The organism is Flavobacterium sp. (assembly GCF_013822155.1).
Lineage (GTDB): Bacteria > Bacteroidota > Bacteroidia > Flavobacteriales > Flavobacteriaceae > Flavobacterium.
Window position 1 is genome coordinate 1 of sequence record NZ_PNJW01000003.1, and the last position, 115,343, is coordinate 115,343.

Annotated in this window: 108 protein-coding genes and 5 tRNA genes (1 of these 113 running past the window's edge); 53 read left to right on the top strand and 60 right to left on the bottom strand. The window is 33.3% G+C overall.

Annotation, left to right across the window (positions count from 1 at the left end; all coding sequences use genetic code 11):
* Positions 1-56 precede the first annotated feature (56 nt).
* The 6 genes from dnaG to rlmN form a co-directional block, all read right to left on the bottom strand.
* Positions 57-2,045 (bottom strand): DNA primase, encoded by a 1,989-nt coding sequence (gene dnaG / locus C0512_RS01265; RefSeq protein ID WP_290858282.1) that lies wholly within the window; start codon positions 2,043-2,045, stop codon positions 57-59.
* A gap of 98 nt (positions 2,046-2,143) precedes the next feature.
* Positions 2,144-3,214, bottom strand: a complete 1,071-nt coding sequence (locus C0512_RS01270; RefSeq protein WP_290858283.1) for a hypothetical protein — start codon at positions 3,212-3,214, stop codon at positions 2,144-2,146.
* Between the two features lie 36 nt (positions 3,215-3,250).
* Positions 3,251-3,928, bottom strand: a complete 678-nt coding sequence (locus C0512_RS01275) for a hypothetical protein (protein WP_290858284.1) — start codon at positions 3,926-3,928, stop codon at positions 3,251-3,253.
* Complete coding sequence (locus C0512_RS01280; RefSeq protein ID WP_290858285.1) at positions 3,915-4,475, bottom strand: RNA polymerase sigma factor; 561 nt, start codon at positions 4,473-4,475, stop codon at positions 3,915-3,917. The genes C0512_RS01275 and C0512_RS01280 overlap by 14 nt, the downstream gene beginning before the upstream one ends.
* Positions 4,476-4,710: 235 nt before the next feature.
* On the bottom strand, positions 4,711-5,691 hold the full coding sequence (locus C0512_RS01285; protein ID WP_290858286.1) for a polyprenyl synthetase family protein: 981 nt from the start codon (positions 5,689-5,691) through the stop codon (positions 4,711-4,713).
* A 47-nt stretch (positions 5,692-5,738) separates the two neighbouring features.
* Positions 5,739-6,791 carry a 23S rRNA (adenine(2503)-C(2))-methyltransferase RlmN gene (gene rlmN / locus C0512_RS01290; protein WP_290858287.1) on the bottom strand — a complete coding sequence of 351 codons (1,053 nt, stop codon included), beginning with the start codon at positions 6,789-6,791 and terminating at the stop codon, positions 5,739-5,741.
* A gap of 72 nt (positions 6,792-6,863) precedes the next feature.
* Between rlmN and C0512_RS01295 the strand changes: the two genes are divergently transcribed.
* Positions 6,864-7,505 carry an O-methyltransferase gene (locus C0512_RS01295; protein ID WP_290858289.1) on the top strand — a complete coding sequence of 214 codons (642 nt, stop codon included), beginning with the start codon at positions 6,864-6,866 and terminating at the stop codon, positions 7,503-7,505.
* On the opposite strand, the gene C0512_RS01300 is transcribed toward C0512_RS01295, so the two are convergent.
* From C0512_RS01300 to C0512_RS01335, 8 genes are all read right to left on the bottom strand, one after another.
* Positions 7,502-8,065 (bottom strand): phosphatase PAP2 family protein, encoded by a 564-nt coding sequence (locus C0512_RS01300; protein WP_290858290.1) that lies wholly within the window; start codon positions 8,063-8,065, stop codon positions 7,502-7,504. The genes C0512_RS01295 and C0512_RS01300 overlap by 4 nt on opposite strands.
* Before the next feature lie 2 nt (positions 8,066-8,067).
* Positions 8,068-8,412 carry a twin-arginine translocase TatA/TatE family subunit gene (locus C0512_RS01305; RefSeq protein ID WP_290858291.1) on the bottom strand — a complete coding sequence of 115 codons (345 nt, stop codon included), beginning with the start codon at positions 8,410-8,412 and terminating at the stop codon, positions 8,068-8,070.
* Between the two features lie 57 nt (positions 8,413-8,469).
* Positions 8,470-10,725: a M1 family metallopeptidase gene (locus C0512_RS01310; RefSeq protein ID WP_290858292.1), complete on the bottom strand. Its 2,256-nt coding sequence runs from the start codon at positions 10,723-10,725 to the stop codon at positions 8,470-8,472.
* A gap of 57 nt (positions 10,726-10,782) precedes the next feature.
* On the bottom strand, positions 10,783-11,286 hold the full coding sequence (locus tag C0512_RS01315) for a DUF6702 family protein (RefSeq protein ID WP_290858293.1): 504 nt from the start codon (positions 11,284-11,286) through the stop codon (positions 10,783-10,785).
* Positions 11,287-11,291: 5 nt separating this feature from the next.
* Positions 11,292-12,080 carry a carboxypeptidase-like regulatory domain-containing protein gene (locus C0512_RS01320; RefSeq protein WP_290858295.1) on the bottom strand — a complete coding sequence of 263 codons (789 nt, stop codon included), beginning with the start codon at positions 12,078-12,080 and terminating at the stop codon, positions 11,292-11,294.
* Positions 12,070-12,786 (bottom strand): hypothetical protein, encoded by a 717-nt coding sequence (locus C0512_RS01325; RefSeq protein WP_290858296.1) that lies wholly within the window; start codon positions 12,784-12,786, stop codon positions 12,070-12,072. Before C0512_RS01325 ends, C0512_RS01320 begins: the two co-directional genes overlap by 11 nt.
* Positions 12,779-13,540 (bottom strand): carboxypeptidase-like regulatory domain-containing protein, encoded by a 762-nt coding sequence (locus C0512_RS01330; protein ID WP_290858298.1) that lies wholly within the window; start codon positions 13,538-13,540, stop codon positions 12,779-12,781. Before C0512_RS01330 ends, C0512_RS01325 begins: the two co-directional genes overlap by 8 nt.
* A 108-nt stretch (positions 13,541-13,648) precedes the next feature.
* On the bottom strand, positions 13,649-14,515 hold the full coding sequence (locus tag C0512_RS01335) for a carboxypeptidase-like regulatory domain-containing protein (RefSeq protein ID WP_290858299.1): 867 nt from the start codon (positions 14,513-14,515) through the stop codon (positions 13,649-13,651).
* 142 nt (positions 14,516-14,657) lie between these two features.
* Here C0512_RS01335 and pepE point away from each other — a divergent pair, with 142 nt between their 5' ends.
* A complete protein-coding gene (gene pepE / locus C0512_RS01340; protein WP_290858301.1) occupies positions 14,658-15,365 on the top strand; it encodes a dipeptidase PepE in 708 nt (235 codons plus the stop codon).
* Positions 15,366-15,412: 47 nt separating this feature from the next.
* Here pepE and C0512_RS01345 read toward each other — a convergent pair.
* Positions 15,413-15,485 (bottom strand) — tRNA-Gly (locus C0512_RS01345).
* A gap of 144 nt (positions 15,486-15,629) precedes the next feature.
* On the opposite strand from C0512_RS01345, the gene C0512_RS01350 reads away from it, so the two are divergent.
* Positions 15,630-16,070 (top strand): GNAT family N-acetyltransferase, encoded by a 441-nt coding sequence (locus C0512_RS01350; protein WP_290858303.1) that lies wholly within the window; start codon positions 15,630-15,632, stop codon positions 16,068-16,070.
* Positions 16,071-16,085: 15 nt separating this feature from the next.
* Positions 16,086-17,663, top strand: a complete 1,578-nt coding sequence (locus C0512_RS01355; protein WP_290858304.1) for a L,D-transpeptidase family protein — start codon at positions 16,086-16,088, stop codon at positions 17,661-17,663.
* Here C0512_RS01355 and C0512_RS01360 read toward each other — a convergent pair.
* Positions 17,652-18,359, bottom strand: coding sequence for a murein L,D-transpeptidase catalytic domain family protein (locus C0512_RS01360; RefSeq protein WP_290858306.1), 708 nt, complete (start codon positions 18,357-18,359; stop codon positions 17,652-17,654). The two genes, C0512_RS01355 and C0512_RS01360, sit on opposite strands and share 12 nt — an antisense overlap.
* Before the next feature lie 266 nt (positions 18,360-18,625).
* Here C0512_RS01360 and C0512_RS01365 point away from each other — a divergent pair, with 266 nt between their 5' ends.
* From C0512_RS01365 to C0512_RS01390, 6 genes are all read left to right on the top strand, one after another.
* On the top strand, positions 18,626-21,031 hold the full coding sequence (locus C0512_RS01365; RefSeq protein WP_290858308.1) for a DUF5916 domain-containing protein: 2,406 nt from the start codon (positions 18,626-18,628) through the stop codon (positions 21,029-21,031).
* A 53-nt stretch (positions 21,032-21,084) separates the two neighbouring features.
* Positions 21,085-22,602, top strand: coding sequence for a 2,3-bisphosphoglycerate-independent phosphoglycerate mutase (gpmI, locus tag C0512_RS01370; RefSeq protein WP_290858310.1), 1,518 nt, complete (start codon positions 21,085-21,087; stop codon positions 22,600-22,602).
* A gap of 131 nt (positions 22,603-22,733) precedes the next feature.
* Positions 22,734-23,405: a TetR/AcrR family transcriptional regulator gene (locus C0512_RS01375; RefSeq protein ID WP_290858311.1), complete on the top strand. Its 672-nt coding sequence runs from the start codon at positions 22,734-22,736 to the stop codon at positions 23,403-23,405.
* A gap of 4 nt (positions 23,406-23,409) precedes the next feature.
* Entirely contained in the window at positions 23,410-25,086 is a 1,677-nt protein-coding gene (locus C0512_RS01380) for a peptidase domain-containing ABC transporter (RefSeq protein WP_290858312.1), read from the top strand.
* Positions 25,087-25,088: 2 nt separating this feature from the next.
* On the top strand, positions 25,089-26,435 hold the full coding sequence (locus tag C0512_RS01385; RefSeq protein WP_290858313.1) for an HlyD family efflux transporter periplasmic adaptor subunit: 1,347 nt from the start codon (positions 25,089-25,091) through the stop codon (positions 26,433-26,435).
* Positions 26,436-26,442: 7 nt separating this feature from the next.
* Positions 26,443-27,843 carry a TolC family protein gene (locus C0512_RS01390; RefSeq protein WP_290858315.1) on the top strand — a complete coding sequence of 467 codons (1,401 nt, stop codon included), beginning with the start codon at positions 26,443-26,445 and terminating at the stop codon, positions 27,841-27,843.
* A 47-nt stretch (positions 27,844-27,890) separates the two neighbouring features.
* Here the strand turns inward: C0512_RS01390 and C0512_RS01395 are convergent, their stop codons facing one another.
* Positions 27,891-29,177, bottom strand: a complete 1,287-nt coding sequence (locus tag C0512_RS01395) for an acetyl-CoA hydrolase/transferase C-terminal domain-containing protein (RefSeq protein WP_290858316.1) — start codon at positions 29,175-29,177, stop codon at positions 27,891-27,893.
* A gap of 168 nt (positions 29,178-29,345) precedes the next feature.
* Here C0512_RS01395 and map point away from each other — a divergent pair, with 168 nt between their 5' ends.
* Positions 29,346-30,167 (top strand): type I methionyl aminopeptidase, encoded by an 822-nt coding sequence (map, locus tag C0512_RS01400; RefSeq protein ID WP_290858317.1) that lies wholly within the window; start codon positions 29,346-29,348, stop codon positions 30,165-30,167.
* Entirely contained in the window at positions 30,164-30,934 is a 771-nt protein-coding gene (locus C0512_RS01405; RefSeq protein ID WP_290858318.1) for a class I SAM-dependent methyltransferase, read from the top strand. The genes map and C0512_RS01405 overlap by 4 nt, the downstream gene beginning before the upstream one ends.
* Here the strand turns inward: C0512_RS01405 and C0512_RS01410 are convergent.
* The 8 genes from C0512_RS01410 to C0512_RS01445 all read right to left on the bottom strand — a co-directional run bounded on the left by C0512_RS01410 (position 30,927) and on the right by C0512_RS01445 (position 38,411).
* Positions 30,927-31,946, bottom strand: coding sequence for an FAD:protein FMN transferase (locus C0512_RS01410; RefSeq protein ID WP_290858320.1), 1,020 nt, complete (start codon positions 31,944-31,946; stop codon positions 30,927-30,929). The genes C0512_RS01405 and C0512_RS01410 overlap by 8 nt on opposite strands.
* A complete protein-coding gene (locus C0512_RS01415; protein ID WP_290858322.1) occupies positions 31,924-32,289 on the bottom strand; it encodes a Na(+)-translocating NADH-quinone reductase subunit F in 366 nt (121 codons plus the stop codon). Before C0512_RS01415 ends, C0512_RS01410 begins: the two co-directional genes overlap by 23 nt.
* Before the next feature lie 153 nt (positions 32,290-32,442).
* On the bottom strand, positions 32,443-33,744 hold the full coding sequence (gene nqrF / locus C0512_RS01420) for an NADH:ubiquinone reductase (Na(+)-transporting) subunit F (RefSeq protein WP_290858324.1): 1,302 nt from the start codon (positions 33,742-33,744) through the stop codon (positions 32,443-32,445).
* Between the two features lie 25 nt (positions 33,745-33,769).
* Positions 33,770-34,531: an NADH:ubiquinone reductase (Na(+)-transporting) subunit E gene (gene nqrE / locus C0512_RS01425; protein WP_290858326.1), complete on the bottom strand. Its 762-nt coding sequence runs from the start codon at positions 34,529-34,531 to the stop codon at positions 33,770-33,772.
* 5 nt (positions 34,532-34,536) lie between these two features.
* A complete protein-coding gene (locus C0512_RS01430; protein WP_290858327.1) occupies positions 34,537-35,199 on the bottom strand; it encodes an NADH:ubiquinone reductase (Na(+)-transporting) subunit D in 663 nt (220 codons plus the stop codon).
* Positions 35,200-35,204: 5 nt separating this feature from the next.
* On the bottom strand, positions 35,205-35,888 hold the full coding sequence (locus tag C0512_RS01435; RefSeq protein WP_290858329.1) for an FMN-binding protein: 684 nt from the start codon (positions 35,886-35,888) through the stop codon (positions 35,205-35,207).
* A gap of 2 nt (positions 35,889-35,890) precedes the next feature.
* Complete coding sequence (locus C0512_RS01440; RefSeq protein ID WP_290858330.1) at positions 35,891-37,054, bottom strand: NADH:ubiquinone reductase (Na(+)-transporting) subunit B; 1,164 nt, start codon at positions 37,052-37,054, stop codon at positions 35,891-35,893.
* Between the two features lie 7 nt (positions 37,055-37,061).
* Entirely contained in the window at positions 37,062-38,411 is a 1,350-nt protein-coding gene (locus C0512_RS01445) for a Na(+)-translocating NADH-quinone reductase subunit A (RefSeq protein ID WP_290858332.1), read from the bottom strand.
* Positions 38,412-38,739: 328 nt separating this feature from the next.
* Here C0512_RS01445 and C0512_RS01450 point away from each other — a divergent pair, with 328 nt between their 5' ends.
* The 5 genes from C0512_RS01450 to C0512_RS01470 all read left to right on the top strand — a co-directional run bounded on the left by C0512_RS01450 (position 38,740) and on the right by C0512_RS01470 (position 45,646).
* On the top strand, positions 38,740-39,993 hold the full coding sequence (locus tag C0512_RS01450; RefSeq protein ID WP_290858334.1) for a DUF5103 domain-containing protein: 1,254 nt from the start codon (positions 38,740-38,742) through the stop codon (positions 39,991-39,993).
* A 20-nt stretch (positions 39,994-40,013) separates the two neighbouring features.
* Positions 40,014-41,111, top strand: a complete 1,098-nt coding sequence (locus C0512_RS01455) for a DUF3667 domain-containing protein (RefSeq protein WP_290858335.1) — start codon at positions 40,014-40,016, stop codon at positions 41,109-41,111.
* A 3-nt stretch (positions 41,112-41,114) separates the two neighbouring features.
* Positions 41,115-41,501: a Co2+/Mg2+ efflux protein ApaG gene (gene apaG, locus C0512_RS01460; protein ID WP_290858337.1), complete on the top strand. Its 387-nt coding sequence runs from the start codon at positions 41,115-41,117 to the stop codon at positions 41,499-41,501.
* 139 nt (positions 41,502-41,640) lie between these two features.
* The gene (gene pruA, locus C0512_RS01465; RefSeq protein ID WP_290858338.1) at positions 41,641-43,266 is read left to right on the top strand and encodes an L-glutamate gamma-semialdehyde dehydrogenase; all 1,626 of its coding nucleotides are present in this window, start codon (positions 41,641-41,643) and stop codon (positions 43,264-43,266) included.
* 103 nt (positions 43,267-43,369) lie between these two features.
* Complete coding sequence (locus tag C0512_RS01470; RefSeq protein ID WP_290858339.1) at positions 43,370-45,646, top strand: T9SS type A sorting domain-containing protein; 2,277 nt, start codon at positions 43,370-43,372, stop codon at positions 45,644-45,646.
* 58 nt (positions 45,647-45,704) lie between these two features.
* Here C0512_RS01470 and rsmG read toward each other — a convergent pair whose 3' ends face one another.
* Positions 45,705-46,334, bottom strand: a complete 630-nt coding sequence (gene rsmG, locus C0512_RS01475) for a 16S rRNA (guanine(527)-N(7))-methyltransferase RsmG (protein WP_290858340.1) — start codon at positions 46,332-46,334, stop codon at positions 45,705-45,707.
* A 108-nt stretch (positions 46,335-46,442) separates the two neighbouring features.
* Here rsmG and C0512_RS01480 point away from each other — a divergent pair, with 108 nt between their 5' ends.
* From C0512_RS01480 to C0512_RS01495, 4 genes are read left to right on the top strand one after another with little or no spacing between them, the layout of a single operon-like run.
* Positions 46,443-47,537 (top strand): acyl-CoA desaturase, encoded by a 1,095-nt coding sequence (locus tag C0512_RS01480; RefSeq protein WP_290858341.1) that lies wholly within the window; start codon positions 46,443-46,445, stop codon positions 47,535-47,537.
* A 31-nt stretch (positions 47,538-47,568) separates the two neighbouring features.
* Positions 47,569-48,753: a pyridoxal phosphate-dependent aminotransferase gene (locus tag C0512_RS01485; protein ID WP_290858342.1), complete on the top strand. Its 1,185-nt coding sequence runs from the start codon at positions 47,569-47,571 to the stop codon at positions 48,751-48,753.
* 55 nt (positions 48,754-48,808) lie between these two features.
* Entirely contained in the window at positions 48,809-49,975 is a 1,167-nt protein-coding gene (gene purT, locus C0512_RS01490) for a formate-dependent phosphoribosylglycinamide formyltransferase (RefSeq protein ID WP_290858344.1), read from the top strand.
* The gene (locus tag C0512_RS01495) at positions 49,975-50,550 is read left to right on the top strand and encodes a Crp/Fnr family transcriptional regulator (protein WP_290858345.1); all 576 of its coding nucleotides are present in this window, start codon (positions 49,975-49,977) and stop codon (positions 50,548-50,550) included. The genes purT and C0512_RS01495 overlap by 1 nt, the downstream gene beginning before the upstream one ends.
* 14 nt (positions 50,551-50,564) lie before the next feature.
* Here the strand turns inward: C0512_RS01495 and C0512_RS01500 are convergent, their stop codons facing one another.
* On the bottom strand, positions 50,565-51,533 hold the full coding sequence (locus C0512_RS01500) for a Gfo/Idh/MocA family oxidoreductase (protein ID WP_290858346.1): 969 nt from the start codon (positions 51,531-51,533) through the stop codon (positions 50,565-50,567).
* Positions 51,534-51,690: 157 nt separating this feature from the next.
* Here C0512_RS01500 and C0512_RS01505 point away from each other — a divergent pair, with 157 nt between their 5' ends.
* From C0512_RS01505 to fabD, 4 genes are read left to right on the top strand one after another with little or no spacing between them, the layout of a single operon-like run.
* Positions 51,691-52,404, top strand: coding sequence for a pirin family protein (locus C0512_RS01505; protein ID WP_290858347.1), 714 nt, complete (start codon positions 51,691-51,693; stop codon positions 52,402-52,404).
* A 56-nt stretch (positions 52,405-52,460) separates the two neighbouring features.
* Positions 52,461-52,745: a GNAT family N-acetyltransferase gene (locus C0512_RS01510; protein WP_290858349.1), complete on the top strand. Its 285-nt coding sequence runs from the start codon at positions 52,461-52,463 to the stop codon at positions 52,743-52,745.
* Between the two features lie 17 nt (positions 52,746-52,762).
* Positions 52,763-52,987, top strand: coding sequence for a (4Fe-4S)-binding protein (locus tag C0512_RS01515; RefSeq protein ID WP_290858351.1), 225 nt, complete (start codon positions 52,763-52,765; stop codon positions 52,985-52,987).
* Between the two features lie 40 nt (positions 52,988-53,027).
* Positions 53,028-53,900: an ACP S-malonyltransferase gene (gene fabD / locus C0512_RS01520; RefSeq protein WP_290858353.1), complete on the top strand. Its 873-nt coding sequence runs from the start codon at positions 53,028-53,030 to the stop codon at positions 53,898-53,900.
* Between the two features lie 73 nt (positions 53,901-53,973).
* Here fabD and galE read toward each other — a convergent pair whose 3' ends face one another.
* Both galE and C0512_RS01530 read right to left on the bottom strand, forming a co-directional pair.
* The gene (galE, locus tag C0512_RS01525) at positions 53,974-54,987 is read right to left on the bottom strand and encodes a UDP-glucose 4-epimerase GalE (protein ID WP_290858355.1); all 1,014 of its coding nucleotides are present in this window, start codon (positions 54,985-54,987) and stop codon (positions 53,974-53,976) included.
* Positions 54,988-55,031: 44 nt separating this feature from the next.
* Positions 55,032-56,162 (bottom strand): DegT/DnrJ/EryC1/StrS aminotransferase family protein, encoded by a 1,131-nt coding sequence (locus C0512_RS01530; RefSeq protein WP_290858357.1) that lies wholly within the window; start codon positions 56,160-56,162, stop codon positions 55,032-55,034.
* Positions 56,163-56,315: 153 nt separating this feature from the next.
* On the opposite strand from C0512_RS01530, the gene C0512_RS01535 reads away from it, so the two are divergent.
* From C0512_RS01535 to C0512_RS01550, 4 genes are all read left to right on the top strand, one after another.
* Positions 56,316-57,557 (top strand): glycosyltransferase N-terminal domain-containing protein, encoded by a 1,242-nt coding sequence (locus tag C0512_RS01535; protein ID WP_290858358.1) that lies wholly within the window; start codon positions 56,316-56,318, stop codon positions 57,555-57,557.
* Entirely contained in the window at positions 57,544-57,990 is a 447-nt protein-coding gene (locus tag C0512_RS01540; RefSeq protein WP_290858360.1) for a GNAT family N-acetyltransferase, read from the top strand. The genes C0512_RS01535 and C0512_RS01540 overlap by 14 nt, the downstream gene beginning before the upstream one ends.
* A 22-nt stretch (positions 57,991-58,012) precedes the next feature.
* Positions 58,013-60,169, top strand: a complete 2,157-nt coding sequence (locus C0512_RS01545; protein ID WP_290858361.1) for a S46 family peptidase — start codon at positions 58,013-58,015, stop codon at positions 60,167-60,169.
* A gap of 191 nt (positions 60,170-60,360) precedes the next feature.
* Positions 60,361-60,567 carry a hypothetical protein gene (locus C0512_RS01550; protein ID WP_290858363.1) on the top strand — a complete coding sequence of 69 codons (207 nt, stop codon included), beginning with the start codon at positions 60,361-60,363 and terminating at the stop codon, positions 60,565-60,567.
* Positions 60,568-60,708: 141 nt separating this feature from the next.
* On the opposite strand, the gene C0512_RS01555 is transcribed toward C0512_RS01550, so the two are convergent.
* The 4 genes from C0512_RS01555 to mutS all read right to left on the bottom strand — a co-directional run bounded on the left by C0512_RS01555 (position 60,709) and on the right by mutS (position 64,300).
* The gene (locus tag C0512_RS01555; RefSeq protein ID WP_290858364.1) at positions 60,709-61,272 is read right to left on the bottom strand and encodes an autotransporter outer membrane beta-barrel domain-containing protein; all 564 of its coding nucleotides are present in this window, start codon (positions 61,270-61,272) and stop codon (positions 60,709-60,711) included.
* A 125-nt stretch (positions 61,273-61,397) separates the two neighbouring features.
* Positions 61,398-61,483: transfer RNA gene (locus tag C0512_RS01560), tRNA-Leu, on the bottom strand.
* A 38-nt stretch (positions 61,484-61,521) separates the two neighbouring features.
* A tRNA-Gly gene (locus C0512_RS01565) sits at positions 61,522-61,594 on the bottom strand.
* Between the two features lie 138 nt (positions 61,595-61,732).
* Positions 61,733-64,300: a DNA mismatch repair protein MutS gene (mutS, locus tag C0512_RS01570; RefSeq protein ID WP_290858458.1), complete on the bottom strand. Its 2,568-nt coding sequence runs from the start codon at positions 64,298-64,300 to the stop codon at positions 61,733-61,735.
* A 158-nt stretch (positions 64,301-64,458) separates the two neighbouring features.
* On the opposite strand from mutS, the gene C0512_RS01575 reads away from it, so the two are divergent.
* Both C0512_RS01575 and C0512_RS01580 read left to right on the top strand, forming a co-directional pair.
* Positions 64,459-64,992 (top strand): RNA methyltransferase, encoded by a 534-nt coding sequence (locus C0512_RS01575; RefSeq protein ID WP_290858365.1) that lies wholly within the window; start codon positions 64,459-64,461, stop codon positions 64,990-64,992.
* A 53-nt stretch (positions 64,993-65,045) separates the two neighbouring features.
* On the top strand, positions 65,046-67,181 hold the full coding sequence (locus C0512_RS01580; protein ID WP_290858366.1) for a T9SS type B sorting domain-containing protein: 2,136 nt from the start codon (positions 65,046-65,048) through the stop codon (positions 67,179-67,181).
* A 1-nt stretch (position 67,182) separates the two neighbouring features.
* Here the strand turns inward: C0512_RS01580 and folK are convergent, their stop codons facing one another.
* Positions 67,183-68,316: a 2-amino-4-hydroxy-6-hydroxymethyldihydropteridine diphosphokinase gene (folK, locus tag C0512_RS01585; protein WP_290858367.1), complete on the bottom strand. Its 1,134-nt coding sequence runs from the start codon at positions 68,314-68,316 to the stop codon at positions 67,183-67,185.
* A 160-nt stretch (positions 68,317-68,476) separates the two neighbouring features.
* On the opposite strand from folK, the gene sppA reads away from it, so the two are divergent.
* From sppA to C0512_RS01600, 3 genes are all read left to right on the top strand, one after another.
* Positions 68,477-70,246 (top strand): signal peptide peptidase SppA, encoded by a 1,770-nt coding sequence (gene sppA / locus C0512_RS01590; RefSeq protein WP_290858368.1) that lies wholly within the window; start codon positions 68,477-68,479, stop codon positions 70,244-70,246.
* A gap of 119 nt (positions 70,247-70,365) precedes the next feature.
* Positions 70,366-71,055 carry a queuosine precursor transporter gene (locus tag C0512_RS01595; RefSeq protein ID WP_290858369.1) on the top strand — a complete coding sequence of 230 codons (690 nt, stop codon included), beginning with the start codon at positions 70,366-70,368 and terminating at the stop codon, positions 71,053-71,055.
* A gap of 69 nt (positions 71,056-71,124) precedes the next feature.
* The gene (locus tag C0512_RS01600; RefSeq protein ID WP_290858370.1) at positions 71,125-73,713 is read left to right on the top strand and encodes an AsmA-like C-terminal region-containing protein; all 2,589 of its coding nucleotides are present in this window, start codon (positions 71,125-71,127) and stop codon (positions 73,711-73,713) included.
* Positions 73,714-73,742: 29 nt separating this feature from the next.
* On the opposite strand, the gene C0512_RS01605 is transcribed toward C0512_RS01600, so the two are convergent.
* The gene (locus C0512_RS01605) at positions 73,743-74,537 is read right to left on the bottom strand and encodes a DUF2797 domain-containing protein (RefSeq protein WP_290858371.1); all 795 of its coding nucleotides are present in this window, start codon (positions 74,535-74,537) and stop codon (positions 73,743-73,745) included.
* A 128-nt stretch (positions 74,538-74,665) separates the two neighbouring features.
* On the opposite strand from C0512_RS01605, the gene C0512_RS01610 reads away from it, so the two are divergent.
* On the top strand, positions 74,666-76,192 hold the full coding sequence (locus tag C0512_RS01610; RefSeq protein WP_290858372.1) for a GH3 auxin-responsive promoter family protein: 1,527 nt from the start codon (positions 74,666-74,668) through the stop codon (positions 76,190-76,192).
* A 1-nt stretch (position 76,193) separates the two neighbouring features.
* Positions 76,194-76,358, top strand: coding sequence for a hypothetical protein (locus tag C0512_RS01615; RefSeq protein ID WP_290858373.1), 165 nt, complete (start codon positions 76,194-76,196; stop codon positions 76,356-76,358).
* A gap of 16 nt (positions 76,359-76,374) precedes the next feature.
* Here C0512_RS01615 and clpX read toward each other — a convergent pair whose 3' ends face one another.
* From clpX to C0512_RS01650, 7 genes are all read right to left on the bottom strand, one after another.
* Positions 76,375-77,610, bottom strand: a complete 1,236-nt coding sequence (gene clpX / locus C0512_RS01620) for an ATP-dependent Clp protease ATP-binding subunit ClpX (protein ID WP_290858374.1) — start codon at positions 77,608-77,610, stop codon at positions 76,375-76,377.
* A 65-nt stretch (positions 77,611-77,675) separates the two neighbouring features.
* Positions 77,676-78,335: an ATP-dependent Clp endopeptidase proteolytic subunit ClpP gene (gene clpP / locus C0512_RS01625; RefSeq protein WP_290858375.1), complete on the bottom strand. Its 660-nt coding sequence runs from the start codon at positions 78,333-78,335 to the stop codon at positions 77,676-77,678.
* A gap of 92 nt (positions 78,336-78,427) precedes the next feature.
* Positions 78,428-79,753 carry a trigger factor gene (gene tig, locus C0512_RS01630; RefSeq protein ID WP_290858377.1) on the bottom strand — a complete coding sequence of 442 codons (1,326 nt, stop codon included), beginning with the start codon at positions 79,751-79,753 and terminating at the stop codon, positions 78,428-78,430.
* 101 nt (positions 79,754-79,854) lie between these two features.
* Positions 79,855-80,199, bottom strand: a complete 345-nt coding sequence (locus C0512_RS01635; RefSeq protein WP_290858378.1) for a phage holin family protein — start codon at positions 80,197-80,199, stop codon at positions 79,855-79,857.
* A gap of 33 nt (positions 80,200-80,232) precedes the next feature.
* Entirely contained in the window at positions 80,233-80,997 is a 765-nt protein-coding gene (locus C0512_RS01640) for an alpha/beta fold hydrolase (RefSeq protein WP_290858380.1), read from the bottom strand.
* Between the two features lie 80 nt (positions 80,998-81,077).
* A complete protein-coding gene (locus tag C0512_RS01645) occupies positions 81,078-82,160 on the bottom strand; it encodes a glycosyltransferase (RefSeq protein WP_290858382.1) in 1,083 nt (360 codons plus the stop codon).
* Entirely contained in the window at positions 82,160-83,083 is a 924-nt protein-coding gene (locus C0512_RS01650) for a lysylphosphatidylglycerol synthase domain-containing protein (protein WP_290858383.1), read from the bottom strand. Before C0512_RS01650 ends, C0512_RS01645 begins: the two co-directional genes overlap by 1 nt.
* Before the next feature lie 94 nt (positions 83,084-83,177).
* Between C0512_RS01650 and ruvC the strand changes: the two genes are divergently transcribed.
* The 9 genes from ruvC (at position 83,178) to C0512_RS01695 (ending at position 90,609) form a co-directional block, all read left to right on the top strand.
* Positions 83,178-83,729, top strand: a complete 552-nt coding sequence (gene ruvC / locus C0512_RS01655) for a crossover junction endodeoxyribonuclease RuvC (RefSeq protein ID WP_290858384.1) — start codon at positions 83,178-83,180, stop codon at positions 83,727-83,729.
* A 76-nt stretch (positions 83,730-83,805) separates the two neighbouring features.
* A complete protein-coding gene (gene hemW / locus C0512_RS01660; RefSeq protein WP_290858385.1) occupies positions 83,806-84,939 on the top strand; it encodes a radical SAM family heme chaperone HemW in 1,134 nt (377 codons plus the stop codon).
* Between the two features lie 142 nt (positions 84,940-85,081).
* Positions 85,082-85,846: a cyclase family protein gene (locus C0512_RS01665; RefSeq protein ID WP_290858386.1), complete on the top strand. Its 765-nt coding sequence runs from the start codon at positions 85,082-85,084 to the stop codon at positions 85,844-85,846.
* A gap of 12 nt (positions 85,847-85,858) precedes the next feature.
* Entirely contained in the window at positions 85,859-86,257 is a 399-nt protein-coding gene (locus C0512_RS01670) for a hypothetical protein (protein WP_290858388.1), read from the top strand.
* Positions 86,258-86,272: 15 nt separating this feature from the next.
* Positions 86,273-86,635: an MmcQ/YjbR family DNA-binding protein gene (locus C0512_RS01675; protein WP_290858389.1), complete on the top strand. Its 363-nt coding sequence runs from the start codon at positions 86,273-86,275 to the stop codon at positions 86,633-86,635.
* 321 nt (positions 86,636-86,956) lie between these two features.
* Positions 86,957-88,279, top strand: a complete 1,323-nt coding sequence (locus C0512_RS01680) for an OmpP1/FadL family transporter (protein WP_290858390.1) — start codon at positions 86,957-86,959, stop codon at positions 88,277-88,279.
* A 233-nt stretch (positions 88,280-88,512) separates the two neighbouring features.
* Complete coding sequence (locus C0512_RS01685) at positions 88,513-89,748, top strand: FAD/NAD(P)-binding oxidoreductase (RefSeq protein WP_290858391.1); 1,236 nt, start codon at positions 88,513-88,515, stop codon at positions 89,746-89,748.
* 30 nt (positions 89,749-89,778) lie between these two features.
* Positions 89,779-90,090, top strand: coding sequence for a TusE/DsrC/DsvC family sulfur relay protein (locus tag C0512_RS01690; protein ID WP_290858392.1), 312 nt, complete (start codon positions 89,779-89,781; stop codon positions 90,088-90,090).
* A gap of 15 nt (positions 90,091-90,105) precedes the next feature.
* The gene (locus C0512_RS01695; protein WP_290858394.1) at positions 90,106-90,609 is read left to right on the top strand and encodes a DsrE/DsrF/DrsH-like family protein; all 504 of its coding nucleotides are present in this window, start codon (positions 90,106-90,108) and stop codon (positions 90,607-90,609) included.
* A 59-nt stretch (positions 90,610-90,668) separates the two neighbouring features.
* On the opposite strand, the gene C0512_RS01700 is transcribed toward C0512_RS01695, so the two are convergent.
* Both C0512_RS01700 and C0512_RS01705 read right to left on the bottom strand, forming a co-directional pair.
* Positions 90,669-91,769, bottom strand: coding sequence for a DUF4407 domain-containing protein (locus C0512_RS01700; RefSeq protein ID WP_290858396.1), 1,101 nt, complete (start codon positions 91,767-91,769; stop codon positions 90,669-90,671).
* 237 nt (positions 91,770-92,006) lie between these two features.
* The gene (locus tag C0512_RS01705; protein WP_290858398.1) at positions 92,007-93,395 is read right to left on the bottom strand and encodes a dipeptidase; all 1,389 of its coding nucleotides are present in this window, start codon (positions 93,393-93,395) and stop codon (positions 92,007-92,009) included.
* Positions 93,396-93,531: 136 nt separating this feature from the next.
* Between C0512_RS01705 and C0512_RS01710 the strand changes: the two genes are divergently transcribed.
* A tRNA-Leu gene (locus tag C0512_RS01710) sits at positions 93,532-93,613 on the top strand.
* A gap of 117 nt (positions 93,614-93,730) precedes the next feature.
* On the opposite strand, the gene C0512_RS01715 is transcribed toward C0512_RS01710, so the two are convergent.
* Entirely contained in the window at positions 93,731-94,384 is a 654-nt protein-coding gene (locus tag C0512_RS01715) for a hypothetical protein (RefSeq protein ID WP_290858399.1), read from the bottom strand.
* Positions 94,385-94,608: 224 nt separating this feature from the next.
* Here C0512_RS01715 and C0512_RS01720 point away from each other — a divergent pair, with 224 nt between their 5' ends.
* Positions 94,609-96,738 carry a M3 family metallopeptidase gene (locus tag C0512_RS01720; RefSeq protein WP_290858401.1) on the top strand — a complete coding sequence of 710 codons (2,130 nt, stop codon included), beginning with the start codon at positions 94,609-94,611 and terminating at the stop codon, positions 96,736-96,738.
* A 62-nt stretch (positions 96,739-96,800) separates the two neighbouring features.
* Here the strand turns inward: C0512_RS01720 and C0512_RS01725 are convergent, their stop codons facing one another.
* From C0512_RS01725 to C0512_RS01750, 6 genes are all read right to left on the bottom strand, one after another.
* Positions 96,801-97,163 (bottom strand): nuclear transport factor 2 family protein, encoded by a 363-nt coding sequence (locus tag C0512_RS01725; RefSeq protein WP_290858402.1) that lies wholly within the window; start codon positions 97,161-97,163, stop codon positions 96,801-96,803.
* A 1-nt stretch (position 97,164) separates the two neighbouring features.
* Positions 97,165-98,040 carry a pseudouridine synthase gene (locus C0512_RS01730; RefSeq protein ID WP_290858404.1) on the bottom strand — a complete coding sequence of 292 codons (876 nt, stop codon included), beginning with the start codon at positions 98,038-98,040 and terminating at the stop codon, positions 97,165-97,167.
* Between the two features lie 82 nt (positions 98,041-98,122).
* Complete coding sequence (locus tag C0512_RS01735) at positions 98,123-99,043, bottom strand: geranylgeranylglycerol-phosphate geranylgeranyltransferase (RefSeq protein ID WP_290858405.1); 921 nt, start codon at positions 99,041-99,043, stop codon at positions 98,123-98,125.
* A gap of 83 nt (positions 99,044-99,126) precedes the next feature.
* Positions 99,127-100,065 (bottom strand): mevalonate kinase, encoded by a 939-nt coding sequence (locus C0512_RS01740; RefSeq protein ID WP_290858407.1) that lies wholly within the window; start codon positions 100,063-100,065, stop codon positions 99,127-99,129.
* A gap of 34 nt (positions 100,066-100,099) precedes the next feature.
* Positions 100,100-100,450, bottom strand: a complete 351-nt coding sequence (locus tag C0512_RS01745; protein WP_290858408.1) for a four helix bundle protein — start codon at positions 100,448-100,450, stop codon at positions 100,100-100,102.
* 19 nt (positions 100,451-100,469) lie between these two features.
* Complete coding sequence (locus C0512_RS01750; protein WP_290858409.1) at positions 100,470-101,558, bottom strand: diphosphomevalonate decarboxylase; 1,089 nt, start codon at positions 101,556-101,558, stop codon at positions 100,470-100,472.
* Positions 101,559-101,645: 87 nt separating this feature from the next.
* Between C0512_RS01750 and C0512_RS01755 the strand changes: the two genes are divergently transcribed.
* Positions 101,646-102,122 (top strand): TspO/MBR family protein, encoded by a 477-nt coding sequence (locus C0512_RS01755; RefSeq protein WP_290858410.1) that lies wholly within the window; start codon positions 101,646-101,648, stop codon positions 102,120-102,122.
* A 10-nt stretch (positions 102,123-102,132) separates the two neighbouring features.
* Here C0512_RS01755 and C0512_RS01760 read toward each other — a convergent pair whose 3' ends face one another.
* From C0512_RS01760 to C0512_RS01790, 7 genes are all read right to left on the bottom strand, one after another.
* A complete protein-coding gene (locus C0512_RS01760; protein WP_290858411.1) occupies positions 102,133-102,708 on the bottom strand; it encodes a pseudouridine synthase in 576 nt (191 codons plus the stop codon).
* Between the two features lie 260 nt (positions 102,709-102,968).
* Positions 102,969-103,042 (bottom strand) — tRNA-Asp (locus tag C0512_RS01765).
* Between the two features lie 86 nt (positions 103,043-103,128).
* Entirely contained in the window at positions 103,129-104,055 is a 927-nt protein-coding gene (locus tag C0512_RS01770; RefSeq protein WP_290858412.1) for a DUF58 domain-containing protein, read from the bottom strand.
* A 112-nt stretch (positions 104,056-104,167) separates the two neighbouring features.
* Positions 104,168-104,485 carry a thioredoxin gene (gene trxA / locus C0512_RS01775; RefSeq protein ID WP_008255944.1) on the bottom strand — a complete coding sequence of 106 codons (318 nt, stop codon included), beginning with the start codon at positions 104,483-104,485 and terminating at the stop codon, positions 104,168-104,170.
* A gap of 122 nt (positions 104,486-104,607) precedes the next feature.
* Complete coding sequence (gene dnaE / locus C0512_RS01780) at positions 104,608-109,122, bottom strand: DNA polymerase III subunit alpha (RefSeq protein ID WP_290858414.1); 4,515 nt, start codon at positions 109,120-109,122, stop codon at positions 104,608-104,610.
* 160 nt (positions 109,123-109,282) lie between these two features.
* Positions 109,283-109,663 (bottom strand): RNA-binding protein, encoded by a 381-nt coding sequence (locus C0512_RS01785; RefSeq protein WP_290858415.1) that lies wholly within the window; start codon positions 109,661-109,663, stop codon positions 109,283-109,285.
* Between the two features lie 148 nt (positions 109,664-109,811).
* Positions 109,812-110,294 (bottom strand): DUF6252 family protein, encoded by a 483-nt coding sequence (locus C0512_RS01790; RefSeq protein ID WP_290858416.1) that lies wholly within the window; start codon positions 110,292-110,294, stop codon positions 109,812-109,814.
* A gap of 209 nt (positions 110,295-110,503) precedes the next feature.
* On the opposite strand from C0512_RS01790, the gene C0512_RS01795 reads away from it, so the two are divergent.
* The 5 genes from C0512_RS01795 (at position 110,504) to C0512_RS01815 (ending at position 114,531) form a co-directional block, all read left to right on the top strand.
* Entirely contained in the window at positions 110,504-111,100 is a 597-nt protein-coding gene (locus tag C0512_RS01795) for a 30S ribosomal protein S16 (protein WP_290858418.1), read from the top strand.
* 12 nt (positions 111,101-111,112) lie between these two features.
* Positions 111,113-111,637, top strand: a complete 525-nt coding sequence (gene rimM / locus C0512_RS01800; RefSeq protein WP_290858420.1) for a ribosome maturation factor RimM — start codon at positions 111,113-111,115, stop codon at positions 111,635-111,637.
* Between the two features lie 107 nt (positions 111,638-111,744).
* Positions 111,745-112,458, top strand: a complete 714-nt coding sequence (locus tag C0512_RS01805; RefSeq protein WP_290858421.1) for a methyltransferase — start codon at positions 111,745-111,747, stop codon at positions 112,456-112,458.
* A 92-nt stretch (positions 112,459-112,550) separates the two neighbouring features.
* Positions 112,551-113,729 carry an acyl-CoA dehydrogenase family protein gene (locus C0512_RS01810; RefSeq protein WP_290858423.1) on the top strand — a complete coding sequence of 393 codons (1,179 nt, stop codon included), beginning with the start codon at positions 112,551-112,553 and terminating at the stop codon, positions 113,727-113,729.
* An 82-nt stretch (positions 113,730-113,811) separates the two neighbouring features.
* Positions 113,812-114,531 (top strand): SGNH/GDSL hydrolase family protein, encoded by a 720-nt coding sequence (locus C0512_RS01815; RefSeq protein ID WP_290858424.1) that lies wholly within the window; start codon positions 113,812-113,814, stop codon positions 114,529-114,531.
* Between the two features lie 3 nt (positions 114,532-114,534).
* Here C0512_RS01815 and C0512_RS01820 read toward each other — a convergent pair whose 3' ends face one another.
* Positions 114,535-114,867, bottom strand: a complete 333-nt coding sequence (locus C0512_RS01820) for a 2Fe-2S iron-sulfur cluster-binding protein (protein ID WP_290858426.1) — start codon at positions 114,865-114,867, stop codon at positions 114,535-114,537.
* A 3-nt stretch (positions 114,868-114,870) separates the two neighbouring features.
* Positions 114,871-115,343, bottom strand: partial view of an NAD(P)/FAD-dependent oxidoreductase gene (locus tag C0512_RS01825; protein WP_290858428.1) — the 3' portion only. The gene runs 586 nt beyond the window's last position; the window shows 473 of its 1,059 coding nt (coding positions 587-1,059); the start codon falls outside the window, past its right edge; the stop codon is at positions 114,871-114,873.

A 115,343-nucleotide genomic window follows, 5' to 3' on the forward strand; every position in this document is an offset into this window, starting at 1 on the left:
TCTGATTAAATTAACATAATTTTAACTTTTAAATTTAATGAAAAATAATCTTTTTACTAATTATAATCCGATCGCATTCTACCAATTCTACGGGTAATGCTTACTTTAAGCTTATTGTAATCATTAATCATGGTGATGATTTCTTCCGGTGAAAGTTCCGGAGTTTCTTCCTGCATTTGCAGCATTAATTCCCGATTCAATTTATTAATAAGGTATTCTCTGAAAGTTACAATCGTTTCAGAAACCAATCGGGAAAGTATTTCCAAATCATCTTTTTCTTTTACAAAAACCTGTTTTTTATCAAGCCAACCATGCAATTGGTATTTTTCGTCATTCATTACTATATCCGTAACTATTTCAGCATGTTCCGGAAGCAAGTTATTGAGGTAATGATTTTTATCTAACGTTTCATTTTGATGATATTGTGAAACTAAATCAACATAAATGGCATTGAAAACAGGATTTGCCAATTCAATTTCATCTTCCTGTAAGCTTAAATAAATCCGTTCGTAAATTTTGTGCTTTACTTTTTCAATCGTTTCAATTTCTTTTCCGTTTTCGTCAAATTGAATAAAGACATTTTCAAAATCCACCTCATGATGACCATACAACAATAAAATTTCAAGAATGGTTTTTTCAAGTAATGAAATGATGTCTACTTTTGAAACCGTTGCGGTTGTTTCATTCTTGACAACTTCAAATACTTTTTGTTCTTGTTTGAATTTTTTATTGGCTTCCGATAAATCCTTTTGAGCCATTTGAGCTAAAGTACTGAACAGCACTTCTTCTGAAATATCCATTATTCGGGCACATTCCTGAATATAAATCTCTTTTTTAATTCGGTCCGGAATTTTAGAAATGCTTGTCACCATATCCCTAATCAAATCCGCTTTTTTGATTGGGTCATTTTTGGCATCCTTCATTAACAAAGATGCTTTGAACTGAATAAAGTCTTTTGAATTTTCTTCTAAATACTTCACCAATTCTTCATAAGGTGTTTTTTTGGCAAAACTATCCGGATCATCCCCGTCAGGAAAAGTACAAACTTTTACGTTCATCCCTTCTTCCAAAATCAAATCGATTCCACGAATAGAAGCTCTCAATCCGGCTGCATCGCCATCAAAAAGAACCGTAATATTTTTGGTCAATCGATTAATAAGTCGGATTTGATTTGAAGTTAAGGCCGTTCCGGAGGAGGAAACCACATTTTCTATTCCGGCTTGATGCATTTGAATAACATCGGTATATCCTTCAACTAAATAGCAATTATCTTGTTTAGCAATCGCTTGCTTGGCGTGAAAAATTCCGTAAAGCACATTGCTTTTGTGGTAAATTTCACTTTCAGGAGAATTTAAATATTTTGCTGCTTTTTTGTCATTGGTCAAAATTCTTCCGCCAAAACCTAAAACACGACCCGACATACTTTGTATCGGGAACATCACGCGACCTTTAAATCTGTCAAACTGCTTATCTTCACCAACGATAGTTAATCCCGTTTTTTCCAAAAACTCTAATTGGTAAGCTTTCCCTAAGGCTTCTTTGGTAAAAGCATCCCAAACATTTGGCGAATACCCTAAAGCAAATTTTTTGATGGTTTCATTAGTAAATCCTCTTTCTTTAAAGTAGGTAAATCCAATTGCTTTGCCTTCTTCTTCCTCCCATAAAACATGCTGAAAATACTTACTGGCAAATTCAGAAACCAAATACATACTTTCTTTTTCACTGGCTTCGATTTTGTCTTCATCGCTTGAAACGGTTTCTTCAATTTCGATGTTATACTTTTTGGCTAAATAGCGAATAGCTTCAGGGAACGAAAAATGCTCGTGCTCCATTAAAAAAGTAACCGAATTTCCTCCTTTTCCGGAGCTGAAATCCTTCCAAATCTGCTTGACCGGAGAAACCATAAAGGAGGGCGATTTTTCGTTTGAAAACGGACTCAATCCTTTCAAATTACTTCCGGCTCGTTTGAGTTGCACAAAATCACCAATTACCTCCTCAACACGGGCGGTTTCAAAAACTAAATCGATGGTATTTTGTGTAATCAAGTAAAAAAATTAAGATTTCAAAGTTACAAAGTTTTTAAATAGAAAACCCTTTCAAAGCAGAAACTCTGAAAGGGTTTAAAAAAAACTAATTCAAGTAATTAATTAAGATCGAAACGCAATCCTAAAGAAATGTTGTTTTGATCAATCGGATTATCTTTAAATAAACTGTTCAAATTGTATTTTACATATAATGAAGTTGAACCATAACCAAGATAACCACTCAATCCATAGACAAATGTTGATACATTAAAATCGCCTTTTTGCTTATTTTTAATTCGAATATCGTCTTCCTCATATCTTAATTTTTGAGTAGATTGATAGTTTAAACCTCCAAAACCACCCACTCCTAATCGCACGCTTTTGTGTGTTCTGAATTTTGAAACACCATCATCCCCAACTGTTTTTGGCGTGAAATCAAATTCCAAATGAACAGGCAACACCACCATAGAATTTCTGAATTTATTTTCATTTAAATCTCTATCAAACGTTTGCAGCTCCGTCACATCACCATCTTTTACAAAATAGCGATTATCTGTTGGTCTCAAATTATTGTACATTAATGACAATCCGTACTTAATATGAAGTAAATTATTCTCTTTCAAAATTCTGGTATTAAAGGTAAATCCCCATTCAAAGAAATTAGATCCCCAAGTTTTAAAATCGCTGTTTTCAAGAGAATTAGAATCCCCATCTGTAATTAAATTGTTCAATCCAAAGGCAAAAACAAATTGAGAAGTCGTTCTTCGTTCTGATTTTGATTTACATTTCCATCCTTTAAAATCGTCGTCATCTAAATCCCATTGAATTATCACTTTCTTGTTATTCACACTACTGCTGTCAGTTGAGCTTAGAAATTTTCCATCTACTTGATCTTTAACCAAATCATCTAGCTTTGCTTGTTCAGCAGCTATTCTGCGTTCAATGTTTCTTGCTCTTTCTTCTGCCGCTTTTAATTTTTTTTCATCTGCTTGAGTTGCAGTAATGGTTCCACTTTCAAGTAATTTGTTGATTTCTTCTACTTCCGCTTTTAAAGCTGTTTTTTCCTCTGTTGTTATGCTTGTAATACTATTAGCAATAACTTTAGCTTGTTGTTCAAACGTTTCCTGTCCGTAAATTTGGGTCAGGAAAGTGCATAGCAATGCTGCTACATAAAAAATAATTTTTTGCATAATTTTAAAATTTAACTGTTCGTGATTTGATTGTTTTTACTCGTTATTGCGATTAGCCAACATTGACTTTACCGAATTGTATTTTTTATTAATCGATTGAATAACTTTGTCTCTAAATGTTTCTTCGACTTCTTTTTCTGCCGAAGAAAGTAAAGTATTAGCATCTACTTTTACAGATGGTTTTTTTGAAAGTGTTGGTATTTCAAATTTTTCTCCGGTTTCGATTTCAGCCAGAAGTGATTCGGCATTGACGTATTTATTTATTGCTTCTTTTGGTTGATTTTCAACGATTACTTCTTCTGTTTTGGAATGATTATCTAATAAAAAATCTTTTTTAGGATTAATTGCAATAGGTTGTTCATCCATTTTTTTATTTGATTGATTTATTATGGCAACTTCTTCCTTATTGTCTTCGGATGAAATAGTGTTTTCTATTTCGTTTAGATTTTCAACTTTTTCTATTTCGCTTTCCAAAACAATTGGGTTAGATGGGATTACATTTTCAATAGAATTTTCTTTATTCAATATAAAAATTCCAATCAATGTGAATCCAACAAAAACAGCTGCAATGGAAAGCCATTTATAATTTCTTTTCGGTTTTTGTTCTGTAACAGAGAGCATCGCATCTAAACGATCCCATGCATTGGCTGATGGTTGAATCGTTCGTTGATTCAACTTCTCTCTCATTTTATTTTCTACCTTATTCGGTTCCACTGTCGTAATTTTTTAATTTGGTAATCTGTTCTTGCAGTAGTTTTCTGGCGTGAGATAATTGCGATTTTGATGTCCCTTCGTTTATTCCTAACATTACTGCTATTTCTTGATGTTTGTACCCTTCTATTGCATAAAGATTGAAAATCATACGGTAACCATCCGGTAAACCATCAATGAGAAACTGAATATCATCAACCGAAAATTTGCTTTCAATATCATTATGCCTTTCCTCAAAAAAAGTTTCTTCTTCGATGAATTTGACTTGTTTTTGAACTCTTATAAATGAAACACATTCATTAATCATGATTCGCCTAATCCAACCTTCAAAACTTCCTTTATGTTCAAATTTTTTAAGATTCGTAAATACCTTCATAAATGAGGTTAACATAACATCTTCCGCTTGCTGCAAATCTTTTATATACTGTCGGCAAACACTTAACATTTTAGGCGAAAATTTGGCATAAATTTGCTGCTGAGCAAATCGATTTTGTTCAATAGCCATTCGAATGGTAGTCTGTTCGTCTTGATGTAAGTTAATTACTTTCATTTTTTTAAAGGTAATTGGTAAATGGTCATGGGTAATTGATCACTTCCGTTTAACAATTTTTTTAAAATAAGATTCTATAGTTATAGACGAATGAAAGATGAAAAAGGTTGCATGGGTTTATAAAAAAAATTGAAATAAATCATAATGTATTTAATATCAATCGTTTAAATTGTAATTTATTTTGAGATTCTTCCTTCGTCAGAATGACAAGTTTGCTAAAAACTGTGACTGAAAACTACTTCTTTCGTTCAATTACATAATTCACCATCAAAAGCAGGGCTTCTTTGTAATCTGATGCTGGAAAATCTTCTAAAAGCAAAAGAGCTTCCTGCTGAAATTGGATCATTTTTTGTTCAGCATAAGTCAAACCATTACTGCTTTTTACAAAGGCAATGACTTCTTTGACTCTTTTTTTATCCAAATTATGGTTTTTAATAGAGTTGATAAGCCAGCTTTTCTCTTTTGAGGAACAAGTATTCAACGTATAAATTAAAGGAAGTGTCATTTTTTGTTCCTTGATATCAATCCCAGTTGGTTTACCAATAGCTTCCTCAGTATAGTCAAATAAATCGTCTTTTATTTGAAAAGCCATTCCTATTAGTTCACCAAACTTTCTCATTCTTTCAACTACTTCCATATTTTCCGGCAAAACGGAACAAGCTCCCAAAGAACAACAAGCGGCAATTAATGTTGCTGTTTTTTGGCGGATAATTTCATAATAGATGTCTTCTGTAATATCTAAACGACGGGCTTTTTCAATTTGAAGCAATTCCCCTTCACTCATTTCGCGAACAGCAACAGAAATTATTTTCAATAAGTCAAAATCGTTGTTGTCAATGGAAAGCAACAAACCTTTAGATAATAGAAAATCACCCACTAAAACGGCAATTTTGTTTTTCCACAATGCATTGATAGAGAAAAATCCACGACGACGATTGCTATCATCCACAACATCATCATGAACCAACGTTGCCGTATGAATCAATTCGATAACCGAGGCTCCTCGAAAAGTTCGTTCATTTACGATTCCGTCGGATACCATTTTTGCCGCCAGAAAAACAAACATCGGCCGCATTTGTTTACCTTTTCGGTTGACAATATAATAGGTTATTCGGTTGAGCAACGCCACTTTAGAAGACATCGATTCATAGAACTTTTTTTCAAAAAGTTCCATTTCAGCGAGTATGGGTTGTTTAATTTGTTCGGTGATTTTCATGAAAGTTCAAAGATAGTCAGAAAGTTAGAAAATCACAATAGCCATAATTAGGATATTGCTTCATTTTTATTCGCCAACTGACCACAAGCAGCATCAATATCTTTCCCTCGACTTCTTCTTACTTTGGCAATCACGCCAATTTTATCCAAAGCAGAAACGTAATGTTCTAATGCATCATCAGAAGCTTGTTGAAACATTCCGTCGTCAATTGGGTTATATTCAATTAAATTGACTTTACATGGCACATATTTACAAAACTTAACCAAAGCATCAATCGATTTTTTATCATCATTGATTCCTTTCCAAACCACATATTCGTAAGTAATTTTGCTTTTGGTTTTTTGGTACCAATATTCCAAACTTTCACGTAATTCCTTTAAAGGAAAACTTTTTGAAAACGGCATAATTTCAGCCCGAATTTCATCGATGGCAGAATGAAGAGAAACTGCTAATTTGAACTTAACTTCTTCATCGGCCATTTTTTTTATCATTTTCGGAATTCCGGAAGTAGAAAGTGTAATTCGTTTAGGCGACATACCCAATCCTTCCGGAGAAGTAATCATATCAATCGCTTTGAGCACATTATTGTAATTCATTAACGGTTCACCCATTCCCATAAAAACAATATTGGAAAGTGGTCGATCAAAGTACAATCGGCTTTGGTTATCGATGGCAACTACTTGGTCATAAATTTCATCCGGATTAAGGTTTCGCATCCGTTTTAAACGAGCAGTCGCACAAAAATTACAATCTAAACTGCAACCAACCTGACTAGAAACGCAGGCTGTTGTTCGGGTAGCTGTTGGTATTAAAACGCTTTCTACCACCAAACCATCATATAATCGAACGGCATTTTTTACGGTTCCATCTTCACTGCGTTGCATTTGATCAACTTTAATATGGTTGATAACAAAATTATCTTCCAGCATCTGACGGGTTTCCTTAGAAATATTAGTCATATCATCAAATTGATAGACTTTTTTACTCCACAACCATTCGTAAATCTGATTACCACGAAAGGCTTTATCGCCTTGTGAAACAAAAAATTCTCTAAGTTGTTCTTTGGTTAATGCTCGAATGTCTTTTTTGGTGGTATTCATGGTGCAAAAATAGGAAGTATTTGTGGATTAGGTAAGTTAGTAATTTGTAATTTTGTCCAAAATAAATTTTAAATGCATTTCCTTTCTGAAGATTTAGAAGATTACGTTGCCTTTCATTCACAAAATGAGCCTGAATTATTGGCCCAACTAAACAAAGAAACTTATCAGAAAATTTTACTGCCACGCATGTTGAGCGGTCATTTTCAGGGAAGAGTTTTAAGTATGTTATCAAAATTAATTCGACCAATATCTATTTTAGAAATCGGAACATATACCGGTTATGCAACATTATGTTTATGTGAAGGCATGCAAGAAAACGGAATGGTTCACACCATTGACATTAAAGAAGAATTAGTTGATTTTCAACGAAAATATTTTGATAAATCGCCGTGGGGAAGTCAAATTGTACAACATTTAGGCGAAGCTATTGACGTTATTCCAACGATAGAAACCAAATTTGATTTAGTTTTTATTGATGCAGACAAAGAAAATTACCTCAACTATTATGAATTGATTGTTCCGAAAATGAATAAAGGGGGAATTATTTTATCTGACAATGTTTTATGGTCAGGAAAAGTAGTTGAGTCCTTGAAAGAAGGTGATTTGAGTACTAAAATATTATTGGAATACAACAAACGATTAAACGATGACCCAAGAGTAGAAACAGTTTTGTTGCCTATTCGTGATGGTCTTACCGTTAGTCGGGTACTTTAATTCAAAGGGAAATATTTCGCTTGAAAAAGAATGTAAATTCTATAAAAAAGTGTCCCTGTAAAAAGACCAAAAATATAGCCTGCTAAAATATCACTTGGAAAATGTAATCCTAAATAAATTCGGCTGTAAGCAAAAACCAAAGGAAATAGAAATAATAGCAATCCAAAGCGATAATATTTTCTGAAAATCAAAAAAAAGAAAGTTGTAGAAGCCAAGGAATTCGAAGCATGGCCTGAAAAAAAACTATGAGAAACGCGTTCTTGAACGACTCGAATATAATCTTTTACAGCCGGATCATTACAAGGCCTAAGTCTTTCAAAACTAAATTTAAACAAATTTGTAATTTGGTCAGTTGCTACTATGAGTAACGCAAGAAAAAGCACAAAAAAACCAAATTGTTTCCACCCAATTTTTTTAATTAATAAATAAAATAATACTGCAAAAAAGGGAGCCCAATAAAATTGTTTAGTAATCGCTAGCCAAAATCCATCCCACTGTTCAGAGCCAAGGTTATTGAGAAAAAAAAGTGCTTTTTTATCGATTTCAATTAATTTTTCCAAAGCTATAATTGTCTTTTAATTGGACCGGTAATTTGTTCTATATCTTCCTTTGTTTTTTCAATTTCAGTTTTGAAAGCAGTATCTAAATCAGTTGGTTTAACAATGTCGTTAAAATCTTGTTTTACTTTTTGTATTTCCTGAGAAATTCCGGAAGATAAATTTTGTGCATCTAATCCGTTTGCATCGGCACTTTTTTGGATTTCACTTTTAATGTCATCCGTTGCATGTTTAAGTTGCCGCATCATCTTACCTAATGTTCTGGCAATGTCAGGAATCTTATCAGAGCCAAAAAGCATAAGAACCACAAAAATGATGAGAATAAACTCTCCTCCTCCAATTCCAAACATAATTAGATTATTATTTTGAGCAAATATACGAAGAATTTCAGCTTTGATTAAACCGGATTATTTCGTTTTTTCTGCTTCGTCAAATTTAGATTTTAACACTTCTTTTGGCCACATATTATTGCTCACATCAATATCTGCTGTTTCTAGTTTTGGATCTAATTGGATTTTCTTAACCTGTTTTTCTGTTGCAAACACTCGGGTTGCTGATTGATTACTTTTTCTCCAAATTTGTTCAGGAAATTTAAAGGTTTCGGAAGTACCATCTTCATATTGTAACTCAACTATAATTGGCATAATCATTCCACCGGGTTTGTCAAAAGTAACTTCATAAAAGTACTTTGGTGATTTTAAATTACGTTGTTCTTCCGCATTAAATTTAGTGGTAACAAAATCATTCAAGGGTTTAATTTCTGAAATAGTTAAATCCTTTTTATTTTTTTGATTGAGTTGTGGATTATTTCCTTCCACTAAATATACATAAGGTCCAGTTGCTGTGCCAAATCTACCTCTTCGGGTTTTCATATCTTTTAATTCCGCCGTAGGTTCATCGGTTACAAAGTATTGTTTGACTTCTTTGATTCCAATGTCAACATAATCAGTAGAGAAAAACCAGCCTCTCCAAAACCAATCTAAGTCAACCGCGGAAGCATCTTCTATTGTTCTAAAGAAATCTTCAGGCGTTGGATGTTTAAATTTCCATCGGTTAGCATACGTTTTAAAAGCATGGTCAAATAATTCACGACCCATGATAGTTTCACGCAAAATATTCAATCCCGTTGCCGGTTTAGAATAAGCATTTGCTCCAAATTGGTGAATACCTTCAGAATTAGACATGATTGGTTCTAAAAACTTTTGGTCGCCACTCATATAAGGCACTATTTTGTGAGCCGGACCACGACTTGACGGGTAATTCTCCATGAAATCTTGTTCAGCTAAATATTGTAAAAACGTGTCTAAGCCTTCATCCATCCACGACCACTGGCGTTCATCAGAATTGACAATCATAGGAAAATAATTATGTCCGACTTCGTGGATAATTACGCTAATCATACCGTATTTGATTCGGTCTGACACATACCCGTTGGCATCCGGTCGACCATAATTCCAACAAATCATTGGGTATTCCATCCCTTGGTCTTCAGCAGAAATAGAAATCGCTTTATGATAAGGATAATCAAACGTATGTTTAGAATATGTTTTTAACGTTTGTGCTACCGCTCTGGTAGAATATTGTTCCCACAACGGATTACTCTCATTAGGATAAAGAGAAATAGCCATCACATTTTTGGTTTCTAATTTTACTGCCATGGCATCGTAAATGAATTTTCTGGAGGACGAAAATGCAAAGTCTCTCACATTTTCAGCTCTGAATTTCCATATTTTTGTTTTGTCTGAAAAACCTTTTTCAGTAGCTTTAGCCTCGTCTGGTGTAACAATTAAAACGGGTTTATCAAATGTTTTTTCAGCAAGTTCATATCTTTTTACTTGTTCAGCCGTAAAAACTTCTTTTCTATTCAATAAAACACCGGTAGCTTCTAATACATGGTCTGCCGGAACAGTTATATTCACGTCATAATTCCCAAAAGCCAATGCAAACTCTCCTCTTCCCCAAAACTGCATATTTTGCCAGCCTTCCACATCATTATAAACAGCCATTCTTGGAAAAAATTGAGCAATAACATATAATCTATTTCCGTCTTTTTCAAATTCTTCATAACCGGAACGGCCACCATCTACTCTATAATTATTGATATTGTACCACCATTTAATTGAAAAAGAAACTTTCTCCTTTGGTTTTAATGGAGTTGGTAAATCAATTCGCATCATGGTTTGATTAATAACGTAGGAAAGTGGTTTTCCATTAGCATCATTTACATAAACCAAATTAAATCCACCATCAAAAGTTTTTTGCATGTAATTTTTCACAAATCCATCAACAGGAACTGAGCCTTCCATTTTTTGACTTTCAATTAATGGCGTTTTCGATTGTCGGGCTCTCATGTTTTGGTCTAACTGAACCCAAAGATATTCCAATGATTCAGGTGAATTATTGTGGTAAGTAATTGTTTCTACACCATCAATTCGTTTGTTTTTATCATCTAAAACAACATCCATTTTATAATCTGCCTGTTGTTGATAATAGGCAGGTCCGGGAGCACCGGAGGCCGTTCTAAACATATTTGGTGTAGCCAATAAATCATAGAGTTGGCTAAATTTATTCGTGTCGTAATGTCCTGATTCTCTTTTAGTTTCAGTTTTTTCTTGGGCCAACAATAAGGCTGGAAATAATCCGAAAAATAGCAGCTTCTTCATCTAAATTTTTTTTGAAGGAACTAAAATAAACATTTTAAGGAAGCAGAAATTTTTTTATCAGTAATTTAACAACTCGTTGGGATTATCAGGAGTTAACAAAGCACTTTGTTTCTTATTTAAAACTTGAGTGTGAATGATGTTTTGTTGTTCAACAATAAAATCAAATAAAAGAGTGTTTTTGACATCTATAGAATTCACTTTGGAAACATCACTTACTTTTAGATAAATGATAAATACATCATCTTCTATTTCTTTTTGTACAAATTGAATCTCTTTATATTTTGCATTTACTTTAATGGAAAAATTATCTGAAATATACTTTTTAAATTGTTCCAATTGAACTACCGACTCTTTAGAAGAACCCAAATAAAACTTAGTTTTATGTTTTTTTTCTAACGCATTATTCAAATCATCAATAAAAAATCGAGCTGTAATTTGGATTGTTTTCTTTTCAGGAACAAAATTAATTTGTGTCACAGAAACATAAAATTTATGCATCGTGAAAGAAGATAATCCTATAAAAAAAATAGCTATAAAAACAATTTTTATCTTTTTTCTCATTTAAATTAATCCTTAGGAAGGTTTTTATATTCTTTGCTTTTACTGATTAAAAAGTCTATTAAATCAATTTCTCTATTTACAGCTAACAGCTCTTTCACCTTTGGATCTGAATCACAATATGCTAAAAACAACCCGATTTCGTCTTTGTTTAGTTCAAGTGTTTCCGTAAAAAAGTTATAGGTAAATTTATCTTTTACTGCTTCCTGAAAATTCTTTGAGGAAGTAAAAACCATTTCTTTGGGTTTGTCTTTTACGAAAATTTTTCCAATCATCTTACCAATTTTAACAAAGTCCATTCCGTACGTAATTGTTCCATCATAAATACCCGGATTTTTAGGAGTAGAACTGGCATCTTTTTCAAATTGTAAATCTGTAATCTGAGCACTGTTAAAAGCGGGATTCATATCGGTCACTTTCATGTTTTTAACATCTTTAATTAAATCTCCTGTTAATGTTTTTGGTGTCACGACAACTTCATCTAATTCGTTAATGAATTCCTCTAATTTAACATAAACAACTTCAACTTTAAAATCAATCTCAGCCAGAATCAATTTTTTTGATTTAAAAACTACACTGGAAAAAACTAATGTATCACTTGGTCTTGCATACAAAGCAAAGTAACCCAAATGATCTGAAATTGCTCCTTTGTTAGAAGAAATATTAAAAACAGTTACATTGTCAATTGATAATGATTCTGCAACAATTTTTCCTTTCAATACAACTCTTGGCACAAATTGACCATAGGAAAATTGTATTATAAAAAAGGTGACTATTAAAAGAAAATTATTTTTCATAAGAATTTAAATAAGTTAAAAATTCTTGCGACAACTCACCTAAAATAAAGGTAGTTCTCACTTTGTTTTTTGAAGTTAACGCTTCTGCTAAGTTAATATCTTCCACCACATAAAATTTAAATCCATTCACATATTCTTTTGGAATCTTAAGCGAATTTATAAAAAATGCATCTTCAAAATAACTTTCCAAACGAATAATTAATCGCTCTCTTTTTTCAACTTCCAGCTCTCTTTTCAAATCTTTCGTTCTACCGGAAACCCAATTTAACAACGGATCTAAAAAACCTGTTGTTGCCGTTCTAATTCTTCGTTCAGCCGGCGTATAACTTACCGGTTTGTAGTTTATAATTCCTAAATTTTGTGCGGTAATTTTAGTATTTTCAGAAACTACCACTTCCTCTAATTGATTAACTTTTGAAGTCATGTTAATTTCTACAAAACCATCATTAATCTCTTTTTTAGTGATGGTTTTTCGCCAATAATTGAGATGAACAGCTGAAAAAACCAATAAATCATCTTCCTTTACCTCCAAATAAAATTCTCCTTTTGCATTAGTAATCGTTGCTTTTTCGGAAACTAAATTTAAAACATGAATCCCTTCTACCGAAGCATTTTCAACTTTGATAATGCCACGAATTTGTTTTTCATTTTGTGAAAACACTTTGGCTGATGAAAAAATGAACAATAAAAATAGTAACTTATTCATATTCTTCCATGTAGATTAAAAAATCAGTTGCCAGTTTCGAGATTCGAAAATTGCCCTGTATTTTATTATTTGACTGTAAATAATTCATTAATTCATCGTCATAAATGATATAATATTTAAATCCATCAACAAATTCCTTTGGAATTTTCAGTTGATTTGCATAAAACTCATTGTCATTCCAATCGTTCAACTTCCTTAAAAGTAGTTCTTTTTTTTCAATTTTCAAATCGTTTTTAAGCATTTTTGTTCGTCCCGTTGCCCAATACAATAATGGATCTAAGGGTAATCTAAAAGCCATCAGACCTATTAAATCCATTTGGGTTATTTTAGTTGGGCGTAACTTTCGTTCGGCAGGAGTATATGCTTTAGGTTTATAGTTAATTATCCCTAACTCTTGTGCATTAATTTTGGTGTATTCCGTTAATACCACTTCATTTAATTTCACTTCTTTAGGAGTCATTATCACTTCTAAAAATCCTGTTTTAAAATCATTTTCCTTAATGCTTTTTCGCCAATAGTTTAAATGAACTGCCGAAAAAACTAACAAATCACCTTGTTTAGCTACAATTGAAAAATGTCCATTTCGATCGGTAACCGTTGCTTTTTCGGAAACTAAATTTAAAACATGAACGCCTTCAACCGAATTTGATTCACAAATAATTGTTCCATTGATTACTTTTTCAGCCATGTCTTGAGCATGGATAAAAAAGGAATAAAAGAAAAGCAACATTTTGACCAAGTAATATTTTCTCATAAACTATCTAAGAAATACAATTGCATTTTGAACTGATAATTATTCATACTCTTCATCAAATTTATTTTAAAAAAGTAGCACTTCGTCCAGCAACTCCTGAAGATTAACTTATTTATAACAGGTTGTATTTACGTACATACTTATACAGGCATCCGATTTTGACCAAGTTGCCATAGATTTATCTCTATTGTAGATAGTAAAATAAGGCAACATTGCCGCATAAAACGCAAAACGCCAATTTTTATCATCCCTTTTTTTGCTTTCCAACCATGTTAAAGTAATCGCTACTTGTTCTTGTTCCTTTTCTAAATAAATTTCATAAGGTTTTAAATCAAATTGAACCCAGTCCGTTTGACCATTCTTTACTTCAATTATAATGCTCTTATTGAGGATATTTTCATACGGCATTCCGTCTTTTAAATTGTAAATATTCATTCGAAATTTAATCGATTTAAATTCATTGCCACTGATACAAAAATTAAGATTGTCTATTCTACAATCATTTTCAATATCAAAAAGCATCCCTTTCTCTCTTCCTAATTCTACATTAATTTCTTTTTCATAGGTAGAATAAAAACTAATATGCATCATTCCGGCACCTTTTGATGTGCGACCTATTTTTTTCGTCCAGGTTTTGGGAGAAATTAAAACCACTTCATTCAGTTCGTTTACTGATGGAACTAGCCAAATTTCGTTTTGTTTGGATAAATTTTTCAAACTTAATTCAATCGTTTCAAATCCAATGTGCGAAAAAATCACTAGCTCATCCAAACTGATATCTTGATTGATGGTTAGTACAAAATTTCCGTTTTTATCAGAAATGGTTCCAACTTCTTTATTTCTTATTCCAATATTTACATAGGCCAATGGCTCTTTTGTTGAAAAATTGGCAACACTACCTTTGATAACTACTTGTGAAAAACCTTGAGTAAAAAAAAGTAAAAACAAAAAAAAGATTAGTCCCTGATTTTTCATAATTGAATTACTTAATTGAAAAAGTAATGGTAAAAATATTGTGTTTTCTTCCCAATATCCTCCCAAAGACTTTGTAATTATTTGTTAAACTGAAACAGTTTTAAAAAAGATAAACCCTTACTTTTGTATAAATTCCAATGAAATGAAAAACCTAATTATTGCCAGTACCTCAACTATACACGGCGGAAGTTACCTTGATTATTTATTGCCAATTCTGAAAGTACATTTTGCTGCTTGTCAATCGATTCTATTCATTCCTTATGCCCGACCGAGTGGAATTTCTCATGAAGTATATACTCAAAAAGTTGGTTCTGTTTTTAACTCCATTGGTATTTCCGTTAAAGGAATTCACGAATTTTCAAATCCAATTGAAGCCATTGAGCAAGCGGAAGGCATTTTTACGGGAGGCGGAAACACCTTTTTATTAGTTTCACAATTGTATGAAAATAAAGTGATGGCTGTTTTAAAACAAACCATCGAAAAGGGGACGCCTTATTTAGGTACAAGTGCCGGTAGTAATATTTGTGGGTTAACCATGAAAACCACGAATGATATGCCCATCATTTATCCTCCTAGTTTTGACACGTTGGGAGTTATTCCTTTTAATTTAAATCCGCATTATTTAGACCCGGACACCCATTCAACACATATGGGCGAAACGCGTGAAACCAGAATCAAAGAATTTCATCAATTCAATACTCCTGCCGTTTTTGGATTACGAGAAGGAAGCTGGTTAGAAGTAAAAGGAAACTCCATTGTATTAAGAGGAACTTTAACCGCTCGTTTATTCAGACCAAACCAAGAAGCTGTTGAGTTGGAGAGTGGAAGTGAGTTGAATTTTTTAAAGTAGATTATAAAAAAAGAAAACCCCAAACTTTCGTTTGAGGTTCTTAGCAGAGCGGAAGACGAGGCTCGAACTCGCGACAACCAGCTTGGAAGGCTGGAGCTCTACCAACTGAGCTACTTCCGCTTTTGTGAGTGCAAATATAGATAATTACTTTACTTGGATGCAAATTTTTTTTGAAAAAAATTATCTTAAAGCTTACTTAAATTGTAATGGTTTTATTCTTAAATTGTTATATCTTTAGGTTAATGTAATTAATGATAATGAATTATGCTTACCATAAGAGAAATAACTGCATTAGAAACCTATTCTGTCCGACATCCCGTTTTGAGAGAAGGCAAACCTGTTGAAAGTTGTCACTTTGAAGGCGATGAACTTCATTCTACAATTCATTTAGGGCTGTTCATTAATTGTGCTCTAATTGGTGTAATTTCTTTATTTAAGAACAAAAATGTCAACTTTACTGAAAAAAAACAATTTCAAATTCGTGGTATGGCGGTTTTAAAACACCATCAAAAAATGGGCTACGGCATAAAACTCGTTAAAGAGGCTGAACATATTATCCAAAAATACAATTGTAATTTGCTTTGGTTTAACGCCCGTGAAACAGCAGTTGATTTTTATAAAAAAATGGGATATACAGTTATTGGAGAATCTTTTATTATAAAAGACATTGGCACTCATTTTGTAATGTATAAAAAATTGATTTAGCCCATTATACATTTTATGAAAAAAATTTTCCTTTTATTTCTTGCATTAGTATTAATTTCTTGTAATGACGACAGGAATAAAAAGGCTGATAAAGACACAACCCCTATTGTTACTCTTACTAAAGAAGGTAAAATTTTAGCTATTGATTCAACTGTACTTCATAAAAGTAAAGATTCGACCGTAATTGCTTTTTATCATTCAAATAACAACAAAACGTTTTGGTTAGCCTTCAATTGCAGAGAATCACTTATTGATGAACTTAAAAATGTAGAAGACGAAGGATTGAATCGTGCCGATTTTGATTTGAAAAAAATAATCAAATTTGAAAATACTATTGGCACCTTGTCGGACAAAGCATTAATAGAATATGATATATTACTAACCGAAAATCTTAGTAAATATGTCAAAAAAGTTGCTAACGGGACTTTAAATCCAAAAGAACTCTACAAAGATTGGGATTTAAAAGACAGCAAAATTAATCCGAAAAAATTACTTTTAAATTTTCAACGAAAAGATTCGTTTGATTATGCTTTGTATGCTGTAAAACCAAATCATATTGTTTACAGAAAACTTAAACACGCCTTAAAACTCATTAACCAATTTCCTGATAAGAATTTTGAAGTATTAGAAGCAAAAGATAAAATAGTTTATAAAGACACGCATGATTTGCTTCCTGAAATTAAAAAACGATTAGTCTATTGGCATGATTTAAAAATGCCGGATTCGATAACTTCCATTTACGATGAAAACACCTTAATAGGTGTGAAAAAATTTCAATCCCGCCATGGATTAGCTCCTGATGGCGTGATAGGAAAAGGAACTCTTTCTGCTTTAAATTATTCAAAGAAAAAAAGAAAAGAGCAAATCATTGTCAACATGGAACGTTGGAGATGGTTTCCTAAACAATTTGAAAAAGAATATATTCTTATCAATATTCCTGATTACACACTCAACGTCGTTAAAAAAAATGACACTATCCGAACGCATCGGATTATTGTTGGAAAATCAAGCAGAAGTACACCTATTTTATATTCTAAACTTAGTTATGTTGTGTTTAATCCCACTTGGACATTGCCTCCTACAATATTAAAAGAAGATGTCATTCCGGCTGCCACAAAAAACAGAGACTATTTTGCAACTAAAAATATCACTATTTATAATGGCAATATAGAAGTTAGTCCGGACGATTGGAATCCGGCTAAAGCGAAATCATATCGCTATGTTCAACCTCCCGGTTCTTCAAATTCTTTAGGGTTGGTAAAAATCATGTTCCCAAATAAGCACTCCGTTTATTTACACGACACCAATTCAAGAGGTTATTTTGGTAGAGAAAATCGCTCGTTGAGTTCCGGTTGTGTTCGAGTACAAAATCCATTTGAACTTACAGAATATCTTTTAGAGGATTCAATTAATTGGACAAAAGCAAAAATTGATGAAGTACTTGCAGAGGCTGAAACCAAAAATGTATATTTCAAAAAAGACATTTATTTACACATCCTTTATTGGACGGCATGGAGTGAAGGTGATAAACTTCAATTTAGAGATGATATATATCGCCTGGATTTTGATTTGTACAAAAAACTACGAAATTAATTTTGAAGAAATCTTATAACTTCCGGATGGATGATAGATGAATAAACAGGATTTGTTTTTAATCGTATTAATTATTTCAGGAGTCAATTCTTCTGGCAAAGCAGGACAACCTTGACTTCTTCCTAATCGTTTATTCTGTTTAATAAACGAATCAGAAACATAATCTGCCCCGTGAATTACGACAGCTCTGTCTCTTGCTTTATCGTTAATCCCTTTTTCAAGGCCGTCTAAACGCAACGACTGACCATGTTTGCCTTGATAAACCTCTCCGGTAATATAAAAACCTAAGCTGCTTTGATAAGATTCTGCTTTGTTAGAAAATTTTGTAGCAAATTCTTCTCCTGAGTTCCGTCCGTGAGCAACCAAAGATTGAAATAAAATCGTGTTGGAATTCATATCAATAACCCACAATCTTTTTACGTTTGAAGACAAACTAAAATCAATCAGCGTTAAAATATTATTTTGAATCAGCCCTTTTTGTTTTAATTGATAAAATCCTTCCAAAGCCTTAGAAAAACTTTCTAATTGAGGAAGTTTATAATTATTTGAATTCAAATTATTGTATAATAAATTCACTTTCGATTCGAAAGTTGCAGTAGTATTTTCAGCAATAATTTTTGGGTCTGTGGTATTTTTTGTAGGCGTTGTAAAGGATAATAATCCGAAAAACAAAACCGGAATAAGCTTGTATATCATTGGTATTCTTTAGGTTAAAACTCGATTTGGGTTGGCCAAAAATATAAATAAAATCAATATAACCAAATTAATTTTATCTTAATTATTCATTTTTTGGAAATAATTCATTTTAGTGAATCAATTGAATAACGCTTTCTTTTTCAAATTAGTATCTAAAAACTGTAACAATTCAATAAAAAAACGTCTTTATAGTATATTATCTTAAGGAAATGATAAAGTAATTGCACTTGGAAAAGCTTTATCTAATTTTGAACATTATTTACTTTATGAAGCATTTTAGCCAATTTTTCTTATTTGTTTTTCTCTTTTTTGGAATTGATGTTGCTTTTGGCCAAAAAAAATCAGTTCAGGCTATCCGAATAACAGAAAATATTGTTGTAGACGGCACATTAAACGAATCATCGTGGGAAAAAGCTCCTCTTGCAAAAGATTTTGTGATGTATGAACCGGATAATGGTGCATTAGAAAAACCCGAAAAAAGAAGTGAAGTTAAAATTATATATAATGATAACGGTATTTATATTGGGGCATCACTTTATGATAATGAAACTACAAAAATTGAAAAGGAAATCACCCAAAGAGATATTTTTGGAACTGCTGATATATTTGGAATATTTCTAAATGGTTTTAACGACGGTCAACAAGATTTTCGTTTTTTTGTTACAGCCGCAGGAGTTCAATTGGACTGTTTGGCAACTGAAAATGGGGAAGATTTTTCTTGGGATGCCATTTGGAAAAGTGAAATTTCCGTTACTGATTTTGGTTGGGTTGTTGAAATGGAAATACCTTATGCCGCTTTACGCTTTTCTAAAAATGATAAACAAATTTGGGGACTTAATATTTTTAGAGAAATTCGGCGAGACAGACATAATTATGTTTGGAGCCATATTGATAGAGCGAAAGGCTCTGTTATCAACCAAGCAGGAATTTTAGAAGGAATTGAAAACATCCACACTCCAACCCGATTATTTTTCATTCCCTATACTTCCGGTTATATTGAATCAAACGATAAAACCACAAATAGCACCGGGAAAATTGGAATGGATATTAAATATGGAATTAATGATTCTTTCACTTTAGATGCAATTTTAGTGCCTGATTTTGGACAAACTGCATTTGACAATGTCGAGTTAAATTTAGGCCCATTTGAACAACAATTTAATGAAAACAGACCCTTTTTTACAGAAGGAACTGATTTGTTTTCAAAAGGTGATTTGCTCTACACAAGAAGAATTGGCGGGCCTCCCTCCACCTACCCTACAACAAATGAAAATGAAACGGTTACAGACTATCCAAATACAGTTGACCTGATTAATGCCGTAAAAATTTCAGGAAGAACGCAAGATGGACTTGGTATTGGATTTTTAAATGCTGCAACTGCAAAAACGTATGCTAAAATAATTAACAACGAAACAAATGAAACCCGCGAAGAACTGGTTGAACCTCACACTAATTATAATGTTTTAGTGTTTGATCAACGTTTTAATCAGAATTCGTCAGTTTCTTTTATCAATACAAATGTGACAAGGTTTGGTGATTTTCGTGATGCAAACGTTACCGGAATTGTCTATAATTTAAACACAAAGGGGAATAAATTTAATGTTTCCGGAGATGTAAAAATGAGTAGTATTTATGATGATGAAAAACCAAATGGTCATACGGCTTATTTAAATTTAGCTAAAACATTTGGCCGATATCGTTATTCTGTTGCTTCAAAATATGTTTCAAAAGATTTTGACAATAATGATTTAGGAATCAATTTTGTTACGAATTATCATAATGTTTATGCTAATTTTAATTACCGAATAGTAAAACCTACTAAAACCTACAATTCCTTTCAACTTAATTCAAATTATTATTTAGAAATTGAAAACACAACCGGAAAATTGCAGGAAAATTGGATTAATGTCAATGTAAACTCCTCCACTTTAAAAAACGACTATATCGGTTATGGCTTTTTAGTAAGTCCATTTGTTACTTATAATTTTTACGAACCCCGTGTTCCTGGGAGGTATTTAGCTTTTCCTGCCACGGGAAATGCCTGGGTGTTTTTCTCTTCAAATTACAACAGACGATTTGCAATCGACGTTGAGCCCTCAGTTCGTTTTTTTGATCAAAAAGATAGAATTAATTATAGTTTATATGTCAGCCCAAGATACCGATTTAATGACAAATTCACTTTAATTTATAATGTATCTTTTTCAAAACAAAACAGTGATATTGGTTGGGTCGATCAAGTTGATTCTGAAATTATATTAGCCGAAAGAAATCGATTTACTTTCAATAACGGATTTTCAGGGAAATATGCACTGAATAACAAAATGACTATCAATTTAACTTCTCGTTATTATTGGTCATTTGCTGAAAACATAAAGTTTCACACCTTACAAGAGGACGGTACATTTATACCAAACGATACTTATAATGCTGATAAAGATTCTAATTTTAATGTTTGGAATTTTGACGTTTCCTATTCTTGGTGGTTTGCTCCGGGAAGTCAGATTACTGCTTTATATCGAAACAATGCTCAATACTTTACAAATGAAATAAACAAAGATTTTGGCTCAAACGCAAACAACTTAATAGATAACAGTTTGAACCATGTTTTTTCTTTAAGTCTTCGCTATTTTATTGATTATAACAAAGCAAAAAATTGGTTTAAAAAAGCCTAATTCTTCGCTTATAAAGCTATACATTCTTTATCTTTGTTCTAAATTTTAATCTAATGAACAAGAAAGTAATCCTGATGATTTTAGACGGATGGGGACATTCGCCAGATCCTAAAGTTTCCGCAATTGATAATGCCAATACCCCTTTTATTGATTCTCTTTATAAAAACTATCCAAATGCCGAATTACGTACAGATGGTTTAAACGTTGGACTTCCTGAAGGTCAAATGGGAAATTCTGAAGTAGGGCATATGAATTTAGGTGCCGGTAGAATTATTTATCAAGAATTAACACGAATAAATTTAGCCGTAAAAAACAAAACATTGAATGATGAAAAAGTGCTCCAAGATGCTTTTTCTTACGCCAAAATCAATCATAAAAAAGTTCATTTTTTAGGTTTGGTTTCCGATGGTGGAGTGCACTCTCATACTTCTCACCTAAGAGGATTATTAGATGCCGCTCAAGATTATGGTTTAGATAATATTTATGTTCATGCCTTTACCGATGGACGCGATGTGGATCCAAAATCAGGAAAGGGATATATTGAAGATTTAGAAAAATATTGTGCAAAGTCAAAAGCAAAATTGGCTTCTGTTTGTGGTAGATATTATGCTATGGATCGCGATAAACGTTGGGAACGTGTAAAAATCGCTTATGATTTATTGGTTAATGGCATTGGAACTCTTTCAACTAATGCAACAGAAACCATTCAAAAAAGTTATGATGCGGATATTACCGATGAATTTATCCAACCTATTTTAATGACCGATTCTAATGGAAATGCTTTGGCAACCATTGAAAATGGTGATGTAATAATCTTTTTCAATTTTAGAACAGACAGAGGTCGACAACTTACCGAAGCTTTATCTCAAAAAGATTTCCATGAACAAAATATGCATAAATTGAATTTGTATTATGTAACAATGACCAATTATGACGAAACCTATCATAATGTAAAAGTGATTTATAATAAAGATAACATCACCGAAACTTTAGGCGAAGTTTTAGAAAAAAACCACAAAAAACAAATAAGAATTGCCGAAACAGAAAAATATCCACACGTAACTTTCTTTTTTTCCGGTGGACGCGAAGAACCGTTTGAAGGCGAAACACGTATTTTAAGAAATTCTCCAAAAGTAGCTACTTACGATTTAAAACCTGAAATGAGTGCTTTTGAATTAAAAGATGCTTTGGTCCCTGAACTGCAAAAAGAATCAGTAGATTTTGTTTGCTTAAATTTTGCCAATGGCGACATGGTTGGCCATACAGGTGTGATGGAAGCCGCAATAAAAGCTTGTGAAGCGGTTGACACTTGCGTGAAAGAAGTGATAGAAACGGCATTGGCACATAATTATACAACTATAGTAATAGCTGATCACGGAAATTGCGAAACTATGATTAATCCGGATGGTAGTCCAAATACAGCTCATACCACAAACCCGGTACCGGTTATTTTAGTAGACAAAGATTTAAAATCAATTAAAAATGGCGTTTTGGGCGACATCGCTCCTACAATACTTCATTTAATGGGAATTGCAAAACCTGAAGCGATGACAAGGGAATCGTTAGTTTAAAATTACCTGATTTTTTTAATTAAAGCCATTCAAATCGAATGGCTTTTTTTATTAAAAATAAGTTAATTACTTTCAAAATCAATAGTAATACTATTATTTTTGCGGTGATAAAAATCACTAAAAAGAATTTAATGAAAAATATCTTAGAAGGATTAAAAGTAAATATCAGTAATAAAATCTATATAAAAGACCCGGAGACCTCGGATTTGGGCAAAAACATTATAGAAAACAGCATTCTACTTATCAATGAAATTGGTTTTGACAATTTTACTTTTAAAAAATTAGGAGAAAAAATCGGTTCCAATGAAAGTTCGATATATCGCTATTTTGAAAACAAACACAAACTGCTTTTATATTTATCTTCTTGGTATTGGGGCTGGTTGGAATTTAAAATTGTGCTTGCCACCACAGGCATTTCTAATCCAATGGAAAAATTAATTAAAGCTCTAGAAATTGTTACAGAAGAAACTACTGAAGACAATAATCATCCGCATATCAACGAGGTAATTTTAAATAACATAGTAGTTTGTGAATTTTCAAAATCCTATTTAACAAAAGAGGTGGATGACGAAAACAAAGAAGGTTATTTTTTAATATACAAAAGAGTAATCAATCGTATTGTAGAAATGGTTGTTGAAGTGAATCCTAATTATCCGACTACAAAAAGTTTAATTTCAACAGTTATTGAAGGTTCATTACATCAACATTTTTTGAAAAACCATTTTAAAACAATAACAGACTGCAACGACAAAACCACACCAACCGAGTTTTTTACAGCATTGGTTATAAAACAAATTAGTTAGTCAAATGAAAAAAGAATCAACTTCGTTAACCCCTTTAAAAAGATTTATTAATTTATTGAAATTAGACAAAAAAGATATTTATCAAGTATTTTTTTATGCTATTTTCTCTGGAATTGTGAGTCTTTCGTTACCATTGGGAATTCAAGCAATCATCAATTTAATTCAAGGTGGAAGAGTTAGTTTATCATGGATTATTTTAGTTTTTGTTGTCATTATTGGAGTAGCCTTTAATGGTGTTTTAAAACTCATGCAGCTAAGAATTACTGAAACTATTCAACAAAAGATATTTATTCGTTCCTCTTTTGAATTCTCTTATCGCTTTCCAAAAATTAAATATACGGAATTCAACAATTCCTATCCTCCTGAATTGGCCAATCGCTTTTTTGACACACTTACCGTTCAAAAAAGTGTAGCGAAACTAATTTTAGATTATTCAGAATCATTATTACAAATCATTTTCGGATTGTTGTTACTTTCTGTTTACCATCCTCTATTCATACTTTTTGGATTGCTATTATTCATTGTTTTATATTTAATTTTTAAACTATCCTTTCAAACCGGATTGAAAACGAGTTTAACTGAATCAAAATATAAGTACAAAGTTGCTCATTGGATACAAGAAATCGCTCGAAATTATTTTGGGTTTAAAAGCAAGGTTGAAGCTGATTTTGCCTTATCAAAAAATGACAGATTGGTGACAGAATACCTAAAATCAAGAGAAAGCCACTTTCAAATCATCAAAAGACAATTTATTCAATTGATTGGTTTTAAAATTTTAATATCTGCCGGGTTATTACTAATTGGTGGATTCTTAGTGATTAATCAACAAATCAATATTGGACAATTTGTAGCTGCTGAAATTATCATTTTGTTAATTATCAATTCCGTTGAAAAAATAATCATTGGTTTAGAAACTTTTTATGATTTGCTGACTTCGATTGAAAAAATCGGACAAATTGTAGATATGGAATTAGAAGAATTTTCAGATGAAGAGCACAACTATTGTTATAAAAATATATTATTTGAAATTGATAGTTTGAACTTTTCATTTCCAGATTCCAATAAGAAAGTATTAAACAATATTTCTTTAAAAATCAATCAAGGGGAAACCATATATCTGGATGGAAATAACGGTTCAGGCAAAACAACTTTCATGCGAATTTTAGCCGGTTTAATTCAAACCAATACCAATTCGATTTATTTAAACGATGAGAACTATAAAAAAATTAATATTACACAGTATCGTTCACAAATAGGTATCATCACGGCCGGACAAACAACTTTTGAAGGAAGTATTCTTGAAAACATCACATTTAACAATAACTCGGTAGCTCCTGAACGCTTAAAATGGGTTTTGGATAAAGTAAAACTCACAGATGAAATTAAAAAAATGTCCAATGGCTTAGACGAATATATATTAACCGACGGAAAACAATTATCTTCTTCTATTACTCAGAAAATAGTATTGGCTAGAGCGATAATAAATCATCCAAACATATTGTTTTTAGAAGATCCTTTTGACAAAATGGACAATGAACAAGCCAAAGAAATCATCGATTTTATTGTTTCCAAAGAAAACAATTGGACCGTTATTGTGACTTCTAAAAATGAATATTGGAAACAAAAATGTGAACGAATTATAACACTGGAGAAAGGAAGATTAATTTCAGATACAAACTAATCATGCTAAATATTTCTAATAATAATATCAACAAAAAAGTAGATTTAACTCGTTTTGAAACAATTAAACAGTTAAGTGTAAGACCCTATTTTAAAACTTTTAACCGATTGTTAAAATGGTTTTTAATAGGGAGTGTTTTATTCCTATTATTACCTTGGACACAAAATATTCAAGGTTCAGGTTATGTTACCACCGTTTCTCCGGAACAAAGACCTCAAACCATTCATACCGCTATTGCCGGAAGAATTGAAAAATGGTATGTTGCCGAGGGTCAATATGTAAACAAAGGCGATACGATTTTGTTTATTTCAGAGGTAAAGGAGGATTATTTTGACCCTAATTTGGTTGCCAATACCGAAAATCAAATGAAAGCCAAAATGCTTTCTGAAGGTTCTTATGAAGATAAAGCAAGTGCTTTGTCAACACAAATTACTGCAATTGAACGAGAACGAATTTTAAAATTAGAACAAGCCAAAAATAAAATAGAGCAATCACTTTTAAAAATCAAAAGTGACAGTATGGATTTGGAAGCTGTAAAAACACAATTAAAAATCGCTCAAACACAATTTAAACGTTCGCAAGATTTGAATAAAGATGGTTTAAAACCAATGACAGATGTAGAGGACAAACGATTGAAACTTCAAGATGCAGAAGCAAAAATCATCACACAACAAAACAAATATTTAACTTCAAAAAATGAATTACTCAACGCAAGAGTTGAAATAAACAGAATTACAGCTGAATATACCGATAAAATTTCAAAAGCTCAAAGCGATAGATACACAGCACTCAGCAGTCAGTTTGATACTGAAGCACAAGTGAATAAATTGCAAAATCAGGTTACTAATTACAAGATGCGTAACGAACTTTATTACATAAAAGCTCCACAAAATGGCTATGTAAACCGTGCGTTGCAATCCGGTCTTGGCGAAACAATTAAAGAAGGTACTCCGGTTGTGAGCATTATGCCTTCTAAATATGATATCGCTGTGGAAACCTATATTGACCCAATTGATTTACCACTAATTCATAAAGGAGAAAAGGTTAGAATTTGGTTTGACGGATGGCCTACTATTGTTTTTAGTGGATGGCCAAACACTTCCTACGGAACTTTTGGAGGTTCCATCGTTGCTGTTGAAAATTTTATCAGCACGAATGGAAAATACCGCATTTTGATTGCTCAAGATCCATCCGACAAACCTTGGCCTAAGCAACTAAGCATTGGTGCGGGAGCTCAAACTTTCGCCTTATTAGACAATGTGCCGATTTGGTATGAACTATGGCGGAAATTAAATGGTTTTCCACCCGATTTTTATACGCCAAAACAAACCAATGAATCAAAAAAATAAGGAAATCATGAGAACAATAATTGCTTGCTTTTTGCTTTTTTCTGTTTATTCTTGGTCGCAAAACAAAGCTTCTGATAGTATTTTAACGTTGGACGCCTATTTAGGCTATGTCAAACAATTCCACCCCTTAGTAAAACAAGCTAATATTCAAGTGAGCCAAGCTCAAGCAGGAATTATTGCAAGTCGCGGTGGATTTGATCCAAAAATAGAAGTGGATTACGAAAACAAACAATTTAAATCGACTGAATATTATGATTTATTGAATACCACCTTCAAAATTCCCACTTGGTATGGCGTTGAAATAAAAGCAGGTTTTGATCAAATGGATGGTGTGTATTTGAATCCGCAAAACACTACTCCCGATAACGGATTAGCAATACTCGGAATTTCGGTGCCTTTAGGTCAAGGCTTACTTATTAATAATCGCATGGCCGACTTAAAAAAGGCAAAATTATACGCAAAATTATCGCAAGCAGAACGTGATTTGGAAGTAGCTAATGTTCTCTATTTAGCCTCTAATAGTTATTTCAATTGGTACAAAAACTATAATGAATTCAAGCTATATGAAACTTTTTTAAAAAATGCAAAAGTAAGATATGATGGTATTACAAGTTTAATATCTGCCGGTGACCGGCCGGCAATTGACAGTGTTGAAGCAGGAATTTTGGTAAAATCCAGACAATTAAGTTTAGAACAATCGCGATTAAAATTAGTTAAATCAAAATTAGAACTTTCAAATTATTTGTGGTTTGACAATAATTTACCGTTAGAATTACAAGATTTTATTACACCGGAAACTGCCTTGGAAAAAACAGTTGAAAGTACGTTAAAAACAAATGGATTATTGCTTGCTAACATTGATTTTGAAAATCATCCAAAAATAAAATCACTTCAAAATAAAGTCAGCATTCTAGAAGTAGACAAACGGCTCAAAGGGAATCTGTTATTACCAACCATTAATTTAAATTACAATTACATCTCGGAACCTGAGTTTGTTGAAGATTTTAATACGTTAAATTATAAATATGGTGTAAACTTTAGCTTCCCTTTATTTCTAAGAAAAGAAAGAGGTAATTTTAAAATAGCCAAATTCAAATTGCAGGATGCTGAATTGGATTTACAGTTTGAAAATCAGGTTTTGAAAAATAAAATCGAATACCAATTGGAAGAAATTAGTTCGTTAAAAAATCAAATAAACATTGCAAATGAGTTAGTAGCAAATTTCAAAACAATGTTAGATTCTGAAGAAAAACTATTTTTATTTGGAGAAAGTTCTTTGTTTATAATCAATTCTCGTGAAAACAGCCTACTTAACACCAGTTTGCAACAAATTGATACACAAGTAAAGTTTTGTGTCTCAAACTCCGATTTATTTAAATTGATTGCAAATCCGGAATTTAATAATTAAAAAACTGCTTTGCTTTTCATGAAAAACAAAGCAGTCAATAATCTATCTTAGCAAACTAATGGTTTGATTTCCATCAGCTCATAATAAGCTTTTTCAATCCATTCGCGATGGTTCGGATGAGCTATTTTGACCATTTCTGAAACTCTTTGCTTTAATGTTTTACCATAAAGATTAGCAATTCCATATTCAGTTATGATGTATTGCACATGTGAGCGAGTTGTTACCACACCGGCTCCTTGTTTTAAAAAAGGAACTATTCTGCTTTCTCCTTTTTTAGTAACAGAAGGTAAAGCAATGATGGCCTTTCCACCAACACTCAAGGAAGCTCCACGTATAAAATCCATTTGTCCGCCAACACCTGAATACATTCTACCACCAATTGAGTCTGCACAAACCTGACCTGTCAAATCGACTTCAATAGCAGAATTAATGGCCACCATTTTTGGGTTTTTTCGAATTCGGGCTGTATCATTTACGGCTGATGATTCTTTCATTTCAATGAATGAATTATCATCTACAAAATCATATAAACGTCTAGAACCCATCAAAAATGTGGCTAAAACACGTCCACGAGTAGTTCCTTTATAATTACAATTGATAATATCTTTTTCAATTAAATCTATTACTCCGTCCGAAAACATTTCGGTGTGTAAACCTAAATCTTTGTGATTATACAATTTACTTAAAGCTGCATTTGGAATTGACCCAATACCCATTTGTAGTGTGCTTTTGTCTTCAATAAGTGAAGCAATATATTCTCCAATTTTTTCTTCTTCAGGGGTGAAGGCTTCTATCCCGTGAGAAAAAATGGGCACATTTACTTCAACCAAATAATCAATTTCTGATTCGTGCAAAATACCATCCCCAAAGGTTCTAGGCATATTTGGATTGACCTGAGCCACAACAATTTTAGCATTTTCTACAGCCGCCAGCGAAGCTTCCACAGAAACCCCTAAAGAACAATAGCCATGCCTATCAGGTGGTGAAACATGAATAAAAACAACATCTAAAGGCAATACTTTTTTTCGAAACAACATTGGTAATTCACTCAAAAAAACAGGCGTGTATGAGCCATTTCCGGCTTTCAATGTGTGGCGAACATTAGCCCCAATAAAAAAAGAATTAACATGAAAACTTTCAGCTAATTCAGGGTTTGCATACGGAGCATCTCCTTCGGTATGAAGGTGACATATTTCTACATTTTTTAATTCGCTGGCTCTTTCTGCCAAAGCTTTTGTCAAAACAGTTGGGGTTGCAGCAGCTGCTTGTATATAAACTCTATCACCTGATTTTACGGCCTTAACGGCTTCCTGTGCGGATACATATTTACTCATAATATTAAATTTTAGACAAAGATAAAATCAAATTTATGCATCAAAGATGATATTTCTCATTGTTTTTATTTTTTTGGTTAGAAAAGGCGTTCGTGCCAAAAGTAAAGCTACTAAAGAAAATAATAAAAACAACAAAAAAGTGTACCTTTGTGCCTTTAATTTTTGAAAATGATTATCCCAAAAACAAGAGAAGAAATTGAATTAATGCGTGAAAGTGCATTGTTGGTTTCTAGAACATTAGGTGAAATTGCGAAAGAAATCAAACCCGGTGTTACAACATTATATCTAGATAAATTAGCTGAACAATACATCCGAGACAATGGTGGTATACCCGGTTTTTTAGGATTATATGGTTTCCCAAATTCACTTTGTATGAGTCCAAATGCTCAAGTAGTTCATGGTATCCCAAACAACAAACCTTTAGAAGAGGGCGATGTTATTTCGGTAGATTGTGGTGTTTTAAAAAATGAATTTTACGGTGACCATGCGTATTCGTTTGAAATTGGCGAAGTAGCTCCGGAAGTAAAAAAATTATTAAAAGTTACTAAAGAATCACTTTATGTTGGTATCCGCCAATTTAAAGCAGGTAATCGAGTGGAAGACGTGGGAAATGCTATTCAAACCTATTGTGAATCGCATGGTTATGGAGTTGTGAGAGAATTAGTAGGTCATGGATTAGGTAGAAAAATGCATGAAGATCCGGAAATGCCTAACTATGGCAAAAGAGGTCGCGGAAAGTTATTTGTAGAAGGAATGGTTGTTGCTATTGAACCGATGATAAACATGGGAACAAAAAACATTAAGCAATTAAAAGATGGTTGGACAATTTTAACTGCTGACATGAAACCAAGTGCTCACTTTGAACATAACGTCGCCTTAATTGATGGTAAACCTGAATTACTTTCTACTTTTAAATATATTTATGAAGCTTTAGGAATAGTTAGTCAAGAGGAAGATGAATTTAGAAAAAATCCTTTGGTTGTTAAATGAAAAGATTATTCAAATTTATTTTAAACACTATCCCTCGCCCGATATTAATTCGGTTGAGTTATCTAGTCCGACCAATTTTAGCTTTTTTATTGAAAGGAAATCGATATACCGACCCAATTGATGGAAAAAGTTTCAAAATGTTTTTGCCTTATGGCTATGGAAAACAGCGTAATAATGTGTTATCTCCAAGCACACTTTCGTTAGAAAGACATCGATTGTTGTGGTTATATTTGAACAAGGAAACCGATTTTTTTACTGCACCAAAAAAAGTTCTTCACTTTGCTCCTGAACAAGCATTTTATAAACTATTTAGAAATCAAAAGAATTTAGATTACACAACCACTGATTTATTTTCGCCATTGGCGGATGTTAAAGCAGATATTTGTAATCTCCCTTTTGAAGATAATTCGTATGATGTTATTTTGTGTAACCATGTTTTAGAGCATATTCCGGATGATACAAAAGCAATGCAGGAATTATATCGTGTTTTAAAACCCGGTGGGATGGGGATTTTTCAGATTCCACAGGATTTATCAAGAACTACCACTTTTTCAGATGATTCGATTACGGATGAAAAGGAACGAGCTAAAATATTTGGTCAATATGACCACGTTCGGGTTTATGGTAGAGATTATTTTGATAAATTGAGAAGTATAGGTTTTACAGTACTTGAAGAAGATTATACATCAAAAATTTCTTCGGAATTAGTAGAAAAATATTGTTTGTCAAAAGGGGAAATTATCCCGGTTTGTTTTAAAACTAGTTAATAATCAGTTTTTCAAAATTAGCAGTTTTAAACTGTTGTATTTGATTATTTTCATCCGTATAAATCAACAAAACATACAAATCTGTTCTTTTTTGAAGGAGTTTTTTAGTTTCAACTAAATCCATTATCATAAATACAGTAGCAAAACCGTCTGCATCTATACATTTTGGAGCTAAAACGGTTGCACTCAAAATCGAGCTTTTTTCTGAAAGTCCTGTTTTTGGATTGATAATATGTACAAATTTCTGACCTGTTAAACTATCCACTTTTACTTTTCGATAGTTCCCGGAAGTAGCCATTCCTAAATTTTCCAATTTAATTTTAGCTATTAATGTTCGCTTTTCTGGAGATTGTGTTGGATCATCTATTCCAACAATCCAATTCTTTTTTTCAACAATATTTTTTCCAAAAGCGAAAATTTCACCTCCAATTTCAACTATGCCATTTCGAATGCCTTTTGATTTTAAAAAGTTGGCAACAACATCCACAGAATATCCTTGGGCAATAGCATTAAAATCGAAATAAGTTTCAGGATGTTTTTTAGAAATTGTTTTGTCTTCATTCAACTTAACTTTGTCAAAACCCACAAATGTCAGCAAACTATCAATTTTAGACGGGTTTAAATCTATTTTTTCTTTAACCGGTCCAAATCCATAGGCATTAACCAAAACACCTATTGTAGGGTCGAAAAGTCCGCCGGTTTCTAGATATATTTTTTGAGAAGTTTTGAATGTTTCCACAAAAAAATCATCTACCACAATGGTAGAGTCGCCCGAATTAATTTTTGAAATTTTTGAATCGGGTTTATAGGTTGAAAGAGATAAATCAAAGGCTATTAAAAGGGAATCAATTGATGCTTTTGTAACTACTTCATTTGAATTAACATACTTAATTGCATAAGTACTTCCTTGTGCTTCACCTTGAATCAAAAAAACTTGTTCACTTTGATTATCTTGACAACTTATCAAAAGTAAAATAAAAACTATTGCACTAACTAATTTCTTTAATTCCATTATAATTGATCATATAATCTTCATTTTTTGTAACCGGTTTTTCATAGTCATTAGCATTAGCAATTCCTACTCCTGCATAAAGGACTTTTGCTTTTAATTTGACAGCATGTGTTTTAAACGTTTCCATCCAAATTTCATCATATTCCTCCGGATTATTGGGATAATTATAAACCGTAACCAACACGAAATGGAGCGTATTGGTTGGTTTATCTACACAAACAAATTGCGGATATTTTTTTAACTGACTATTCACAGCAATGAACTCAAATCCTTGACTTTCGAGTTCTTTCCCAACATGATTCATGGCCAGATTGTGAAGTTCTTGTTTTGATAAACTTTCCATAAAACAAAAGTAAGGAGAAATAGGAAAAACAACTCTTAATAAAATCAAAAAAGGATTTGAAAGTTCTAGCAAAAATTAAACCATTAAGAAATTAAGCTTTATACTTTTTCTTAATGGTTTAAAATAAATTAACCTTTGAAAGTTTATAAAATACTATCCACCAAAATCATCAAAACGAATATTTTCAGGAGGCATACCGAAATCTTCACCCATTTTTTGAACAGCATTGTTCATCATTGGCGGACCACAGAAATACAATTCAATATCTTCAGGACTTTCGTGTTTTGACAAATAATTATCGATTACACAATTATGAATAAAGCCAACAAAACCATCGCCTTCACCATTAATGCCATCTTTCACTTTCCAATTATCTTCCGGCATTGGTTCTGATAAAGCCAAATAGAATTTAAAATTAGGAAAATCTTTTTCTAATGCTCTAAAATGATCTACATAAAATAATTCACGTTTTGAACGACCACCATACCAATATGTTACTTTTCTACCTGTTTTCACAGTTCTGAAAAGGTGGTATAAATGAGAACGCATAGGTGCCATTCCAGCTCCACCACCCACATAAAGCATTTCTGATTCACTTTCGTTGATGAAAAATTCACCGTAAGGTCCGGAAACCGTTACAGGATCACCTGATTTTTTTGAGAAAATATACGACGAAGCAACACCGGGATTAACTGCAGCCCAACCATTTTTAGCTCTATCCCAAGGTGGGGTAGCAATACGAACATTCAACATGATTTTTCTTCCTTCTGCAGGATAAGAAGCCATGGAATAAGCTCTTTCTACTAATTCAGGATTTTTCATCACTAATGGCCACAAATTAAATTTATCCCATTCCGCTTTGAATTTTTCAGGTTCGCCCGGATGCTCTTCAGGATGTGCCGTGATATCAATATCAGCATATTTTACTTCACATTCAGGAATTTCTATTTGAATATAACCTCCGGCTTCATAATGCATATCATCGGGCAATTCTACAATAAATTCTTTAATAAAAGAAGCCACATTGTAATTTGAAAATACTTTTGCTTCGAATTTTTTGATACCGAATACCTCTTCAGGAACTTCAATAATCATGTCATTTTTTACCTTTACTTGACATCCTAATCTCCATCCATCAGCTAATTCTTTTCTAGTAAAATTAGGTACTTCAGTTGGTAAAGCTTCGCCCCCTCCCTTTAGTACTTTACATTTACATTGTAAACAAGTACCACCACCACCACAAGCAGATGGTAAAAATATCTTACTATTTCCTAATGTAGATAACAAAGTGCTTCCTGCATTTACTTCAATTTCATTTTCTCCATTAATCTTAATTTTTACGGCACCTGAAGATACTAACTTTGATTTTGCATACAATAGCATATAAACCATTAGTAAAATAAGCACTAAAAAAGCTAAAATTGAATATATAATTAATTCTGCTATACTAAACATGAGTTTAATTTTAAATGTTATGTTATTACTTAACTACCTGATTTGAATCAACTTTTACAGAATCAACAGCTACTTGTAAAGAGTCTACAACCGGAACTATTTCTGGAGTTACTACTGGAATTTCAGCAACTTTTGGTTGTGGCTTTTTGTTAAATGCATTAAGATCTACACCGCCAAAACTCATGAAACCAATAGCCATTAAACCCGTAGTTATAAATGTTATTCCAAGTCCTCTAAGTGGAGGAAGAACATTTGAATATTCCATTTTTTCACGAATGGCAGCTAATAAAACAATTGCTATTGCCCAACCTATACCAGAGGAAAATGCAAATGTTAATACATGTCCAAAATTTGCATAAGTCCCTGAATCCACACGTTGTTGCATAAATAAAGAACCTCCTAAAATTGCACAATTAACTGCAATTAAAGGAAGAAATATTCCTAAAGTATTATATAATGAAGGTGAAAATTTCTCAACAATCATTTCAACTAATTGAACAATAGTTGCTACCGAAGCAATAAATAAGATAAAAGTTAAAAAACTTAAATCCAATTCAGCCATTGTAGGATCTAACCATTGCAGAGCACCTGGTTTTAATATATACTCGTACATTAAATAGTTTAAGGGAACGGTCATAACTTGCACAAAAGTTACAGCAATACCAAGACCAAGAGCTGAGGAAACTTTCTTAGAAATTGCCAAATAAGAACACATTCCTAAGAAGTATGCAAAAACCATATTCTCGATGAACATGGATTTCAAAAATATATTAAAATATTCAAACATAATTATTAATTTTTCTCAATTAATTTTTTATTTATCCCCCTCTGAACCCAAATAATCAATCCAACAATTATTAATGCCATTGGAGCCAAAAGCATAAAACCATTGTTTACATATCCCGAAGCATATGCTCCCGTTTTTTCAACAGAACTTCCTATTAATTCTATACCAAATAATTTTCCAGACCCTAATAATTCTCGAAAAAAAGCAACTATCATTAAAATGATACCATAACCTAATCCATTTCCTAATCCATCTAAGAATGAAGGCCAAGGTTTATTTCCTAAAGCAAATGCTTCAAAACGACCCATCAAGATACAATTGGTTATAATTAAACCAACAAAAACCGAAAGTTGTTTACTAACGTCATATGCATAGGCTTTTAACACTTGGTCAACACAAATTACCAACGCAGCTGCTACAACAAGCTGAACAATGATTCTAATTCGGTTTGGAATCAAATTTCGTAATAAAGATATAATCACATTACCAAATGCAACAACAACTGTAACAGATAGAGCCATTACAAAAGCATTTTTCATTTGAACTGTCACAGCCAATGCTGAACATATACCCAACACTTGAACGGTGACAGGATTATCATCATTAAATGGATTTGTAACTAACTTAATATTACTTTTTGAAAATAATCCTTCTTTTTTATCTGACATCTCGATTATTTTTTATGTGATTTTAAAAATTTTTCGTAGGGCTTCAAACCAGATGCTAACATATTTGTAACCCCATTTCCTGTTAATGTGGCTCCTGAAATAGCATCTACTTCACCGTCTTCTTTGTTATCTCCTCCTGTATATCCTTTAACAACTTTAACAGCTTGTAAACTACCGTTTGCATCAAAAATACTCTCACCTACAAATCTTTTAGTGAAAAAATCTTCTCTTATTTCAGCTCCTAAACCAGGCGTTTCTGCTTTGTGATCAAAAACAATTCCATCTACTTTAAGCTCTTCATTTATTGAAATATAACCCCAAATTGCATCCCAAAGACCCACACCTCTAACAGGTATAACATAAAATTTATTTCCTTCTTTTTCAGTAACAAATACTGGAAATTTATCTTTAGTCACTGCAATATCAATATTAAATGCATCATTGCCTATTTCATTTCCATTCACATCAAAAACATATTCCGCTTTAATGTATTTTTTATAAGCCAAAACAGAAGAGTCCCTCTCAACATTAATTCCAAACGATTTTAGGATATATTGTCTTTTTTCATTTTGAATGTTTTCATCCTGAGCCGGTTTTAATGTTGTAGCAGCAAATGCAAGTGCTGTAGCAACTATTACAACCATAACCGTAGCAAATAAAAAGGTATAACTATTAGCTTCTCTATTCATGATTATGCAGTTTTAATATTTTTTGACTTTGCCAATCGCTTCATTCTTTTGCTTATATTACTATTTACAACATAATAATCAATTGTTGGTGCAAAAGAATTCATTAATAATATTGAGAGCATAATTCCTTCAGGATATGCCGGGTTAAAAATTCTAATGGTCATAGCAAAAAAACCAATTAAAAAACCATAATATATTTTTCCTTTTGCAGTTTGAGCAGCTGAAACGGGATCGGTTGCCATGAAAACTATTCCAAAAGCAAATCCGCCAACAATTAAATGTTCATACCAAGCAAAACTCATTAAAGAAGTTAAACCGAATGCGTTGAACATTAAAGTAGTAACTATTGCTCCTAAAACACCTGAAGCCATAATTCTCCAACTTCCAACACCTGTTACAATCAGCAACAAAGCACCAATTAATACCGCCAAGGTAGATGTTTCTGCAACGGACCCCGGTATAAACCCTAAAAACATATCCATTGTTGAATAAGTAACTTCTTTACCTTGTGCTAATGTTCCCAAAATAGTTTCACCTGAAATTGCATCTGTGGTACTAGCTTCACTTACCCAAATTTTATCACCTGACATAAAAGTAGGATATGCAAAGAATGCAAAAGCACGAGCCAATAATGCCGGATTAAAAATATTCATTCCGGTACCTCCAAATACTTCTTTACCTATTACCACCGCAAAAGCAACCGAAATAGCTAACATCCATAACGGAAAATCAATTGGCATAACCATTGGTATTAGCAATCCCGTCACTAAATACCCTTCATTTACCTCATGACCTTTCCAGATAGCAAAGCCAAATTCAATTCCTAAACCTACTACATAAGATACAATAATCATAGGTAATACTTTCCACAAACCATGCGAAAATAAATTCCAAAATGACATATCAGCACCTTCAATTTGAACAAAATGTTGATAACCTGAATTGTAAATTCCAAATAATAATGCTGGAACCAAAGCCAACACCACCGTAATCATGGTACGTTTTAAATCCACAGCATCTCTGATATGGGCCCCATGTTTTGTAGTATGATTAGGTACATATAAAAAAGTATCTAATGCATTAATTGCAGGTGCAAATTTTTCAAATTTTTGCCCTTTCTCAAAAGGCTTTCTAATTTGGTCTATTTTATCTCTTAAAAACTTCATAACTATATTATCCTACTTCTTTAATCATTAAATCAAGAGCTTCACGAATTATTTCCTGAGCTTCTAATTTTGACGTGTTAGTATAATCAATCAAAGCAAAATCTTCTGGTGCTACTTCATATATTCCTAAGCTCTCCATCTTATCGATATTTCCAGCCAAACAAGCTTTTAATAATTGCATTGGATAAATATCTAAAGGCATCACCTCTTCCATTTCCCCCGTTACAACCAAAGCTCTTTCTTCACCATTTAAATTAGTGTTAGGCTCATATTTTTTTCCGGGCATTAACCATGATAAACCTGTTCTTGATGCACTATGTATGTTTGGGGAAGTAAAAGGCATCCATCCAAACATTCTATAATTATTACCTTCAGGAATAACAGTTACCATATTGGTGTAGAAACCAATATTTCCGTTCAAAGTCACTTTATTGCCAGATAAAACATCACCAGAAATAATTCTTACACTAACCCCTTTTAATTTTTCGGACACTAAATCTTCAACTTGTGCACCGATAATAACATTATAATATTGAGGCTCTTTTACTTCAGATCCAGCTAAAGCTATCGTCCTAGTTGCATTAAACTTTCCGCTTAAAAACAACTCACCAATTACAGCAACGTCTTGTGGCTTTACTGTCCACACCTTTTCTCCAGCGTTAATTGGTGAAATTTTTGAAATTTGAACTCCAACATTACCTGCTGGATGCGGACCATAAACTTGATGTAATGTAACTCCTTTAACAGCTTGAAATATAGATTTTCCTTTACCATTAATTGACAAATGAACTTTTCCATTCGATAATTTAGCTAAAGCATCAACACCCGCTTGAAAAGCTTGTAATTTATTTTCTAAAACATACTCAACATCTGCAGCTAATGGAGCAGTTGAAAAGGCAGAAATAAAAATAGCTTTAGGAGTATCAGCAGAATTAGCTATTACATCGTAGGGACGTTGATTAATGAATGGCCAACATCCTGAAGCTAATAAATGTGCTCTCACTTCTTCTGCTGACAAATCATTTGGATTTTTCTTGCTATGCTCAATAAAAACATCTTGAGTATCGGCAGCAATAAGAATCTCTAAAATGACTCTTTTTTCACCGCGTTTAATCTCTTGAATTTTTCCGCTTACAGGAGCAACAAACTTTATTTTCTCATCTGTTTTAGAGTAGAAAATTACTTCTCCTGCTTTGACGTTGTCCCCTTCTTTTAAAACCATTTTTGGAGTTACTCCATGAAAGTCAGAAGGTTTAACAGCATAGACTTTCGATCGAGCTACATCAGCATTTTTTTTTGCTGACTCACCCTTCAACTTAAGGTCTAAACCTTTTTTAATTCGAATGTCTTTAGACATATGTTATGAAGATATGATTATTAAATGAATTTACTTAATTGAAAACGGTGCAAATTTAAAAATTTTAAAACAATAGACATTAAGGATTAACAAATGTCTAATCGATTTTTATTTATTTATATTAATTCTAAATAAAACCCTAGATCACTTTATCTTTATATTTTAATTAAAAAAACATAACCGTTGATATTCAACCAAAAAAAAAAAATGCTTCAATGACAACCTGAGTTGATTTATAAATAAAAAACATAGAATCAAATTAAATTTGGCATCTTTTATGTAAACAAATAATATTATATTTACTTTTTTGTTTTTAACAATCGACAACATGATTCAAATTCGTCTTATACTTATTATCTGTTTTATTTCATCGTTTTTGTTCGCTCAGCCCGAACAAGAAACAAATCCGCCTTTTAACATTAAAACCATTTCTTTTATCCAAAATAATCAAAATGTTATGCCCATTTTTAAATTAGGCGAACAATTTCAATTTGTTTTTGATGATTTATATGGAGATGAAGCCAATTATTATTACACCATAACCCATTGCGATTATGATTGGACTAAATCTGATTTAAATTTAAATGAATACCTAGTTGGGCTAGATAATCAACGAATAATAACATATGACAATTCATTTAACACCTTACAAATGTATTCAAGGTACAGAATTATGTTCCCAAACAGTATTACAAAAGGATTTAAGGTTAGTGGAAATTACATCATCAACATATTAAACAATAATCAAGAAGTTGTTTTCTCCAGAAAATTCATATTATATGAAGAATTAGTTAACGTACCCATGCTGGTTAAAAATCCCCGTGATGTTAAAGATTTATATTCTAAACACAATCTGGAATTTTATGTAAAACCCGCTAATATTGTCTTACAAAACCCTATTCAAAATGTAAAAATTGTGTTGTTGAAAAACAACATTTGGCACACGGCCATTACGAATATAAAACCAATGTACACACTAGGGACTGATTTATATTATAAATATGATAAAGAAACACAGTTTTGGGCAGGTAATGAGTTTTTATATTTTGAAAACAAAGACATTCGAAATGCCGCCAACAATGTCAGAAGAATAACCCTTACCGGAATTTATAACACTTTTTTACAAACCAATTTTCCCCGGTCCACTTTAAAATATACCTATGCACCCGATGCTAATGGTGTTTTTGTTATTCAAAATATTGATGCTCGGGATGATGTAAATGTAGAATCTGATTATTCTTGGGTGTTTTTTTCACTAAGTGCTCCGACTTTTTATGAGAAAAAAGACATTTATGTAACCGGAATGTTCAACAACTACGCCTTAACTTCTGAAAATAAGATGGATTATAATAAAGAAAAAGGAGTTTACGAAAAAGCCATCATCATCAAACAAGGATTTACCAATTATGAATACACTATCGCGGATTCAAATGGGAAAGTGGACTATGAAAAGGCAATTGACGGTAATTTTATTCAAACAGAAAACAATTACACTTGCTTGGTTTATTATAGAGGTAATAATGACCGATATGATCGAATTATTGGCAGAGGAATGACCAATTCTATCTACATGACAAAATAAACAACAAATAAAGATTAAACGTGTCAACAAAGAGACTTAAAGACTACCGTGGTATTTCTTGCCTGAATTGCAATCATCCATTGGATATTTCAGATAAATTTTGTCCAAATTGTGGGCAAAAAAACACAACCAAACGATTAGCATTGAGGGATTTTATTGATGAATTTTTAGCCAATTTTTATGCCTATGATTCTAAAGTAAAACACACAATAGTTTCTTTGTTCACAAAACCCGGAAAAGCGGCTAAAGAATTTATTGTTGGCAAAAGATTATATTATGCAAATCCTTTTCGATTTTACTTAAGTGTATCTTTAATCTATTTTATTTTTAGTGGATTGGTCGAAAAATTCGGCGAAGTTGAAAACACCGATTTTACCATAGGAAATGAACAAGTGAGCATAAATGACAGTATTGCAAAATACCAAGAAAAGGAAAACTTACAAGAAAAAATAGATTCATCAACGGTAAAAAGGAAAAAAGACAGAAACAACATATTCTTCGATGAAACAAAAATAAGTGACACTTTATACACCGAAAAACAACTTGAAGGTAAAAATATTTTTAAAAGAACTTTTCTAAAGATAGACACTTATACCACTTTTTTAGAAAAATCAAAAGAAAAAGATTTTGATAAAATATTGGATACATTGAAACACGAAAACAGCAATTGGAATAAATTTTTATTGAAAAAAAGTTTTCAAGTCAACGAATTTAATAGCAAAGACGATTCAGCGGTTGAAAAATTCGCAAACTATCTAGATGAAAAACTACCTTTTATTCTTTTCATTTCGCTGCCTTTTCTAACCATTGTTTTTGCTATTATTTATTTTAGAAGTAAACTGAATTATGCAGAACATATGGTTTTTGTTTTTAGTGTTATGAGTTTTGTTTTTTTATTATTTTTTCTTGCTGAATTGATTAATTTACTGATTAATATTGACTTATCATACTTCATTCCTGTTGTATTATTATTTTACTTGTATAAAGCTTTAAGAAATTTTTATCAACAAAGCCGTTTGAAAACAATTTTAAAATTTGTACTTTTGACCTTTATGTTGCCAACTACCGCACTTTTTGTGGCGGTAATCATGGTTTTTATTGGTTTTATTTTATATTAATTTATGGTTTCACAAATAACAAGAGGCATAAAAATTTCAGTTTCAACTAGTTTTGAAGGCACGTACTTCAAGAACTATAAACTTCATTTTGCTTTTAGTTATCACATTACCATTGAAAATCATAGTAAAGATTCAGTACAACTCATGTCTCGCCATTGGGAAATTTTCGATTCTTTAAACAATGTAGAGGTTGTTGATGGAGAAGGAGTTATCGGTAAAAAACCAGTGTTGAAACCCGGTGAAAATCATACCTATAGTTCCGGCTGTTTACTCTCTTCACCCTTCGGAGCGATGAAAGGACATTTTAATATGATTAATTTTACAACCACTAAAAATTTTAGGGTTATTGTACCCACTTTTAAATTGAGTGCTCCTTTTGCATTGAATTAATTCAACTATTTCCATTTTGCTTTGTAACTTTTGTTATCAAAAATTCAAAAAAACCTTTGTACTTTTGTGTTCTAATTTATAATTCCTAAGAATTACAGGTTTTTTTTATCAATTTGTTTAATTTTAAACACACTTTATTATGTTAAAAGGTTTTTTTCATGTTCCAAAAGCGGTCAATGAACCCGTTAAATCATACGCTCCAAATAGTCCTGAAAAGACAGCTGTATTAGCTGCTTATAAAGAAATGTGGAATACTAAAATTGATGTTCCATTATACATAGGTAGTGAAGAAATTCGTACCGGTAATACTCGGAACATGAGTGCTCCACACGACCATAAACACATCGTTGGGACTTATCATTTAGCAGAAAAAAGTCATGTAGAAAAAGCTATTTCAGATGCATTGGAATCCAGAACAGCATGGGCTGCGATGCCTTGGGAACAACGTGCTGCCATTTTCTTAAAAGCGGCTGAACTGATTGCCGGTCCATATCGTGCAAAAATAAATGCTGCTACTATGATTGCTCAATCAAAAACTATTCATCAGGCAGAAATTGATGCCTCTTGCGAATTAATTGATTTTTTGCGTTTCAATGTACAATTCATGACGCAAATTTATAGTGACCAGCCATCTTCTGATTCTTCTGTTTGGAATCGAGTGGAATACCGTCCGTTAGAAGGTTTTGTCTATGCCATTACACCATTTAATTTTACCGCAATTGCAGCTAACCTTCCCGCTTCAGCAGCCATGATGGGTAATGTTGTGGTTTGGAAACCAAGTGACAGCCAAGTATTTTCTGCTAAGATTATAATTGATGTTTTCAAAGAAGCCGGTGTTCCCGATGGCGTTATCAATGTTGTTTTTGGAGATCCTGTCATGATTTCAGATACCATTTTTGAACATCCTTCTTTTGCGGGAATTCACTACACCGGTTCTACTTTTGTTTTTAAGGAAATTTGGAAGAAAATTGGAACCAACATTCACAAATACAACACCTATCCACGAATTGTTGGTGAAACAGGCGGAAAAGATTTTATCATAGCTCATCCAAGTGCAAATGTAAAACAAGTTGTAGCTAATTCTATTAGAGGTGCTTTTGAATTCCAAGGTCAAAAATGTTCGGCAGCCTCAAGAGCTTACTATCCGAAAAGTTTATGGCCGGCTATCAAGGAAGAAATGGCGAAAGAAATGGCAACCATAAAAATGGGTTCTCCTGAAGATTTTTCTAATTTCTTCACCGCTGTAATTCATGAAGGTTCATTTGACAAATTGGCAAAATACATCGATCAAGCAAAAAGCGATGCTGATGCAGAGATTTTATTTGGTGGTAATTATGATAAATCAAAAGGTTACTTTGTTGAGCCAACAGTTATATTAACTACAAATCCACATTATGTAACTATTGAAACTGAATTATTTGGCCCTGTTTTAACTGTTTACATTTATGACGATGCTAATTGGAAAGAAACTTTAAAATTAGTTGATCAAACTTCAGAATACGCTTTAACCGGAGCAGTTTTTAGCCAAGATAGACATGCTATAACTGAAGCAACTCAGGCTTTAGAAAACTGTGCCGGTAACTTTTATGTGAATGACAAACCAACCGGAGCTGTAGTAGGAATGCAACCTTTTGGTGGTGCTCGTGCTTCCGGAACCAATGACAAAGCAGGTTCTGCTCAAAATTTATTGCGTTGGGTTTCGCCAAGAACAATCAAAGAAACCTTCGTAACTCCTGAAAATTATCGTTATCCATTTTTAGGTTAATCGATTTAAAAATAATATTTTATGAAGTCCGAGCTGTTTGTTCGGACTTTTTTTTATATTTGAAAGAAGTAAACCATTCACTATCAAAACAAACCATTGGCTAATGAAAACAAAAATTACTCTTTTATCACTTTTTACTATTTTATTTTCATTCGCTCAAAATGGAAAATACGAACTATTAAAAGACAAAACAAAAACAAACATCTTATATGATCAAGTTTTTGAACTTTCTAAAATCACCACTGAAAAAAAAGAAATTATTTCATCTCTATATTTCAAACAGGTTTATCACGAAATTCAAAGAGCTGATTATATACAACGTTTACCTAAATATGACATTTTAAAAAAAGAGGCAGATAATGCTTTTTTTTCAAAACAAATTCCTTTAGCACTTTTAATTTCAGAAGTTGAAACAATCAAACCGGAAGTTTTTGAGAACCGTCAAATCACAAAAAATAATCGGGAACAACTTGTTTTAGACCCAGCAGTCTCAAATGCTTTTCAACAACATGAAATTGTATTGATGGCTCCGCTGGTTTCCAAATCAAAAAGCAAAACAGTTGAATTTATTTTGAAAGACAAAAATATTTTCAACACAACTTCCAAAACTATTCAGGCAATTTACATGAGCTTTACCGATAACAATCTTTGGTTAAGTGTTTCTGTAAATCAAGCCCTTAAAATCGATTTTAGCACATACGGCAAAAAATCAATTTCGTTTAAAATTGAATTTACAAACGGAGAAAGTAAAGTTATCAAATCAACATTTGAAATACTAGGAAATTCAAATTTGGCTAATCGAAACGGAAACGGAATTTTAGCCGAAACAATTATGGCAACAATTCCTTTTCAAGGATATGGAGAAAGTGCCGCTTATTTGGGTCAAGGCGAATATGAAATTTATTTAGACAACGTTGACCAAGTTTTAGATAAACCTATTTTTCTTGTAGATGGATTTGACCCAGGCGACACAAGAGACACAAACCTCATCTATTCCTTGCTAAATTATGGAACTTCTGGCGAAAATTTAGGCGACATCGTTCGAAACGAAGGATTTGATGTTGTCGTTTTGAATTTCCCTCAATATTCGCCTGAGGACGGAGTGATTATAGATGGGGGTGCCGATTTTATCCAACGAAATGCGATGATTTTAGTGGAACTCATCAATCAAATCAATGCTCAAAAAGTAGGTGACGAACAAAATGTAGTGATTGGCCCAAGCATGGGTGGTTTGATTTCCCGTTATGCTTTGCGTTATATGGAACAAAATCAAATGGAACACGATACACGCTTATATCTTTCTTTTGACTCCCCTCATTTAGGAGCAAATGTACCTATTGGTTTTCAACATTTATTTAATTATATGGCTTTTGGACCGCTTGGTGATGTAACATTACAAGGTGTTGTAAATGAAGTTTTCAAAAGTCCGGCTGCCAAACAAATGCTTTTGGATCATTTTGAAGGACATCTTCAAAGTGGTAGTTTAACGGAATTTAATAATTCAAACCAACTTCCTACCGGTGCTCCAAATTTCAGAACTCCATTTCAAAATGAGTTAACTGCAATGGGTTTCCCAACGGAAACGAGAAATATTGCTATTTCGAATGGTAGCGGAAACGGAGCAATGACCGGAACTCCCGGTATGTTTGTCTTAAATGATTATACCGTTGATGCCAGTTCAACACAAAGAGCAAAATTTGATGTTCGTTTTACTCCGCCTGCAGGTGTTTCAAATCAACTGGTAAGTAGGTTTAGAGCACAGCAATATATTTTATTTTGGTTAACTGTTTTTTCAAGTACCGCTAATGCCGCTTCGCCTTCAACATCATCCGGTTTAGACTCTGCTCCCGGCGGAATGTTTAACGTAGCTGATTTTGCCGCAGGCGGAAGTGGAAATCCCACTTTAGATGATTTTTTAGCAAATTTATTAATTGACAAATTTTGTTTTATCCCAACATTGAGTTCTTTAGCCATAACAAATCCAAATTGGTATACGAATGTTACCGGAAGTTCAGAAACACCATTTGTAACCACTTATGTTCCAACTGAAAACGAAGCTCACGTAACCTTAACTGAGGGAAATGTTACATTCGCTTTAAATGAAATTCTAAATCCGCCTTTAACTTTAGAACAACCTGAATTATTGAAAAACATAACAATCAAAAACCCCATACATAATAGTGTGGAAATTTTCAGTCCGTTTACTATTTCAAATGCATCGATATCCATCGTTGACGCTTCAGGAAAAAAAGTCTTTGGTCAAAAAAGTGTAACTTTTGAGGGAAATTTTCAAATACCTATTAATTTAATGAATGGTTTTTATTTCATTAAAATTGAATCCGCAGAAAAAAGCATAATCCATAAATTGATTAAAAATTAATTTATGAATATTTTTTAGCTTCGAATTCACAAATAATAGATTGTGAATTCGAAGTTTTTTATACCCTGTATTTTATTGGTAAATGAACCACTTTCTTGGTCTCGAAAAAATCTTCAGAGAAGTAATCCGATAAATTATATTGTGTAGCTTTTGGAAAATCTTTTAATTCCTCCGTCAAATCTCCTCCTTTAAGATATAAAACACCATTTTTTAGTTCGTGTTTTTGCTGCTTCTTGATTTTATCGTTTATCCAAGAGACAAAATCAGGCATATTCGTGACGGCTCTACTCACTATGAAATCAAAATCCCCTTTGACATTTTCAGCACGAATCTGTTCCGCTTTGACATTTTCTAAACCTAATGCAATCGCTACTTCATTCACAACTTTTATTTTCTTAGCAATCACGTCTATTAAATAAAATCGTGTCTCGGGAAACAAAATTGCCAACGGAATTCCGGGAAATCCACCACCGGTTCCAACATCTAAAACTGTTGTTTTGGGTTGAAATTCCATCACTTTAGCAATTCCCAGAGAATGTAAAACATGTTTAATGTACAGTTCATCAATGTCTTTTCGGGAGATAACATTGATTTTTGCATTCCAATCGTGGTATAATTCTTCCAATTTTTTAAATCGAAGAAGCTGATTTTCAGATAGATTAGGAAAATACTTTATAATTTCTTCCATATTGTGCTATTTTTAACAAAAGTAAACAATTTGGTGTTGAAATTTTATTGTTTGTTCATCGTTATGATTTATATTAATACTTACCTTTGGGGAAAATTTATAAAATACATGAATACCACAATTCCAACTTTTTCAAAACAAGACAATCTAAAGTTTTTTAGAACCCTTAATAGTCGTGTTAACAACTATTTCAAAGATAATAACATTCAAAAAACAGGTAATTGGAAACTTCACTTGAAAACAATAGTGATGTTTACTATATTCTTAACTCCTTATTTTTTCCTATTAACAATGGATATGCCTTTTTGGACCTATTTACTGTTAAATGTAGTGATTGGTGTGGGAATGGCCGGTGTGGGAATGAATGTTATGCATGATGGCAATCATGGTTCTTATTCAAACAAACCTTGGTTGAATAAAATAATGGGTGGAAGTATCTACATTTTAGCCGGAAACGTTTTCAACTGGCAAGTGCAACACAATGTTTTGCATCACACTTACACTAACATTGTTGGTCATGATGAAGATTTAGATGCAGGACGTGTTATTCGTTTTTCAAAACAATCGGAATGGAGATATTTTCATAAATTTCAACACTACTATTCTGTTTTTCTATATGGTTTATTAACTTTCAATTGGGCAATTACAACTGATTTCAAACAAATGAGAGCTTATTTGAAACGTAAATTATCTTATGGAGAACCTAAAAGTCCAAAAATTCTTTGGACAACTTTAATTATCACCAAAGTTATTTATTTCTCCATATGGTTGGTATTACCAATGGTATTAGGCATCACATGGTGGAAAGTAGTTCTTGGATTTGCTGTAATGCACTATACTGCCGGATTAATTTTAAGCATTGTGTTCCAATTGGCTCACGTTGTGGAAGAAACTACAAATCCAGTGCCAGACGAAAATGGCGAAATTGAAAACACATGGGCTGTTCACCAATTATTTACAACCGCTAATTTTGCACCAAAAAATTGGATTGTGAATTGGTACACAGGTGGTTTAAATCATCAGATTGAACATCATATTTTTCCTAATATTAGTCACGTTCACTATGGTAAAATCAGTGAAATTGTGAAAGAAACTGCCAAAGAATGCAATCTTCCTTATCACGAATTCAAAACGATGCGAAGTGCTGTTATTGCTCACTTTAAACATTTGAAAGAATTAGGTCAAGAGCCACAAATGGCATAATTAAATTTACACAACTACAAAACATACTACAATGAACCCGTTATCGGATAGGATTAATAATTTATCTACTTCTCAAACCTTGGCTATGGCAGCATTGGCAAGAGAGTTAAAAGCTCAGGGTAAAGACATCATCAGTTTAAGTTTAGGAGAACCTGATTTCAACACACCTGACTTTATTAAAGAAGCAGCAAAAAAAGCTATTGATGAAAATTACAGTACCTATTCACCAGTAGATGGTTATGCTGAATTAAAAGAAGCTATCTGTCGAAAATTCAAAAGAGATAATAACCTGGATTATAAACCGGCAAATGTTGTGGTTTCAACCGGTGCCAAACAATCCCTTTACAACATAGCACAATGCATGTTGAATGATGGTGATGAAGTAATTTTACCGGCTCCTTATTGGGTGAGTTATTACGAAATTATCAAAATGTCGGGTGGAATTCCTGTCGAAGTTCCTACTTCTGTCGAAAGCGATTTCAAAATTACACCTGAACAACTTGAAAAAGCCATCACACCAAAAACAAAAATGATTTGGTATAGTTCGCCATGTAACCCAAGTGGTTCTGTTTACAGCCGTGAAGAATTTACCGCTATTGCTAAAGTGTTGGAAAAATACCCCAACATATATATTGTTGCCGACGAAATTTACGAACACATCAATTTCTCAGGAACTTTTTGCAGCATTGCATCAATTCCGGGAATGTTTGAAAGAACCATAACTGTAAATGGAGTTGCAAAAGCATTTGCCATGACAGGCTGGAGAATCGGATATATTGGAGCACCTGAATTCATTGCAAAAGCGTGTACAAAAATGCAAGGCCAAGTGACTTCAGGAGCCAATTCTATTGCTCAACGAGCTACGATTGCCGCTGTAGATGCCGATCCGAAAGTATTGAATTATATGGTGGAAGCTTTTCACAAAAGAAGAGATTTAGTTGTAGGATTAATTAAAGAAATTCCTGGTTTAAAAATAAATGTTCCTGAAGGTGCTTTTTATGTATTTCCCGATGTTTCCTCCTTCTTTGGAAAAACGTTACGCGGTACTTTAATCAAAGACGCAACCGATTTCTCCATGTATTTGTTAGCCGAAGCCAATGTTGCAACAGTAACCGGTGACGCTTTTGGAAATCCGGATTGTATTCGATTTTCGTATGCAACAAGCGAAGAATTACTCACAGAAGCCATGCGAAGAATTAAAGAAGTTTTAGCTTAAGCATATAGTGCCTCAAGGAAACTTGGGGCTTTTTTATTCATAATTTACACAAGAAATGTCTAAAATCCTCCTACTCGGTTCCGGAGAACTCGGAAAAGAATTTGTCATCGCCGCACAACGAATCGGTCAAACCATCATTGCCGTAGATAGTTATGAAAATGCTCCAGCCATGCAAGTGGCTCATGATTTTGAAGTCATTAATATGTTGGATGGTGCCGAATTAGACAGAATCGTTGCCAAACACCAACCTAATTTTATTGTCCCGGAAATAGAAGCAATCAGAACTGAACGTTTTTATGACTACGAAAAACAAGGTATAACCGTTGTTCCTTCAGCGAAAGCGGCCAATTTTACTATGAATAGAAAAGCAATTCGTGATTTGGCAGCCAAAGAGTTAGGACTAAAGACTGCGAATTATCGCTATGCAACTTCTGCAGAAGAGTTACAAAAAGCAGTTTCAGAAGTAGGTATTCCATGTGTCGTAAAACCTTTAATGAGTTCGTCAGGAAAAGGGCAATCAACAATAAAATCAGAAGAAGATATTTCGAAAGCTTGGAATTATGCGGTAGAAGGTTCCCGTGGCGACGTGGTAGAAGTTATCGTTGAAGCCTTTGTGAATTTTCATTCAGAAATCACTTTATTAACCGTTACACAAAACAATAATTTACCCACTTTATTTTGTGCTCCCATTGGTCACCGACAAGAGCGAGGCGATTATCAAGAAAGTTGGCAACCGGCAAAAGTTTCAGAAAAAGACATTTTGAAAGCTCAAGACATGGCAAGAAAAGTAACCGAAGCCTTAGGTGGAGCCGGATTATTTGGAGTGGAATTTTTCCTAACAAATGAGGGTGTTTATTTCTCTGAATTATCCCCAAGACCACACGATACCGGAATGGTAACATTAGCCGGAACACAAAATTTTAACGAATTTGAATTGCATTTACGAGCTATTTTAAGTTTACCAATCGCTGAAATTACCTTAGAAAGAGCTGGAGCCAGTGCGGTTATTTTAGCTGCTGAAAATTCAGTCAATCCAACTTATACCGGAATTGAACAAATTGCAGGATTACCCAAAACGGATTTCAGAATTTTTGGAAAACCTACATCGAGACCCTATCGCAGAATGGGTGTTTCGTTAGTGAATGACACCTTAGAAACTCCTATTGAAAAAATTATTGAAAAGGCAAAAGAAGCCGCTCAATTGGTAAAAGTGCATGCATAATGGCATTAATTCTTGACAACATAGCAAAAATTGTATCACTCACAGAAGCCGAGCAAAATTTATTTTTGTCAAAAGTCGAAACCAAACATTTCAAAGCTAAAACCATCCTGATAAATGCCGGAGAAATTTGCAAAGAATCCTATTTTGTCAATTCAGGATTACTAAGAAGTTTTACAATCAATGACAATATCGTTGAACATGTTTTACATTTTGCATGTGAAGGCTGGTGGATTGGCGATATGTATAGTTTACTTTCTCAAAAACCCGGAAATCTTTTTATAGAGGTTATTGAAGACTCAGAAATTGTTTTATTATCCAAAGAAAATCAAGAACAATTGTATTTTGAGATTCCGAAACTGGAACGTTTTTTTAGAATCTTAACTGAAAATTCCTTGGTTGCTCATCAAGAACGATTGATGGACAATTTGAGTTTGTCGGCAGAAGATCGTTTTGAAAAATTTTGCAAAAGATATCCAACCCTTATCCAAAGGGTTCCTCAAAAACAAATCGCTTCTTATATTGGTGTAACTCCTGAGTTTTTTAGCAAAATGAAAAGTAAATTGCTTCGAAAATAAGACGAGAGTTTTACTTATTTAATTCTAATTTCATCCATCAGCTCCATTAAATCCATTGACATTTTTAAAGGCATCAAATAACTTTCTTTCAATCCTTGATACAAACATTCATTCACGTGTTCTATTTCGTGAAAATAACCATATCCTATCTTATCACTTTCAACCAATTGGTCTGCTAATCCTTCTATCATAATTTTGTGGTGACTTTGTTCATGAAAATTAGTAGGAATGATGATTCTTCCTTTTGTACCATAAATTTCACATTTGATAGCGGTAAATGTTTCAAAAGAGGAGAACAAACTTGCAGTTTCTTCATTCGTATAAGAAAGTAAAACTGTACAAGAAGCATCTACTCCTGATTTTGTATAACGTAAAGAAGACTGAATTTTAGACGGTTTACCCATTAAAAGAAGGCTCATATACAATGGATAAATTCCAATATCAAGTAACGAACCTCCTCCCAAAATTGGGTCAAAAAGTCTACTTTTTGGGTCATAATCGGCTTTAAAACCAAAATCAGCCTTAAGATGAATAATTTCTCCGATTCTACCACTCTTAATAGTGTTTTGAATAGTTAGAATGTTTGGCAAGCAACTTGTCCACATGGCTTCCATTAAAAACACATTATTTTCATTTGCTACTTGAATAATCTCTTCCAATTGAACTTTATTTAAAGCGGATGGCTTTTCACATAGGACTGCCTTTTGATTTTTTAAACACAATAAAGAATGCTCCAAGTGAAAAGAATTTGGAGTGGCAATGTAGATTACATCAACATCCTGACAAGTAGAAAGTTCCAAATACGAAGCATAAAAATAAGAAGCATGGTGTTTCTTCGCAAAGCGTTCACTTTTTTCAAAAGATCTTGATGCACAAGCTAAAAGGACTGCATTTTTACTCAAAGCTAAGTCACTAGCGAATTTTTCTGCAATTTTTCCACAACCTAAAATTCCCCATCGTATTTTCTTGTCTCTACTAATCATATCCACTATTTTAAATAAAATTAGACAATTTATACCAATGATTCCATAAACTAATAAACATTACAAGTCAAAAAGATATTTCTTAATCTAAATTAAGCGATGCTCAGAACAATCAATCGTAAATTTGTTTCATAAATAATAATAAATTCTTTAAGTTATGAAAAATACCGTTTTACACAAAGCCAATGAAAGAGGTCATGCAGACCACGGTTGGCTAAATGCTTACCACAGTTTTAGTTTTGCCAATTGGTACAATCCTGATAAAGTTCAATTTGGAGTTTTACGGGTGTTAAACGACGATACTATTGCACCAGGTATGGGTTTTGGCACCCATCCACATGATAATATGGAAATTATTACCATTCCGCTAGAGGGCGATTTAGCTCACAAAGACAGCATGGGAAATGCCGAAATTATCAAATTTGGCGACGTGCAAGTAATGAGTGCCGGAACCGGAATTCGCCACAGTGAGTTTAATCCGAATGCTGATAAACGTACAAAATTGTTACAAATTTGGTTGTTTCCAAACAAACGAAACGTGGAACCTCGTTACCAGCAAATCACTTTGGATGTGAACGACCGACAAAACAAGTTGCAACAAATTTTGTCCCCAAATCCGGAAGATGCAGGTGTTTGGATACATCAAGACGCTTGGTTTCACATGGGAAAATTTGAAAATGGAATAACCAAAACTTACACTGTTAAAAGAAAAGAAAATGGTGTTTATGCTTTTGTTATTACAGGTAGTGTGACTATTAACGGACAAGCTTTAGAAACCAGAGATGCATTGGGAATTACAGAAACTGATAAATTAGAGATTACAGCAACTTCTGATGCAGAAATTTTGTTGATGGATATTCCAATGGAATAATTTAGTAACTTTACCTGTCAGATATTTTTACTTGACAGGTTTAAAACCAACTTGCCATGAATGAGCAAATTAAACTAGAATCAAACGACAAAAATGGTTTCTTTTCTGTAGAAATTGATGGAAAAACAGAGGCTAAAATGACTTTTGTTTTTGCTGGCACAGACAAGATTATCATTGATCATACAGAAGTTAATCCGGGAAATAACGGAAAAGGATTGGGAAAAAAAATGGTGGCTGCTTCTGTTGAAATGGCTCGGGAAAAAAACTTAAAAATAATTCCGCTTTGTCCTTTTGCTAAAAGTGTTTTTGACAAAACTTTAGAATTTAGAGATGTTTTATAATCCTTACTTTTAAAACTATGGAAACTAATGAATCTAAAAAAGAATATACAAACGGAGAAATAACGGTCGTTTGGGAGGCAGGAAAATGTATTCATTCTGCCAATTGTGTTCGAAACAATCCTACTGTTTTTCAACCAAAAGAAAAACCTTGGATTAAAATCGACGGTTCCTCTTCTGAAAAAATCATGGAGACAGTTAACAAATGTCCGTCAGGTGCTTTAACATTTTACAGAAATAAATAGTATTTTTGTTTAAGTTTAATTAGACTTTAAAGTAAAAATAATGAAAGCATACGTATTTCCGGGACAAGGAGCTCAATTCACAGGAATGGGCAAAGAATTATATGAAACTTCTGCAGTAGCAAAAGAACTATTCGAAAAAGCAAATGAAATCCTTGGTTTCCGAATAACGGATATCATGTTTGAAGGAACTCCGGAAGAATTAAAAGAAACGAAAGTTACACAACCAGCCGTTTTTTTACATTCGGTAATTTTAGCAAAGACGTTAACCGATTTTAAACCTGATATGGTTGCTGGACATTCTTTAGGCGAGTTTTCCGCATTAGTTGCCAATGGAGCATTATCTTTTGAAGATGGTTTAAAACTAGTTTCTCAACGAGCCTTAGCTATGCAAAAAGCCTGCGAAATTAAGCCTTCAACAATGGCTGCTGTTTTAGGTTTAGATGACAGAATTGTCGAAGAAGTTTGCGAAGCTATTGATGGCGTTGTTGTTGCCGCAAATTATAATTGCCCTGGGCAATTAGTTATTTCAGGTGAATTTTCTGCGGTAGAAAAAGCTTGTGAAGCCATGAAAGCTGCTGGAGCAAAAAGAGCATTATTACTTCCTGTTGGAGGAGCATTTCACTCTCCAATGATGGAACCGGCAAGAGAAGAACTAGCTGCTGCAATTGAAGCAACCGGTTTTTCAAAACCTATTTGTCCGGTGTATCAAAATGTAACAGCGAGTGCCGTTTCTGATGCTGAGGAAATTAAAAAGAACTTGATTATTCAATTAACAGCACCCGTTCGTTGGACACAATCCGTTCAACAAATGATTGCCGATGGAGCAACAAGTTTTACAGAAGTAGGTCCGGGAAAAGTATTAGTTGGATTAGTAAATAAAATCAACAAAGAAGTAGAAACAATTTTGGCTTAAACAGAAAAATAAATCACAATAAAGGAACAAATTTTGAATTAAATTTGTCCCTTTTTATATTCAAATTTTTAAACTAACTTCTAATTTTTTGCTCCCATTTCCAGGCACTCGCTAAACTTTCTTCCAATGTTGATTGTGCTTTCCAACCTAACACATTATTTGCTTTATCAGTATTAGCATAAGCTGAAGTGATATCCCCTTCTCTTCTGCCAACAATTTTATAAGGTAATTTTTGACCGGATACTTTCTCAAAAGCATGAATAACTTCTAAAACCGAACTTCCTGTTCCCGTTCCTAAATTGAATGTTTCTATTTTAGATAAATTCTTTTTTTCAATTAATCGTTGTAAAGCAACGACGTGAGCTTTTGCTAAATCAACAACGTGAATATAATCGCGAACTGCTGTTCCGTCCGGCGTTGGATAATCATCCCCATAAACAGATAATTCTTTACGTAAACCAATTCCTGTTTGCGTAATAAACGGCACTAAATTTTGTGGAATACCAATTGGTAATTCACCTATTTCTGCCGTTGGATGAGCTCCTATAGGGTTGAAATAACGCAATAAAATAGCGTTAATTGAAGATACTTTGGTAACATCCGTTATAATTTCTTCTCCTATTTGTTTTGTGTTTCCATAAGGAGACATGGCCGGTTGAACCGAGGCATCTTCTGTGATTGGCATTTTTTCGGCTTGACCGTAAACAGTACAAGATGAACTGAAAATAAAATTTGCTTCCGGTTTTTGTTGTAATTCTTGTAAAATATAAACTAACGTATTAATGTTGTTTTCATAATACAATAATGGATTCTCTACGCTTTCACCTACAGCTTTTGAAGCCGCAAAATGAATGACACCTGAAACATCATGGTACTTTTTGAAAAACTGTTGAACAGCTGCTTTATCACGTAAATCCATTTGTTCAAAAAGCGGTTTTTTCCCGGTAATAGTTGTAATTCTATCTAAAACTTCAATCGATGAATTTGACAAATTATCTATTATTATAGGCTCAAAACCTACATTTTGCAATTCTACAACAGTGTGAGATCCAATAAATCCAAGGCCTCCGGTTACTAATACTTTCATTTTGTTTGGTTAAAGGTTAATTGATAAAGGCTGATACTTTAAAATTAGTTGAAAAATTCTAAAACAGAATCAGTTATAAATTTAATTTGTTCTTCGTCTAATTCTGTATGCATTGGCAGTGAAATTACTTCTTTCACTAATTGATTGGTGATTGGAAAATCTTCTTCTTTATATCGCGAATCGATATAAGCTTTTTGCAAATGCAAGGGAATTGGATAGTAAATAGCACATGGTATTCCTTTGCTAAGTAAATAATCCATTAAACCATTACGGTCGCCGTCAATAATTCTCAACGTATATTGATGAAAAACATGACAGTCACAAACATCACAAATAGTTGGAGCAATAATATTTTTATGCCCTTCAAATGCTTTTGAATATTTTCGGGCAGCATTTTGACGTGCGGCATTATACTCGTCTAATAAAAATAATTTTGTGTTCAATACTGCCGCTTGAATACTATCTAATCTTGAATTTACACCTACAACATCATGATGATATCGAACATACATCCCATGATTAACAATTCCGCGTATGGTATGAGCTAACGCATCATCGTTAGTAAAAATAGCTCCTCCATCACCATAACAACCTAAATTTTTAGAGGGAAAAAATGAGGTGGCTCCAACATGACCAATCGTTCCGGCTTTCTTTTTTGTTCCATCAGAAAAACGGCAATTGGCTCCAATCGCCTGAGCATTATCTTCAATAACATATAAATTATGTTCTTTTGCAATTTGCATAATAGCTTCCATATTGGCGGCTCTTCCAAACAAATGAACAGGAACAATTGCTTTTGTTTTTGGAGTAATTGATTTTCTAATACCCTCAAGCGATATATTCATATTCACTAAGTCAACATCAACCAAAACAGGTGTTAATTGTAATAACGCAATCACTTCCACGGTTGCTGCAAAAGTAAAATCGGCTGTAATTACCTCATCACCGGGTTGCAAACCCAATCCCATCATAGCAATTTGAAGTGCATCGGTTCCGTTTGCACAAGGAATTACGTGCTTTACGTCTAAATATTCTTCTAAATTTTTTTGAAATTCGTGAACCTTTGGCCCGTTAATATAGGTTGTTGTATCCAAAACTTCTTGAATTGAAGCATCAACGGTGGTTTTAATTTTATCGTATTGACTTTTTAAGTCAACCATTTGAAGTTTACGCATCACTTTTTCTTTTGTTTAAAGTTTAAAAGTTTAAGGTTTAAATGGCATAGCACATTTGACACCTTAAATAATAGAACAAAAGTAATTATTTAAGAAGTTATAACAATGAAAATTCTTCAAAGTGATGTATTTTAGCGACACAATTCTTAGTCTATGTTTTTTTTATATAATATATTGGTCTATTTCGCCGGATTCTTATTAAAAATCAGTGCTGTTTTTAATCCGAAAATGAAACTTTTTGTAGAGGGCAGAAAAAATATTTTTGAAACCCTGAAACAGAATATTTCCACGAATGACAAGACAATTTGGTTTCACGCTGCCTCATTAGGCGAGTTTGAGCAAGGTCTTCCGGTGATGGAAAAAATCAAAATCAAATTTCCTTCACATAAAATAATTGTCACCTTTTTTTCTCCTTCCGGATTTGAGGTCAGAAAAAACAATTCTGTTGCTGACCTTACGATTTATTTGCCATTAGATACAAAAGAAAATGCAAAACTATTTTTAGAATTAACTCATCCTGAATTAGTGTTTTTTATTAAATATGAATATTGGCCAAACTATTTGAATCAACTGAATAAACAAAAGACTAAAACCTATTTAATTTCAGGAATTCTAAGAGAAAATCAAGTGTTTTTTAAATGGTATGGTGGATTTTACAGAAATTGTCTCCAAACATTTGAGCAATTTTTTGTACAAAATGAATCTTCAAAAAAATTATTGCAATCGCTGGGTTATCAAAACGTGAAAATTTCCGGCGATACTCGTTTTGATCGCGTTGTTTCGATTTTAGAAAGAGACAATTCTTTGGGTTTTATTGAAGAATTCAAAAACAACACCACTACAATCGTTATTGGAAGTTCGTGGCCAAAAGATGAAGAATTATTGGTGAATTTCATCAATCAATCATCTGAAAATTTAAAATTCATTATTGCTCCTCATAATATAAAATCGGAACAAATTCAAGAATTAAAAAAATCAATCTCCAAAAGTGTAATTTTATTTTCTGAAAAAGACAGCAAAAAATTAAACGAATATGCTGTTTTAATTATAGATACCATTGGCATCTTAACCAAAATCTATAGTTATGCTGATATTGCTTATGTTGGCGGAGGATTTGGAAACCCGGGTGTTCACAACATTTTGGAACCGGCCACTTTTGGTATCCCAATTGTAATCGGGCCAAATTATGCTCATTTTGCTGAAGCAACTGCTTTAGTGAGCTTAGAAGGCTGTGTTTCTATTTCAAGTCAAAATGAGTTGAATGATGCCTTCTCAAATTTAATTTTGAATCGTGACATTCGTCATGAAAAAGGACATGTCTGTAGCACTTTTGTACAAATGAATAAAGGAGCAACTGCCGTTATTTTGAAGCATATCGAAAATGACTACTTATAATCCAATCTCTATTTCAGATATTGAAAACATCATTCAATTGATGGAGGAATTTTATCGCATTGACAATTACCCATTTGATAGCAAAATTTCCGAAGAACTTTTCAATCAATTCCTTGCAGATGAAAATCTGGGAAAAGCTTGGTTGATTCTACATAAAAATGAAATTGTTGGTTATGTAATTCTAACCTATGTTTTCAGTTTTGAATACCAGGGTAAAATTGCCTTTTTAGATGAATTGTACATCAGAGAAAACGCTCGTGGCAAAGGAATTGGAAAAGAAACAATTGCCTTTATTCAACAAGAAGCTCCTAAATTATCGTTAAAAATCATCTATTTGGAAGTTGAATCACATAATGATGCGGCTCAAAAATTGTATATTGCAAAAGATTTCGCCATTCATAAGCGAAAAATCATGAAATATATTGTAAACTAATCGAATACATAAATTTAGTCCTATGAAATTTTTACGCTTACTCCTATTATTTATTTCTTTTTCCACTTTTGCTCAACAAGGAGGCATGTGGATTCCCTCTTTATTAGAAGGAATGAACGAAAAAGAAATGAAATCGCTCGGCATGAAAATGTCGGCCAAAGACATTTATGATGTCAATAAATCGAGCATGAAAGATGCTGTGCCACAATTTAATGGTGGTTGTACTTCGGAGGTGATTTCCTCCAAAGGATTACTATTAACAAATCATCATTGTGGATATGGTCAAATTCAATCCCATTCAACCGTAGAAAATGACTATTTGGAAAAAGGATTTTGGGCCATGAATTTGGCGGAGGAATTACCGAATCCGGGAGTAGTAGTCACTTTTATTGTGAAAATTGAAGACATTACTGCAAAAGTTTTAGAAAACACACAATCCTTGTCTAACGAAGCCGAAAAACAGAAAAAAATTCAGGATAATATTTCCGCACTAAACAATTCTTTACCAAAAGAAAATTGGCAAGAAAATAAAATCAGAACATTTTATGACGGTAATCAATACATTTGGTTTGTAACAGAAACCTTTAAAGACGTTCGATTAGTTGGTGCACCACCTTCATCGATTGGAAAATTCGGTTCAGATACAGACAATTGGGTTTGGCCACGTCATACAGGAGATTTTTCTTTATTTAGAATTTATGCCGACAAAAACAACCGCCCGGCTGAGTATTCAAAAGACAATGTTCCTTACACTCCTAAACATTATTTTCCTGTTTCCATAAGTGGTGTTCAAGAAAATGATTTTACCATGGTTTTTGGTTATCCCGGAAGAACGCAGGAATATTTGCCTGCCGTTGCCGTGGAACAACTTGTAAACGAATTAAATCCTGCCAAAATTGAAGTCCGCGATGCCGCCCTGAAAGTACAAGATGGTTTTATGCGAAAAGACAAAGCCATTAAAATTCAATATGCTGCAAAATATGCTTCAGTTGCCAATTATTGGAAAAAATGGATTGGGGAAACGAAAGGTTTAAAGAAATCAAATGCCGTTCAAATTAAAAGAGATTTTGAAAAAGATTTCATGACCAAAGTAACTAATGCAGGCAAACAAGCGGAATACGGAAATGTACTTTCAGAATTTGAGGCTAACTATAAAGCGATTGCCCCTTATGCTTTAAGTCGTGATTATTTCATAGAGGTAGTAATGCGAAATACTGAATTATTGAGTTTTGGGTATCGATTATATCAATTAGAAACCATTTATACAACTCGCGGTGAAAAAGCATTTAATGACCGAAAAGCAAATCTGATAGAAGGTTTTGATGAATTATATAAAGATTTCAATGCCAATGTAGATGAAAAAGTAATGGAGCAACTTCTAGAAATTTATGCGACCAAATCACCAAAAGAATTTTTACCACAGGAATTCGTGAACCAAGATTTAAAAGCTAAAACTTCCGAAATTTTTAAAACATCAAAATTGACCAATTACAATGGACTGAAAGAATTATTAAATGGTGATGCAAAAACGGTATTGGAGTCTATGAATAAAGACAGTGGATTTGTTTTTGTGAAAATGTTAGCTGAAGCTTACACTAAAAATGTTGTTCCAAAATATGAGGAATTAAATTTGAAAAATACTGCTTTGCAACGCACGTATATGAAAGGAATTTTGGAATTAAGCCCAAAAGAAGCCAGAATATTTCCGGATGCCAATTCAACTTTACGAGTAACATATGGAAAAGTGAAAGGTTATGCTCCAAGTGATGCAGTCTATTATAGTCCTGTTACTTATTTAGACGGAGTGATGGAAAAATATATTCCCGGTGATTATGAATTTGATGTTTCCCAAAAATTAATTGATTTATACAATAAAAAAGATTTTGGCATATATGGTGAAAATGGAAAATTACCTGTCAACTTTATTGGAACAAATCATACAACGGGTGGAAACTCAGGTAGCCCGGCTATCGATGCATATGGAAATTTAATTGGATTAAATTTTGACCGCGTTTGGGAAGGAACCATGAGCGATATTTATTATGACCCTGCCATTTGCAGAAACATTATGGTAGACGTTCGTTATATTCTTTTTGTAATAGATAAATATGCCGGAGCCAAGTATTTAGTTGATGAAATGAAAGTTGTACATCCAAAAAAGAAGAAAAAAACAAAGTAAAAAGGAATATTGATTTTTCAAACGCTAAAACGTCAATTTTTAAATCAGAATTATCTTAGATTGACTTACTCAAACGTTTGAAAAACAAATAGTTTATTTTTTTTAAAAATATTTTACTAAAATATTTTGTTGAACCAAAAAATTTATATCTTTGCCCTGAATTAATAATTAACCTTTTATAATTTAGTAAGATGAAAAAAGTAATTTTAAGTTTAGTATTTGTTGCTGCTTTAACAGTAGTATCTTGTAAAGAAAAAGAAGCTGAAGTAACTGAAGAAGTAGTAACTGAAGAAGTTGCTGCTCCTGTTGTAGAAGAAGCTGCTCCTGTAGTTGATTCTGCTGCTGCTGCTACTACTGAAGCTCCTGCTGAAGCTCCAGCTGCTACACCAGCTCAGTAATTAGTAGTAAATACTAAGAAAAAATCAATCCTGAACAATGTTCAGGATTTTTTTTGTTTATAGAAGTTTGCCAAATTTAAAAAGCTCCATTAAATAAACTAATGGAGCTTTTTTATGTGTGAAAATGAATTAACTTATTATCTAAAATGTATAACCTACTTTTATACCAAATCTACCTGCCCATTCATCAACATTTTTATTGTCAATAAAACCTGATCCATCCATTTGTATAACCCATTGTACACCAACACTTGGGTCTACTGAGAAATTTTCCCCAAATTTAAATTTGTAACCTACCGTTGGACTAAAAAAGCTAAAATAAGAATATGTCCCTTTATATGTAACTCCTCCTTCAACTTCCTCAAACTTAATATTACCGTAAGCCAACGTATTTTGAGAATAAACGCCGGAATCTTTTTTATTAAAATAACCTCTACTGCCTAATTCAATAACATATCCATCTCCGTTTGACTCATAACCGCCCACTTCATAGGTCATGGTTCCGTAGGCAACTTGCAAAATAGATGAGGATCCACCAGTGCCATACATGTTTCCATAATTCAACTCAAAACTTAAACCATAATGAGATGGCTCTGAAAATAGATAATAGGGAGAAACTGTAATATTAGATTGCTTATTTTCGTTTTCTTGAGCAACCGCTGTAATACATAAAAAAAGTAAAACTAAAGATGTAATTTTTTTCATAATAGATAGATTTTAAAATAGTTAATATTCTCAAATGTAGAAAAAAATATCACAATTTGTAAAATTAGATTTGAAAATTTCATTATGAAAAACAAAAAAGCTCCAAACATAGTTTGAAGCTTTTGTACTCAAGGCGGGACTTGAACCCGCACGAACATTACTGTTCACTGGATTTTAAGTCCAGCGTGTCTACCAATTCCACCACTCGAGCCTGATACAAATAAAATTATTTGTACTATTAGGTAGTTGAGCGAAAAACGGGACTCGAACCCGCGACCCCGACCTTGGCAAGGTCGTGCTCTACCAACTGAGCTATTTTCGCATTCAAATTTTTATAAGAACAGCACCACTTGTTCAGTAATGCGGATGCAAATGTACTATAATTATTTACTTTTACAAGTGTTTTTTTGAAAAAAATCAAACTGTAAAAGTAACTTTTTGAATGCTAATTCAATAGCGATTACTTTTTAATCAACATTCTTTTGATTTCATTCAATTTCATCAATGCTTCAACCGGAGTTAAGGTATTGATGTCAATGTTTAAAATTTCCTCTTTGATTTCCTCTAATAAAGGATCGTCTAAATTAAAAAAGCTGAGTTGTAATTCATCTTTACTAGATTTTATACCGGATAATTCCTCACTAGAATGATTTTTTTCTAATTTCTTTAATATTTTCTGAGCCTTTTGGATAACTGTTTGAGGCATTCCGGCCATCTTTGCTACATGAATTCCAAAACTGTGAGCGGTACCGCCTTTTACTAATTTTCTAATAAAAAGCACTGTATCTTTTAATTCCTTGACAGAAACATTAAAATTATGTACCCGTTCAAATGTCACTTCCATTTCATTTAATTCGTGATAATGGGTTGCAAATAAGGTTTTTGGTCGATTAGGATGTTCATGCAAATATTCAGCAATAGCCCACGCAATTGAAATGCCGTCATATGTACTGGTTCCTCGTCCAATTTCATCCAATAAAACCAAACTTCGTTCGGAAATATTATTCAAAATCGAAGCGGTTTCATTCATCTCTACCATAAAAGTTGATTCGCCCATCGAAATATTATCGCTTGCTCCTACTCGGGTAAAAATCTTATCAACAATTCCCATGCGTACAGCTTCTGCTGGAACAAAACTTCCCATTTGGGCCAATAACACAATTAAAGCCGTTTGACGTAAAATAGCCGACTTCCCAGACATATTAGGCCCGGTTATCATAATAATTTGTTGAGAATCTCTGTCTAAAAAAACATCATTGGCAATGTAAGGAACACCAACGGGTAATTGTTTTTCAATCACCGGATGTCTACCATTGGTAATCTCTAACTCATATGAATCATCCAAAATAGGTCGAACATACTTATTATCTATGGCCAATTGCGTGAAAGAATTCAAACAATCCAATTGAGCTATCAAACCGGCATTTAACTGAACAGGTTTTATGTATGTCCCAATCCAAATGACCAATTGTTCAAATAATTGTGTTTCTATGAGATGAATTTTATCTTCAGCTCCAAGAATTTTTGTTTCGTATTCCTTTAATTCTTCGGTGATATATCGTTCTGCATTCACCAAGGTTTGTTTTCTGATCCATTCGGGCGGGACTTTATCTTTGTGTGTATTTCGAACTTCAATATAGTATCCAAAAACATTATTGAACGATATTTTTAAGGAAGATATTCCTGTTCTTTGTGATTCTCTACTCTCTATTCCTTCTAAATATTCTTTCCCGGAGGTAGAAATCGCTCTTAACTCATCTAATTCAGCGTTAATCCCTTTTGCAATAGCATTCCCTTTGTTGATGGAAACCGGAGCATCGGGATTCAACGTTGTTTTGATTTTTTCACGTAATAAATCACAACTGTGCAAGCTATCGCCTATCGCTCTCAAGGATTCATTTGAGCTGGCTAGGGCCAAAGTTTTAATTGGAATAATTGCATCTAACGAATAACACAAATTCATCACTTCACGAGGAGATACTTTTCCGGTTGCAACTTTTGATATCAATCGTTCTAAATCAGAAATTTGCTTAATTTGATATTGAATTTGATGTAGCACTTCTGAATTTTCTTTTAAAAAAGAGACTACTTCATGTCGGGATTGTATTTTGATTATATCTTTTAATGGCAAGGCCAGCCATCGCTTTAAAAGACGAGACCCCATTGGCGAAAGCGTTTTGTCAATGACATCCAATAATGTTACAGCATTAGGATTTGTACTATGGTATAATTCTAAATTTCTTATTGTAAAACGATCCATCCAAACATAAGCATCTTCTGCAATACGCTGAATTGACGTAATGTGTTGAATTTTATTATGTTGGGTTTCTGACAAGTAATACAAAACAGCTCCCGATGCCACAATACCTTCTTGTAAATCTTCGATGCCAAATCCTTTTAAAGAATTTGTTTGAAAATGTTTTGCCAATACTTCCTTGCCATAATCTTCATTATAAACCCAATCTTCAAGAAAAAAAGTATGGTAATCTTCCCCAAAAACTTCTCTGAAATGTTGTTTATGATTTTTGGTGACTAAAATTTCACTGGGTATAAAATTTTGCAATAATTTATCGATGTATTCCTCATTTCCTTGTGCCGTTAAAAATTCTCCGGTAGAAACATCTAAAAAAGAAATTCCAATTTGTTTTTTTCCAAAATAAACCGAGGCCAAAAAATTATTTGATTTAGACTGTAAAACTTCATCGTTCATTGAAACTCCCGGAGTTACCAATTCAGTTACGCCTCGTTTCACAATTGTTTTAGTCATTTTTGGATCCTCTAATTGATCACAAATGGCCACTCGAAGACCCGCTTTAACCAATTTAGGCAAATAGGTATTTAAAGAATGATGAGGAAAACCAGCCAAAGCTGTTTCAGTTTCAGAACCTGCTCCACGTTTCGTTAAGACGATGCCCAATATTTGCGAGGCTCTAACCGCATCTTCGCCAAAAGTTTCATAGAAATCCCCTACTCGAAATAACAAACAAGCATCTGGATACTTTCGTTTGATTTCGTTGTATTGTTTCATTAAAGGAGTTTCCTTAGGCTCTTTGACGATAGTGGCTTTGGCTGACAAGTTGATTGGTTTTAGGTTTGGATTCAAAAATACGGAAATAAAGTTTCAATGGCAAAAATCAATATCAATATCAAATATTGAATTTCAAATTCATTTCTTAATTTTGTCACATGAGAAAATTAGCTAATTCCGAACTAGAGCGAAAAAACATAAATGAGTTTAAAGACGCAAAAAAAACGCCCATTATTATAATTTTAGACGACATCAGAAGTCTGCATAACATTGGTTCCGTTTTTAGAACGTCAGACGCTTTTTTGATTGAAAAAATTTACTTGTGTGGAATAACTGCAACTCCCCCTAATAAAGAAATTCATAAGACTGCTTTAGGGGCAACAGACACAGTGGAATGGGAATATCAAAGAACTATTTTAGATGTTATTACAAAATTAAAAGCAGATAAAGTTGCTATTTACGCCATAGAACAAGTAGAAAATTCTACACTACTGCAAGATTTTAAGGTAGATAAGAACAAAAAATATGCTTTGATTTTTGGCAATGAAGTAAAAGGTGTTTCACAAGAGGCTATTCAACTTTGTGAAGGAGTAATAGAAATTCCGCAACTTGGAACCAAACACTCCTTAAACATCTCTGTAAGTGCCGGTATTGTGGTTTGGGATTTGTTTCAAAAATTATCTAATTCCTAGTTAAATTCGATTTTATAAACTAAAATCTTGTAACAATTTCTTATTTTTACAGTATGAATAGTCCGTCGATAAAACTTTTAATATTAATTCCACTCTTTTTTATTTTTTTAAAAGTTTTTCCTTCTTTTAACGGTTTTGAGTTTACTAATTCTAAAAAGGCTTTACCTGAAAGTTCCCCATTAAATAGTGCTCCTATCTTAACCGCAACAGGAAATCAGGTTTATTGTCCGGGAACACAAATGAAAATCGTAACAGACATGACCATCGTTGACCCCGATGATACCGGAATTGATGCTATTTATATTCAAATTTCTTCCGGATATGTGAGTGGTCAAGATTTATTAAGTCTTACCGGAAATCACCCAACACTTAACAGCAGTTGGAATACCCTAACAGGGAAATTAACTTTAGCCGGTGTTTCTACGCAACCTACTTACACCAACTTAATTGCGGCTATAAAAGATGTTGTATTTTCAAATTCTTCAGCTAATCCTTCCGGAATAAGAACTTTTTCTATCACTGTTGGTCAAGCCAATTATTTACCCTCAAATGGTCACTATTATCAATATGTCCCCAATATTGGAATTACTTGGTCAAGTGCAAAATCAGCCGCACAAGCAAGTACATATTATGGGTTACAAGGTTATTTAGCTACCATTACTGCTGCTGACGAAGCTCAACTTTCGGGAGAGCAAGCAGCCGGTGCAGGATGGATTGGCGGTAGTGATGAACAAACAGAAGGCGTATGGCGTTGGATGACCGGTCCTGAAATTGGTACAGTTTTTTGGAACGGTGGTGTCAATGGTTTTTCTCCAAATTTTGCTTTTTGGAATAGTGGTGAACCTAATAATCTAGGTGATGAAAATTATGCCCATGTTACAGCTCCGGGAGTTGGCATTAATGGTTCTTGGAACGATTTGTCAAACTCAGGAGAAACAAGCGGCAATTACCAACCCAAAGGTTATATTGTAGAATATGGCGGAATGCCCGGAGATCCTGTTTTACAAATTTCAACTAGTTCAACCATTGTGATTCCTTCGATTACCTCAACAGTAGCACAAAGCAGATGTGGAAATGGTACCGTAAATTTGAGTGCAACTGCATCAAACGGCACTGTAAAATGGTATGCAAATTCAACAGGAGGAACACCCATTGCAACCGGAAACAGTTTTACAACTCCGGTTCTTTCATCAACCACATCCTATTATGTTGACGCTTTTGAACCGAACTGCACTACTGCAACGAGAGCAGTAGTTACCGCCACAATTATTCCAATTCCAATTGTAACAGTCACTCCTCCCGCAACAGTATGTGGAAATAACTCAACGGTGCTCATAGCGTCAACTTCAGCAGGAATAATCAGTTGGTTTGATACCGCTTTTGGGGGAACATCACTTGCAACCGGAACTAATTTCACTACACCAAATCTTACTCAGAATACAACTTACTATGTAGAGGCAACAAATAACGGCTGCTCATCCGGAAACAGACTTCCGGTTGTGGTAACTATATATGACATTCCTGACGTTTCAGACGAAAATAAAATTCTTTGTGAAGGTATTCCGTTAACGTTAGATGCCGGAATTTTAAATGTTTCCTATGTCTGGTCAACTGGAGAAACCACACAAACTATTCAAATTACAGATGATTCGGACTATTCCGTCATTGTTACTTCACTGCCTCCGGAGAATTGTTCGAACACAAAACATTTTTTTATCACAAAACATACTGCCCCAATTATTGAAGAAATTTTAGTAACAAACCAAACGGCTACCATACTTATTTCCGGCATAGGGGAATTTGAATATTCAATTGATGGCTACAGCTATCAAGATTCAAACGTATTTGCTGTAGAAGAAGGAGGATTATATACCGCTTATGTCAGAGAAAAATATGATTGTGGTGAAGACAATGATCAATTTGTAGTAATCAATATTCCTAAATTTTTCACCCCGAACAATGATGGTTTTAATGATGTTTTAACCATTAAAGGAATTGAATACTTTCCAAATGCTTCACTGACTATTTTTGATCGGTACGGTAAATTTATTAAAAAAATTGACCAAACAAACCCAGATTGGAATGGCACTTTAAATGATAAAAAATTACCGTCAAATGATTATTGGTATATTTTAAAAACAGGTGATGGTAGACCTGATACAAAAGGTCACTTTTCAATAATTAGATAAATTACTGTATTTTCTGTTGAATTTCATCAAGAATACTGACATAGTCAATCTGATTTTCAACAAAATCTTTATTTGAAACGTCAATAATTAACACCTTTAAATCGGTTTGGGTTTTAATATAATCCAAATAACCTCGATTGATTTTATCTAAATATTCTGCCGGAATTTGCTGTTCGTAACTTCTTCCTCTACTTTTTATATTCTTCAAAAGTTGTTCGGTATTTTGATACAAATAAACGTACAAATCCGGTTTGGGCATTTCTTTATGAATAATATCAAACATGGTTTTGTATAACCTGAATTCATCTTCTGCCAGCGTAACTTTGGCAAAAATCAATGATTTAAAAATATGATAATCGGTAACAATGAAATCCTTAAACAAGTCAAATTGAGCTAAATCATCCGATAATTGTTGGTATCTATCCGCCAAAAATGACATTTCCAACGGGAATGCATAACGACTTTGATCTTCATAAAACTTTGGCAAAAACGGATTATCTGCAAAACGTTCCAAAACCAATTTTGCATTAAAGTCTTCTGAAATCTTTGTTGCCAATGTTGTTTTCCCGGCACCAATATTTCCTTCGATAGCGATATAATTGTATTTTTGTAGGTCAATTTTTTCAAGAGGAGATTTTAATTTTTGTACAACTTTACAATTGCTTTTATCCTCTGAAAGCTGAACCAATTCCGGTAAATATTTTTGCAATATGGGATGACGCCAATCTAAATTCAAATCCCGCATGGGCAACAAAACAAAAAGGCGATTTTGCATTTGTGGGTGTGGCACTTGTAATTTTTCGGTTTCAACGATCTCTTCGTTATAAGTGATTACATCAATGTCAATAACTCTTGCTTGATAACCTTCCGCATCATTTCGAACCCGTCCTAATTTAATTTCTAAGATTAAAATTTCATCTAAAATTTGCGGAGCCGGTTTTAGGGTTTGCAATACCAAAGCACAATTATAGAATGAATTACTTTCAAAACCCCAAGCCGGCGTTTCATAAAGTGATGACACTTTTACCACGGTAGCTATTGAATTATGAATAGCATCAATAGCCAATTGAATGTTTCCCAATCGGTTACCTAAATTACTTCCCAAAGATAAAATGACTTGACTTTGACTATTCATAGAAAAGCAAAATAACTAAAACTATTTTAGAAATAAAGTATCTTTGCCGAGTCTGTTAATAAGTTTCTGTATTATTAAAAGCTTTTCAAATAATGTGTAACATAATACAATGATTCACTACTAATTAGATGAATTAATAGTTGTAAATAAATAATAAATAATGAAATTTTTAGGAAATGTATTGGCCACTATCATCGGATTATTTGTATTCTGTATGATTTTATTTTTTGGTTTATTGATATTTAGTGCAATTGCTGGCAGCGATTCCGATGTTGCCAAAGTAAAATCTGATTCTGTAATCGAATTAGATATGGAAAATATAGCGTTGGATTATACCGGAAAATTCAAAGATCCATGGGTGACTCTCTTATCTGACGAGACATCTGTTGGTTTAATCGATGTTTTAAACGCAATAGAAGAAGCTAAAACAGATGATAAAATTAAAGGAATTTCAATTGTAAACAGTACCAGCAATTTAGGATTAGCTCAGTCAAAAGCGTTGCGAAACAAATTAAATGAATTTAAAAAATCAGGAAAATTTATAGTTTCTTATGCCGATTTTTTTACACAAAAAGAATATTATATCAATTCTGTAGCTGACACTATTTATATGAATCCGGTAGGAGAAATGGATTTTAAAGGCCTTTCTACAGAAGTCATGTTTTTTAAAGAAATTCAGGAAAAAACCGGCGTAAAAATGGAAGTCATTCGTCACGGAAAATACAAAAGTGCTGTTGAACCATTTTTAGAAAATGAAATGAGTGAGGCTAACCGTGAACAAATTTCGGCTTTAATAAATTCCGCTTGGAGTTCTATTGTTTCTGATATTTCTTTAAGCAGAAACATTTCTGTGGATTCATTAAACAACATTGCCAATCAATTAAGTGCCAGAACTCCTGAAATGGCCTTGTCAAAAAAATTAATAGATAAAATTGGCTATGAAGACCAATATCATAATGGCATCCGAAAAGCGTTAAAAGTTGATAAAGACGAAGATTATAACAGTGTGAGCATAATGGATTATGCGAAAAATGTTGCTAAGTCGCCACAAAAAGTAGATTCAAAAGATAAAATTGCTATTATTTATGCTCAAGGTGAAATTGCTGGTGGCGAAGGTGATGTAAACGTTATTGGTGAAGAGGCGATGAGAACATCGTTACAAGAAGCCCGAAAAGATGAAAAAGTAAAAGCAATTGTTATTCGAGTAGATAGTCCGGGTGGTAGTGCGTTAACTTCTGAACTAATTTGGCGTGAAATTGAAATTACTAAAAAATCAAAACCGGTTGTGGTTTCCATGGGAAATTTAGCTGCATCCGGCGGGTATTATATTGCTTGCAATGCCAATAAAATTATTGCCGAACCTAGTACAATAACCGGTTCTATTGGTGTTTTTGGTATTCTGCCGAACATGACAGAACTCTCTAAAAAAATCGGCATTAATACTTCACAAGTAAAAACACATAATCATTCTGCTGAGTATAGCCCTTTTCGCCCAATAGATGAAAAATTTAAAGAAGTTACCACCGAAAGTGTGGAACACATTTATACAACATTTGTACAGCGTGTTGCCACCGGCAGAAAAATGACTGTTGAACAAGTGGAAGCCGTTGCTCAAGGTCGCGTTTGGACGGGGTCAGAAGCCTTAAAACTTGGTTTAGTGGACCAATTAGGCGGCTTAGATTTAGCTTTAAAAGAAGCCGCTACTTTGGCAAAAATCAAAAAATTTAAAACACAAAATTATCCCGAGTTTGATAAATCAATTATGGATTTTATCAGTGAGAAAAACAAGTTCCCCTTTGCAAAGTCAAAAGAAACAATAATAAAAGAAGAAATTGGTGTGGAAGCTTATGAGACTTTAAAACAGGTCAAAAAATTAACCGCTCACAAAGGAATTCAAATGCTAATGCCTTTTGAATTGAAAATTCAATAAAAATAAATTTGTCTACTAAAAAGTCCGATTGAGTAATTCTATCGGACTTTTTTCTTTACTATTTGATTTTTCATTAACAACTGTTTGCATACGAATGTTTATTTTTGTTAAAAAAAGCATTGGAAACAAAAGACAAACTATTTGCCTATAAAATCTATTTTGCCTTAGGAGCTTTATTTATTGCTTCTTTAGTCGTCTCTAATTTAATTTTTCAGAAATTTTTTTACTGGGATTTCTTCGGCATTTATCGGTTTGAAATTTCAGTTGGTATTTTACCATACCCTTTAACCTTTCTAATTACAGATATCATTTCTGAAATATATGGTAGAAAAAAAGCCAATCAAGTCGTAACCTCCGGAATTTTTGCTTCTATTTTTTCGTTGATGATTGTATATGTTGCTAATGCAGTTCCGGCAATTGAAAGTTCTCCGGTTAATAATGCAATGTTTTCAAAGGTTTTTGGTCAAACTGCTTTAGCCGTTTTAGCCTCCATGATTGCCTATTTAGCTGCTCAATACATTGATATTTATATTTTTCATTTTTGGAAAAAAGTAACCAAAGGAAAGATGCTTTGGCTAAGAAATAATTTTTCCACTTTCACTTCACAATTCGTAGATACATTTGCGGTATTGTTTTTGCTCTGTAGTTTTAAAATATTACCTTGGGACTTGTTTCCTAAATTAATGCTAAGTGGATTTTTGTTTAAAGTAATTTTTGCTCTTTTAGATACGCCCTTCTTGTATGCAACGGTATATTTATTTCAAAAACGATTTAACCTGAAAAGAGGCGAAGAATTAGTATTAGATTAACACCATAGTAACAACAAAAAAGAATAACTTTTCGTTTAAGAAAGTAAGTCCAAATTAAATCATAAGCAGATGTTCAAGAAAATTTTAAAAGGATTAGGTATTTTTTTAGCAATCGTAATTATCGCTTTAGCTATTACTCCCTTTTTATTTAAGGATAAAATTAAAGAATTGGTTTTAAAATCAATTAATGAGAAAGTAGATGCTACTGTTGCCTTTGAAGATGTCAGTTTAAGTTTGTTTAAAAATTTTCCAAAAGCAAATATTACGATTGATAAATTAAGCATCATCAACAAAGCACCCTTTGCAGGTGATACACTTTTTTATTCCGGTGAATTGAACTTGAAAATGTCTGTCAAGGAACTTTTCAAAGCTGATGGTGAAGCAATGGAATTAGAATCATTTTCAAGTAAAAATGGCTTAGTAAATATCATTTTTAACAAAGATGGTATTGGAAATTTCGACATTGCCCTAAAAGACCAAAAAGACGATACTTCATCCAAAAGCGAACCTTTTAAACTCAATATTCAAAACTATTCAATTAGTAATTTAAAATTCAAATATCTTGATGAAGCTTCAACAATGAAGGTAATTATTGATGATATTCAACACAATGGAAAAGGAAATTTTGCCGCTTCTAAATTAGATTTAATAACAAATTCATCAGGAAATTTAAGTGTAGACTATGACAAAATCAATTACATGAACAAGGTTACCATTACGCTTGATGCAGTTTTAGGTCTTGATTTAGAAAAAAGTAAGTACGAATTTAAAAATAACAAAGCCGTGGTAAATCAATTACCACTTGAATTTAAAGGATTCATCCAATTGGTTGAAAACGGACAGTTGTATGATTTAACGTTTAACACGCCAAGCTCTTCATTTAAAAATTTTTTAGGTTTAATTCCATCTGCCTATAAAGGTGATTTAGATAAAATTAAAACATCAGGTGATTTTGTAGTTTCGGGTTTCGCAAAAGGATTGTATACCGATTCAACCATTCCGAAATTTGAGTTGGTTATTGCATCAACTAATGCCTCCATCAAATATCCCGATTTACCAAAATCGGTTGAGAACATCGTTATTGATACCAAAATCATAAACGAAACCGGTCTGATGAATGATACCTACGTTGCTATTGATAATCTTTCGTTTAAAATTGATCAAGACGTTTTTAATGCAAAAGCTTCTATAAAAAACATAACTGAAAATGCTTTAATTGATGCGGCTTTAAAAGGAACAATTAATTTGAGTAATTTATCGCAAGCCTATCCTATAAAAGTAGACAAACCGCTTTCCGGAATTTTAAAAGCAGATGTTACCACAAAATTTGACATGCAATCTGTTGAAAAAGAAGAATATCAAAATATAAAAAATGCCGGCTTAATTAGTGTTTCAGGCTTTAAATACATTGACGAAAACGGAAAAGGAATGGATATCAACGAAGCCATTGTTCAATTCAATCCAAGTAAGTTGAATCTTCAAAAATTTGAGGCTAAAACAGGGAAAAGTGATTTGAATGTAACCGGGGTTTTAGATAATTTTTATGGTTATTTGTTCAACAAACAAAACTTAAAAGGAAATTTTAATCTGACTTCAAATCAACTAGCGGTAGCTGATTTTATGACAACGTCTGAAACCGAAAATAAAGGTAAAAAGGAAACTGAAGCAATGAAAATCCCAGCCTTTTTAGATTGTGCTTTGACAGCAAAAGCAACAACGGTTTTATATGATAATTTAATCTTGAAAGATGTTTCAGGCAAACTGATTGTAAAAGACGAAAAAGTGACGCTAGAGAATATAAAGACCTCTATTTTTGGTGGACAAATTGGTTTAAATGGAAATGTATCCACAAAAACAAAAGTTCCGACATTCAAAATGGATTTAAATTTGAATCAAGTAAACATTAGCGAAACATTTACACAGTTGGATATGATGAAAAACATTGCTCCAATTGCCAATGTAATTAACGGAAAATTAAATTCTACCATCACAGTTTCAGGAAATTTAGATGCTAAAGAAATGACACCTGATTTAAAATCAATTTCGGGAGATTTAATGGGACAATTACTTTCCACAACCATAAATGCTTCAAATTCAACATTATTGAATGCTTTAGACAATCAAGTGAGTTTTATCGATTTAAAAAAATTGAATCTGAATGACTTAAAAACTTATTTGTCTTTTAAAGATGGAAAAGTAAACGTGAAACCTTTTGATATAAAATACCAAGACATTACTGTAAACGTTGGTGGAACGCATGGTTTTGATCAATCGATGAATTATAACGTAAAATTTGATGTTCCAACAAAATATCTGGGCCCTGAAATAAATAATTTAATAGCAAAATTATCTCCTGCTGATGCCGCCAAAGTCCAAAGTATTCCAATAACGGCATTAATGGGTGGAGATTTTACTAATCCAAAAATAACGACCGATATAAAACAAGCTACAACAAAATTAGCCAATCAACTTGTTGAACAACAAAAACAAAAACTAATTAATCAAGGAACCTCAGCTCTTACCAATTTAATAAATCAAAACACAAAACCGACTGATACTACTAAAACAAAGACGCCGGTTACTAAAGAACAAGAAATAAAAGATAAAATTAAAGAAGGTCTAAACAGTTTATTAAAACCTAAGAAAAAAGACAACTAAAAATTTCCCGACTGAATGGTCGGGTTTTTTTATAATGAAATCTTTACCACATACCCCTCAAAAGTTCGAATATTAAAAACCGTTCCGTCTTGAAAAAGTAAATATTGCCCTTTTATTCCGGAAAGTTTGCCTTGAAAAAGAGGTGTTTTATCTAAACTTAAACTGGTTACTTTTTTTGGATAAGTTAACACGGGATAATGAAACTCGTATAGATGGCTGTTATTTTCAGAATAGTAGTCTCTAACTTCGTTTGGTAGAAAGTTTCCCGATTTTAATCGTTCCTGTATCAAATCAACCTTTGGAACTTCATTTTTAAGCATTTTTTGCCAATTCGTTTTATCAGCATACTTGTTTTTTAAAGCCACTTCCGTTATTCCGGCCAGATAACGATTAGGTAGCTCCAGAATTGGAATAGCCTGTATCGCTCCTTGATCAATCCATCGGGTAGGAATTTGTGTACCTCTGGTAACACCAACTTTCACTTCACTTGAAAGAGCCAGATAAACAACATGTGGTTGTAATTGCACTTTCCTTTCATAGTCCAAATCACGGTCTTCAATATCCAAATGAGCAGTGCTTAATTCAGGTTTCATAATCCAATCCCCAACTGATGCACTTGACATAAAACAATCATAGCAATGTCCTTGACGGAAAATTTTCTTTTTCTTACCACAATGCAAACATTGATAACCTTGAAAACTGATTTCTAGCTCTTTATCCAACAATTGATTCAGGTTTAAAAAACTGTTTTCAAACACTAAATAATATTGAATGGGATTACCCAATTCTGTTTGCATTTTAGTGAGAACACCTTCGTAAATCATTCTTGATAAAGTTTAAGATTAAAAGGGCAACGTTAACTAAAAATTATTATTTTTGATAACGTTGTAAAGTTAAGTTTTGTAAAAGTAAATTTCAACTCTGACACAAACAATATTAAAACAATTTAACAATGCCATTACCTATAATCAATTCCATTGCCAGTTGGATATTAAAAAAACGAATTCACCAAATTGAATTGTTTATGAAATACCCGAATGAAGTTCAGGAGGAATTGTTGTTTTCATTGTTAAAAACTGCTGAAAACACAGTTGTTGGGAGGCAATATGATTTTAATTCCATTACACATTACAACGTATTTTCCGAACGCATTCCAATTTCGAGTTACGAAGATTTAGAACCGATGATAGATCAAACCCGAAAAGGAATGCAAAATATTTTTTGGCCCACTTCCATTAAATGGTTTGCAAAATCGAGCGGAACTACAAATGCCAAAAGTAAATTTATTCCCGTAAGCAATGAAGCTCTCGAAAATTGTCATTATAAAGCCAGTAAAGATTTACTGAGCTTGTACTTAAACAACAACGAAGATTCACAATTGTTTGTAGGCAAAAGTTTACGACTAGGAGGCAGCAAAGAATTATATGAAGACAATAATACTTTCTTTGGTGATTTATCCGCAATTTTAATTGACAATATGCCTATTTGGGCTGAATTCAGTTCTACTCCAAGCAATCGCGTTTCCTTAATGGGTGATTGGGAAATAAAATTAATGGCTATTGTTCAAGAAACCATTTATGAAGATGTGACTAGTTTAGCAGGAGTACCATCGTGGATGATGGTTTTACTAAATAAAGTTTTAGAAGAAACCGGCAAAACTAATTTGTTAGAAATTTGGCCAAATGCCGAAGTATATTTTCATGGAGGAGTAAGTTTTGACCCCTATCGGGAACAATACAAAAAGCTATTTCCAAAAAGTGATTTCAATTATTATGAAATCTACAATGCTTCAGAAGGTTTTTTTGCTATTCAAGATTTAAACAATTCTAATGACTTATTGTTGATGTTGGATTATGGAATATTTTATGAATTTATTCCAATGGAAACCTTCGGAACTGCAAATCAAAAAGTAGTTCGTTTAGCAGATGTTGAATTGTTTAAAAATTATGCCGTTGTTATAACAACAAACTCAGGATTATGGCGGTATTTAATTGGTGACACCGTCCGATTTACTTCCTTAAATCCACATCGAATTCGAGTTACCGGAAGAACTAAGCATTTTATCAATGTGTTTGGCGAAGAATTAATTGTTGAAAACACAGATAAGGCTATTGCCAAAGCATGTTTAGAAACCGATTCAGAAGTTGTTGATTATACTGTTGCTCCGGTTTTTATGGAAGGCAAGAAAAAAGGAGCTCACGAGTGGATAATAGAATTTAGAAAACCCCCGGAAAACATAGGTTATTTCAGGAAAATAGTAGACGACACGTTGCAATCCTTAAATTCTGATTATGAAGCTAAAAGACGCAATAACATGACATTAAATCCGTTAGTAATCAATGTTGCCCGTCCACAATTATTTTATGATTGGTTAAAAGAAAAAGATAAATTAGGCGGTCAACATAAAATTCCACGGTTATCAAATGAACGCACCTATTTAGAGCAACTTTTACGAATGCAATATGTAGCACAAGGCTAAAATGAAAAAAATAATTCTTTTCTTACTCTGTATTTTTTTATATTCTTGTGGGCCAAAACGTTTAGGTTGCGGACCGGGAAGACGATGTGAAATAAACTCCAAAAAAGAAAATTTTCAACTTATTCCACAAAAAAATCCTGAAGTAAAAACTTCAGGATTAGTATAATTTTTCTATTTACTTTTTAAGATACTGCTTTCAAACGTTGTAACATATTTTTATTTAACGTGTGTTCAGCGTAACTTTTTTCGATGTGCAATATTTTTTCGTCTGAACTAGGCAAATCATACATAGCATCCGTTAATATAGCTTCACAAAGTGAACGTAATCCACGAGCTCCTAATTTGTATTCTAAAGCCTTATCAACAATATAATCTAATGCCTCTTCAGAAATTGAAAATTCCACACCATCCATTTCAAACAGTTTTTTATATTGTTTGATTAATGCATTTTTAGGTTCTGTCAAGATAGTTCGAAGTGTTTCTCTATCCAAAGGATTCATATAAGACAATACCGGTAATCGCCCAATAATTTCAGGAATTAATCCAAAATCTTTAATGTCTTTTGGAATAATGTATTGCATTAAATTATCTTTATCCACATTGTCAACTTTAGATGAAGCACTATAACCAACAGCCTGACGATTTAATCTTTTAGAAATTATTCTTTCGATTCCATCAAAAGCTCCACCGGCAATAAACAAAATGTTTTGTGTATTTACTTCAATAAATTTTTGATCGGGATGCTTTCTACCTCCTTTTGGCGGAACATTCACTACTGTTCCTTCTAATAATTTCAACAAAGCCTGTTGAACACCTTCTCCGGAAACATCACGCGTAATAGATGGATTATCACTTTTACGGGCAATTTTATCAATTTCATCAATAAAAACAATACCTCTTTCTGCTTTAGCCACATCATAATCAGCTACCTGAAGTAATCGGGTCAAAATACTTTCCACATCTTCACCCACATAACCGGCTTCTGTTAAAACGGTTGCATCTACAATTGTAAGCGGAACACCTAACATTCGAGCAATTGTTTTAGCTACTAATGTTTTTCCTGTTCCGGTTTGTCCTACCATAATGATGTTGCTTTTTTCAATTTCAACGTCATCATCACTGTTTTTCTGCATTAACCGTTTGTAATGATTGTAAACCGCTACCGACATCACTTTTTTGGTTTGGTCCTGCCCAATGACATACTGATCTAAAAATTCCCGAATTTCTTTGGGTTTTTTTAGCACTAAATCGTTGCTTAGACCCTGTGAGTGTTTACTTTGTTTCAGTTCTTCTAAAACAATACCATGTGCCTGTTCAATGCATTTATCACAAATGTGTGCATCAATTCCGGCTATTAACAAATTCGTTTCGGGTTTCTTTCTTCCGCAGAAAGAACATTCCATCATTTCTTTTGCCATTTTATTTGGGTAAAAGGTTATGGGTAATTGTTAATTTGGCTTATGAGCCATACAAATTACCAAAACTATTTTCTTCTTAATACTTCGTCAATCATGCCATATTCTCTAGCTTCGTCAGCAATCATCCAATAATCGCGTTCACTGTCTTTGTGGACTCTTTCAAAAGTTTGACCGGAATGAGTAGAGATAATTTGATACAATTCATCTTTCAACTTCAACATTTCACGAAGATTGATTTCCATATCAGTTGCAACACCTTGTGCTCCTCCAGAAGGTTGGTGAATCATCACTCTTGAATGTGGTAAAGCAGAACGTTTTCCTGCTGCTCCGGCACATAATAAAACAGCTCCCATTGAAGCAGCCATACCGGTACAAATTGTCGCTACGTCAGGTTTAATGTATTGCATTGTATCATAAATTCCCAATCCTGCATAAACGCTTCCTCCCGGAGAGTTGATGTAAATTTGAACGTCTTTAGAAGCATCAACACTTTCTAAAAACAACAATTGTGCTTGAATAATATTGGCTACATAATCATCAACTCCTGTTCCCAAAAAGATAATTCTGTCCATCATCAAACGCGAAAAAACGTCAAGTTGAGAAATATTCATCTGACGTTCTTCGATAATGTAAGGCGTCATTCCGCTTACAATTTTATCATAATACATACTATTTACACCATGGTGTTTAGTAGCAAATTTTTTAAATTCTTTTCCTATATTCATTTTAAAAAAACAATTTTAAGTGCACATTTTTAAATGTAAAAGAGCGTCAAATATACATTCGACGCCCAAAGATACTACTTTTTTTGAAATTATTATTCTCCGTACATTTCTTTAACGAACTGCTCGTAAGAAACTTCTTTTGTTTTAGCTTTTACTTTCTCTTTAAACAGCCCTAGCATTTTTTCATTCATCACTTGCTCAGACAGTCTTTTCACTTCATCTTGGTTAGAAAGTACACGAGCTACAATGCCATCAATGTCTTCCTGAGTTGGATTCATTTGACCAAATTGAGCCATTTGTTTCTTAATTAATTCAGAGGTGAACGCTTTCAAATCTTCGAAAGTGATTTGCAAATTGTTTTCCGTCATTATTTTTCCTTCAATCAATTGGTAACGAAGGCCTTTTTCTGATTTTAAAAACTCTTCTCTGGCTTCTGCTTCCGTTAAGTGTTTTTCGCCCGCATGTTGCAACCATTTAATTAAAAATTCAGCCGGTAAATCAAATTTTGTGCTTTCTAACAAAAACTCAGTCACATCATTTAAAAACTTTTGATCCGCTTGTTGAACAAATTGTTTTTCAGCGTCTTCTTTGATTTTTGCTTTTACTCCATCGACTGAAGTTACGTTGCCTTCACCAAATAATTTATCGAATAATTCCTGATTTAATTCTGCTTTTTCACTGGTTGTAACTCCTTCAATTGTAGCAGAAACTTCAACATCTAAACTATGTACTAAATCATGATCAACTTTAAGATAATCCATCAATTTATGGTCGTCATCAAATAAACCTTTGGTACTTAATTCTACGCTTTCACCAACTTTTTTCCCAATGAATTTTTTGGCGGCTTTTTTATCTTTAAAAACATCTAACGAAATAGACGTTGTATTATTGATTCCGTTAGCTTCATTTGTAAAGGTTACATTCAAGTCATCACCTTCTTCAACCGTATCTTTAGAAATTAATTTTCCATATTGCTTTTGGATTCTTTCCACTTGGTCGTTTAACATTTTATCGTCAGCAATTATCTTGAAGCTGGTAATGTTATTTTTTGCAGCTAAATCAACTGAAAACTCAGGGGCTAATCCCAATTCGAAATCAAAAGAAAAATCTTCTTTATCCCAATCGAAATCTTCCGTTACTTTTGGAAGTGGATTTCCTAAAATATCTAATTTTTCATCTACTAAATATTTATTTAAATTTTCTTGCAAAACTTTGTTTACTTCTTCTAATAATACTGCTTTTCCGTATTGTTTATGAATTAAACTCATCGGCACAGCTCCTTTTCTAAAACCCGGAATAGAAGCATTTTTGCGATAATCAGCTAATACTTTTTCTACTTTTGAAGTATAATCATTTTTGGAAACCGCTACGGTAACCACCGCATTCAAAGCATCCACATTGGTTCTTGTAATATTCATTTCTTGTGATTTATATACTAAAATTGGGTTGCAAAAGTATAACTTTTTTGCAACCCAACCAAGTTTTTAAATGATTGTATTTTAGTTCATCAGCCGTAAAATTACTCTTCCCCACCTGTTAGTTTATAAACAATAGATTGCAAAACAGATAAGATGATACTAAAAAACAAAGCCGTCCAAAATGATTCAACATGAAAACCACCTACAATATTGCTGCACAAAAGAACTATAATTGCATTAATTACCAATAAAAACAACCCTAACGTTAGTATCGTTACCGGCAAAGTAAACAAGATAATAATTGGTTTGATAAACAAATTAAGTAATCCTAAAATAATGGCCACATAAATCGATTGGACAAAACTCTCCACTTTTACACCCGGAAGAAAATTAGCTATTAACATAACTAATCCGGCTGTGATTAAAATTCGAATAAGTAAATTCATAAGGTTTATTTTTAATAAAAATACAAAAAAATATTATGTATTCAAAAAACCAATTACAATTTCAAAAAATAGTTGAGGATTCTCGGCATGCAGCCAATGTCCAACATTTGGAATTGTTTCAACTTTTGAATTGTGAAAATGAGACTGAATAGTTTGAAAATCGTCGTCCAAAATGTATTTCGAATTTCCTCCTCTTATAAACAGAGTAGGCTTATCATATCGTTGACTATCTGTTAATGCTGTTCCGATTTGTTCAATTTCTTTATTAAAAACCTCCAAATTAAATCGGAAAGCCAATTGACCCGGTTCTTTCCAAAACAAACTTTTCATTAAAAATTGGCGGGTGCCAAAATCGGGAATATATTTCTGCAAGACTTCCTCCACTTGGTTACGATCCGGTTTTTGCGAAAAATCTACAGCGTTCAATCCGGCTAAAATATCCTGATGATGAGACGGATAATATTTTGGGCCAATATCCGCAACAACCAACTTTTCAACCATTTCAGGATGTTCAACCGCTAAAAGCATAGCTACTTTACCGCCCATGGAATGACCAATAATATTAATCTTTGTCAGTTGGTGAAAACGACAATATTCTGCCACATCGTTCATCATGACCTCATAATTAAATGCATCTGAATGAAAACTTCGTCCGTGATTTCTTAAATCAAGCATATGAACTTGAAAACCATTTGCTGCAAATTGAGTTCCGAGGGTTTTCCAATTATCAGACATCCCGAGAAATCCATGCAGAATTATGAGTGGTTTTCCGATGCCTTCTATTTTTGAATACAACATAAATTTTGATTTTAAAAGCAAAGTCAATTGCAATAATAAGTCGCAAGTTACTTATTTCATTTGCTAACCACAAGTTCCGGTTATACCTTTCGGTCTTTCCATTCGTATTTTCCAAACAAAGAATAAAGAGCAACTGCTGAGCTAAAAAAAGGATAAAACAGTGCTGTTAAAAGCCTATTAATCATACTTATTTGATAAAATGCTGCCGTTTGATTTGCCAATAACAAATCAACTGAAATTTTCAAGATAAAAATTGGTATTAGTTTAAAATTACCAATACTAAGGAAAGGTATTGCCATGATAAAGGCTAAATTTCCAAACAAGACTACTAAAGCTACAAGCTTTCCAAAGAAACTGGAATAGGCTGTTGATTTTCCCGCCCAACGAACGCGTTGATAAAAAAGTTCTTTCCATGATTGGGCACAATTTGTTTGAACAACATAATTTGAATTTAACAAAAACCCAACTTTTTCAGGAAATTGGACGACAACTTTTTGCAATAAAAAAACATCATCACCACTGGCAATAGTTGAATTCCCTTCAAAACCATTGACTTCATGAAATAATTTTTTGGTGTACGCAAGATTTGCACCATTACACATAAACGGCTTTTTCAATCCAAAACTACTAATCGTAACCGACTGTAGACTCAGCATTTCAATTTGTTGAAAATCATACAAAAACCCTTTTTGCTTTTTAAACAAAACCGGACCACAAACCATTTCTTTTTTTTCGGTTTGAATAAAAATATCTAAATCAAGTAACCAATTTTCCGGAACTACACAATCTGCATCGGTTGTAATGACCCAATCAAAATTTGAACCGGCAATCGCAGTTTGAATAGCATCTTTCTTAGGAGAATTTGAATTTTGTATATTTTTCAATTCAAAAACTCGAAACCCGTAGCTCGAAATCTGAAAACTATCTGAAGATTCATCATCAACTAAAACCACTTCAAATTTTTCAATCGGATAATTTAATTGTTCTATTGATTTTAAAAGTTGCGGCAAATTATGAGCTTCATTTCGAAAAGGAACAACAATTGAAAAAGAATGTTTAGGTTCTTTTGAAGAAGGTGAAAATCGCTTTACTTTTTTAAATGCTACACAAAATAGGAATAATAAAATCACATAAATTGTAATAGATATATAAATAAACTCCATTACAAATCCATTTTTGGTTTAAACTTCAACACAAAAAAACTCCCTAATAGCACAGGAATAACTAAATTAAAGAACCACATAATAATCGTAACCGAAGCAATTACCCATTCATTAACGCCTAATTTCCCAAATAAAAATAACGCCACACTCCCTTTTATAACTACATCCATCAAATGAATACTAGGTATAACCGAAGCTAAAAAATACATGGTAAAAATGGTAAGAATAGCATCTGAATAAGGGATTTCTACTTGAAAAATCAATAACAAAAAATAAAATTGATGCGAAAAAATAATATACCTAAGCAACGAATATTGAACATTTACAAAGTGTTTTCGAGCAGGAAATAATTGCATTTTAACCATTATTTTCTCCACTGAATAACCATAAAAATTGATTTTTTTATAATAAAAAAGCAAAACAGAAAGAAGTATAACTAAAAGAATTGGAAGCCAGAAAATTAAACCCTTTTCATTTGCGTTGTATTCTATATCAAAAGAAAAAGGAGAAAAAATAAAATAAAAAAGCACGCCAAAAACCCCAAAAAAAATAGTTACCATCATCTGAGTAATGTTACCTAAAAAATTTAAAAAAATTATTCGCTTCGTTTTTTCTTTTGAATAATACAAACATTTTGCCACATATTCCCCAACCCGATTAGGCGTAAAAATGGAAGCCGTCAATGATCCCAACGATTGTTCAACGGATTGTTTGAAGGTTATTTTATGAAAACTGGAAACTAAATTTTTCCATTTCAAAAATTCAAAAAACCAATTCAAAAAACTTAACAAAATAATCCCCAACAAACTGAAAACAGAAAAATTAGATACAATTCCGTCAAAATTTGAAATGTTTTTTTGTTGCAATTGTTGGAACAAATAATAAAGTGCTCCGCCCACAAGCAAAAGTTTTGCGAGAACCAATGAGAATTGTTTAGCTTTGTGAGATAATGTAACCATCAGTACAAAGTAAAGCAAAACTTTACACTTTTAAATAGTAATCTTTTAAACTATAATTTTGGCAAACGAACGAATCATCTTAGGCATCGACCCCGGAACCACCATTATGGGATTTGGTTTAATTAAAGTCATTAACAAAAAAATGGAATTCATTCAATTAAATGAATTGATTTTGAGTAAATATGATGATCATTACACCAAATTAAAAGTGATTTTTGAACGCACCATCGAGTTGATTGAAACACATCATCCCGACGAAATTGCTATTGAAGCTCCGTTTTTTGGGAAAAATGTACAATCGATGCTCAAACTTGGACGAGCTCAAGGTGTGGCGATGGCAGCTGGATTATCCCGTCAAATCCCTATCACCGAATACGAACCCAAAAAAATAAAAATGGCCATCACCGGAAACGGAAACGCCAGCAAAGAACAAGTGGCTAAAATGCTGCAACAACTTTTAGGATTGAAAGAATTGCCTAAGAATTTAGATTCTACGGATGGTTTGGCGGCAGCGGTTTGTCATTTTTTTAATTCAGGGAAAGTGGTTGGCGAGAAAAGTTACACGGGTTGGGATACTTTTGTGAAGAATAATGAATCAAGAATTAAATAATTTTAAAATGTGCCAATTTGAAAATTATTTTCAACATAAGATTACATTTCCAAATTAATTAATTTTCAAATTATAAATGTCAGGTATCTACATACATATCCCTTTTTGCAAACAAGCTTGTCATTACTGCGACTTTCATTTTTCTACTTCCATGAAAAAGAAAGACGAGATGGTATTGGCTTTAGTAAAAGAAATCTCGATGCGAAAAGAAGAATTTAAAAATGATGTAATCGAAACCATTTATTTTGGTGGCGGAACTCCTTCTGTACTGGCTATTAAAGATTTGAGATTGTTGATTGAGGAAGTTTACAAAAACTACAATGTTGTTGAAAACCCTGAAATTACGGTTGAAGCAAATCCTGATGATTTGGATAATGAGACAATTCGTCAATTAGCCAATTCGTCAATTAACAGATTATCTATCGGCATTCAATCCTTTTTTGAAGACGATTTAAAACTGATGAATCGTGCTCATAACGCCGAAGAAGCAAAAAAATGCTTGGAAGAAGCAACTAAACTTTTCGATAATATTTCACTCGATTTGATTTACGGTATTCCGGGCATGAGCAACGAAAAGTGGATTCAAAATATCGAAACCGCATTGTCTTTTGGCATTCCACATATTTCCAGTTATGCGTTAACGGTGGAACCAAAAACGGCCTTACATTCGTTTATACAAAAAGGAATTATACCGCCACCGGAAGACGAAGTCGCTCAAGAACACTTTGAAATTTTGGTTGAAAAATTAGAAGAGGCCGGATTTATTCATTACGAACTGTCCAATTTTGGGAAGGAAAACTATTTTTCCAAAAACAATTCGAGTTATTGGTTAGGAAAAAAATACATAGGAATTGGTCCGTCTGCACATAGTTATGATGGTAAAAAAAGAGGCTGGAATGTTTCTAATAATACCTTATATATCAAATCGATTCTAGAAGGAAAATTACCACTTGAAACAGAAACCTTGTCCAAAACTGATCGGTATAATGAATATGTTATGACGGGATTGCGAACCATTTGGGGAATTTCTCTGGACAGAATTCAAACCGAATTTGGACAAACTTATTTGGATTACCTCAACCAGCAAGCAGCCAAATACATTGAAGATCACTTACTTTTTGTGGATGACAACATTTTGCGAACCTCGCGAAAAGGGAAGTTTTTAAGTGATGGGATTGCTTCAGATCTTTTTATGTTGAATTTAGTTTAATTTTCAATAGTAAGAAGTTAAGGTTAATTGAGGGTTTCATTAAGTCTTAACTAAATTTACTAAATTTGAAAATATTTCATTGTTTCTTAATGAAGCTTAATGAAAATTTCCTTAATCCCTTAATGTTAAAAAAGTTGAAACTTTGAAAGCAACTATCACCCACCAAAACAGTACCTTCCAAGTAGATTTATCAAAACCCATTGATATTTCGCTGCCGTTATCCAATACCGAAAAAAATCCGATTGCGTGGTATATCGAAAAACCGCAGATAGAACCCGTTCGTTTTGGTTCGTGGGTGGGAAGTGTGAAAGGCGGTGCCACAACCAATTTCAATAATATTTTTTTCAATCCGCATGGACATGGAACGCACACGGAATGTTTAGGACATATAACGAAGGAGTTTTACAGTATTAATCAAGCTTTGAAAACATTTTTTTTCACAACTGAACTAATTTCCATTCAACCGGAACAACAAGGAGATGATTTTATAATCACCAAAACCCAAGTGGAGAAAGCTTTAGGAACAACTACTCCGGAAGCGATTGTGATTCGCACCTTACCCAATTTAGAAGAAAAAAAGTCAAAAAATTATTCCCACACCAATCCGCCTTATCTACACGAAGAAGCGGCTACATTTATTCGAGAAAAAGGCATTCAACATTTATTGATTGATTTACCGAGCGTTGACAAAGAAAAAGATGAAGGCAAATTATTGGCCCACAAAGCCTTTTGGAATGTAAAAGATGTAAATGATTTAAATGAAGATGCACGAAAAAGTGCAACGATTACGGAGTTAATTTTTGTAGATGATGCTGTGAAAGATGGTTCGTATTTGTTGAATTTGCAGTTTGCTTCTTTTGAGAATGATGCGAGTCCGAGTAAACCACTTTTATTTAAAATGGAATAAATAATTAAAACTATGAATAGAAAACTAAAAATAGTTTTAATAATTATAGCAGGAATTTTGATAGCATTTTCTGCATATTTATTGATTTTTTTCTTTTCTGCAACTGACACTAAAAATATTGAGCTTGAAGGATATGTATATGATTCTCAATCAAAACTTGCAATTAAAGATGCAATTGTTACTATTGAAAATTATAGATATGAAAGTAATAGTGGCAAACAAAACTATGATGAATATCTCGGAAAAGATAATTTTGAATTAATCACAAATGAAAAAGGATATTACAAAATTGAAATTAGTAAAAGTGCATTTATTGTAATTGAAGTTAAAAAAGAAGGGTACAAATCTAAAACAGAAAGTGAATACTCTTCAAAATATGTGACTTTTAAAACTAATTTAGAAAAACAATAATAATTCTTTATTGAAATGAACATTCAGGATTTATATGATTTCTGCATCTCCAAAAAAGGCGTCACTGAACATTTCCCTTTCGACGAAGACACCTTAGTTTTTAAAGTAGGTGGAAAAATGTTTTGCTTAACCTCTTTAAAAGATTGGGAAAACGGAACCCCTTCTTTAAATCTAAAATGTGACCCTGAAAGAGCCTTGGAACTTCGTGCCGAATATGATGCGATTAATCCGGGTTATCACATGAGTAAAATGCATTGGAATACAGTTGCTTTTAACAGTGATGTGGATGATAAAATGATGCGAGAACTGATTAACCATTCCTATGAATTGGTTTTTAAAAGTTTATCAAAAAAATTACAAAACGAAATAATAATCTAGAATTAGTAAATTTATACTAGATTGTTTTTTTTTAAATTTTATCAAACCACGACGAATTTATCGTTTATCGAGATTTTTTTGTTCTAAAATCTTTCTTTAAAATTTACAAAAACCTGATTTTTATCATTTTTATTAACACCTATTTTATTTAAATTATAAAATTTAGCTTCAACTTTATAGCTTTGATTATCAATAGTTTAAATTAATTCATAATCTTTTTTTATATGTATCAATTGTTACAAATAAAAAAATTATAATGACTTAAATTTATAGTAGCAAATCAATAAAATTTGTTTTTACTACTAATTAAAATTTACGATTATGAAAAAAATTTTGTTACCCGTTTGTTTATTTCTACTATCATCTCTTGCTTATTCTCAAACAGGGCACATCATGCAAGGTGTTGGGGCTTTTAATATGTCAATGGGAGGAGCATCAACTGCACAGCCTTTAGATATTTCTGGGGCATTACAATGGAACCCGGCTTCTATTTCTGCTTTTAATGACAAAATCATTAAGTTTGATATTGGAATGTTTTATTCTTCCCCGGAATTATTTTCTACAGTTCCTGAATTTAACGAATCAGGGCAACCTACCGGTAATTTTTTCAGTGGTTCTACAAAAGATGATCGAGGTGTTTCGCCCATGCCGGCATTAGCTATGGTTTGGGGCAAAGAAGGAAGCAAACACACCTTTGGTGCCTCAGCATTCGGGGTTAGCGGGTTTGGGGTTACATTTCCGGAAAGCACAACAAACCCAATAAATATGCCTCAAAGTATGGGCGGTTTTGGAAGAGTTGAATCAGACTATATGTTATTACAAGTAGGTTTTACTTGGGCTTATGAATTATCAGAAAAATTTTCAATTGGTATTGAACCAACATTTAACTATGCAACATTAGAATTAATGCCTAATCCAACTGCAAATCCTTCTCAAGCAGGTTATCCATCTACTGACAAAGCAAATGCAACGGGATTTGGTGGACAAATTGGGTTATTTTATAATTCCGGAACTGGATTTAAAGCAGGTGCTTCTTATAAAACCGCACAATATTTCAGTGATTTCGAATTCGAAAATACCTATTTGGATAATTCAACCGGTACAAATAAATTCAACATGGATTATCCAGCAATTCTATCATTTGGTCTAGGTTATTCCAAAAGCGATTTTGATTTTGCTTTAGACTACAGAATGGTTGATTATGAAAACACAGATGGTTTTTCTGAAACAGGATGGACACCAACAGCTTCAGTTGCTGGATTTGGTTGGGATAATATATCAATAGTATCAGCCGGTATTCAATATAAAGGAGTGAATAAATTCCCTTTACGTTTAGGATATACTTATAGCTCAAACCCAATTAGTAGTGATGTTGCCATGTTTAATATTCCAGCAACTGCAGTGATTAAAAACGCCTATCAACTTGGATTTAGTTACTTAGCTGCAGACAACATTTCTTTAGATGCAGTTTATCACCACGGTACTAGTTCCGGCAAAACATCAGGACAATTGCTTAATCCAATGTTTGCCTCAAGTTCAAATCCTTATGGTGCCATTCCGGGCAGTAATGTTTCTTATGATATGACAACAGACCTAATTATGGTGGGTATATCCTATAAATTCAGTAAAAAACAAACAAACTAACAGATTGCAATTGAAGATTGAAAAGCGGTTTCTCTACAAAGGAATCGCTTTTCATTAACTTCTTTTCATCTTCATTTTTGTTTATTTGAACAAATCAATTTTACAAAGTAATTCTTCACTTCATTAAAGATATAATCACTTTTTTTATATTTAATTGTAACAATTGTCACATAGTAAATTTTAATAGAATTGTAACTTTGATAAGAGATTTAACATTACATAATTTATAAAAAATGAAAAATTTAGTAATACTTGGAGCAGGAACAGCCGGAACTATGATGGCGAGCCATTTAATTAAAAAATTAAATAAATCAGAGTGGAAAATCACAATAGTTGATCAATACAAAACACATTATTATCAACCCGGATTTTTATTTTTACCTTTTGACACTTACAAACCGGAAGATGTGAAAAAAACTATCGATGAATTTATTCCAAAAGGAGTGAAACTCGTTCGTGAAAAAATTGATAGTATAGACAAAGACTCCGATACCGTTTTATTAGAAACCGGAGAAAAATTGAAGTATGACATTCTTATAATCGCTACAGGAACCAAAACGGCTCCCGGAGAAGTAGAAGGAATGTTGGGAGATTATTGGTATAAAACAATCTTTGATTTTTATACATTCGAAGGAGCGTTAGCCTTACGCGACAAATTAAAAACATGGAAAGGTGGTAAATTAGTAGTTCATATTACTGAAATGCCAATTAAATGCCCGGTTGCACCTTTAGAATTTGCCTTTCTGGCCGATTCATTCTTCCTTACTAAAGGAATGCGTGATAAAGTAGACATAACTTATGTAACACCACTTTCAGCAGCATTCACAAAAGAAAAAAGTGCAGAAGCCTTAGGTTACTTGCTTAAAGAAAAAAACATTAAAATTGTAACTGATTTTGCCGTTGAACACATCGATGGAGAAAATGGAAAAATTGTTGATTATGGTGGGGATGAAGTGACTTTTGATTTATTAGTAACCATTCCAACTAATATGGGTGATGAAGTAATGGCTAGATCCGGTTTTGGCGACGATATGAACTATATACCTACTGATAAACACACGCTACAAACAACTGTGAAAGAAAATATTTTTGCTATTGGTGATTGTACCAATGTTCCTGCTTCAAAAGCCGGTTCTGTGGCTCATTTTCAAGCAGAAATATTAACCGAAAACATCTTATTGTATATTGACGGGAAAGAATTAAAACCGGACTTTGACGGTCATGCAAATTGTTTTATCGAAACTGGTCACGGAAAAGCACTTTTAATTGATTTCAATTACGAATATGAACCCGTAAAAGGCAAATTTCCATTCGCAGGAATTGGACCTTTAAATTTATTGACAGAATCTCGATTGAATCATTGGGGAAAATTAGCATTCCGATGGATTTATTGGAACATGTTGCTTCCCGCAAGAAAACTACCGTTCATCACACCAAAAATGAGCAAAGCAGGAAAGAATTTTAACTAAAAATAATGTTTAATTTAAAATAATAATAAAATGGAAAAAGTATATGCAGGAAAATCAGTTAGTGTTGACAGCAATGGCTATTTAACAGATTTATCCCAATGGAATAAAGAAATTGCAATTGAAATTGGAAAAGAAGAAGGAATAGAGGAAGTTACTCCCAAACATTTTGAGGTGTTAGCCTATTTGCAAGACCAACATAAAAAAGATATTGCTTTAACAATTCGAGGTGTTGGAAAAAGTGGTATAGTGGATATCAAAGAATTGTATGCTTTGTTTCCAAAAGGGCCATTGAAAATTTCCAGTAAAATGGCAGGAATACCAAGACCAAAAAGTTGTATTTAACTTAAATTTTTCAAAATGGAAACGAAAGAAAAAAAACCGCTCGAGAAAGTTTGTATAATTTGTGCCAAAGGAAATCTGGAAGATGTTTATGCCTCCTTGGTTATGGCCAATGGAGCCGTAATGGAAGGCATCGAAACAAATCTGTTTTTCACCTTTTTTGGATTGGAAGGCATTACAAAAAAATCGATGAATCATCTCCATACTGCAACAACTGGTAACCCTGCTATGAAAATGCCAGGCGGAATTCCATTTCCAACAATGTTGGGTGGTTTACCGGGAGTAGAATCAGCTGTTTCAAGCATGATGAGAAAACAGATGGATGAATTAGGAATGCCTCCTGTTGATGAATTTTTGGAAATGATTACTGCCGGCGGTGGAACTATTTACGCTTGTAAACTTGCTGTTGACATGTTTAAATTGACTAAAGAAGATCTGTCAGATGAAGTAACGGATATCATCACTATTGGTGAATTTTACGAATTATGTGATGGTGACAGAACCCAAATAATTTTTACGTAGTATTTAGTATTTATTTGAAAAAAGGCAATGGAAATTTAGTTCCCATTGCCTTTTTAAATTTATAAACTCTTTCGCTGCTTCTCTACAAAACCATCCGCTTGCAATTCTAACAATTCAATAGCTCTTTTTTTCTTGTAATCATATAAACCTTTGTCTTCTCGAATATCGGCATACACTTTATCGTAAATGGAAGCATCGGTTTGTTTTTGCAAATCACTTTGGTATTTGTTTTGGGATAGTACATTTTTTACCGCCAGTTCTCCATCTTCCTGTTTAAAATCATACTCTCCTCTTGGCGACAATAACTTGGCAATAATCGGAGATGTTTCAATAGCTAAGAAAAGTAACATAATAAAAAAAGAGGGCAACCAAGGCAATTTATCCAAGGCATTGATGCGAGCCATTAATCCGTCAAAACCATCGATAATGGGTTGTGTTTCGGTTATTTTTTTATCCAAGTCGGCTTGAAGAATTTTCCCTTTTGATTCTAATTCGGAGATTTTCGCAAGATTACTTGTTTTTAAAGTCGCTAATTCTTGTAAAGCCGCATCGTGTTTTTCACGTTTTTCCTTATAAACCGGACCTTTTCCGAGTTTTTTAGTTCCTGCAGTTCCTTCGGCTTCGGTGATGTAAACGGCGTATAAATCGTTGACTTCTTTTTCTTTTTTAATAATATCCGATTTCAAACTATCCATTTGAGCTTTATTTTGATCCACATCGGTTTGGAAATAATTAGCTACTTGTTTTTTATTATTCAAGGCCATTTCATTTTTCTCTTTCAACAAAACAGTATTAATTTCTTTTTCAAAAATTTTGATTTCCAATGGTTTTGAAATGACAATGGCGATGATAACCGCCAACACAATTCGAGGTGAAGCTTGAATGAATTCATCCAGAAAACTATCTCTTTTTTTGATAGTGGAAACAATAAAACGATCGAGGTTAAAAATAAGTAAACCCCAAACCAATCCAAAAAATACGGCTGTATAAATGTTATCAAAAACGGTATAGAGAGCATAACTGCCGGCAATAAAGGCCATAACTGCCGTAAAGAAAACTGTCGCACCGATTCCGGCATATTTGTTTTGTTCGCCATCGGAACAACTTTCGATGATTTGCTTGTCGGATCCCGAACAAAGCAGGAAGAATTTTTTGAGCATGATGATTGATGATTTTACTACTGAAGCGAGTTCAGTAAAATGATTGATGATTGATTAGTATGATTTTAACGTCAAAAGTTTCAAAATGTTGTAAATAGTTGAAAAGTTGAGAGTTAAAAAAACAACTGATTAGCTGATAAGTTTTCATATAGATTGAAGACTGAATTCCAAATCGGGGCAATAAAAAATCCGTTTATTCAATTGAATAAACGGATTTTTAGAATATTTTTCTATGGTTTATTTTGATAACTCAACAAAATATTTGTAAAACAACGGAATGGTTTCAATTCCTTTTAGATAATTGAAAATTCCAAAATGCTCATTAGGCGAATGGATAGCATCGCTGTCAAGACCAAATCCCATTAATATAGTTTTTGATTTTAATTCTTTTTCGAACAGTGCTACAATTGGAATACTTCCACCGGAACGAACCGGAATGGCAGGAACGCCAAAAGTTTCAGTATACGCCTTATTCGCTGCTTTATAACCAATGCTATCAATAGGTGTTACATATCCTTGGCCGCCATGATGTGGAGTCACTTTGACTTTCACTGATTTTGGAGCGATACTCACAAAATGATTTTTGAATAATTCAGTGATTTCCTCCCAATCTTGATTTGGAACTAATCGCATAGAAATTTTGGCATAGGCTTTACTGGCAATGACTGTTTTGGCTCCTTCACCGGTATAACCTCCCCAAATTCCGTTAACGTCTAATGTTGGTCGGATGGAATTGCGTTCGTTGGTTACATAATCGGCTTCGCCATGTATGTCTGCGATATCTAATACTTTTTTATAATTATCTAACGAGAATGGTGCTTTAGCCATTTCAGCTCTTTCGGCAGTGGTTAATTCTTCCACTTTGTCATAAAAACCGGGAATGGTGATATGATTGTTTTCGTCGTGCAACGATGCAATCATTTTAGCTAAAACATTAATTGGATTTGCTACTGCTCCACCATAAAGTCCGGAATGTAAATCGCGATTTGGTCCGGTCACTTCTACTTCTACATAACTTAATCCGCGTAACCCAGTCGTTATCGATGGTTGCTGATTGGAAATCATTCCCGTATCGGAAATTAAAATCACGTCGTTGGCTAATTTTTCTTGGTTATGTTCAACGAACCAACCCAAACTTTTAGACCCTACTTCCTCTTCTCCCTCAATCATGAATTTAACGTTACAAGGCAAGCAATTATTGGCAACCATGTATTCGAATGCTTTCACATGCATATACATCTGACCTTTGTCATCACAAGAACCACGGGCAAAAATAGCTCCTTCTGGGTGAATTTCAGTAGTTTTGATAACCGGTTCAAAAGGTGGTGATGTCCATAAATCCATCGGATCGGGTGGTTGAACATCGTAATGTCCATAAACCAAAACGGTAGGCAATGATTTGTCTATTGTTTTTTCTCCATAAACGATTGGATATCCCGGGGTATCGCATAATTCTACGAAATCGCAACCGGCTTTTTCAAGACTTGCCTTTACTGCATGTGCAGTGTCAATAACATCCTGTGAGTAGGCACTATCAGCACTTACTGAAGGAATCTTAAGTAAATCAATCAGTTCACTAATAAATCGTTCTTTATTTTGTTGAACGTAGTTTTTTATGTTGTCCATTGTAAAAAGTAAAAATGATAATGTTCAAAAATACAAAAAATAAAGGGCTAAAAAAATTCATCATTCATAATTTAAAATTCAAAATTATCTCTATATTTGCACCCACTTATTGAAACAGCAACTGTTTTATTCGACCGCGGGTATGGTGAAATTGGTAGACACGCCAGACTTAGGATCTGGTGCCGCAAGGTGTGTAGGTTCGAGTCCTATTACCCGCACAAAGCTCAAACGAAAGTTTGGGCTTTTTTAATGGAAATAAATTAAAATAAAAAAACCACCTGTTCTAGACTGCACACAGGTGGTTTTTCCTTTATACTATATATGAACTAAGTATTTTAATAATCCATTCTTGAAAACCCAAGATTCTCTGTACTTCCATTAAGCCTTTTGTATCCTTCTAAAAAAGGATTTACAGTAACTGAATAGGTCAAATCATAAATTAGTTCATAGCTACCGGAAGTTACCGTGTACTCACAAACTAAAGCTCCTTGTGGATTAAAACTCCAAGTTCCGGTTCCTGTTTCTCCATTATCTGTAATGGATAATGTTCCGTTCACATTAAAATAAATAACTAAATTGGAAACGGGTACCGTTGTTGAACTAGGATCTGAATTATATCCTCCGGTAAATTCTCCACCAAATTGATGTAAAAACAAAACATTGGTAACCGCAAAACCGGCAGAATTAGTTGCTGTTACCGAAATTGAATTACTACCCAATGGCAGATTCTCGTTCCAAGATAATACTCCAGTAGACGAATTAATACTTACTCCCTGATAATTATCATTCAAAGTAAAAATTCCAGATTCATTTCCCCAATTAATAGAAGGAAAATCAGTATTCCCATTAGTATAAAAAGGAATCGGTAATTCTCCTAAATAATAAAAATCAGAAGGTGCTGAAACAATATTATCATCAATATCATCAGCACAGGAAACTAAAAAGGGAATACTAAAGAAAAAAATAAATAACACTTTAACCGTTTTCATAAAAATTTATTTAAGATTTTACATTTTATTGAAATATATTAAAAAAATCAAATAAGTAGGAATTTAATTTTAAAATTGAACAATTATTATGCCTAAATGATTCTGAATAAATTTAATTTAGAATGATACGCGGCCAATGCTGACATTTGTCTTAAAAATAAGTTAATCCAAAAAGTAAATTTTAAAAAATAACTACATTAGCTTTCTTTTAAATAATTCATTTAATGAAATACACTATTTATTTAATTATACTAACAATGGGTTTGTCAAATTTTCAAGTAGAGGCTCAGGAATTGAAACCAATTTACGCAAGCAATCCTTTTTTGAGTTCCTATAAAACTCCTTTTAATGTTCCTCCTTTTCATCTGATTAAAAACGAACACTATAAACCGGCCATTCAAGAAGGAATTTTAATTCAACGTCGGGAGGTAGATGGAATTGCAAACAATAAAAATAATCCGACTTTTGACAATACTATTTTAGCACTCGAAAATTCTGGTGAACTTTTAACTAAGGTAACGACAGTTTTTTACAATATAAATTCAGCTAATACGAATGACGAAATTCAAAAAGTTGCTAACGAAATTGCTCCATTAATTTCAACTCATTCTGATAATATTAATTTAAATGAAAAATTATTTGCCAAAGTTAAAACGGTTTGGAATCAAAAAGATCAATTGAATCTTACGCTTGAGCAAAACAAATTATTGGAAAAAACCTATAAAGAATTTGTTCGCAATGGTGCAAATCTAAATGCCTCTGATAAAGAAAAACTACGTGCAATCAATAATGAAATTGCTGTTCTAACACTGAAATTTGATCAAAATATATTAGCTGAAACCAATAACTACGAATACGTTGTAAACAAAAAGGAACAATTAGCCGGTCTACCGGAAGAATTAATCATAGCTGCTGCAGAAACCGCAAAAGGTAAAGGAAAAAAAGGGAAATGGGTTATCACTCTATCCAATTCAAGTGTAATGCCTTTTTTGCAATATTGTTCGAATAGACAACTTCGGGAAGAAATTTGGAAAGCTTATAAAAACCGTTGTAATAACGGAAATGAATTTGACAACAATGCAGTTGCTCTTCAAATAGCAAATAGACGAGCTGAAAAAGCAAGATTATTAGGTTATAGAACACATGCTCATTATGTTTTGGAAGAAAGTATGGCCAAAACACCGGAGAAAGTGATGACTTTTTTGAATCAACTTTGGACTCCTGCTTTAGAAAAAGCAAAAGTTGAAGAAGCTCAAATTAAACAAATGATGTTGGCTGAAGGCATAAAAGATAATGTTCAACCTTACGATTGGCGTTATTACAGTGAAAAAATTAGAATTGAAAAATTTGATTTAGATGAGCAAGAACTTCGCCCTTATTTCAGTTTAGAAGCGGTTACTAATGGCGTTTTTATGGTTTGTGACAAATTATATGGTTTGCAATTTAAAGAATTAAAAAACATTCCAACTTATCATGACGAGGTTACTGCTTGGGAAGTAATGGAAAAAAATGGCAAACATTTAGGTATTCTTTATATGGATTTTTACCCAAGAGCATCTAAACAAGGTGGTGCTTGGATGACTTCCTACAAACCTCAACAAAAAGAAGGAGATAAACGCATTCCACCCATAATTTCAATTGTTTGCAATTTTTCAAAACCAACCACTGATGCTCCGGCACTTTTCACTTTTGATGAAGTAACAACTTATTTTCATGAATTTGGTCATGCTTTACACGGTTTATTATCGAATGTGTCGTATAAAAGTTTAGCAGGAACAAATGTTTACAGAGATTTTGTTGAACTACCATCACAAGTCATGGAAAATTGGGCAGCTGATCCTGCCGTATTAAAAATGTATGCAAAGCATTATAAAACGGGCGAAATTATTCCGGATGCCTTGATACAAAAATTAGAGAATTCAGGCACTTACGGTCAAGGATTTGCTACCGTTGAATACTTAGCATCTGCCTTTTTAGACATGGATTTTCATACTTCTACCACTACAATTACAGGTACTGCCGAAGCTTTTGAGAAAGAATCCATGAAAAAAATAGGATTAATTCCTTCCATAATTCCACGTCATCGAGCAAATTATTTCAGTCACATTTTTGCCGGAGGTTATTCAGCAGGATATTACAGCTATATCTGGTCAGGTGTTTTAGATACTGATGCATTTGACCAATTTAAGAAAACCTCTCTTTTTGATAGCGAAAAAGCAAATTCATTTAGAATTAATATTTTGGAAAAGGGAGGAACGGAAGAGCCGATGGAGTTGTATAAAAAATTCAGAGGAAGCGAACCAAGCATTGAGCCGCTTTTGAAAAAACGTGGTTTAGAAACGCCGTCAAAATAATTCAGGTTATTGTTAATTCCAAAAAAAATCCCGAAATGATTGTTCATTTCGGGATTTTTTAGTTAACCGTGATACACTCTCGAAAGAACAATTTTTTTGTCTCGAATTTCCAAAACCTCAGCCACTAACATATCTTCTTCATTATCAACTGAGCGAAGATATTCCATAAAAACGCGATCTGAATTGGCCGTTAATGAAGTAACTTTATAATTCAAAGACGGCAAACGATCAAAAGAATCTTTCCACCAATCACGCATCGCTTCTTTTCCAATCACTAAACCGTTTGTTTCAGGTTTTCTGATTTTTAATTTCGGACTGAAATGTTGGGCATTATCATCATAAAGTGACAACAACTGTTCTAAATTATGATTATTGAATGCATCAAACCATTTATAAGCAATCGACATGATTTCCTGTGAATTCATGTTAAAAATTCTTTAGGTTTATGATTTCTTGTTCAGTTAAGGCACGCCAATTACCTCGTGGCAAATTCTTTTTAGTTAAACCGGCAAAAGAAACCCGATCAACTTTTATTACATCATAGCCGAATTTTTCAAAAATTGCCCGAACAACTTTTACGTTGGGTGTACGAAGTTTAATGCCTATTTCTGTTTTGGGTTGATCATCAATATAACTGATTTCATCAACATATAAACGGTGCTCGTCAAAAGATATTCCGCCCGCTATTTTTTCTAAATCTTCAAATTTTAAATTTTTATCTAATGAAACTTGGTAAATTTTTGGTGATTTTTGATTGGGTAAACCAAATTTACGTATCATGTCCGTGTCGTTTGTAAATAACAACAAACCGGTAGTATTTTTATCCATACGGCCGATTGCCTGCAATTTTGCCTGAGAAGCATTTTTAATCAATTCAAAAACGTTTCGCATATCGCGATCATCTTCCACGGAAGTAGTGAAATTCTTGGGTTTATTTAATAAAATATATTCTTTTTTTTCAGGAACAATTGTTGCTCCATCAAAATTGACCACATCACCGGGTTTAACTTTATAACCCATTTCAATGATAACTTCGCCATTCACCTTTACATTTCCGGATTGAATGTAAATATCCGCATCACGACGGGAACATGCACCGGAATTAGCAATGTATTTATTCAAACGAATATCATCTGATTTCACTTTTGGCTTGGCAGCCGGTGGTTGAGTATCTGTAGTTACTTTTTTAGGTTTTTGCGAACGCTTAGCCATGGCCGGTTTAGGCTTACTAAAACCCGTTGGTTTTCCTTTTGTATTTCTGTTGGAAGTTGATTTTCTGTTGCTTCCCTCTTTCTTGTTCATCCTTGAAAATTTTTGCAAAGATACGGAATTCGAAATTGGTTTGTCGCCTTGTTTCAAAATCAAATAAAAAGAGACTTTTTTACTAAATCGCTAAAACCTCCCGACCATGAATCAATACGGATGGTTTGATAAGAATTATGCTAAAAACCCCAGCAACAATTATGAATTTAATTATATTATGTAAAAGCAAATAATTTTCTTTTGAATTCGATTTCCATAATTTCATTATAAAGAAAATAAGAACAATAAAGCTGACATAAAAATAAATATCCATGTAACCAACATCATAAATTTCAATTAAAATATAAACGGGGAAAATGGAACATATTATTAAAAAAGTAATCACTTTTTTAGAAAATGATTCTCCTAAAATGACCGGAAGTGTTCTGTAATTTTGAGCCATATCACCTTTGATGTTTTCTAAATCTTTTATCATTTCTCTAATAAGAATAAGTAAAAAAAGAAAAGAAGCATGAGCAAAAATGACATAGTATTTCTCGTTTCGAACATTTTCTAAAAGTCCATCTATTTTAAAATAATAAAGTAATATGCCGAAAAAGGGTAAAACCGCCAATAAAGCCGCCATTATGTTTCCGACAATTGGGTACTTTTTTATTTTATGTGAATAAAACCAAATTAAAAAAATATAACTTGAAAAGAATAACGTGGCTCGCCAAGAAACTATCATTGCCATCAAAAAAACTAAAAAATTGAGTCCAAAATAAACCTGCAACTTTGTTTTTTGAGAAACCAAACGGTCTAACATCGTTTTGTTTGGTTTGTTGATTAAATCTTTTTTACTATCGTAAAAACTATTAATTATATAACCAGAGGCAATAGTTATTGCTGAAGCAAAGACAATGACAAAAAGATTAAAATCGAGCAAGACATCAAGAGCTCTTAAATCTGTAGATAAAATAAAAATTGCCGCTAAATATTGTGCTAAAATGATAACCGGAATGTTATAGCCTCTAACCACTGAAAACAAACTGATTATTTTCATTAAAATCAATTTATTTTTTCTGGATAATGCCATAGTTCACAAAAATCAAGACTGAGAATCCTGATTATCTTTATTTAAAGCTATTAAAATTGATAAACTACTTCCAATTTATAATCCTTTAATGATTTTTTGGCTTTTTCAAGGTCTTGTGTAAAACCAAGAATATAACCCCCGCCACCTGAACCACAAAGTTTTAAATAATAATCATTGGTGTCGATTCCGTTTTGCCAAATGTTGTGGAATTGTTCCGGAATCATCGGTTTGAAATTATTCAAAACTACTTTAGACAATTTTTTTGTATTTGAAAAAAGTGATTTCATATCGCCTTGCAAAAAATTTTCTACGCAAGCGTCGGTATGTTTAACAAACTGATTTTTAAGCATTTTTCGAAAGCCTTGGTCTTTCAAATTTTCCATAAAAATATTCACCATTGGAGCAGTTTCCCCAATTATACCGGAATCTAATAAAAATACAGCTCCCTTTCCATTGGTAGTTTGTGAAGGAATGCCTGTTGGCTCAATATTATCTTTAGAATTAATCAGAATCGGCAAACTTAAATAGCTGTTTAAAGGATCTAAACCCGAACTTTTCCCATGAAAAAACGATTCCATTTGCGAGAAAATAGTCTTTAATTGTAATAACTTCTCACGGGTTAAATTTTCTAAAACCGTGATTTTATTATTGGCATATTTATCATAAATAGCAGCAACTAAAGCTCCACTACTTCCTACGCCATACCCTTGTGGAATGGAAGAATCAAAATACATCCCTCTTTCAATATCGCTATTGAGTAATGCTAGATTGAAAGTTACCAATTCAGATTGCTCGGCTTGCAATTGCTCTAAATGCAAAGCAAACTTGCGTAAACTTTCGTTCGATTTAATGGCTTCGTTTGATGGGTTTTCACTAACCTTCAACGCACCATTGTAAAAATTATAGGGGATAGAAAGTCCTTTTGAGTCTTTGATGATTCCGTATTCTCCAAAAAGAAGAATTTTTGAGTAAAAAAGAGGTCCTTTCATATTTAATTTACAATTGACAATTATTAATTGATAATTATTTTGACTTAGAAGTATTTATGATACTGATCAGTAATTTTAAAATTTCAATATTTTTAGCTTTAATATTAAGAAACTCTATTTCATTTAAAAACTTTGTTTCATATAACAAATCTAACCAATATTCTGTTTCATTAGCTTCTTTCAAAGAAATTGATAACTTGTGTACAAAATCTGCTTTACTTTCAGCTTGTTCTGCTTCTCTCACATTTGCACCAATAGATGTTCCAGAACGAAGTAGCTGTCTCGACAAAACAAATTCTCTTTTCTCAACTAAAACCTTATAAAGGTAAACTATTTCTACCGCGAATTCAAAAGATTTTTCTTTAATTACATTTTTCTTTTCCATTTTTAATAATTGTCAATTGTTAATTGTCAATTATCAATTGAGTTCCAATGCCAATTTCGTCGCAAATATACTGCTCGTTTTGACAATGTACAACTAATTCATTCTTAATAAATTGCAAAATTTCTTCGCGAACGTTTTCGGGATATAAAACATGTACGTTTGCTCCGGCATCCAATGTAAAACAAACCGGAATACTTGTTAACTCTCTAAATTTCCAAATTTTATTGATGATTTCCAATGTATTGGGCTTCATTAAAATAAAATAAGGTATTGAAGTCATCATCATCGCATGTAGTGTTAATGCTTCACTTTCTACTAATTTTACAAATTCATGTATATCACCGCTGTTTAAAATATCTTTAATTTTTGACAAATTCTGATGTGCTTGTTCAAACCTTTTTTCAGCGAATGGATGATTATTCATCAAATCATGTCCAACTGTACTTGAAACTTGCTTTTCGCCTTTATCTACCAATAAAATAGTGTCTTGATAATTTTCAAAATTAGAATGAAGTTCAGCAAATTCAATACCAAACAAATCTGAACTGTTTTCGGTTTCCTCATGATTTCCCCAAATAACAACTTTACCTTTTACACTTCGACAGGCACTTCCGGAACCTAATCGAGCTAAAAATGAAGCTTTTCGATTAAAATATTCAGCTGTCATTTGCGGATTTAACTGTTTTTCTAAACTCATAAAATTGACTGCCAATGCTGCCATTCCGGAAGCTGAAGAAGCAATTCCAGAACTGTGCGGGAATGTGTTTTGAGTGTCAATCGTAAAATGATAATCTTTTAAAAAAGGCAAATAAACTTCCACTCGTTCCAAAAAAATTTGAATTTTAGGTCGGAATGATTCCTTTGGTTTTCCATCAAATAACAAATCAAAAGAAAAATTAGGACTTCTTTCAATTTTAGAAAAAGTCAGTTTTGTTATTGTTTTACAATTTTTCAATGTAAAACTAATGGATGGATTAGCAGGAATTTGATTTTCCATTTTCCCCCAATATTTTACCAAAGCAATGTTGCTGGGAGCCGACCATTGAAAACTTCCCTTTTCGACTGTTTGTGTATAGTTTTGAGGAATAAAATCTGAAGGAGATAACATGCCGTTTATTTTTGGGCAAAGATACATTTTTTGGTTTATTAGGTCTGTTTTTGAAGTCAGAATTGTTACTTTTGAATAAAAATAATCATGTCAAAATCAGTAAAAATTGCTATTGCCGTTGCCGTTTGTTTAGCGATTGGTTATGGTTCCGGATTAGCAACTCAATCTTCAATAACCACTTGGTTCCCCACCTTAAACAAACCTTTTTTCAATCCACCCAATTGGCTATTTGCACCGGTTTGGACAATTCTTTATGTGATGATGGGTGTGAGTGCAGGGTTGATTTGGAGCAAAATGGAAACAGTTCCGATTTTAGTCAAAAAAGCACTTTGGGTTTTTACCATCCAACTCATTTTGAATGCGTTGTGGAGTTTTTTATTTTTTGGAATGTGCAATCCATTTTTAGCTTTGATTGAAATCTTATTACTTTGGTTGATGATTGTAGAAACCATCAAAGTTTTTAAATCGATAGATGCTTTGGCAAGTAAATTATTGATCCCTTATTTCCTTTGGGTGAGTTTTGCTATGATTTTGAATGGTTGGATTTGGTGGTTGAATAGGTGATTTCTCACTTTTAAATTCTTTCTAAAAGGCTATCTAACTCCTTCACTTCTCCCGATTGCAAATTGTCTAAGTGTAAATTTCCGATTCGTACCCGAACCAAACGTAATGTTGGAAATCCAACAGCAGAAGTCATTTTTCGCACTTGTCTAAATTTACCTTCGTTAAGGGTGATGGAAACCCAAGAAGTTGGTCCGTGACGCTCGTCACGTATTTTTTGTGATCGCAATGGAAAATTTGGGTTGGCAATTAATTTTGCTTGACAAGGTTTAGTCTTGTATTTGGTTCCTTTAAAACCAATTAAGACTCCGAATTGAAGTTGTTCGACGGCTTCCTTTGTGATAATTCCATCGACTTGTGCATAGTATTCTTTTTCTACCTTTTTGCTTCTTACAACTTCACTCATCATACCGTCTGTAGTGAGAATGAGTAATCCCTCGGAATCTTCGTCTAAGCGACCGATAGCCATTGTTCCGGGTGGAAAATCATGTAATTCACCTAATAATTTTTTTGTTCTTTTTAGTTCATAAATAAATTGACTGAGGTAACCGTAAGGTTTATGAATTAAAAAATGATGGTGATTTTCCATGTTAATCAACAAATTCTTTATTAATATTGCTTTGTTGGATTGCTATCGCTAGAACCTTTTATCATTAGAATAATATACAAAGTAAAAACTACTATAAAGCAAAAAAGCTATCCCGAGAACGGGAAAGCTTTTCATTGGTCTAACTACTAAACCAGGACTTCCTTTTCGGTCGTCCTAAACAACACAACTATTTTCAATGCTTTTTTGGGCAAAAAAGCACTTTGTTTCCAAAGTGCTTTCATTTATTTTCCAAATTTTAGCGGTCTGGACGGGACTCGAACCCGCGACCCCATGCGTGACAGGCATGTATTCTAACCAACTGAACTACCAAACCTTCGCTTTATTGCGGTTGCAAATATACAACGGAATTCTATATCTGCAAACATTATTTTTACTTTTTTTAGCCACTTCATTTAGTGACTACCCAAACATTTGTTTTTCAACTAAATATGTCGTTAAAATTTTTTCGAAATTGGCTCCAACATTGACCGGAACGTATTTTATTTTATTTTGAGCACACGTCATCGCTACTTTTTTAAAGTACGATTCCACATTTTTTTCATACGTTTCTTTGATGTTTTCAGCAAATAAGTTAACTGATTCTCCGGTTTCCACATCAATAAACTTTCTTGGTGCATTATCAAAATCGAAATTGAGTTCTCTTTTTTCATCAATAACATGAAACAAAACCACTTTATGTTTGTCATGTTTCAAATGTTGTAAGGCATTAAACAATGCTGTTTCTTCACCCGCTTGAAACATATCGGTAAACAAAACAATCATCGAACGACGATGTAATTTTTCAGCAATCTGATGTAAAAAAGTAACTGTTTCTGTAGGTTTTGGCACTTTTTGATTTTCCAACAAGTCTTCTAATTTGTTCAAAACCATCCGATGATGGCGATCACTTCCCTTTTCGGGAGCATAATATTCATAGGTGTCCGAATAAACACTCAAACCCACTGCGTCACGTTGCTTTTTTAGCAAATTCATCAAAACAGCTGAAGCTAAAACCGAAAATCCAATTTTGCTTTCGTAAAATGGTTCCCCTTCTTTTAACTTCGGATAATGCATCGAAGAAGAATTGTCAATAATCAAATGGCAACGCAGATTGGTCTCCTCCTCGTATCTTTTGGTATACAATCGATCGGTTTTAGCAAACAATTTCCAATCAATATATTTCGTGCTTTCGCCTTGATTATAGACTTTATGTTCTGCAAATTCAGCCGAAAAACCATGAAATGGTGATTTATGCATACCGGAAATAAAACCTTCTACAACTTGATTGGCAAGTAGTTCAAGGTGTTTAAAACCTGAGATTATTTCTTTTTGATCTTCTATCTTCATAGCTCAAAGATAATTTGAAAATTTGAAAATGATTCTATTTGAAAATTAATTTAACAAACAAAAAAGGCCTGATTTACACCAGACCTTTTTTTCATATTTATTTTTTTAATTATTACAACAAAGCATCAATTGCATCTGTATACGTTTTTTTAGGTGCAACCCCTACTTGACGACCAACTACTTCTCCATTTTGGAAAATTAACACGGTTGGAATGTTTCTAACACCGTATTTTGCAGCAAATTCTTGGTTTGCATCTACATCTACTTTTCCCACTACTGCTTTACCTTCATATTCCCCGTGAATTTCGTCGATAACCGGGCCAACCATTCTACAAGGTCCACACCAAGCTGCCCAAAAATCTACTACTACCGGTTTGTCTGATTTTAAAACTACTTCATCAAAAGTAGCATCTGTTATTGCTAATGCCATTTTTTATATTTTTTTAGATTAACGTTCTTGTTTTTTAACTCTGCAAATTTAAAAATTTAAAACTTAATAAGATGTTAATTGAAAATTAGTTTTGATTATGAATGTATTTGTGGAATTGATACTTAATTTAATCGAAAATCAATTTGTTTTTTTTCTAATTCGGCTAACAGTTCATTACTAATTTGAACTTTCAATTTTCTGCTCGGCATAACTAATTGATTAACGACTTTAACATTCTCTTTTGGAGCTTCCATTTCAATTTCAATGTCTTCTAAATTTTCCATATCTAAATCCTCATCAACTGAAATTAAAACCGGTTTTATTTCGATTTCATTTTTCACTTTTTCTAATTCCATTATTTCAAAAGTGACCGTATTATCCCCTTTATAGGTTTTAAAAATATCATTTAATTCAGCTATTAAATTTTGATGAATCATCATAATATTCATCTGAATCGTGAGCTTTTTAGCAAATTGAGGCAACACATCCTGTAAATATTGAATCAATTGAAATTGAATTCTGGCATCCCCTTTTTTACCGGTTTCTTTATTGGCCCAACCTTCGCGAACCATTACTTTGATAAATGTAAAATTATTCTGAATGATAAAATGCCTGAATTTTAAATATTCTTCTCCGTAGATTCTAAATTCGTGGCTTTCATCATAACCCTCAAGTATAAAAGATGCCCAGCCTTTTCCATTTTGTGCCACACGATGTTGTACAGTTGTAATTATTCCCCCAAAAGAGAGGGTTTTATTAAGATGTTGTTCTAAATGTTTAAGATGGTCTAATTTAGAATTACAGAAATATTTCATTTCAAAACGAAAATCATCTAACGGATGTCCGGATATATAAATTCCGACTACTTCTTTTTCCTTGGCTAACTTTTCCATTGTATTCCATTCGACACAAGGAGGAACAACCGGTTCGGCAATTTGAACATCACTTGCTTCACCAAACAAGCTTACTTGAGCTGAATTTTCATTTTCCTGAAATTTTGCTCCATAACGAATGGCTTTTTCCAAAAAAGTGATATTGTCCCCATCATGATGAAAATACTGAGCACGATGCGTTGTTGTAAAACCATCAAAACCACCTGCTAAAGCTAGGTTTTCAAAGGCTTTTTTATTGGCGGCACGTAAATCAATCCGTTTAGCCAAATCAAAAATTGACTTATATTTTCCTTCTTTCAATCGGTTTTGAACGATAGTTTCTACGGCTCCGGCTCCAACTCCTTTGATGGCTCCCATCCCGAAACGAATCGCACCATTATCATTAACAGTGAATTTATAAAATGATTCGTTGACATCAGGACTTAATACTCGCAATCCCATTCGTTTACACTCTTCCATAAAAAACGAAACCTGTTTGATATCGTTCATGTTATTAGAAAGCACCGCCGCCATGTATTCCGCAGGATAATGAGCTTTAAGAAAAGCGGTTTGATAACCAATCCAAGCGTAGCAAGTGGAATGCGATTTATTGAAGGCATATTGAGCAAAAGCTTCCCAGTCTTTCCAGATTTTTTCTAATTTATCTGCGGCATGTCCGTTTGAAACGGCTTGGTCAACGAATTTGGATTTCATTTTATCCAATACATCTTTTTGCTTTTTACCCATCGCTTTTCGAAGTACGTCGGCATCCCCTTTAGAAAAACCGGCTAACTTTTGCGAAAGTAACATCACTTGCTCCTGATAGACCGTGATTCCATAAGTTTCTTTCAAAAATTCTTCGTTGGCTTCTAAATCATATTCAATCGCTTCTTCGCCATTTTTTCGTCGAACGAAAGAAGGAATGTATTCCAATGGTCCTGGACGATAAAGAGCATTCATCGCAATTAAATCGCCAAAAACGGTAGGCTTTAAATCACGAAGGTATTTTTGCATTCCAACCGATTCATATTGGAAAATTCCAACTGTTTCTCCACGTTGAAATAACTCATACGTTTTGACATCATCGATTGGAAAAGCATCCGGATCAAGTTCAATTCCGGTTCTGTATTTAACTAATTTAACTGTGTCTTTGATTAAGGTGAGGGTTTTCAAACCCAAGAAGTCCATTTTCAACAAACCGGCACTTTCCACTACTGAGTTGTCAAATTGAGTAACATACAATTCAGAATCTTTGGCAGTTGCAACGGGAACGAAATTGGTAATATCGCTTGGTGTTATAATCACACCACAAGCATGAATTCCGGTATTTCGAAGCGAACCTTCTAAAACTTTTGCTTGTTGAATGGTTTCTCCGGCTAATTCTCCTTCGTTGGCAATTGCAATTAATTCTTTAATATTATCAAACTCATCGGAACGAACGGCCTTTTTTACTTCTTCGATTGAATCGGATAAAAATCGAGCTAAACTCCATTTTCCCGGCATCATTCCCGGAATTAATTTGGCTAATTTATCGGCTTCAAAAAGTGGTAAATCCAACACACGAGCCGTATCTCTCAACGAGGATTTGGTCGCCATTTTACCATAAGTAATAATTTGAGCCACCTGATTAGACCCGTATTTATCAATCACATATTGCATTACACGTCCACGACCTTCATCATCAAAATCGATATCAATATCGGGCATGGAAACCCGATCTGGATTTAGGAAACGCTCAAAAAGCAAATCATATTCCAAAGGATCAATATTGGTAATCCATAAACAATAGGCTACCACTGAACCGGCAGCCGAACCACGTCCGGGTCCTACTGAAACATCCATTTCACGAGCGGCTCTAATAAAATCCTGAACAATCAAAAAGTAACCGGGATAGCCTGTGTTTTCGATGGTTTTTAATTCAAAATCCAATCGCTCTTCGATTTCAGGGGTAATAGTTCCGTAGCGTTTTTTTGCACCTTCATAGGTAAGATGTCTCAAATATAAATTTTCACCTCTTTTACCAGCATCCTCTTCGTCTTCTGCAACTAAAAAATCTTGTGGAATATCAAATTTTGGAAGTAAAACACCACGAGCCAAATCGAAAATTTCTATTTTATCGACAACTTCATTAATATTTAAAATGGCTTCCGGTAAATCAGCAAAGAGTTTTTTCATCTCGTCGCCCGACTTGAAATAATATTCCTGATTGGGCAAACCGTAGCGATAACCGCGACCTCTTCCTATCGGTGTGGCTTGTTTTTCACCATCACGAACACAAAGCAAAATATCGTGAGCATTAGCATTTTCTTTATCCACATAAAAAACATTGTTGGTAGCCACCGTTTTTACGTCATGCTTTTTGGCTAATGAAATCAACGAAGTATTCACTCGATTTTCATCTTCTTGGTTATGCCGCATGAGTTCGATGTAAAAATCATCACCAAATTCAGTTTTCCACCAAAGCAGGGCTTCTTCGGCTTGATTTTCACCGATATTCAATAATTTATTGGAAACTTCTCCGGCTAAACTTCCGGACAATACAATGATGTCTTCTTTATATTTTTGAATGACTTCTTTGTCAATTCGGGGTACATAATAAAAACCCTCTGTGAAACCAATGGAGGACATTTTGGCTAAATTGTGATACCCATTTTTATTCTTAGCCAACAAAACCACTTGGTAACCATTGTCTTTTCTGGTTTTATCTTTGTGATTTTCGCAGACAAAAAATTCGCAACCTAGAATCGGTTTGATAATGGTTTCGGTTGGATTTTCTCCGGCTTCAATGGCAGCTTTATTTTTAGCTTCAGCCGATTTATTATGGTATAAAACATCACGAACAAAATGAAAAGCTCCCATCATATTGCCGATATCGGTCATGGCAACAGCAGGCATTTTATTTTTTATGGCGGCTTTTACTAAATCGGCTACCGAAATAGTGGATTGCAATACTGAAAACTGTGAATGATTATGCAAATGCACAAAATCAACTTCAACTAATGCCTGTTGATTTTCAACCAAATCGGTTTTGGCAACTTCTTTGGGTTGTTCTTTTTGAAATTGTTTCCGAATGGCTTCGGAAGCTTCTTTCAAATTAATATGTTTTAATCCGATGAGTTGAATTTCTTTCGGATTTTGTTCATTAAAATTTTTGAAATAATCAATTGGAACATCAAGTTCTTCTTTGGTAAAAATTTCTCTTTTAATCAATTCCAAAAAACACCTGGTCGTTGCTTCCACGTCGGCAGTTGCATTGTGGGCTTCTGAAAAAGGAACGCCAAAAAGGTAATGATGCAATTCGGTTAAGGTTGGTAATTTGAATTTTCCGCCACGACCGCCGGGAAGTCTTAACAAAGAAGCCGTAACTTCGGTACACGTGTCTAAAACCGGCATAGAACTCATAGGAGAATCCATATTCATCCGATAGAATTCGCACCCCATAATGTTGACATCAAAACCAACATTTTGTCCAACAATAAATTTAGCTTTACTTAATGCAATATTGAATTTTTCAAGTACTTCATTTAAAGAAATTCCACCTTGCTGAGCCAATTCCGTTGAAATTCCATGAATTCTTTCGGCATCATAAGGAATATTAAATCCGTCCGGTTGCACTAGATAATCTTGATGTTCGACCAAATTTCCCATTTCGTCATGCAATTGCCAAGCAATTTGAATACACCGAGGCCAATTGTCGGTATCGGTAATAGGTGCATCCCAACGTTTGGGTAAGCCGGTGGTTTCGGTGTCGAAGATTAAATACATTTTTTGAAGCGAATTAGGCAAAAGGCAAGAGCCAAAAGCAGCAATTGGAATAGAAACAAAAATACATTTTTGAGAAATAGCAATCAATTTTAGTTATCAACAAAACAAAAAACCATTCTGATTGCTCAGAATGGTTTTGTAAATGTATAAAGAAAAAATACTAGTATCTTCCTCCGCCTCCGCCACCGCGACTGTTTCCACCACCGCTGTAGCCACCGCCACCACGACTGTTTCCACCACCACCGTAACCACCACCACCGCCTGAACGGTTGTTGTTAAAGCTTCTTCTTTCACCTTCCGGTTTTGGCTCAGACTTGTTTACTACAATTGCACGACCTTGAACGGTAGCACCGTTAAGTTCTTCAATAGCTTTTAATGCCTCATCATCGTTTGGCATTTCAACAAAACCAAATCCTTTACTTCTTCCAGTAAATTTATCAGTTACAACTTTTACAGAGTCAACTGCTCCGTAAGCCTCGAAAGACTCTCTTAAATCTGCTTCCTCAATACTGAATGGAAGACTTCCTACAAAAATGTTCATATCAAAAATATTATTTGACACAAAGGTAAGCGAATTAAATTCTAATCTACTATAAATGTGTCTTTTATTTTATTTTGGCTCTTTTAAAATTTAAAAGCCATCATGTTTTGAGCAAGATGGCTTTTAAATATGTTCTTAGTTAACGATTTTAATCAGTCAACCCAATGACCGGTATTTTATAAAAAACACCTTGATTAAAGTTAAGTATCTCACCTCCTAAAGGATTATTTTCATCATTTATGGCATTAAAACGAAATGTTCCGGACACAGTTCCTTTGTTAGAATCAAATTCTGTAATTTCAATTTGACCATCGCCTCCAATATCTTTACCGGTGTGATAAATTAATAATGTCCCGTCAATATCACTTTCAAAATTAGCATAGCGAGATGTACTGTTCCCTAAAACATATATACCTTTGTTTTTAGAAGAGGTATGCAAAATCATCTTTTGTTTTCTTCCAAAGCCTGTAATTGTTAATCCACCATTCTCATCTAATAAGGCTTCAGAATCTATTGCTCTCCAAAAAACATTATCTAATTTTCCTTGGATAGAAGGGTTATTTAGTACAACATCTTCTTCACAAGAAATAAAAAACAAGGCTAAAATTACTACTGAAATTATTTTTTTCATATTTATAAAAATATAATTTGAAACACTGATAAGTTAAAAAGACAAAAATAGTTTTTCTCTCCAATATTCTGCATTGTTTTTTGTTAAAAACATACGATTCAAGGTTTTTTACTATTTTTTTTCAGTATGATCTCTAATCCAAAAATATTTTATACATTTGCACCCTTAATTAACAGAGGTCGAGCACCTCAAAATTTAATCATACGATTATGCCAGTAAAAATTAGATTACAAAGACACGGTAAAAAAGGAAAACCTTTTTTCTGGATTGTGGCTGCTGATTCAAGAGCCAAAAGAGATGGTAAATTCTTAGACAAGATCGGAACTTACAATCCAAACACTAACCCAGCTACAATTGATTTAAACTTGGACAGTGCTGTTCAATGGTTACACAATGGAGCTCAACCAACCGATACAGCAAGAGCAATCCTTTCATACAAAGGTGCGTTATTGAAACATCATTTGGATGGTGGTGTTAGAAAAGGTGCGTTAACACAAGAACAAGCTGATGCAAAATTAGCGGCTTGGATTGATGAAAAAGCTAACAAAGTAACTTCTAAAAAAGAAGGTTTATCAAAAGCTGAAGCGAAAGCAAAAGCTGAAGCTTTAAAAGCTGAAAAAGTAGCGAATGAAAAAAGAGCTAATGCTGCTGCTGAGGCTGCAAAAGCTGCTGAAGTAACAGAAGAAATTGCCGAAGAAACAGTTGAAGAAGTTAGCGAAGTGGCTGCTGAATTAGCTACCGAAGAAACGCCTGCTGTAGAAGAAGCTCCTGCTGTTGAAGAAGCAAACGAAGAAAAAGAAGCTTAATACCTTGCGATAATGCGTAAAGAAGATTGTTTCTATCTTGGCAAAATCGCTAAAAAATTTAGTTTCAAAGGGGAAGTTTTAGTCTATTTAGATACTGACGAACCCGAATTATATGAAAATATGGAATCCGTTTTTGTTGAATTAAACAAAAATTTGGTTCCATTTTTTATTGAAAATAGTTCCCTACATAAAAATGACTTTCTGAGATGTAAATTTGAAGATGTAAATTCAGAGGCCGATGCCGATGAAATTATGGGCTGTGAACTTTATTTACCATTATCTTTTCTTCCTAAATTAGAGGGAAATCAATTTTATTACCACGAAGTAATTGGTTTTGAAGTAGAAGATCAACGGCTTGGAGTTGTAGGTAAAATTGTTTCTATTAATGACTCAACGGCTCAACCTCTTTTTGAAGTGTTGAATGGTAATGTTGAATTACTTATTCCCATGATAGACCATTTTTTGGTAAAAATAGATCGGGACAATAAAAAAGTGGTCATGAATTTACCGGAAGGTTTAGTGGAAATGTATCTTTAAACATAAATTTTTAAACCATAATAACAACTTTAAACCATTAAGAAATTAAGTAATTAAGGCCAAACTTAATGAAACTTAATTTCTTAATGGTTTAAAATTTTAAAAAAATGTCAATTTTTAATTTCAAAATGTTTGCTATTCAACAGGATCGATGTGCTATGAAAGTAGGCACCGATAGTGTGTTGTTGGGAGCTTGGTGTCCGATTGAAAATAATCCATTTTCTGTTTTGGATATTGGTGCTGGAACCGGAATCTTATCCTTAATGATTGCCCAACGAATTCATGCTGAACAAATTGATGCGTTAGAAATTGACGAAGATGCCTACGAACAATGTGTTGAAAATTTTGAAAACTCACCTTGGGGAGACCGATTATTTTGTTTTCATGCGGGACTGGATGAGTTTGTGGAGGAACCGGAAGATGAATATGATTTAATTCTTTCTAACCCTCCCTTTTATGCCGAAAATTATAAAAGTGAAAACGAGCAACGCGATTTAGCAAGGTTTCAGGACGCTTTACCCTTTGAAGATTTAATCGAAGCCGCCGATTTACTCTTATCAGAGAATGGAATTTTTGCAGTGATTATTCCACATAAAGAAGAAGAACGATTTATTGATTTATGTGCTCAAGCCGAGCTTTTTCCCATAAAAGTTACTCATGTAAAAGGCTCTCATAACACCCCAATTGTTCGAAGTTTATTGGCGTTCAAACGATTTGAACTTCCTGTTCTAAGTTCCGACGAATTAGTCGTTGAAATCAACAGACACGAATACACAAACGAATACATCGCTTTAACCAAGGATTTTTATTTAAAAATGTAAAATCACTTCGCTGCTTTTACATAAATTATAACAATCGTTCGTTGATTTGTTACATTTCTTTACTTACTTTTGCTTCACTTAAAACGATACTGATGAAACCAGATTTATTTCAAGCTCCCGATTATTATTTGTTAGATGATTTACTGACAGAAGAACATAAATTAGTTCGTGATTCTGCCCGTGCCTGGGTGAAAAGAGAAGTCTCTCCTATTATAGAAGACTACGCTCAGCGAGCTGAATTTCCAACACAAATCATAAAAGGTTTGGGAGAAATTGGTGGATTTGGCCCTTATATTCCGGAAGAATATGGCGGAGCCGGTTTAGACCAAATTTCCTATGGCTTGATTATGCAGGAAATTGAAAGAGGTGATTCCGGGGTTCGTTCCACTTCATCAGTACAATCTTCCTTAGTAATGTATCCCATTTGGAAATACGGAAACGAAGAACAACGCATGAAATATTTACCCAAATTAGCAACCGGAGAAATGATGGGGTGTTTTGGGCTAACTGAACCCGATCACGGTTCAAACCCGGGTGGAATGACCACTAATTTTAAAGATAAAGGTGATCACTATTTATTAAACGGAGCAAAAATGTGGATTTCCAATGCTCCTTTTGCAGATATTGCCGTAGTTTGGGCAAAAAATGAAGAAGGCAGAATCCACGGATTAATTGTGGAACGAGGCATGGACGGTTTTACAACTCCGGAAACGCATAATAAATGGTCACTTCGTGCATCAGCTACTGGTGAATTAATTTTTGACAACGTAAGAGTGCCTAAAGAAAATTTATTACCTAACAAATCAGGTTTAGGAGCTCCGCTAGGTTGTTTAGACTCAGCTCGCTACGGAATTGCTTGGGGAGCAATAGGGGCTGCAATGGATTGTTATGATACCGCTTTGCGTTATGCAAAAGAGCGAATTCAATTTGACAAACCTATTGGAGCTACGCAATTGCAACAAAAGAAATTAGCCGAAATGATTACTGAAATTACCAAAGCTCAGTTATTAACATGGCGACTGGGAGTTTTGAGAAATGAAGGAAGAGCTACAACGGCTCAGATTTCCATGGCAAAACGTAATAATGTTGACATGGCTATTCATATTGCACGGGAAGCACGTCAAATTCTTGGCGGAATGGGAATTACAGGGGAATATTCTATTATGCGACACATGATGAATTTAGAATCTGTTATTACCTATGAAGGTACTCACGATATTCACTTGTTGATTACCGGAGCAGATATTACCGGAATGCAAGCCTTTAAATAAGTGAACAATCCTTAAAAAATACACAAAAGCTTCTCTACTAAGGGAAGCTTTTCTATTTTTGATTAATTTAATATAAACAAGGATGAAGCGTATAATCAAACTTTTATTGTTTAGTATTTTTGTTTTTATCGGATGTTCAAATGATGATGATAAGAACAATTTTTATACTTCCACAAATCCAAAACCGAAGAACATTAAGTACTTAGCATTAGGAGATAGTTATACAATTGGAGAAAGTGTTTGCCAATCCTGTCGTTTTCCGGAACAATTGAAAGATAGTTTAATAAATTACTTTTCTGCGTCGGATAATGTTGCCGTCAAAGTTATTGCTCAAACCGGTTGGACAACTTCGAATTTAAAAACCGCCATTTCGAATGAAAATTTAAGTCCGGAATATGATTTAGTTACCTTATTAATTGGTGTCAATAACCAATACCAAAACAAACCTTTTAGTTTATATGAAACTGAATTTCCGGAATTACTTCAAACTGCTATTGTTTTAGCGAAAGGAAATTTGAATCGCGTGATTGTTGTTTCCATTCCTGATTATGCCTATACTCCTTTTGGACAAAGCAGTTCAAACCCGGGAAACATTTCTAATCAATTAGATCAATACAATCTTTTTGCTAAAAATCACGCGGAATCTTTGGGAATAAGTTTTGTGAACATTACGGATATTACTCGTCAAGGATTAATTAATCCTGTTTTAGTTGCTCAAGATAATTTACATCCATCTAAATTGGCATATTCTAAATTTGTAGAAAGAATTTTACCGTTAGCAAGAAATAAACTAGGGATTTAATTTTTATTGTTTCGGAGCCAATTGCACCTCTAAACCATCAATTTCCGGTTTAATCTGTATCTGGCAACCAAGCCGACTATTTTCTTTGACATGGTAAGCTTCCCATAACATGGCCTCCTCATCGGGTGATTTTTCAGGTAGTGGAACGTCATTTAACACATAACATTGACAAGAAGCACACATGGCCATTCCGCCACAAACCCCAACAGTTCCTTCTTCGGCTAATTCATACATTCGAATCAGTTCCATGACATTCATATTCATGTCGGTAGGAGCTTGAACTTCGTGCATTACACCTTTGCGGTCTGTAATTTTAATAGTAATATCGGGTGACATTTTTTAATCAATAGATTTTACAATTGCTTTTTCAGCCTCTTTTCTTGTTCCGTCAAATCCATCTACACCGGAGACAGTGGTGTATTTCAATACATATTTTTTCCCTGGATTGATTCTTTGGTAAACACTTTGACACATCAGTGTAGCCTCATGAAAACCACATAAAATCAATTTCAATTTTCCCGGATAAATGTTTACGTCACCAATGGCATAAATCCCTTCAATATTTGTTTGGTAATCTAAGGCATTGTCTACTTTTATTGCATTTTTTTCAATTTCTAATCCCCAATTTGCAATCGCACCAAGTTTTGGTGTTAACCCGAATAAGGGAATAAAATAATCCGTTGCAACATTCATGCGGGCACCATTGATTTCAATATCTACAGATTCAATACGTTCAGTCCCTTTAAATCCGATGACTTCAGCAGGAGTAATTAATTTAATTTTTCCTGCATTTTTTAGTTCCTGTACTTTCT

What these genes read in the sequence shown, in the direction of transcription:
- C0512_RS01270 (WP_290858283.1), bottom strand. Translation starts at nt 3,214, where the DNA reads ATGCAAAAAATTATTTTTTATGTAGCAGCATTGCTATGCACTTTCCTG.
- C0512_RS01280 (WP_290858285.1), bottom strand. Translation starts at nt 4,475, where the DNA reads ATGAAAGTAATTAACTTACATCAAGACGAACAGACTACCATTCGAATG.
- C0512_RS01285 (WP_290858286.1), bottom strand. Translation starts at nt 5,691, where the DNA reads ATGAAAATCACCGAACAAATTAAACAACCCATACTCGCTGAAATGGAA.
- rlmN (WP_290858287.1), bottom strand. Translation starts at nt 6,791, where the DNA reads ATGAATACCACCAAAAAAGACATTCGAGCATTAACCAAAGAACAACTT.
- C0512_RS01295 (WP_290858289.1), top strand. Translation starts at nt 6,864, where the DNA reads ATGCATTTCCTTTCTGAAGATTTAGAAGATTACGTTGCCTTTCATTCA.
- C0512_RS01305 (WP_290858291.1), bottom strand. Translation starts at nt 8,412, where the DNA reads ATGTTTGGAATTGGAGGAGGAGAGTTTATTCTCATCATTTTTGTGGTT.
- C0512_RS01310 (WP_290858292.1), bottom strand. Translation starts at nt 10,725, where the DNA reads ATGAAGAAGCTGCTATTTTTCGGATTATTTCCAGCCTTATTGTTGGCC.
- C0512_RS01315 (WP_290858293.1), bottom strand. Translation starts at nt 11,286, where the DNA reads ATGAGAAAAAAGATAAAAATTGTTTTTATAGCTATTTTTTTTATAGGA.
- C0512_RS01320 (WP_290858295.1), bottom strand. Translation starts at nt 12,080, where the DNA reads ATGAAAAATAATTTTCTTTTAATAGTCACCTTTTTTATAATACAATTT.
- C0512_RS01325 (WP_290858296.1), bottom strand. Translation starts at nt 12,786, where the DNA reads ATGAATAAGTTACTATTTTTATTGTTCATTTTTTCATCAGCCAAAGTG.
- C0512_RS01330 (WP_290858298.1), bottom strand. Translation starts at nt 13,540, where the DNA reads ATGAGAAAATATTACTTGGTCAAAATGTTGCTTTTCTTTTATTCCTTT.
- C0512_RS01335 (WP_290858299.1), bottom strand. Translation starts at nt 14,515, where the DNA reads ATGAAAAATCAGGGACTAATCTTTTTTTTGTTTTTACTTTTTTTTACT.
- pepE (WP_290858301.1), top strand. Translation starts at nt 14,658, where the DNA reads ATGAAAAACCTAATTATTGCCAGTACCTCAACTATACACGGCGGAAGT.
- C0512_RS01350 (WP_290858303.1), top strand. Translation starts at nt 15,630, where the DNA reads ATGCTTACCATAAGAGAAATAACTGCATTAGAAACCTATTCTGTCCGA.
- C0512_RS01355 (WP_290858304.1), top strand. Translation starts at nt 16,086, where the DNA reads ATGAAAAAAATTTTCCTTTTATTTCTTGCATTAGTATTAATTTCTTGT.
- C0512_RS01360 (WP_290858306.1), bottom strand. Translation starts at nt 18,359, where the DNA reads ATGATATACAAGCTTATTCCGGTTTTGTTTTTCGGATTATTATCCTTT.
- C0512_RS01365 (WP_290858308.1), top strand. Translation starts at nt 18,626, where the DNA reads ATGAAGCATTTTAGCCAATTTTTCTTATTTGTTTTTCTCTTTTTTGGA.
- gpmI (WP_290858310.1), top strand. Translation starts at nt 21,085, where the DNA reads ATGAACAAGAAAGTAATCCTGATGATTTTAGACGGATGGGGACATTCG.
- C0512_RS01375 (WP_290858311.1), top strand. Translation starts at nt 22,734, where the DNA reads ATGAAAAATATCTTAGAAGGATTAAAAGTAAATATCAGTAATAAAATC.
- C0512_RS01380 (WP_290858312.1), top strand. Translation starts at nt 23,410, where the DNA reads ATGAAAAAAGAATCAACTTCGTTAACCCCTTTAAAAAGATTTATTAAT.
- C0512_RS01385 (WP_290858313.1), top strand. Translation starts at nt 25,089, where the DNA reads ATGCTAAATATTTCTAATAATAATATCAACAAAAAAGTAGATTTAACT.
- C0512_RS01390 (WP_290858315.1), top strand. Translation starts at nt 26,443, where the DNA reads ATGAGAACAATAATTGCTTGCTTTTTGCTTTTTTCTGTTTATTCTTGG.
- C0512_RS01395 (WP_290858316.1), bottom strand. Translation starts at nt 29,177, where the DNA reads ATGAGTAAATATGTATCCGCACAGGAAGCCGTTAAGGCCGTAAAATCA.
- map (WP_290858317.1), top strand. Translation starts at nt 29,346, where the DNA reads ATGATTATCCCAAAAACAAGAGAAGAAATTGAATTAATGCGTGAAAGT.
- C0512_RS01405 (WP_290858318.1), top strand. Translation starts at nt 30,164, where the DNA reads ATGAAAAGATTATTCAAATTTATTTTAAACACTATCCCTCGCCCGATA.
- C0512_RS01410 (WP_290858320.1), bottom strand. Translation starts at nt 31,946, where the DNA reads ATGGAATTAAAGAAATTAGTTAGTGCAATAGTTTTTATTTTACTTTTG.
- C0512_RS01415 (WP_290858322.1), bottom strand. Translation starts at nt 32,289, where the DNA reads ATGGAAAGTTTATCAAAACAAGAACTTCACAATCTGGCCATGAATCAT.
- nqrF (WP_290858324.1), bottom strand. Translation starts at nt 33,744, where the DNA reads ATGTTTAGTATAGCAGAATTAATTATATATTCAATTTTAGCTTTTTTA.
- nqrE (WP_290858326.1), bottom strand. Translation starts at nt 34,531, where the DNA reads ATGTTTGAATATTTTAATATATTTTTGAAATCCATGTTCATCGAGAAT.
- C0512_RS01430 (WP_290858327.1), bottom strand. Translation starts at nt 35,199, where the DNA reads ATGTCAGATAAAAAAGAAGGATTATTTTCAAAAAGTAATATTAAGTTA.
- C0512_RS01435 (WP_290858329.1), bottom strand. Translation starts at nt 35,888, where the DNA reads ATGAATAGAGAAGCTAATAGTTATACCTTTTTATTTGCTACGGTTATG.
- C0512_RS01440 (WP_290858330.1), bottom strand. Translation starts at nt 37,054, where the DNA reads ATGAAGTTTTTAAGAGATAAAATAGACCAAATTAGAAAGCCTTTTGAG.
- C0512_RS01445 (WP_290858332.1), bottom strand. Translation starts at nt 38,411, where the DNA reads ATGTCTAAAGACATTCGAATTAAAAAAGGTTTAGACCTTAAGTTGAAG.
- C0512_RS01450 (WP_290858334.1), top strand. Translation starts at nt 38,740, where the DNA reads ATGATTCAAATTCGTCTTATACTTATTATCTGTTTTATTTCATCGTTT.
- apaG (WP_290858337.1), top strand. Translation starts at nt 41,115, where the DNA reads ATGGTTTCACAAATAACAAGAGGCATAAAAATTTCAGTTTCAACTAGT.
- pruA (WP_290858338.1), top strand. Translation starts at nt 41,641, where the DNA reads ATGTTAAAAGGTTTTTTTCATGTTCCAAAAGCGGTCAATGAACCCGTT.
- C0512_RS01470 (WP_290858339.1), top strand. Translation starts at nt 43,370, where the DNA reads ATGAAAACAAAAATTACTCTTTTATCACTTTTTACTATTTTATTTTCA.
- rsmG (WP_290858340.1), bottom strand. Translation starts at nt 46,334, where the DNA reads ATGGAAGAAATTATAAAGTATTTTCCTAATCTATCTGAAAATCAGCTT.
- C0512_RS01480 (WP_290858341.1), top strand. Translation starts at nt 46,443, where the DNA reads ATGAATACCACAATTCCAACTTTTTCAAAACAAGACAATCTAAAGTTT.
- C0512_RS01485 (WP_290858342.1), top strand. Translation starts at nt 47,569, where the DNA reads ATGAACCCGTTATCGGATAGGATTAATAATTTATCTACTTCTCAAACC.
- purT (WP_290858344.1), top strand. Translation starts at nt 48,809, where the DNA reads ATGTCTAAAATCCTCCTACTCGGTTCCGGAGAACTCGGAAAAGAATTT.
- C0512_RS01495 (WP_290858345.1), top strand. Translation starts at nt 49,975, where the DNA reads ATGGCATTAATTCTTGACAACATAGCAAAAATTGTATCACTCACAGAA.
- C0512_RS01500 (WP_290858346.1), bottom strand. Translation starts at nt 51,533, where the DNA reads ATGATTAGTAGAGACAAGAAAATACGATGGGGAATTTTAGGTTGTGGA.
- C0512_RS01505 (WP_290858347.1), top strand. Translation starts at nt 51,691, where the DNA reads ATGAAAAATACCGTTTTACACAAAGCCAATGAAAGAGGTCATGCAGAC.
- C0512_RS01510 (WP_290858349.1), top strand. Translation starts at nt 52,461, where the DNA reads ATGAATGAGCAAATTAAACTAGAATCAAACGACAAAAATGGTTTCTTT.
- C0512_RS01515 (WP_290858351.1), top strand. Translation starts at nt 52,763, where the DNA reads ATGGAAACTAATGAATCTAAAAAAGAATATACAAACGGAGAAATAACG.
- fabD (WP_290858353.1), top strand. Translation starts at nt 53,028, where the DNA reads ATGAAAGCATACGTATTTCCGGGACAAGGAGCTCAATTCACAGGAATG.
- galE (WP_290858355.1), bottom strand. Translation starts at nt 54,987, where the DNA reads ATGAAAGTATTAGTAACCGGAGGCCTTGGATTTATTGGATCTCACACT.
- C0512_RS01530 (WP_290858357.1), bottom strand. Translation starts at nt 56,162, where the DNA reads ATGCGTAAACTTCAAATGGTTGACTTAAAAAGTCAATACGATAAAATT.
- C0512_RS01535 (WP_290858358.1), top strand. Translation starts at nt 56,316, where the DNA reads ATGTTTTTTTTATATAATATATTGGTCTATTTCGCCGGATTCTTATTA.
- C0512_RS01540 (WP_290858360.1), top strand. Translation starts at nt 57,544, where the DNA reads ATGACTACTTATAATCCAATCTCTATTTCAGATATTGAAAACATCATT.
- C0512_RS01545 (WP_290858361.1), top strand. Translation starts at nt 58,013, where the DNA reads ATGAAATTTTTACGCTTACTCCTATTATTTATTTCTTTTTCCACTTTT.
- C0512_RS01550 (WP_290858363.1), top strand. Translation starts at nt 60,361, where the DNA reads ATGAAAAAAGTAATTTTAAGTTTAGTATTTGTTGCTGCTTTAACAGTA.
- C0512_RS01555 (WP_290858364.1), bottom strand. Translation starts at nt 61,272, where the DNA reads ATGAAAAAAATTACATCTTTAGTTTTACTTTTTTTATGTATTACAGCG.
- mutS (WP_290858458.1), bottom strand. Translation starts at nt 64,300, where the DNA reads ATGAAACAATACAACGAAATCAAACGAAAGTATCCAGATGCTTGTTTG.
- C0512_RS01575 (WP_290858365.1), top strand. Translation starts at nt 64,459, where the DNA reads ATGAGAAAATTAGCTAATTCCGAACTAGAGCGAAAAAACATAAATGAG.
- C0512_RS01580 (WP_290858366.1), top strand. Translation starts at nt 65,046, where the DNA reads ATGAATAGTCCGTCGATAAAACTTTTAATATTAATTCCACTCTTTTTT.
- folK (WP_290858367.1), bottom strand. Translation starts at nt 68,316, where the DNA reads ATGAATAGTCAAAGTCAAGTCATTTTATCTTTGGGAAGTAATTTAGGT.
- sppA (WP_290858368.1), top strand. Translation starts at nt 68,477, where the DNA reads ATGAAATTTTTAGGAAATGTATTGGCCACTATCATCGGATTATTTGTA.
- C0512_RS01600 (WP_290858370.1), top strand. Translation starts at nt 71,125, where the DNA reads ATGTTCAAGAAAATTTTAAAAGGATTAGGTATTTTTTTAGCAATCGTA.
- C0512_RS01605 (WP_290858371.1), bottom strand. Translation starts at nt 74,537, where the DNA reads ATGATTTACGAAGGTGTTCTCACTAAAATGCAAACAGAATTGGGTAAT.
- C0512_RS01610 (WP_290858372.1), top strand. Translation starts at nt 74,666, where the DNA reads ATGCCATTACCTATAATCAATTCCATTGCCAGTTGGATATTAAAAAAA.
- C0512_RS01615 (WP_290858373.1), top strand. Translation starts at nt 76,194, where the DNA reads ATGAAAAAAATAATTCTTTTCTTACTCTGTATTTTTTTATATTCTTGT.
- clpX (WP_290858374.1), bottom strand. Translation starts at nt 77,610, where the DNA reads ATGGCAAAAGAAATGATGGAATGTTCTTTCTGCGGAAGAAAGAAACCC.
- clpP (WP_290858375.1), bottom strand. Translation starts at nt 78,335, where the DNA reads ATGAATATAGGAAAAGAATTTAAAAAATTTGCTACTAAACACCATGGT.
- tig (WP_290858377.1), bottom strand. Translation starts at nt 79,753, where the DNA reads ATGAATATTACAAGAACCAATGTGGATGCTTTGAATGCGGTGGTTACC.
- C0512_RS01635 (WP_290858378.1), bottom strand. Translation starts at nt 80,199, where the DNA reads ATGAATTTACTTATTCGAATTTTAATCACAGCCGGATTAGTTATGTTA.
- C0512_RS01640 (WP_290858380.1), bottom strand. Translation starts at nt 80,997, where the DNA reads ATGTTGTATTCAAAAATAGAAGGCATCGGAAAACCACTCATAATTCTG.
- C0512_RS01645 (WP_290858382.1), bottom strand. Translation starts at nt 82,160, where the DNA reads ATGGAGTTTATTTATATATCTATTACAATTTATGTGATTTTATTATTC.
- hemW (WP_290858385.1), top strand. Translation starts at nt 83,806, where the DNA reads ATGTCAGGTATCTACATACATATCCCTTTTTGCAAACAAGCTTGTCAT.
- C0512_RS01670 (WP_290858388.1), top strand. Translation starts at nt 85,859, where the DNA reads ATGAATAGAAAACTAAAAATAGTTTTAATAATTATAGCAGGAATTTTG.
- C0512_RS01675 (WP_290858389.1), top strand. Translation starts at nt 86,273, where the DNA reads ATGAACATTCAGGATTTATATGATTTCTGCATCTCCAAAAAAGGCGTC.
- C0512_RS01680 (WP_290858390.1), top strand. Translation starts at nt 86,957, where the DNA reads ATGAAAAAAATTTTGTTACCCGTTTGTTTATTTCTACTATCATCTCTT.
- C0512_RS01685 (WP_290858391.1), top strand. Translation starts at nt 88,513, where the DNA reads ATGAAAAATTTAGTAATACTTGGAGCAGGAACAGCCGGAACTATGATG.
- C0512_RS01690 (WP_290858392.1), top strand. Translation starts at nt 89,779, where the DNA reads ATGGAAAAAGTATATGCAGGAAAATCAGTTAGTGTTGACAGCAATGGC.
- C0512_RS01695 (WP_290858394.1), top strand. Translation starts at nt 90,106, where the DNA reads ATGGAAACGAAAGAAAAAAAACCGCTCGAGAAAGTTTGTATAATTTGT.
- C0512_RS01700 (WP_290858396.1), bottom strand. Translation starts at nt 91,769, where the DNA reads ATGCTCAAAAAATTCTTCCTGCTTTGTTCGGGATCCGACAAGCAAATC.
- C0512_RS01705 (WP_290858398.1), bottom strand. Translation starts at nt 93,395, where the DNA reads ATGGACAACATAAAAAACTACGTTCAACAAAATAAAGAACGATTTATT.
- C0512_RS01715 (WP_290858399.1), bottom strand. Translation starts at nt 94,384, where the DNA reads ATGAAAACGGTTAAAGTGTTATTTATTTTTTTCTTTAGTATTCCCTTT.
- C0512_RS01720 (WP_290858401.1), top strand. Translation starts at nt 94,609, where the DNA reads ATGAAATACACTATTTATTTAATTATACTAACAATGGGTTTGTCAAAT.
- C0512_RS01725 (WP_290858402.1), bottom strand. Translation starts at nt 97,163, where the DNA reads ATGAATTCACAGGAAATCATGTCGATTGCTTATAAATGGTTTGATGCA.
- C0512_RS01730 (WP_290858404.1), bottom strand. Translation starts at nt 98,040, where the DNA reads ATGAACAAGAAAGAGGGAAGCAACAGAAAATCAACTTCCAACAGAAAT.
- C0512_RS01735 (WP_290858405.1), bottom strand. Translation starts at nt 99,043, where the DNA reads ATGAAAATAATCAGTTTGTTTTCAGTGGTTAGAGGCTATAACATTCCG.
- C0512_RS01740 (WP_290858407.1), bottom strand. Translation starts at nt 100,065, where the DNA reads ATGAAAGGACCTCTTTTTTACTCAAAAATTCTTCTTTTTGGAGAATAC.
- C0512_RS01745 (WP_290858408.1), bottom strand. Translation starts at nt 100,450, where the DNA reads ATGGAAAAGAAAAATGTAATTAAAGAAAAATCTTTTGAATTCGCGGTA.
- C0512_RS01750 (WP_290858409.1), bottom strand. Translation starts at nt 101,558, where the DNA reads ATGTTATCTCCTTCAGATTTTATTCCTCAAAACTATACACAAACAGTC.
- C0512_RS01755 (WP_290858410.1), top strand. Translation starts at nt 101,646, where the DNA reads ATGTCAAAATCAGTAAAAATTGCTATTGCCGTTGCCGTTTGTTTAGCG.
- C0512_RS01760 (WP_290858411.1), bottom strand. Translation starts at nt 102,708, where the DNA reads ATGGAAAATCACCATCATTTTTTAATTCATAAACCTTACGGTTACCTC.
- C0512_RS01770 (WP_290858412.1), bottom strand. Translation starts at nt 104,055, where the DNA reads ATGAAGATAGAAGATCAAAAAGAAATAATCTCAGGTTTTAAACACCTT.
- trxA (WP_008255944.1), bottom strand. Translation starts at nt 104,485, where the DNA reads ATGGCATTAGCAATAACAGATGCTACTTTTGATGAAGTAGTTTTAAAA.
- dnaE (WP_290858414.1), bottom strand. Translation starts at nt 109,122, where the DNA reads ATGTATTTAATCTTCGACACCGAAACCACCGGCTTACCCAAACGTTGG.
- C0512_RS01785 (WP_290858415.1), bottom strand. Translation starts at nt 109,663, where the DNA reads ATGAACATTTTTGTAGGAAGTCTTCCATTCAGTATTGAGGAAGCAGAT.
- C0512_RS01790 (WP_290858416.1), bottom strand. Translation starts at nt 110,294, where the DNA reads ATGAAAAAAATAATTTCAGTAGTAATTTTAGCCTTGTTTTTTATTTCT.
- C0512_RS01795 (WP_290858418.1), top strand. Translation starts at nt 110,504, where the DNA reads ATGCCAGTAAAAATTAGATTACAAAGACACGGTAAAAAAGGAAAACCT.
- rimM (WP_290858420.1), top strand. Translation starts at nt 111,113, where the DNA reads ATGCGTAAAGAAGATTGTTTCTATCTTGGCAAAATCGCTAAAAAATTT.
- C0512_RS01805 (WP_290858421.1), top strand. Translation starts at nt 111,745, where the DNA reads ATGTCAATTTTTAATTTCAAAATGTTTGCTATTCAACAGGATCGATGT.
- C0512_RS01810 (WP_290858423.1), top strand. Translation starts at nt 112,551, where the DNA reads ATGAAACCAGATTTATTTCAAGCTCCCGATTATTATTTGTTAGATGAT.
- C0512_RS01815 (WP_290858424.1), top strand. Translation starts at nt 113,812, where the DNA reads ATGAAGCGTATAATCAAACTTTTATTGTTTAGTATTTTTGTTTTTATC.
- C0512_RS01820 (WP_290858426.1), bottom strand. Translation starts at nt 114,867, where the DNA reads ATGTCACCCGATATTACTATTAAAATTACAGACCGCAAAGGTGTAATG.